Annotated in this window: 110 protein-coding genes, 1 pseudogene and 1 other annotated feature (1 of these 112 running past the window's edge); of the genes and pseudogenes, 22 read left to right on the plus strand and 89 right to left on the minus strand. The window is 41.3% G+C overall.

Features of this window, described 5'->3' with window-relative positions; all coding sequences use genetic code 11:
* Window positions 1-82 precede the first annotated feature (82 nt).
* Window positions 83-631, plus strand: a complete 549-nt coding sequence (gene thpR, locus H9649_RS10675; protein WP_191694840.1) for an RNA 2',3'-cyclic phosphodiesterase — start codon at window positions 83-85, stop codon at window positions 629-631.
* An 81-nt stretch (window positions 632-712) separates the two neighbouring features.
* A pseudogene (locus H9649_RS10680) lies at window positions 713-1,681 on the plus strand (ring-cleaving dioxygenase).
* Between the two features lie 132 nt (window positions 1,682-1,813).
* Here the strand turns inward: H9649_RS10680 and H9649_RS10685 are convergent.
* From H9649_RS10685 to H9649_RS10705, 5 genes are all read right to left on the minus strand, one after another.
* Window positions 1,814-2,161, minus strand: coding sequence for an NIPSNAP family protein (locus tag H9649_RS10685; protein ID WP_191694842.1), 348 nt, complete (start codon window positions 2,159-2,161; stop codon window positions 1,814-1,816).
* Window positions 2,162-2,209: 48 nt separating this feature from the next.
* Window positions 2,210-2,971 (minus strand): DeoR/GlpR family DNA-binding transcription regulator, encoded by a 762-nt coding sequence (locus H9649_RS10690; RefSeq protein WP_191694844.1) that lies wholly within the window; start codon window positions 2,969-2,971, stop codon window positions 2,210-2,212.
* Between the two features lie 191 nt (window positions 2,972-3,162).
* Window positions 3,163-3,897 carry a sulfite exporter TauE/SafE family protein gene (locus H9649_RS10695; protein ID WP_191694846.1) on the minus strand — a complete coding sequence of 245 codons (735 nt, stop codon included), beginning with the start codon at window positions 3,895-3,897 and terminating at the stop codon, window positions 3,163-3,165.
* Between the two features lie 310 nt (window positions 3,898-4,207).
* A complete protein-coding gene (locus H9649_RS10700) occupies window positions 4,208-5,254 on the minus strand; it encodes a serine hydrolase domain-containing protein (RefSeq protein ID WP_225229823.1) in 1,047 nt (348 codons plus the stop codon).
* A 107-nt stretch (window positions 5,255-5,361) separates the two neighbouring features.
* Entirely contained in the window at window positions 5,362-5,916 is a 555-nt protein-coding gene (locus H9649_RS10705) for a GNAT family N-acetyltransferase (RefSeq protein WP_191694847.1), read from the minus strand.
* 220 nt (window positions 5,917-6,136) lie between these two features.
* On the opposite strand from H9649_RS10705, the gene cynS reads away from it, so the two are divergent.
* Entirely contained in the window at window positions 6,137-6,598 is a 462-nt protein-coding gene (gene cynS / locus H9649_RS10710; RefSeq protein WP_191694849.1) for a cyanase, read from the plus strand.
* Window positions 6,599-6,654: 56 nt separating this feature from the next.
* Here the strand turns inward: cynS and H9649_RS10715 are convergent, their stop codons facing one another.
* The 13 genes from H9649_RS10715 to H9649_RS10775 all read right to left on the minus strand — a co-directional run bounded on the left by H9649_RS10715 (window position 6,655) and on the right by H9649_RS10775 (window position 21,516).
* On the minus strand, window positions 6,655-8,343 hold the full coding sequence (locus H9649_RS10715) for a methyl-accepting chemotaxis protein (protein ID WP_191694851.1): 1,689 nt from the start codon (window positions 8,341-8,343) through the stop codon (window positions 6,655-6,657).
* A gap of 116 nt (window positions 8,344-8,459) precedes the next feature.
* Complete coding sequence (locus H9649_RS10720; protein ID WP_191694853.1) at window positions 8,460-8,897, minus strand: hypothetical protein; 438 nt, start codon at window positions 8,895-8,897, stop codon at window positions 8,460-8,462.
* A gap of 189 nt (window positions 8,898-9,086) precedes the next feature.
* On the minus strand, window positions 9,087-9,512 hold the full coding sequence (locus H9649_RS10725; protein WP_191694855.1) for a hypothetical protein: 426 nt from the start codon (window positions 9,510-9,512) through the stop codon (window positions 9,087-9,089).
* Between the two features lie 449 nt (window positions 9,513-9,961).
* Window positions 9,962-10,501, minus strand: a complete 540-nt coding sequence (locus H9649_RS10730) for a hypothetical protein (protein WP_191694857.1) — start codon at window positions 10,499-10,501, stop codon at window positions 9,962-9,964.
* Window positions 10,502-10,753: 252 nt separating this feature from the next.
* Window positions 10,754-11,881: an ABC transporter permease gene (locus H9649_RS10735; RefSeq protein WP_191694859.1), complete on the minus strand. Its 1,128-nt coding sequence runs from the start codon at window positions 11,879-11,881 to the stop codon at window positions 10,754-10,756.
* Between the two features lie 13 nt (window positions 11,882-11,894).
* Entirely contained in the window at window positions 11,895-13,145 is a 1,251-nt protein-coding gene (locus H9649_RS10740) for a hypothetical protein (RefSeq protein WP_191694860.1), read from the minus strand.
* Window positions 13,145-14,020 carry an ABC transporter ATP-binding protein gene (locus H9649_RS10745; protein WP_191694862.1) on the minus strand — a complete coding sequence of 292 codons (876 nt, stop codon included), beginning with the start codon at window positions 14,018-14,020 and terminating at the stop codon, window positions 13,145-13,147. Before H9649_RS10745 ends, H9649_RS10740 begins: the two co-directional genes overlap by 1 nt.
* Complete coding sequence (locus tag H9649_RS10750; protein ID WP_191694863.1) at window positions 14,017-14,772, minus strand: hypothetical protein; 756 nt, start codon at window positions 14,770-14,772, stop codon at window positions 14,017-14,019. Before H9649_RS10750 ends, H9649_RS10745 begins: the two co-directional genes overlap by 4 nt.
* Complete coding sequence (locus H9649_RS10755; RefSeq protein WP_191694865.1) at window positions 14,765-15,319, minus strand: RNA polymerase sigma factor; 555 nt, start codon at window positions 15,317-15,319, stop codon at window positions 14,765-14,767. Before H9649_RS10755 ends, H9649_RS10750 begins: the two co-directional genes overlap by 8 nt.
* 123 nt (window positions 15,320-15,442) lie before the next feature.
* Entirely contained in the window at window positions 15,443-17,677 is a 2,235-nt protein-coding gene (gene helD, locus H9649_RS10760) for an RNA polymerase recycling motor HelD (protein ID WP_191694867.1), read from the minus strand.
* Between the two features lie 159 nt (window positions 17,678-17,836).
* Complete coding sequence (locus H9649_RS10765; RefSeq protein ID WP_191694869.1) at window positions 17,837-19,525, minus strand: methyl-accepting chemotaxis protein; 1,689 nt, start codon at window positions 19,523-19,525, stop codon at window positions 17,837-17,839.
* Window positions 19,526-19,723: 198 nt separating this feature from the next.
* On the minus strand, window positions 19,724-20,404 hold the full coding sequence (locus H9649_RS10770) for an N-acetyltransferase (protein ID WP_404828735.1): 681 nt from the start codon (window positions 20,402-20,404) through the stop codon (window positions 19,724-19,726).
* A complete protein-coding gene (locus H9649_RS10775; protein WP_191694873.1) occupies window positions 20,404-21,516 on the minus strand; it encodes a mandelate racemase/muconate lactonizing enzyme family protein in 1,113 nt (370 codons plus the stop codon). Before H9649_RS10775 ends, H9649_RS10770 begins: the two co-directional genes overlap by 1 nt.
* Before the next feature lie 87 nt (window positions 21,517-21,603).
* Here H9649_RS10775 and H9649_RS10780 point away from each other — a divergent pair, with 87 nt between their 5' ends.
* The gene (locus H9649_RS10780; RefSeq protein ID WP_191694875.1) at window positions 21,604-22,848 is read left to right on the plus strand and encodes an HTH domain-containing protein; all 1,245 of its coding nucleotides are present in this window, start codon (window positions 21,604-21,606) and stop codon (window positions 22,846-22,848) included.
* 46 nt (window positions 22,849-22,894) lie between these two features.
* Here H9649_RS10780 and nhaC read toward each other — a convergent pair whose 3' ends face one another.
* Window positions 22,895-24,346: a Na+/H+ antiporter NhaC gene (gene nhaC, locus H9649_RS10785; protein WP_404828736.1), complete on the minus strand. Its 1,452-nt coding sequence runs from the start codon at window positions 24,344-24,346 to the stop codon at window positions 22,895-22,897.
* Between the two features lie 211 nt (window positions 24,347-24,557).
* Between nhaC and H9649_RS10790 the strand changes: the two genes are divergently transcribed.
* On the plus strand, window positions 24,558-25,421 hold the full coding sequence (locus H9649_RS10790; RefSeq protein WP_191694879.1) for a YitT family protein: 864 nt from the start codon (window positions 24,558-24,560) through the stop codon (window positions 25,419-25,421).
* A gap of 286 nt (window positions 25,422-25,707) precedes the next feature.
* On the opposite strand, the gene H9649_RS10795 is transcribed toward H9649_RS10790, so the two are convergent.
* Both H9649_RS10795 and H9649_RS10800 read right to left on the minus strand, forming a co-directional pair.
* Window positions 25,708-27,558 (minus strand): SLC13 family permease, encoded by a 1,851-nt coding sequence (locus H9649_RS10795; protein WP_191695046.1) that lies wholly within the window; start codon window positions 27,556-27,558, stop codon window positions 25,708-25,710.
* A 104-nt stretch (window positions 27,559-27,662) separates the two neighbouring features.
* Window positions 27,663-28,550 (minus strand): ATP-binding cassette domain-containing protein, encoded by an 888-nt coding sequence (locus H9649_RS10800; protein WP_191694882.1) that lies wholly within the window; start codon window positions 28,548-28,550, stop codon window positions 27,663-27,665.
* Window positions 28,551-28,703: 153 nt separating this feature from the next.
* Between H9649_RS10800 and H9649_RS10805 the strand changes: the two genes are divergently transcribed.
* The gene (locus H9649_RS10805; RefSeq protein WP_191694884.1) at window positions 28,704-29,609 is read left to right on the plus strand and encodes an AEC family transporter; all 906 of its coding nucleotides are present in this window, start codon (window positions 28,704-28,706) and stop codon (window positions 29,607-29,609) included.
* A 66-nt stretch (window positions 29,610-29,675) separates the two neighbouring features.
* On the opposite strand, the gene H9649_RS10810 is transcribed toward H9649_RS10805, so the two are convergent.
* The 4 genes from H9649_RS10810 to H9649_RS10825 all read right to left on the minus strand — a co-directional run bounded on the left by H9649_RS10810 (window position 29,676) and on the right by H9649_RS10825 (window position 34,030).
* On the minus strand, window positions 29,676-31,721 hold the full coding sequence (locus H9649_RS10810) for a TRAP transporter permease (protein WP_191694886.1): 2,046 nt from the start codon (window positions 31,719-31,721) through the stop codon (window positions 29,676-29,678).
* On the minus strand, window positions 31,708-32,235 hold the full coding sequence (locus H9649_RS10815) for a DUF1850 domain-containing protein (protein ID WP_191694888.1): 528 nt from the start codon (window positions 32,233-32,235) through the stop codon (window positions 31,708-31,710). The genes H9649_RS10810 and H9649_RS10815 overlap by 14 nt, the downstream gene beginning before the upstream one ends.
* Before the next feature lie 92 nt (window positions 32,236-32,327).
* Entirely contained in the window at window positions 32,328-33,284 is a 957-nt protein-coding gene (locus tag H9649_RS10820; protein WP_191694891.1) for a TAXI family TRAP transporter solute-binding subunit, read from the minus strand.
* A 176-nt stretch (window positions 33,285-33,460) separates the two neighbouring features.
* A complete protein-coding gene (locus tag H9649_RS10825; RefSeq protein WP_191694892.1) occupies window positions 33,461-34,030 on the minus strand; it encodes a phosphatidylglycerophosphatase A family protein in 570 nt (189 codons plus the stop codon).
* 192 nt (window positions 34,031-34,222) lie between these two features.
* On the opposite strand from H9649_RS10825, the gene H9649_RS10830 reads away from it, so the two are divergent.
* The 3 genes from H9649_RS10830 to H9649_RS10840 all read left to right on the plus strand — a co-directional run bounded on the left by H9649_RS10830 (window position 34,223) and on the right by H9649_RS10840 (window position 35,987).
* Window positions 34,223-34,948 (plus strand): alpha/beta hydrolase, encoded by a 726-nt coding sequence (locus tag H9649_RS10830; protein WP_191694894.1) that lies wholly within the window; start codon window positions 34,223-34,225, stop codon window positions 34,946-34,948.
* Window positions 34,949-35,034: 86 nt separating this feature from the next.
* Window positions 35,035-35,550, plus strand: a complete 516-nt coding sequence (locus tag H9649_RS10835; RefSeq protein WP_191694897.1) for a YjcG family protein — start codon at window positions 35,035-35,037, stop codon at window positions 35,548-35,550.
* A 2-nt stretch (window positions 35,551-35,552) separates the two neighbouring features.
* Window positions 35,553-35,987 (plus strand): GNAT family N-acetyltransferase, encoded by a 435-nt coding sequence (locus tag H9649_RS10840; protein WP_191694899.1) that lies wholly within the window; start codon window positions 35,553-35,555, stop codon window positions 35,985-35,987.
* A gap of 77 nt (window positions 35,988-36,064) precedes the next feature.
* On the opposite strand, the gene H9649_RS10845 is transcribed toward H9649_RS10840, so the two are convergent.
* The 7 genes from H9649_RS10845 to H9649_RS10875 all read right to left on the minus strand — a co-directional run bounded on the left by H9649_RS10845 (window position 36,065) and on the right by H9649_RS10875 (window position 39,356).
* Window positions 36,065-36,370, minus strand: coding sequence for a hypothetical protein (locus H9649_RS10845; protein ID WP_191694901.1), 306 nt, complete (start codon window positions 36,368-36,370; stop codon window positions 36,065-36,067).
* A gap of 384 nt (window positions 36,371-36,754) precedes the next feature.
* Window positions 36,755-37,006, minus strand: a complete 252-nt coding sequence (locus H9649_RS10850) for a stage VI sporulation protein F (protein WP_191694903.1) — start codon at window positions 37,004-37,006, stop codon at window positions 36,755-36,757.
* Between the two features lie 18 nt (window positions 37,007-37,024).
* Entirely contained in the window at window positions 37,025-37,183 is a 159-nt protein-coding gene (locus H9649_RS10855) for a YjcZ family sporulation protein (protein ID WP_191694904.1), read from the minus strand.
* Between the two features lie 72 nt (window positions 37,184-37,255).
* A complete protein-coding gene (gene spoVAE / locus H9649_RS10860; protein WP_191694906.1) occupies window positions 37,256-37,618 on the minus strand; it encodes a stage V sporulation protein AE in 363 nt (120 codons plus the stop codon).
* Window positions 37,619-37,627: 9 nt separating this feature from the next.
* Window positions 37,628-38,629, minus strand: coding sequence for a beta-ketoacyl-[acyl-carrier-protein] synthase family protein (locus H9649_RS10865; RefSeq protein WP_191694908.1), 1,002 nt, complete (start codon window positions 38,627-38,629; stop codon window positions 37,628-37,630).
* Window positions 38,623-39,078, minus strand: coding sequence for a stage V sporulation protein AC (gene spoVAC / locus H9649_RS10870; protein WP_191694910.1), 456 nt, complete (start codon window positions 39,076-39,078; stop codon window positions 38,623-38,625). Before spoVAC ends, H9649_RS10865 begins: the two co-directional genes overlap by 7 nt.
* Entirely contained in the window at window positions 39,078-39,356 is a 279-nt protein-coding gene (locus tag H9649_RS10875) for a hypothetical protein (protein ID WP_191694911.1), read from the minus strand. The genes spoVAC and H9649_RS10875 overlap by 1 nt, the downstream gene beginning before the upstream one ends.
* Window positions 39,357-39,598: 242 nt before the next feature.
* Here H9649_RS10875 and H9649_RS10880 point away from each other — a divergent pair, with 242 nt between their 5' ends.
* Window positions 39,599-40,156, plus strand: coding sequence for a CotY/CotZ family spore coat protein (locus tag H9649_RS10880; RefSeq protein ID WP_191694913.1), 558 nt, complete (start codon window positions 39,599-39,601; stop codon window positions 40,154-40,156).
* A gap of 103 nt (window positions 40,157-40,259) precedes the next feature.
* On the opposite strand, the gene H9649_RS10885 is transcribed toward H9649_RS10880, so the two are convergent.
* From H9649_RS10885 to H9649_RS10910, 6 genes are all read right to left on the minus strand, one after another.
* Window positions 40,260-40,715 carry a hypothetical protein gene (locus H9649_RS10885; RefSeq protein WP_191694915.1) on the minus strand — a complete coding sequence of 152 codons (456 nt, stop codon included), beginning with the start codon at window positions 40,713-40,715 and terminating at the stop codon, window positions 40,260-40,262.
* A 1-nt stretch (window position 40,716) separates the two neighbouring features.
* On the minus strand, window positions 40,717-42,090 hold the full coding sequence (mgtE, locus tag H9649_RS10890) for a magnesium transporter (RefSeq protein WP_191694917.1): 1,374 nt from the start codon (window positions 42,088-42,090) through the stop codon (window positions 40,717-40,719).
* Window positions 42,091-42,168: 78 nt separating this feature from the next.
* Complete coding sequence (locus H9649_RS10895) at window positions 42,169-43,122, minus strand: RluA family pseudouridine synthase (RefSeq protein WP_191694919.1); 954 nt, start codon at window positions 43,120-43,122, stop codon at window positions 42,169-42,171.
* Entirely contained in the window at window positions 43,094-43,894 is an 801-nt protein-coding gene (locus H9649_RS10900; RefSeq protein WP_191694921.1) for an NAD kinase, read from the minus strand. Before H9649_RS10900 ends, H9649_RS10895 begins: the two co-directional genes overlap by 29 nt.
* Before the next feature lie 5 nt (window positions 43,895-43,899).
* Complete coding sequence (locus H9649_RS10905) at window positions 43,900-44,568, minus strand: GTP pyrophosphokinase (RefSeq protein WP_191694922.1); 669 nt, start codon at window positions 44,566-44,568, stop codon at window positions 43,900-43,902.
* 15 nt (window positions 44,569-44,583) lie between these two features.
* The gene (locus H9649_RS10910; protein ID WP_191694924.1) at window positions 44,584-44,976 is read right to left on the minus strand and encodes a UPF0738 family protein; all 393 of its coding nucleotides are present in this window, start codon (window positions 44,974-44,976) and stop codon (window positions 44,584-44,586) included.
* A gap of 144 nt (window positions 44,977-45,120) precedes the next feature.
* Here H9649_RS10910 and H9649_RS18050 point away from each other — a divergent pair, with 144 nt between their 5' ends.
* The 3 genes from H9649_RS18050 (at window position 45,121) to H9649_RS10925 (ending at window position 47,101) form a co-directional block, all read left to right on the plus strand.
* Window positions 45,121-45,813, plus strand: a complete 693-nt coding sequence (locus H9649_RS18050) for a lytic transglycosylase domain-containing protein (protein ID WP_191694925.1) — start codon at window positions 45,121-45,123, stop codon at window positions 45,811-45,813.
* A gap of 92 nt (window positions 45,814-45,905) precedes the next feature.
* On the plus strand, window positions 45,906-46,298 hold the full coding sequence (locus H9649_RS10920) for a globin domain-containing protein (protein ID WP_191694926.1): 393 nt from the start codon (window positions 45,906-45,908) through the stop codon (window positions 46,296-46,298).
* Entirely contained in the window at window positions 46,295-47,101 is an 807-nt protein-coding gene (locus H9649_RS10925) for a DsbA family protein (RefSeq protein ID WP_318241682.1), read from the plus strand. The genes H9649_RS10920 and H9649_RS10925 overlap by 4 nt, the downstream gene beginning before the upstream one ends.
* A gap of 14 nt (window positions 47,102-47,115) precedes the next feature.
* Here H9649_RS10925 and H9649_RS10930 read toward each other — a convergent pair whose 3' ends face one another.
* The 9 genes from H9649_RS10930 to H9649_RS10970 form a co-directional block, all read right to left on the minus strand.
* A complete protein-coding gene (locus H9649_RS10930) occupies window positions 47,116-47,334 on the minus strand; it encodes a hypothetical protein (RefSeq protein WP_191694927.1) in 219 nt (72 codons plus the stop codon).
* A gap of 2 nt (window positions 47,335-47,336) precedes the next feature.
* Window positions 47,337-47,975, minus strand: coding sequence for a hypothetical protein (locus H9649_RS10935; RefSeq protein ID WP_191694928.1), 639 nt, complete (start codon window positions 47,973-47,975; stop codon window positions 47,337-47,339).
* A 108-nt stretch (window positions 47,976-48,083) separates the two neighbouring features.
* Window positions 48,084-48,395 (minus strand): hypothetical protein, encoded by a 312-nt coding sequence (locus H9649_RS10940; protein ID WP_191694929.1) that lies wholly within the window; start codon window positions 48,393-48,395, stop codon window positions 48,084-48,086.
* Between the two features lie 240 nt (window positions 48,396-48,635).
* A complete protein-coding gene (locus tag H9649_RS10945; protein WP_191694930.1) occupies window positions 48,636-49,040 on the minus strand; it encodes a hypothetical protein in 405 nt (134 codons plus the stop codon).
* 967 nt (window positions 49,041-50,007) lie between these two features.
* Complete coding sequence (pepF, locus tag H9649_RS10950; RefSeq protein ID WP_191694931.1) at window positions 50,008-51,828, minus strand: oligoendopeptidase F; 1,821 nt, start codon at window positions 51,826-51,828, stop codon at window positions 50,008-50,010.
* Window positions 51,829-51,879: 51 nt separating this feature from the next.
* A complete protein-coding gene (locus tag H9649_RS10955) occupies window positions 51,880-53,034 on the minus strand; it encodes a competence protein CoiA (protein ID WP_191694932.1) in 1,155 nt (384 codons plus the stop codon).
* A gap of 152 nt (window positions 53,035-53,186) precedes the next feature.
* Window positions 53,187-53,843 (minus strand): adaptor protein MecA, encoded by a 657-nt coding sequence (gene mecA, locus H9649_RS10960; protein ID WP_191694933.1) that lies wholly within the window; start codon window positions 53,841-53,843, stop codon window positions 53,187-53,189.
* A gap of 306 nt (window positions 53,844-54,149) precedes the next feature.
* Window positions 54,150-54,548, minus strand: a complete 399-nt coding sequence (gene spxA / locus H9649_RS10965; RefSeq protein ID WP_191694934.1) for a transcriptional regulator SpxA — start codon at window positions 54,546-54,548, stop codon at window positions 54,150-54,152.
* 379 nt (window positions 54,549-54,927) lie between these two features.
* Entirely contained in the window at window positions 54,928-56,124 is a 1,197-nt protein-coding gene (locus H9649_RS10970) for a putative glycoside hydrolase (RefSeq protein ID WP_225229833.1), read from the minus strand.
* Window positions 56,125-56,309: 185 nt separating this feature from the next.
* Window positions 56,310-56,536, plus strand: a binding site (T-box leader).
* A 53-nt stretch (window positions 56,537-56,589) separates the two neighbouring features.
* On the opposite strand from H9649_RS10970, the gene trpS reads away from it, so the two are divergent.
* On the plus strand, window positions 56,590-57,576 hold the full coding sequence (gene trpS, locus H9649_RS10975; RefSeq protein WP_191694936.1) for a tryptophan--tRNA ligase: 987 nt from the start codon (window positions 56,590-56,592) through the stop codon (window positions 57,574-57,576).
* A 281-nt stretch (window positions 57,577-57,857) separates the two neighbouring features.
* Here the strand turns inward: trpS and fabF are convergent, their stop codons facing one another.
* Together fabF and H9649_RS10985 are read right to left on the minus strand one after the other, a co-directional pair.
* A complete protein-coding gene (gene fabF / locus H9649_RS10980; RefSeq protein ID WP_191694937.1) occupies window positions 57,858-59,093 on the minus strand; it encodes a beta-ketoacyl-ACP synthase II in 1,236 nt (411 codons plus the stop codon).
* Window positions 59,094-59,239: 146 nt separating this feature from the next.
* Complete coding sequence (locus tag H9649_RS10985) at window positions 59,240-60,172, minus strand: beta-ketoacyl-ACP synthase III (RefSeq protein ID WP_191694938.1); 933 nt, start codon at window positions 60,170-60,172, stop codon at window positions 59,240-59,242.
* 186 nt (window positions 60,173-60,358) lie between these two features.
* Here H9649_RS10985 and H9649_RS10990 point away from each other — a divergent pair, with 186 nt between their 5' ends.
* Window positions 60,359-60,544, plus strand: a complete 186-nt coding sequence (locus H9649_RS10990; RefSeq protein WP_191694939.1) for a DUF2929 family protein — start codon at window positions 60,359-60,361, stop codon at window positions 60,542-60,544.
* Between the two features lie 334 nt (window positions 60,545-60,878).
* Here the strand turns inward: H9649_RS10990 and H9649_RS10995 are convergent, their stop codons facing one another.
* From H9649_RS10995 to H9649_RS11005, 3 genes are all read right to left on the minus strand, one after another.
* A complete protein-coding gene (locus tag H9649_RS10995) occupies window positions 60,879-63,014 on the minus strand; it encodes an ATP-dependent Clp protease ATP-binding subunit (RefSeq protein ID WP_404828744.1) in 2,136 nt (711 codons plus the stop codon).
* Between the two features lie 168 nt (window positions 63,015-63,182).
* Window positions 63,183-63,491 (minus strand): metal-sulfur cluster assembly factor, encoded by a 309-nt coding sequence (locus H9649_RS11000; protein ID WP_191694941.1) that lies wholly within the window; start codon window positions 63,489-63,491, stop codon window positions 63,183-63,185.
* Window positions 63,492-63,540: 49 nt separating this feature from the next.
* The gene (locus H9649_RS11005; protein WP_191694942.1) at window positions 63,541-64,302 is read right to left on the minus strand and encodes a prolyl oligopeptidase family serine peptidase; all 762 of its coding nucleotides are present in this window, start codon (window positions 64,300-64,302) and stop codon (window positions 63,541-63,543) included.
* Window positions 64,303-64,488: 186 nt separating this feature from the next.
* Here H9649_RS11005 and H9649_RS11010 point away from each other — a divergent pair, with 186 nt between their 5' ends.
* Both H9649_RS11010 and H9649_RS11015 read left to right on the plus strand, forming a co-directional pair.
* Window positions 64,489-65,310 carry a Cof-type HAD-IIB family hydrolase gene (locus tag H9649_RS11010; protein ID WP_191694943.1) on the plus strand — a complete coding sequence of 274 codons (822 nt, stop codon included), beginning with the start codon at window positions 64,489-64,491 and terminating at the stop codon, window positions 65,308-65,310.
* A 9-nt stretch (window positions 65,311-65,319) separates the two neighbouring features.
* On the plus strand, window positions 65,320-66,180 hold the full coding sequence (locus H9649_RS11015; RefSeq protein ID WP_191694944.1) for a DegV family protein: 861 nt from the start codon (window positions 65,320-65,322) through the stop codon (window positions 66,178-66,180).
* Window positions 66,181-66,795: 615 nt separating this feature from the next.
* Here the strand turns inward: H9649_RS11015 and H9649_RS11020 are convergent.
* The 7 genes from H9649_RS11020 to H9649_RS11050 form a co-directional block, all read right to left on the minus strand.
* Entirely contained in the window at window positions 66,796-68,238 is a 1,443-nt protein-coding gene (locus tag H9649_RS11020; RefSeq protein WP_225229824.1) for an alpha-amylase family glycosyl hydrolase, read from the minus strand.
* A 344-nt stretch (window positions 68,239-68,582) separates the two neighbouring features.
* Window positions 68,583-68,957: a YisL family protein gene (locus H9649_RS11025; protein WP_191694945.1), complete on the minus strand. Its 375-nt coding sequence runs from the start codon at window positions 68,955-68,957 to the stop codon at window positions 68,583-68,585.
* 72 nt (window positions 68,958-69,029) lie between these two features.
* Window positions 69,030-69,929 carry a fumarylacetoacetate hydrolase family protein gene (locus tag H9649_RS11030; protein WP_191694946.1) on the minus strand — a complete coding sequence of 300 codons (900 nt, stop codon included), beginning with the start codon at window positions 69,927-69,929 and terminating at the stop codon, window positions 69,030-69,032.
* 95 nt (window positions 69,930-70,024) lie between these two features.
* On the minus strand, window positions 70,025-71,218 hold the full coding sequence (locus tag H9649_RS11035) for a DUF418 domain-containing protein (protein ID WP_225229825.1): 1,194 nt from the start codon (window positions 71,216-71,218) through the stop codon (window positions 70,025-70,027).
* Window positions 71,215-74,928 carry a helicase-exonuclease AddAB subunit AddA gene (addA, locus tag H9649_RS11040; protein ID WP_191695050.1) on the minus strand — a complete coding sequence of 1,238 codons (3,714 nt, stop codon included), beginning with the start codon at window positions 74,926-74,928 and terminating at the stop codon, window positions 71,215-71,217. The genes H9649_RS11035 and addA overlap by 4 nt, the downstream gene beginning before the upstream one ends.
* Complete coding sequence (gene addB / locus H9649_RS11045; RefSeq protein ID WP_191694947.1) at window positions 74,912-78,406, minus strand: helicase-exonuclease AddAB subunit AddB; 3,495 nt, start codon at window positions 78,404-78,406, stop codon at window positions 74,912-74,914. The genes addA and addB overlap by 17 nt, the downstream gene beginning before the upstream one ends.
* A 302-nt stretch (window positions 78,407-78,708) precedes the next feature.
* Window positions 78,709-79,332, minus strand: coding sequence for a TVP38/TMEM64 family protein (locus H9649_RS11050; RefSeq protein WP_191694948.1), 624 nt, complete (start codon window positions 79,330-79,332; stop codon window positions 78,709-78,711).
* 165 nt (window positions 79,333-79,497) lie between these two features.
* On the opposite strand from H9649_RS11050, the gene H9649_RS11055 reads away from it, so the two are divergent.
* Together H9649_RS11055 and H9649_RS11060 are read left to right on the plus strand one after the other, a co-directional pair.
* Window positions 79,498-80,226, plus strand: a complete 729-nt coding sequence (locus H9649_RS11055; RefSeq protein WP_191694949.1) for an AzlC family ABC transporter permease — start codon at window positions 79,498-79,500, stop codon at window positions 80,224-80,226.
* Window positions 80,226-80,534: an AzlD domain-containing protein gene (locus H9649_RS11060; RefSeq protein WP_191694950.1), complete on the plus strand. Its 309-nt coding sequence runs from the start codon at window positions 80,226-80,228 to the stop codon at window positions 80,532-80,534. Before H9649_RS11055 ends, H9649_RS11060 begins: the two co-directional genes overlap by 1 nt.
* Before the next feature lie 133 nt (window positions 80,535-80,667).
* Here the strand turns inward: H9649_RS11060 and H9649_RS11065 are convergent, their stop codons facing one another.
* The 17 genes from H9649_RS11065 to flaG form a co-directional block, all read right to left on the minus strand.
* Complete coding sequence (locus H9649_RS11065; RefSeq protein ID WP_191694951.1) at window positions 80,668-80,937, minus strand: CsbA family protein; 270 nt, start codon at window positions 80,935-80,937, stop codon at window positions 80,668-80,670.
* A gap of 44 nt (window positions 80,938-80,981) precedes the next feature.
* Window positions 80,982-82,151 (minus strand): PDZ domain-containing protein, encoded by a 1,170-nt coding sequence (locus H9649_RS11070; protein ID WP_191694952.1) that lies wholly within the window; start codon window positions 82,149-82,151, stop codon window positions 80,982-80,984.
* Window positions 82,152-82,413: 262 nt separating this feature from the next.
* Window positions 82,414-83,856, minus strand: coding sequence for a S41 family peptidase (locus H9649_RS11075; RefSeq protein ID WP_191694953.1), 1,443 nt, complete (start codon window positions 83,854-83,856; stop codon window positions 82,414-82,416).
* Window positions 83,857-83,927: 71 nt separating this feature from the next.
* On the minus strand, window positions 83,928-84,524 hold the full coding sequence (locus H9649_RS11080) for a TlpA disulfide reductase family protein (RefSeq protein WP_191694954.1): 597 nt from the start codon (window positions 84,522-84,524) through the stop codon (window positions 83,928-83,930).
* A 1-nt stretch (window position 84,525) separates the two neighbouring features.
* Window positions 84,526-85,179, minus strand: coding sequence for a hypothetical protein (locus tag H9649_RS11085; RefSeq protein ID WP_191694955.1), 654 nt, complete (start codon window positions 85,177-85,179; stop codon window positions 84,526-84,528).
* A gap of 222 nt (window positions 85,180-85,401) precedes the next feature.
* The gene (locus H9649_RS11090; RefSeq protein ID WP_225229826.1) at window positions 85,402-86,715 is read right to left on the minus strand and encodes a murein hydrolase activator EnvC family protein; all 1,314 of its coding nucleotides are present in this window, start codon (window positions 86,713-86,715) and stop codon (window positions 85,402-85,404) included.
* A 97-nt stretch (window positions 86,716-86,812) separates the two neighbouring features.
* Window positions 86,813-87,697 carry a permease-like cell division protein FtsX gene (ftsX, locus tag H9649_RS11095; RefSeq protein WP_191694956.1) on the minus strand — a complete coding sequence of 295 codons (885 nt, stop codon included), beginning with the start codon at window positions 87,695-87,697 and terminating at the stop codon, window positions 86,813-86,815.
* Entirely contained in the window at window positions 87,687-88,373 is a 687-nt protein-coding gene (gene ftsE, locus H9649_RS11100) for a cell division ATP-binding protein FtsE (RefSeq protein ID WP_191694957.1), read from the minus strand. Before ftsE ends, ftsX begins: the two co-directional genes overlap by 11 nt.
* A gap of 307 nt (window positions 88,374-88,680) precedes the next feature.
* A complete protein-coding gene (cccB, locus tag H9649_RS11105; protein WP_191694958.1) occupies window positions 88,681-89,004 on the minus strand; it encodes a cytochrome c551 in 324 nt (107 codons plus the stop codon).
* Between the two features lie 230 nt (window positions 89,005-89,234).
* Window positions 89,235-90,336 (minus strand): peptide chain release factor 2 gene (prfB, locus tag H9649_RS11110; RefSeq protein ID WP_191695052.1). Its coding sequence is split into 2 segments (ribosomal slippage): window positions 89,235-90,263 and window positions 90,265-90,336, totalling 1,101 coding nucleotides; the frame shifts between segments, so codons are not numbered across the junction.
* 100 nt (window positions 90,337-90,436) lie between these two features.
* The gene (secA, locus tag H9649_RS11115) at window positions 90,437-92,944 is read right to left on the minus strand and encodes a preprotein translocase subunit SecA (protein ID WP_191694959.1); all 2,508 of its coding nucleotides are present in this window, start codon (window positions 92,942-92,944) and stop codon (window positions 90,437-90,439) included.
* A gap of 164 nt (window positions 92,945-93,108) precedes the next feature.
* Window positions 93,109-93,675 (minus strand): ribosome hibernation-promoting factor, HPF/YfiA family, encoded by a 567-nt coding sequence (gene hpf / locus H9649_RS11120; RefSeq protein ID WP_191694960.1) that lies wholly within the window; start codon window positions 93,673-93,675, stop codon window positions 93,109-93,111.
* Between the two features lie 133 nt (window positions 93,676-93,808).
* The gene (locus H9649_RS11125; protein ID WP_191694961.1) at window positions 93,809-94,186 is read right to left on the minus strand and encodes a PilZ domain-containing protein; all 378 of its coding nucleotides are present in this window, start codon (window positions 94,184-94,186) and stop codon (window positions 93,809-93,811) included.
* Window positions 94,187-94,439: 253 nt separating this feature from the next.
* Window positions 94,440-94,793, minus strand: coding sequence for a hypothetical protein (locus H9649_RS11130; RefSeq protein ID WP_191694962.1), 354 nt, complete (start codon window positions 94,791-94,793; stop codon window positions 94,440-94,442).
* A complete protein-coding gene (fliS, locus tag H9649_RS11135) occupies window positions 94,790-95,191 on the minus strand; it encodes a flagellar export chaperone FliS (RefSeq protein ID WP_191694963.1) in 402 nt (133 codons plus the stop codon). The genes H9649_RS11130 and fliS overlap by 4 nt, the downstream gene beginning before the upstream one ends.
* A 59-nt stretch (window positions 95,192-95,250) precedes the next feature.
* Window positions 95,251-96,744, minus strand: coding sequence for a flagellar hook-associated protein 2 (locus H9649_RS11140; RefSeq protein WP_191694964.1), 1,494 nt, complete (start codon window positions 96,742-96,744; stop codon window positions 95,251-95,253).
* Window positions 96,745-96,759: 15 nt separating this feature from the next.
* The gene (flaG, locus tag H9649_RS11145) at window positions 96,760-97,137 is read right to left on the minus strand and encodes a flagellar protein FlaG (RefSeq protein WP_191694965.1); all 378 of its coding nucleotides are present in this window, start codon (window positions 97,135-97,137) and stop codon (window positions 96,760-96,762) included.
* 263 nt (window positions 97,138-97,400) lie between these two features.
* Here flaG and H9649_RS11150 point away from each other — a divergent pair, with 263 nt between their 5' ends.
* Window positions 97,401-99,383, plus strand: a complete 1,983-nt coding sequence (locus H9649_RS11150) for a methyl-accepting chemotaxis protein (RefSeq protein WP_191694966.1) — start codon at window positions 97,401-97,403, stop codon at window positions 99,381-99,383.
* A 55-nt stretch (window positions 99,384-99,438) separates the two neighbouring features.
* Here the strand turns inward: H9649_RS11150 and H9649_RS11155 are convergent, their stop codons facing one another.
* From H9649_RS11155 to H9649_RS11210, 12 genes are all read right to left on the minus strand, one after another.
* Window positions 99,439-101,043, minus strand: a complete 1,605-nt coding sequence (locus H9649_RS11155) for a gamma-glutamyltransferase family protein (protein ID WP_191694967.1) — start codon at window positions 101,041-101,043, stop codon at window positions 99,439-99,441.
* Between the two features lie 26 nt (window positions 101,044-101,069).
* Window positions 101,070-101,771 (minus strand): gamma-glutamyl-gamma-aminobutyrate hydrolase family protein, encoded by a 702-nt coding sequence (locus H9649_RS11160; RefSeq protein WP_191694968.1) that lies wholly within the window; start codon window positions 101,769-101,771, stop codon window positions 101,070-101,072.
* A 148-nt stretch (window positions 101,772-101,919) separates the two neighbouring features.
* The gene (locus H9649_RS11165; protein ID WP_191694969.1) at window positions 101,920-102,186 is read right to left on the minus strand and encodes a hypothetical protein; all 267 of its coding nucleotides are present in this window, start codon (window positions 102,184-102,186) and stop codon (window positions 101,920-101,922) included.
* A gap of 185 nt (window positions 102,187-102,371) precedes the next feature.
* Complete coding sequence (locus tag H9649_RS11170; protein ID WP_191694970.1) at window positions 102,372-103,844, minus strand: acyl-CoA synthetase; 1,473 nt, start codon at window positions 103,842-103,844, stop codon at window positions 102,372-102,374.
* Window positions 103,845-103,862: 18 nt separating this feature from the next.
* The gene (fabG, locus tag H9649_RS11175; protein WP_191694971.1) at window positions 103,863-104,603 is read right to left on the minus strand and encodes a 3-oxoacyl-ACP reductase FabG; all 741 of its coding nucleotides are present in this window, start codon (window positions 104,601-104,603) and stop codon (window positions 103,863-103,865) included.
* Between the two features lie 12 nt (window positions 104,604-104,615).
* Window positions 104,616-105,500 carry an intracellular short-chain-length polyhydroxyalkanoate depolymerase gene (phaZ, locus tag H9649_RS11180; RefSeq protein ID WP_191694972.1) on the minus strand — a complete coding sequence of 295 codons (885 nt, stop codon included), beginning with the start codon at window positions 105,498-105,500 and terminating at the stop codon, window positions 104,616-104,618.
* Window positions 105,501-105,502: 2 nt separating this feature from the next.
* On the minus strand, window positions 105,503-106,513 hold the full coding sequence (locus tag H9649_RS11185) for a 3-oxoacyl-ACP synthase (RefSeq protein ID WP_191694973.1): 1,011 nt from the start codon (window positions 106,511-106,513) through the stop codon (window positions 105,503-105,505).
* Window positions 106,513-107,514 carry a branched-chain amino acid ABC transporter permease gene (locus tag H9649_RS11190; RefSeq protein WP_191694974.1) on the minus strand — a complete coding sequence of 334 codons (1,002 nt, stop codon included), beginning with the start codon at window positions 107,512-107,514 and terminating at the stop codon, window positions 106,513-106,515. Before H9649_RS11190 ends, H9649_RS11185 begins: the two co-directional genes overlap by 1 nt.
* A gap of 4 nt (window positions 107,515-107,518) precedes the next feature.
* Window positions 107,519-108,379 (minus strand): branched-chain amino acid ABC transporter permease, encoded by an 861-nt coding sequence (locus H9649_RS11195; RefSeq protein ID WP_191694975.1) that lies wholly within the window; start codon window positions 108,377-108,379, stop codon window positions 107,519-107,521.
* 13 nt (window positions 108,380-108,392) lie between these two features.
* Window positions 108,393-109,100 (minus strand): ABC transporter ATP-binding protein, encoded by a 708-nt coding sequence (locus H9649_RS11200; RefSeq protein ID WP_191694976.1) that lies wholly within the window; start codon window positions 109,098-109,100, stop codon window positions 108,393-108,395.
* Window positions 109,078-109,851 (minus strand): ABC transporter ATP-binding protein, encoded by a 774-nt coding sequence (locus H9649_RS11205; protein ID WP_191694977.1) that lies wholly within the window; start codon window positions 109,849-109,851, stop codon window positions 109,078-109,080. The genes H9649_RS11200 and H9649_RS11205 overlap by 23 nt, the downstream gene beginning before the upstream one ends.
* A gap of 98 nt (window positions 109,852-109,949) precedes the next feature.
* On the minus strand, window positions 109,950-111,218 hold the full coding sequence (locus tag H9649_RS11210; RefSeq protein ID WP_191694978.1) for a substrate-binding domain-containing protein: 1,269 nt from the start codon (window positions 111,216-111,218) through the stop codon (window positions 109,950-109,952).
* A 456-nt stretch (window positions 111,219-111,674) separates the two neighbouring features.
* Here H9649_RS11210 and H9649_RS11215 point away from each other — a divergent pair, with 456 nt between their 5' ends.
* On the plus strand, window positions 111,675-111,887 hold the full coding sequence (locus tag H9649_RS11215) for a hypothetical protein (RefSeq protein ID WP_191694979.1): 213 nt from the start codon (window positions 111,675-111,677) through the stop codon (window positions 111,885-111,887).
* A 33-nt stretch (window positions 111,888-111,920) separates the two neighbouring features.
* Window positions 111,921-112,298 carry a hypothetical protein gene (locus tag H9649_RS11220; RefSeq protein WP_191694980.1) on the plus strand — a complete coding sequence of 126 codons (378 nt, stop codon included), beginning with the start codon at window positions 111,921-111,923 and terminating at the stop codon, window positions 112,296-112,298.
* A gap of 31 nt (window positions 112,299-112,329) precedes the next feature.
* On the opposite strand, the gene H9649_RS11225 is transcribed toward H9649_RS11220, so the two are convergent.
* Window positions 112,330-115,343: the 3' portion of a BTAD domain-containing putative transcriptional regulator gene (locus H9649_RS11225; protein WP_191694981.1), read on the minus strand. Its footprint extends 178 nt past the window's final position; the window shows 3,014 of its 3,192 coding nt (coding positions 179-3,192); its start codon lies beyond the right edge, outside the window; it ends in the stop codon at window positions 112,330-112,332.

Here is a 115,343-nt window from a genome sequence, read left to right on the forward strand (position 1 = left end):
GAGTGTCAAAAAAAATATTTTTGACACCCTTACAGCGGGTCAAACCGTTGATACATCAATATTTATAGAGGGAGGAAACTAAATGAGTTCGCATTATTTTATCGGTATCAAAGCACCGCCAACCATAAAAAATCAGGTGGTACATTACCGCGATACCCTACAACTAGACCGGCAGTATAAAGTTCTACCGGTTGATGAAGATTTGCATATTACTTTGTTTTTTATAGGAGCACTTACCGACCAACAACGTGACTTATTAAATAACCGACTTAATGCTCTTGCTATGAACATTCACCAGTTCTCTTTATCGATTGATGGACTTTCCTATTTTGGTTCTCCAACAGGTCCTCGTGTCGTGTATCTTTCCGTTGAGCCATCTACAGAACTCGACTTCTTACAACAATCGATTGCACAATCTGTCAGTGATTTACTTTCAATAAAAGCTACCAATCCCTTTATACCGCATATTACGATTGCAAAGAAAAGGAAGACACTCGAGTCATCAGTTATACCTATTGAGCAGTTTGAGAAAGTGCATTTTTCGGCAGAGCTATTTTCTCTATTTACGATTCATCCGGATGAAAGGCCTAAATATGAAGCAACTTATAGCTATGTACTACAAATGAAATAGCATCTTCTTTGATTCTACATTTGTATACAGGTATAATTATCTTGAATTCAAGATATCATCTCGAAGAAGGGATTGATTACTATGAACGTTAAAGGTATACATCATTTGACTGCAATGACAGGTAGTGCAGCGAATAATTTTTCATTTTACACAGAAGTTTTGGGGATGCGTCTTGTGAAGAAAACGGTGAACCAAGATGATACGACGGCTTATCATTTATTTTACGGGGATGAAAAAGGGAATCCTGGAACGGAGTTGACGTTTTTTGATTTCCCGAATGCCGGACCAATGCGAAAAGGGGTTGGTAGCATTTCCAATACCTCTATGCGTGTCGCTTCTGACGCCGCACTCGATTATTGGTTAAAGCGTTTCGGTGATTTCGAGGTGAAACATGAAGGAATAACGACATTTGCCGGACGACATGTCATCTTCTTTGAAGATCCAGAAGGGCATCGATTAACACTTGTTTCTGATGAAAATGAAACCGGTGTACAAAGTGGAACGCCGTGGGATCGTAGCCCTGTTCCCGTTGAATTTGGGATTACTGGTCTAGGCCCTGTTATGTTGACAGTGCGAAAACCCGACTCCACAATGGCAGTGCTGAGCGTTTTAGGTTTTACGGAAAAAGAGCGTATACCCGCAATTGAGGCTGGCCAAGAAGAGATTATTGTCATGCATGTTGGAGAGGGAGGAACTGGGGCTGAGGTTTTCATTGAACCCCGTACTGATCTGCCAATGGAAATCCAAGGAACTGGTGGAGTACATCACGTCGCTTTCCGGGTCACAGATGAAAAAGAGTTGCATGATTGAATTGACCGAATTAATCAAACACGTCTGCAAAACTCTGGATTCGTCGAGCGTTTCTATTTCCGCTCTCTCTATTTCCGTGATCCGAACGGTATTCTTTTCGAATTGGCTACGGATGGACCAGGATTTGCAACGGACGAACCGCTAGAAACGTTAGGTGAATCGTTATCGTTGCCGCCTTTTCTAGAAAATAAGCGTGCAGAAATAGAAGCTTCTATTAAACCTCTGAATACTAGAAAATGAAAAAGTCAGGTAATGTTGAATTTACCCGACTTCGACTATAGACAATTTTTCGTTGTGAATTATTGCAGTATTATGTTACATGAAGCTGACCTCGCCTTCCTAGGTGGGCTGTCAGCTTTTTTATTTAGACTTTCAAATACTTTCATTTACTGTAGACATTAACACTTCATTTCTAACTTCAAGAATGTACTCCTTATAAACATGTTCCCTACCACCATTTTTTTCGTACCAATCTATAATTCTTTGAACGTGCGCGTTGTCACCTTTTACATTCGTTTCTATATCTACGTAATCTTCATAACTGTCATATTCCCAAATAGCAAAAATCTCAAAGGTATCATCTTGATTATCCTTCATCCACCGTCCTATTAAACGAGCTCCGTGCTTTAATTGATTCGGTAAATTGGTATTATTGAAGTGTGCATTGAATTGCTCAACAAATTCGCTTTTAACAGTGTAATATTTTCTTCTATAGAACATTGTTTCCACCTCCAGTTATGAGCTAGCATATATTCACTATCACTTTTCTTATTTTGCTATCAATACTTCCATCCCACGAGCCATAATTAAGTCTATCTCATCCTGGGGGGTCTCCTCGTCAGTAATGACAACGTCCAGTTTTTCTAGAGGATACATTCTACTGAACATATCTATACCAAACTTCGTATGTTCAATGAGGCTAACAATTTTTCTTGAATTATCAAAAATGGTCTTATGGAAGACAGCCACTTCAGGTGTCGCAGTGCTTAACCCTTTTTCCGATAATCCACCAGCCGCAGCAAAACACAAATCAGTCGTGAATTGTCGTGCTAACTCAGTGGCAATCGCGTCTGTCATATTACCAGAACTCTTCACATGGCCACCAATGAGATACGTTTGGATATTTTTCATCTCTCGCAAATGATAAGCGACTTCGACTGAATTTGTAACGACTGTAAAATCAAAGTCATTTGGTAAATACTTCAACATGACATAATGTATTGCCGCACCACCGATAAAAACCGTTTGCTCTTTCTGAATATACGTACATGCTGTTTTTGCGATTGCATTTTGATAAGTATTTCCATTTCCATATCGTAAAGAAGGTGGTTGTGGCATTGTTCTGGAATTTCCTATTGGTATGGCACCACCATGTGTTCTTTTCAATAACCCCTGGTCCTCCATGATTGATAAATCCCGTCGAATGGAGTCAATGGACAAGCCAAATTCCTCAGCTACGTCTTTTGCCAAGATACGCCCATTTATTTCAAGCATGTCTAGGATTTTATCTCTTCGTTCTTCTGTAAACAATTTTAATTCCCCCTTTGATATACTTCAGCTTTCTGCATGTTTCTTCATGTTTAATCCTCTTACATTGCAATACATTCCGATTATTGCACGTTTATTCATGTTAATCAACTTTATTCTTCATTTTCATTCAAGTTTATGCCGTTTTAAATAAAATAAAAACCTCTACTACAGTAGAAGTTTACACTTTGCCATTAATTGGCGTTTTCAATTATGATTTGAATAATCAATGCAACAGTTACAATTCGTAATAATGGCTTCACAAACTTTGGATTCAACTTCTCTGCAAAGCGGACACCCATTTGAGCTCCTGTAATTGAGCCTAACATTAACATAATCGTCAATGGCCATATTATTTTACCAGCAGCAATATAGGTGAGTGCTGCTCCAAAACAACTTGAAAACGTAGCAAGTCGGACATAACCGACTGCACGTATATAGGCAATTTCCATGTAACCGAACAAGTAAAACATTAAAGTTCCCTGCCCTGGGCCGAAAAGTCCATCGTATATTCCGATTCCATACAGGCCAAGTATACTCACTTTATTGATTTTCAATCTTTCTTCACCCGCAAAGTTTCCCTTACCAATAAAAGAAGTAATGAAGGCAAAACTTAATAGGACAATCGCCATAATATACAAATGTTCTTCAGAAAGCTTTGTCGCTATGAAACCGCCCGTCACACCACCTACCAAACTTACAGGTATGATCCAAAATGATTCTCTAAACGAGATCTTTTTCTGTTTCATTAAAATGAAAAAACTAGAAAAGGAACTTACTGTATTTGATACTTTGTTTGCCCCAATTGCTGAATGGATCGGGATACCAAGTAAAAGCATTGCAGGCAAACTGATAAGCCCGCCACCACCAGCCAGAGTACCAATTGTTGTAGCAATTGCCCCAATGAAAAAGAGTGAGAGATATTCCAATACGACCACCCCCTGTTAATAACTTCATTATACTCTCTAACTGAATATTAGAAAATTCGATAGTTATTATGAAAGTGTATAAGTATTGGTTATATCTAAAGAAAAGCCTACATGAAGTGTTCAATTTACAGTATTTTAAGGTATTGCGCAGAAATTCAATAAGCCTTGATCATTTCATACTGATCAGAACAAGCATTGTAGCTTTCCGCAGTACAAGGAATGATTAACAAGCGCTCAGTTTTGATTTTAAAATTATGCCCCCAAAAAATATATTGCTGCTTTTCCACTTGAATTTTTCTATGCTGTTCATTTATGATTTCAATGAAACAGCAAGACGCATGACCAATCGTATGGGAAGTGCTGGATTTGATATTTGATTTACATCTCCAACAAAAAATAAATCCTTTGATGGTAAATAAAATGCAAAAGAACCTGTTGATCCAGAATGACCAACTAACTCACCTTTTCCCATGAATAGGGTTGCAAAACCATTTAGAGGAATACTCATTAAACCAGCACCGTAGTGAATCGGAAACATGGAAACTTGCAATCTATTAATGAATTCCAGTTCATGAAACACCTTTTCATCAAATAACCTTCCTGTAAAGAAAGCTTTGATAAATATCATTAAATCACGAGCCGTAGAAATACCACCGCCACTTGCACGACTGCTTTTAATGAATTCAGGTCGATAAAGAACGTTATTTTTATAATAAAAAGTCGGAACAAAGTCGCAATCGTTTTTCAGAAGATATGTACTTTTAAGCTCTAAGGGGTCGAAAATAAATTGCTGATACACCTCTTCTAAGGTTGAATTAGTAACTGTTTCAATTATTTTTCCAAGCATATCAAAGTTAACATCTGCATAATGAGCCCTTTTTTTCATATTAGGCGCAAAGTGTGGTTTCAGCTGTTTAGTCAATGTTATCATTTCATCGAAATTAAATTGCATATCTTTATGGATTGCACGTTTTTTTGCATTATTACTTCCTTCTTCAAAGACATCCGGCAATCCACTTGTTTGAAATAATAAATTAGAAAGAGTAAGCCTCATAGAATATTCTTTCCCTTTGTAAATATGAAGTTTACTCAAGGTATCGTCTTTAAAGTATTTTGTTACTTCATCTTCTAATGACAGTTTCCCCTGCTCTTTCAAAATTAAAATACAGGTAGTTGTAAACAGCTTTGTGATGCTTGCCATAAGGAATGGTGTATCTACATCTTTCCCCCCGTACCCCTTACTGCAAGAAAAATCTCCATCGGCGTTTTCTACAAATAGAACGGCCTCATGTATCCTTTTATTTTTGGTGATCTGTTCGAATACCTTGTCGATTTTTTGTTGGTTAATTCTACACAACCCCTGCCTATAGTATTTTTAATTAGGAGCCTTTAAAATGCGTATTATTTAACTAATCCATTTGTATGCAGTGTCTTCAAGTCTAATTACCCGTTGGCGCCAGAATATTATATTGTTTCTGAGTACCATTTTAAAAATGGTTCTTTTTCTATCACGTTCAAAATACATGGTGTTTTTACTTGTGATTCTATTTTTTGATGTTCTATCGGAAATTCATCTTGTACACCGATTTTAACAAATGGTAGTTTCTCCTGTGCCTTTTGAGATCGAATATTTGAGAGTTTTGCTCCCGCAAACACATATTCCAATTGCAATGTCGTAAATGCAAAATACAAGATTTTCTTTTTTGCTAACAGATTATACCCTTTGCCCCAATATTGATGACCTATCCATGTTCCTATATGAGCTGTTTTGTTTTTCGGGTTAAACTCCTTTAGAGTTATTACACCAATTAATTCTTCATTTTCATTGAGTATAACTCTTGAATATTGATTCTCTACTCTTTCTTGTTCAAGAACGAACCTAATAAAATCATTTGTTCCTTCAAGAGATGCTTGGTCTGTAGTTAATCCTAATGCATCTTTTACCTGTGATGCAGATGAGAGTGTTGACATTGCCTTTGCATATTTTAGATCGTGTGGGGCTAAAAAAACTTTCGCCATTTTATCTCCTCCAAAACAGGATTTTAGTTTCAACGCACAACCTGGATTGCTTAACTTAGCAATTAACATATTACGTAAATTGTATCAAACTTCATCACAAATCGTCAGAATTATTTTGAAATAACAAAGTCTAGTTGTCTCAGAAGATTCATATTTGCACATTTCACGCATTTTGAATAATGGTATACTATTTGTAACATTACTCAAGGAGAGGATTACTTTGGCTAAGCAGGATAAATATACGAGAGAATTGGCTACTGAAGAAATTTTATTAGCAAAAAGGGATAAGGGGCTCACTTTTGACGAGATTGCAGAAGCGATTGGCCGTCATCCTGTGTGGGTGGCTTCAGCAATTATGGGTCAGGCAACGATGAATGCTGAAGAGGTTTATGCATTGGTTAAACTGTTGGACTTGAATCCATCGATTACTACAGTATTGCAAGACTTTCCGATGAAGGGTTCATTGGAAGATCGTATTCCTGTCGACCCGCTGTTATATCGCTTCCATGAAATTTTGCAAGTGTATGGGACAACGATGAAGGCTGTTATTCAAGAAAAGTTCGGTGACGGTATTATGAGTGCCATCGACTTCACGATGGATATTGATAAAGAGGAAGACCCAGCTGGAGATCGAGTAGTTGTGACGATGAATGGAAAGTTTTTACCTTATAAAAAATGGTAGAATAGCTGAATGACCAAATCGCATAAATTACATGTGATTTGGCCATTTTTCAAGATTCATACTGTGAATTTCCCAACTTCATTCTGAAGCTTTTCAGCAAGCAAAGCTAATCTTTGTGCATTTGAGGAAATTTCTTCATTTACAGAAAGTTGTTCTTCAGTAGCCGCACTCACAGAATTCGCTTCTTCTGAGGTTTGCAATGCAAGGTGTTCCACTCTTTTTGACCCTCTAAAAACTTCATCCGTCTTCACAAGCACATGTTCAATCGTACTCCTCACAGTGGACAGTTTAACACTCATCTCAACTGTTGCAATTTCAATTCCCTGAAACACTTTCTCCGTCTTTTTTGACACCGATTGCCCTTTTGTAATTTGGCTAGATCCTTCTTCAACACTACTTACCGCATCTTCAACTTTGTGAACCATCACATCAATCATCTTGCCTATTTCTCCTGCAGACCGTTTTGATTGTTCTGCTAGATGACGCACTTCCTCAGCAACAACTGCAAAACCTTTGCCATGAGCACCCGCCCTCGCAGCTTCTATAGCAGCATTCAATGCAAGCAAATTTGTCTGATCAGCAATACCTGTAATCAGTGTTGTTACTTGTCTAATTTGTTCCGAATACATTGCCATTTCCCTTATTGTGAGAGAAGATCGCGAAATGCTAGTGCTAATTTCCTCCATTTGTTCTGTGAAATCTTTCATTCGGCTCTTTCCTGTCGACACGAGTTGAGAAACCGATTCGGAAGCCTGTAGCATTTGAATATTCTCTTCCATCATTTGAGCCATCTCTTGCAACGTCTCTTCTATGTAGCAATTTGATTCAATCACTGTCGATACTTGGGAATTGCTAGCGACCATATTCCTCTCCGTAATTTCGGAAACAGTTTCAGAAGCAGCAAGACTTTCTTCCGAACTAGCAGATAAGTTTTCTGCTTGTTCCGCAAGCTGAGTGGCTGAGGTTCTTACAATCGATAAAATTCCTTTTAAGTCTTTCATCATTTCATTGAAAGCACTTGCCATTTCCCCAATTTCGTCTTTATTTTGAATGTCTACAGGTTCAATTGTAAAATTCCCTGTCGCAATCTGTTTCAATGCTTCCGTCATCTTCTCCACTGGCCGAGCGATACTTATGCTGATTCTTTGAGCAACAAGAATACTTGCAATGAAAGCGATAATTATCAGGCTAGCAATAACAATTCTGATCCAGTTTAAAACTGCTAACAAAGACTGCTCCGTCTTCACTTGTTGGCTATTTTGATGTTCAATCAATTGTTCAAGTGTTACTGTAATGGCATCCTGATAATAGTTACTTTCCTTCGCTAAAGCCATTGCACTTTCAATATTTCCTTCGTTAACATCTCTGATAATCAGTTCGCTAATTTGCTCGTAACTTTTTGAGGTTTCTATTACTTCCTTCAATAATTCGCGTGCAGATGGGGTTCGGACGATTTTGTCCAGTTCTTTTAGCTTCAAGTTAATCGACTTCATATTTTCTTCCCGTTGCTCCACATGTGACGTATCCTGATAGATTATATATCCCCGAATATTCTTTGCTTCTTCGTTTTGTTCGGATAGAATTTGTTCAAACAAGAGAACTTTTTTTATTTTATCATCAATTAAAAAGCGGTATTCATTATTCAATTTTGAAAGTGCCAATATCCCCGACATACCAACAACTAGTAAAATAGTTAATATTAATAGAAATCCAAACCAAACTTTTCTTCTCACGGTCAACCTCATACCTTTTGGCCTCCACTAATCATAGTCAATTTCGATTATAGACTATAGTGATAAAGTATGATGTTAAGCTTTTGTAAAGAACGATTCCAGGTGGTTCATTTAAATCTTTCTAAAGATTACATGGGTCTGATTATTCCAGTTTGTATATTGGCTTTTATATAACTCTTCGGCGGTACCGGCGAATCAGCAAGTCTTCGTAACATTAAAAGTTGTCCAACATGCGTCATAGCATCCGCAAGCGGTCCTTGCAACAACAGTTCAGGCGATTTTTTCATAGATACATTTTCAGCAAAAGCCTGATCCAATTTCTCTACACTATTATAAAATCGATCGACTTCTCGCTCCCACTCTTGTACGCCTTTACCTGCTTCGACGTTTGCAAACCAAGAATATCCAAGAGTTAGTACATCAGAAATATGAGATAATAACTCAACCGGTGTTTTAACACCCTTTCCAACTTGGAAATCAGGATAATGCAAAGGAACATCTTTGATTGCTATAGTTGCTCGATAAGATAACGTTGCTAGATAATGCCGAAAGAATCTTTCTTCCATATTAATACACTCCTGAGCTTGTTATTTTTAGATCATTTACCATAATACATTACACCTGAGTGTTAATTGAGAGATTAATATTAACTAATTGGATTACGAATGTTAAACAAACTAGTTAACATTGAAACACTGACTTTATTTGTGAATTGCCCCCGTTAACGGAAAATGCACCTTCGATAAAAAAGATTTTCATCCTTCGATAATGTTGTCTAATGCCTCCTGTATTTCTTTTATAAAAGGAACACTAATTGAATTTACATCTTGCTCGTGCACATAAAAAATAAGTATATTTCTCTTTTCAAACGTGCTCGCAGATACCAGATCCATTGTTTCTGTCTTTTTAGCAAATTCATTTTTTCCCTTATCTAGATCATTATCACTTTTGAATTCGAAGATAAAAAATGGCTTTTCATTCACCTCATAAGTTCTTGGTTTCACATCTCCAAGTTTTGAACCAAAGATATTTTTCTTGAATTCAGCTTCTATCAAGTTAACACCATTGTCCTGCAATGCTGTTACAACTTCTTCTTCAGTAATATGAGAGCTTTCATCCACCTGAACAGGTAGACAGGCAGCTAAGAACAAAAGCAAACTTACACTAAATATCATCTTCATTTTGTTCACCCCCTAGATCTGAAGCAATTAGTAAATTAACATAATAAGAAAATAAAATTTCACAACTGATTAGTATGATGTTTATTGCGTTGGTATCTTTTAAATTCAAGAGTACAGAAATTTAATAGTGTAAGCACTGGGATAAAAAAAGCAAATACTAGTATTCCTAAACTGCTAAAGACTCCATCTATTTGTTTATGAAACGCTTGAACATCTAATGTATAAAAAATGACGGTCGCTAGTAGTAAAATTACAGCATTTACAGCCAATGCTATTAGAACACTCATCCATTTTTTACTAGTCAATTTAAATAACCATATACAAGTTATGGTGGACGCTAGAAGAGAAATAAGCACTGTAACTATCATTATTATATTCAAAACAAACCCTCCCATTACTATATATCCAGATTGATTTTTGTAAGAACCGTTCTTAGAATCAGCTCAATATTAGTCGATAATAGCATCATTCATACATTTGAGCTTTGACTCAATTTCGCTCCATTCTTGTGAAATCTCGTTAATCTCACATACGTAAATCGATTTGGATACACTCATAATCTTATTTATAGTCTGTTCATCTACCGGCTTTTCCCTTTTGATAGTAATCAAAATATGTCTGACTTTTTCTTGTAAATCTTGAAGTTGTAAGAGTACATGATTTGGAACTATTTGAGGATTATAATAATCAATATTAGTTAATCCTCCCTCTACATCTCTAAAGATCGATTGAAGATCCTTGCGAAACGCTTCTTCCTCCCAGTCTATTGATTCAACTGGTTGCAATCCTAAAAAAAATAAAATTACTAATAGCGGGCTTTTAACTTCCAAATCATACATGTACATACTCACCTTTTCTAAATCCTCATTTTCATTCGCATTGTTCTTGAGCTCATTGAAATATAAGATGGATAAAGTGAAAATGACTAAAGATAAGATAAAAATAATAGACACATACTTATTCTTATTCAAAACGTATTTCATTGACATTTAGTTCCACCTCTTTTAGTAGTATTTCAAATATAATGGGATTTTAAGAGAGTGTACCTTCTTTCACTATTCTTTTATGGCAGCTCAACCTTTTTTCTTTATAAGCAACATTTTGATGTCATTTGCTAACTCACTAGTTAATCATTTCATGCTATTGTATCAAACTTCCATTACAATTAGCAGAATACTGTAAAATAATTTTAAATTAAATAAAAACGAGAGCCCAGCTCGCAGAGGGCTCTCGTTCATTCCTTATAAAATATCCAACTTCTTTTCCCGTTTCCATAAAATCGCGGTAAATATAATCACAATGATAATCATCGCACAATAAGAAATCATTGACAGCCACTTCGGATGCCATATGGAAATCATCTCAGGTAGCAATGGATATAACCCAATGATTAGAAACCCGACTACAAATGGAATTTGTATGCCTATCAAGGAAACCATATTTGGTACTAGGGTTGAAAATGCCATGGAAAGTAATCCTAAGACTAGTCCGATAATATAGATTCCCGCAATACACAGCAATATGAATTGGAAAAATGTCGGATCGAACCAAGATTCATTTGCAATAAATGTATTGACCCGTACATCAAAATACATGGATGTATTATTCAGCGAATATAAACTAAAATACACGGCTAACAGTGCTGTGATTACAATGAATGTCGCGATGATGCCTGCCAGGATTTTTGTCTTGAAGAGATTCCTGCCCTTTTTTGTTGTATACTGAATCGCCACTAACTGTCTTGATCGATCTTTCAAGATGGCTGGAGAAATGACCAACACGACACTGAATAGGATAGCAATACCGACATTTGCAATGAATGTCTTAAAATTCATCATAACAACTTCCGGATATATTCCGAATTTCTCCTGTGCAATCAATTCTTCCAATCGTTGCTTCTTTTTCTTTGATAGGACATCCGGAACTACGTCTTTCATCTCATAAAACTTAAGCAGTCTTTCTCGTTCTTGTAGTTCCCAAAAGAGTTCAACTTTTTCCTCAAAAAATACATTACTTCGAAGTGCGTAAATTTCTTCGGATGCATTCCACCAATCATATGCTAGGAATTTTTCATACGTATCCAGTCCCTCTTCGACGAATTCCTCTCTAGATTGCAAATATTGAGTTGCGTCTTCAACTTGATGGGCATAGGTCCTTTTAAAATCTATAAACTCATCATCGTCCATCGTAGTTCCGTATTTCTCAATCATTTCTATTCCCATTTCATATGAATAACTGTGACTGCCATTCGGGAAGTGTTTAATATCGAACTCAATGAGTAGAAAATAGAGCACACTGTTAATGAAGATAAGCAATATAAGCATCTTCCACGTCAATATCTTTTTCAATTCATTCCATAATACACGCATTGTCCCTACCCCCTTACTGAATGTCCATTTTTCTAAAGCGTTTATACGTTATGGTACAAAAAACAATCGTAATAATCGTCCAGCAACTAATTGTCATCCATTCAAAGTTTTTGAACAGGATCAATCCGCTGCTTCCCATGAACGATTGCGACACTGCCATCGTCAGTGTTGATAATGTATATGAAGTTACGATAAATAGGTTGGAAGACTTCGGCATGAAGGTAGGTAAAAGCCATGCTAGGATAAATAACGCTGCAACGAGAAAGAATGTAGTGTAACTGTTTTTCACTATGACAGCTAAGGCAAAAGTCAAACCTGAAAATAGTAACTGGATGATGAAAACAAGTACAACTACAGCCACTAAAAACTCACCTACGGATAGATCCCACCAGGTCACATAAGGAAAAGGATTTTCCCAATTGAACGCACTGCTAATCGATGTTTTCCAAACATGCGAGTAATCGAATAAGAAGAAATACGTTCCGAGCGTAATCGTGAATAAAAACAGTGAAATAACTGTAGAAACTGCCAATGATGCAGCTAACTTGTCCTTCATTAACTTTCTACCTCGATGTGTCGAATATGTTAGAAGCTGCGTACGGTTCTCAAACTCATACGTCGTAATGAGTGCAGTCATTAAAACAATCAAAAGTAGTGACTCGATAGTGATGTGCAAGAAAACCGTTTTAAACAGAAAGCTATGCATGAAATATGGTTTGCCTGCAAAAAACCATTCTTTATGCTCTTCGTTGTCCACCATTTCATTAAAACGCTCAGCAAATTCTTCATTTTCTCGTAAATAAGTTTCAGCGGCTTTTCCGCTTATCCCATAACCTTTTAGATCACCACGTGCCCCGTCTTGCACATCAATTTCCGCATAACTTGCGTCAATCGAATTTGCCATACCGAAGTACATTTCCTTTAGTTGTAAGCTATTGAAGAATTCCCAGTCTCTGTCGCTATATTGTTCCTGCTCCTCAAATCGTAATCCATCCAAAAAATCATAAATACTCTCAAATTGCTTACCGGTGATTTCCGTTAACCCCAAGAGGTCACTTTGAATGTCTTTTTCGAACTGCTTCAACGAATCGTCTGTTATTTCCCTACCGTACTTATCGATGATTTCGTTCACTATTTTCAATTCTTCCTTATGGTCGGATGAACTGACGATGATGAAGATATTAAAAGCAGAGAAGACGATAAGTAATGTTATTAAAATAGGTGATGTCAGCGCCTTTTTACATTCATTAATGAAAATGCGCATTAGTTTTCCCCTTCTAACTCATCACGGTATTCGTATAAAAATACATCCTCCAGTTGCGGAGGAACAGATGTCCATTCATCTTCAGAATTTCCTTTATGAATAAATCGAACGGTCATTTGTCCGTATTCCTGCTTTTCGGAAAGGAGAATGTTATTCTTTCGAAAGTCTTCCAATTGGCCATAGTCGATCGTTGTTTCAAAGACACACCCATTTAACGTCGCACAAATGTCAGCAACCGAATCTTTATAGAGCAACTGTTTATTTCTAATCATAATTATTTCATTCGCAATCGATTCAATATCCGATACGATATGCGTTGATATGATGACAAGACGATCACGAGCAAGATCCGTTAGCAAATGCCTGAAACGTGCACGTTCTTTCGGATCGAGTCCCGCTGTCGGCTCGTCCAAAATAAGAATTTCAGGATCATTCAGTAACGCTTGCGCAATGCCGACACGTTGAATCATCCCACCGGAAAACTTCTTCATTTTTTTATTCACCACATCGCTTAGCGCCACTTTTTCTAATAACTCGTCAATCTTATTAAGGGCTTCTTTCTTCCCAATCCCTTTTAACGCCGCCAAGTAGAGCAAGTATTGCTTAGGTGAATAGTTTTTGTAGTAGCCGAATTGCTGTGGTAAATAGCCGAGCCGTTCCCGATATTGGTCATCCATATCGTTTATATTCTTTCCGTTATAAAAGATTTCTCCTTTAGTCGGGGATATCAATGTCGCCAACATTTTTATTAGCGTTGTCTTTCCAGCCCCATTCGGTGCTAGTAAACCGTAGAGACCATTACCGAACTCGAGATCCACATTTTGTAATGCAGTAAAGTCCCCATATTGCTTGCTTACATCTTTTACAACAATCATTCAAATACCCCTTCCCTCTGCTTGAACTGTAGTAATTTTTTCAAATACCATACATACGTAATTACAATTACGAGTAAAACTACTGCATTGACAACAATCGGTGTTTTCATAAGCAAATCATTATATAAGTTGACATTCATCGACTGTAAAACGAGATTTCCGAGTGTCCATCCTATAACTGTACTGACAACAATTACTGTCGTTCTTCGCTTCATCAATGCAAACAGTAATAGAATAGAGAACAAAAACAAAGCTGTAATTGAAAGTAGAAACGCTCGCATGAATTGAATTTCATCATATTGTATAGCTAGAATCGCTACGGCAATCATATTTAGCACAATGGAAAACACACTGAAAACGAGCATCCTGAATGCAATAATTTGATAGACGTTATATTTACAAGCCATTTCCACGTCATACGTATGATTTTGCGTTTTCCGTACATACGTGAAAATCGATAAGACCAGAAACAGAATCGGTGATAGTAAAAAGATATAGCCATACATATCATGAATTTCACTATAGTATGGAAGTAAGACCATCAATCCGATCATCATCGTAACTAGTAATGTAATGAATGTGATTTCCAACCGATCCGAGAATATATGCCGTAAGCCGACTTGCTGCATCATTGACTTCAAATACGATGGGAAACTTTGTTTAGGTTTCACGCCTACAGATACAATCTTATCTATTTGAATCCGAATTGTTTGTTCATCCAAATCAGGGACTTTAAATCTTTCCTTATTCACCGTTCCTCTCCTCCATTTCTGTACGTATCCTTTTTAAAGATGAATAATATCTTGTTTTCACTGTCGACAAAGGAATGGATTCCATCATAGCGATTTCTTTCAGCGTGTACTCTCCGAACAGTTTAAGTCGGATAATCTGTTGCGAGCTAGATTCTAACTGATTTACGATTGCAATTACTTTTTCAACATCCTCTTTGTATTCAAGTGAAATTACCATATCAACCTCATCCATAATCTCGTAGTCATCAATTTGTCTAGCCATTTGCGTGTATCGATAAGATTTAGACCGATAGTAATCCACGATTTTATTAGACGCCAACCTGTAAAGCCATGTCCGAAACGAAGCTTTTTTTCGATCATATGTATGAATGGATTGCAAAGCACTGATGAATATCTCCTGCGTCAAATCCAGTGAGAGCTCCTGGTCCAATGTTTGTTTATAGCTAAATGCATAGATTTCTTTGTAATACGTAGAAACCAGTTCATTTGCTGCTGATTCACTCGCATTCATCTGTATTTGTTTAATCCATCGTTTTTCTTTGTCCATGATTCACCACATGCTTTCCACATATCATTGTCTCTTAAGTATATTCGTAATTGGTCTGCAAAAAGTTTGTCGATTTGAAAATAAATAAAAAGGCTTCCATGTGGAAACCTTTCATTCTTATTGTTAGCACTCCGTTTTATTGACTATAATGTTCGAAATTGCTTTAGACAAGATATGCAACTCATGCATCGGTCTAGTCATTGCTACATACAACAATTTTCGATCAATCGCATGATTCTTGAAGGGGTCGTCAAAAGCACCAATAATTACAGCGTCGAACTCTAAACCTTTTGATAAGTGACTCGGAACAATAAGGAGACAATCCCTAGCTATATCCGACTCTTCCCCTAACAATTGCACATTCATGCCTGCATTTTCTAGTGTCTTATGGATTTTTGAAGCTTCTACACGAGTTTTACAGATGAATGCTATGGAATGATGGCCGCGTTTTACAACAGACTGATAGATTTCATCCACCTTCTGAACATCGAGATTCACCATATTATAAAACTCCGGTTCACGTCCATGGCGGACAACCGGTTCCACTAATGGTAACTCTTCATCCATATGCTTAAGCACTTTATTCGCCAACTGCATAATTTCGATTGTAGTACGGTAACTTTTTTGGAGCGTCATATAGGTTGCTCGTGGAAATAATTCCTTAACGGGATCCCATGAAGTTAAAGCCCTGTAGCTATGTATTCCTTGGGCCAAGTCTCCCACCATCGTGAACATATCCGTTTCAAGTCCATCTTGTAGTGCGGCCAGCTGGAACTCACTGTAATCCTGTACTTCGTCGATGAAGACGACCCGCATTTTCCATTCATCCGCAATCCCTTTCAATTTGGCATGCAAATAATAGAGAGCTGCCAAATCCTCCAGCTCCCATGCTTCTTTTTGATGAGTCTTCAAAAAAGCTTCTCTCTCTGATGGTGACCAGTCACATGCCAGCTCTTCATGTAAAGCTGGATCTATCAGCCATTCCCGGTACAATTTCTTAATGTTAAACTTTTTGAACTTCCGTATATATGAAGAAACCGTTTTCTTTCCCTCTTTTTCAATGAAAGGCAGTCGCTCATCACGCTCGTCCATTACTTTCGTAATTCTCGCTTTGCGCTTTTCATCATCCCGTATACCGTAAAGCGCTTTGTCGAGTGCTTCCTCATACTTATCCGATAGTAGGGAATACAGCTGTTTTCGTTTACGATTCACTTCCGCTTGCATAATAAGCTTAATACGCTCGATTCTTTTCTCTAACGGCAAATATTTGAAGTCTTCGAGATACAATTTACGAATACGGCTTCCCCGCATAATACGGTATTTTTCAATATAGACGTCTTCAAAAAGTGCTGCAGTTTGCTGTTCAAGCTTCTCAACATACGCTTGCATGATTTCCCGGTAACCCAGTGTGCCCTTCATTCTGCTAATGGAAAGCTTATCGCTGTCCATGCCCTCCGCAGTAAGCTGTTCAAGTAGCGCATCGGGGTCTTTCAGTTTCAACTTCAAACCTGTGGCGTCGAGTACATAGTCTGCGAAAGTCGTTTGGCATATTTGACCGACACCTAGCTCAGGAAGCACGTCCCCGATGTAGTCCATGAACAGCTTACTCGGAGCCAAAATCATCAGCTTATTTGAAGGGAAATCTTCTCCCATCGTGTAGAGGAAATATGAGATTCTGTGGAGAGCAATTGTTGTTTTACCACTTCCTGCTGCTCCTTGGACGATGATTGGTTGCTTTAAATTCGCACGGATGATTTCGTTTTGCTCCGCCTGTATCGTCGAAATGATTTCAGTTAACCGGGTGTCCGCTTTGCCTGACAGCGCATCTTGTAACAACTCATCATTCGTCGTCAAGTCAATATCCATTATCGCTTGCAATTCGCCTTCTTCGATTTTATATTGCCTTTTTGAAAATAGATGTCCACTTAACTCTTCGTCACGTACTTTGTATGTCAGGTCACCAAGTCTACCGTCGTAGTACACATTCGCGACGGGTGAACGCCAATCGACGATGATCGGTTCTTGTGTTTCCTGATGAAATACGGATGTTTTGCCGATATAGAGTAATTCATCTTTCTCACCAGTCGTCTGGAAATGTATACGGGCGAAATAGGGTTTCTGCTGGATGGCTTCCAATCCTTCCTTTTGGGATCGGGCCATTTCAAAAAAACGTGTGTTAGTCAAAATATTGATGAAGCTTAAACTTGAATCTAAGTAGTCCAGGTCAGCTGTTGCTCTTCGTATTTCATCTTGCGAAGTCATTTCGTCGCGTTGTGTGTCGGCTAATAGTTTTTTCATGTACTCTTTCGTATAGTCAAGTCGTTCACTTTCGAACTCAAAATCAGGATGTTGCTGCATTGGACAGACCCCCTGTTTAGTAGTTAGTACTTGTCGTGAGACGCTGGCTAGAAATTAAGTCAGAAATTGATTGTAGCACTATGGAATGATTTGGGCAACATGAACTTTTCAGAAAAAGAAAAACCTGACCGCGAATTGCGGCCAGGAAGTTTTTAATTATTAAACTGTAAAATGTCCCATATCGTTTTGCAGTTTTTCTGCTACTTCAGAAAGCATTTGTGCACTTGAAGCGATTTCTTCGTTGGATGCAAGTTGCTCTTCAGTCGCAGCGCTTGTCGATTGTGCTTCAGCAGAAGTTTGAACTGCTAACTCTTGAATCTTTCTAGCCCCTTCTGATACGGCTTCAGACATCGCACGAATCTGTTCAATTGCTACAGACACAGTCTGAACTTTACCGTTGACGTCAAGAGAAGCAACTTCAATTCTGTTAAATACAACGCTTGTCTTCTCAGTAATACCAAGACCTTCCGCAACTTTCTGGTTGCCTTCATCCGCACTTTTCACTGCATCCGACACATTTTGAATAATCGTTTTAATCATTCTTTCAATCTCTTGTGCAGATTCTTTTGATTGCTCAGCAAGATTACGCACTTCATTTGCAACAACCGCAAATCCTTTACCTTGTTCACCAGCACGCGCTGCTTCAATCGCAGCATTTAATGCAAGAAGGTTTGTCTGTTCTGCAATTCCAGAAATCATTCCTGTCACTTTTCGGATGTTCTGGGAATGCTCTGCTAACTCATTGATAATTGCAGCTGACTGATGGATAGATGTAGAAATTGTATCCATTTGACTCGTCACTTCATTCATAAATTCCGCGCCTTCTCCCACAAGACGGGACACTTCAGAAGTAGATGTAAGCATCGCTTCATTGTCTTCAGTAATTCTTGAAATGCCAGTCGCCATTTCAGCCATCGCTTCAGAAGACTCATTGACAAGTTTCACTTGCATGTCGCTTGCAAGCAAGTTCTTTTCAGCAATGCTAGCAACCATTTCTGATGCTGCAAGACTTTCTTGTGAACTCGCAGTCATTTGCTCCGATTGCGCCGCTAACTGAATGGCCGCATCTCTCGTCCCTGTTATGACATTCCGGAGGTCTGAGGACATTTCATTGAACGCAGTTGCCATTTCGCCAATTTCGTCTTGGTTTCGGATTACTAAAGGCTCTATTGCAAAGTTACCTTTCGCAATATGCTTTAATGCACCTGTCATTAGTTTGACAGGTTTAGTAATACTTCTGCTAATTATCGTAGCAATAAGCACACTTAGAATTACACTAAACAAAACGACGCCTACTATGAATGTGCCCGTCCACTTAACGGTATGAGCTACTTCATCCTTCGTTTTGTCCATATGATCGCGTTGAAAAGCAATTAGATCTTTTGCAGTCTTCGTAATAGCCGATTGGTATTTTTCTGCTTCTCCGGCTGCTTTGACCGCTCCCTCATCATTCCCATTGTTGAATGAGGCAATTGCAGATTCTGTCAGTTCAGTATATTTTACCGATGCTGTTTTAATATCTTCTAACATTGCTCTGCTCTCTTCGCTATGCAATGTAGCATCCAATTGAGCTACTTTTTCATTGAAAGACTCCAACAGCGACCGACGGCTTTTTAAATAGATGACTTCTTTATATAGTAGATAGCCACGCAAATCATTGGAAAGTTCGTTCTGATTGGTTGATAGCTGTTCAAGAATGATGACTTTTTCCATTCTGTCGTCAATTAAAAACTCGTACTTTTCAATTATCCTTGGAATAGACATATAGTTCAATACTCCGGCAATAACCATGAGTAAGACTAATGATAAAAACCCAGCCCATAATTTTCTGCTTACTGAAAATCTCATTATAATCCTCCTAAAATATAGACCATTTCATATTATAAGCTAGCAAACCTCATACGCATAGGATTTATTTTTGTATTGTTATAAAACGGTCTATAAGTACTTGAACAAATTCCTCTTCATTGACATTAAGACCGCAAAAGGACTTTATGCCTAAATTAAAACCGTCTTACTTTATTAGCTAAGACGGTCGATAGTTACTTATAATTTTTTCTGATAGTTGACAACCCACTTGCCGGCTACTTCTTCTAAGCCTGTGCCAATAAAACCTTTACCAAGATGATCTTGTTGTTCATGCGTATTCCCCATATCGGTTTTCATTTCTGCTGAAGCAGTTTTTGTTGATTGTGTAAGGTCTTTTACAAACGTATAACGAAGCATCTCTCCATATTTCTTTTGCAGAGATACAATATGCATTCCAAGAGCGAACTTGTCTTTTAAGCTCGCAATATTAAAAGGTGCTACTGTCGCGCATATATATCGATAACGACTTGTATCAACTTGTTCAAACAATAATTGTCCGAGAATATGCTGAAGTCCGTTGCCTCTATATTCTGGACTGACATTTGAGATTTCAGAATACAAAACGGAGGACAACTCAGATTCCACTAGCCCTGCATCTATTCCGAGGTGCTCATCGTCAATTTCAGGCTCAAGCATCGCTCTGAAAGCGATAAGTTCATTGTCATGAAATGCACCAAATATCATTCCGCGACCCTTTAAAATTAATGTAAACTCTTCTTTAGACAATGGTTGAAGTAAAGATTTGTCTAGAAGTGATGCAATTACTAGTTGTTGAAGCTCTAGCATTTCCGACAAATTATCAAGTGACAGCTCTTTTATGGTAATTACTTGTCCACTTTTTAGTGAAACTTCTTTCATCATCCTACCACCTTCTCAGAAAATACTGTAAGCTTAGATAGAATGTTTTCATCTACATCTACACCTAAACCTGCTTTTTCAGATAAGCGAATGAATGGCACATCATAGGACAAGTTCCCGACATCTTCACTGAATTTCAACGGTCCTGTCAATTCAACACTCGTCATGATTTTCTTTGAGAACGCAACATGAAAACCAGCAGCAGAACCAATAGACGATTCCACCATAGATCCTACCTGACATTCAATTCCAGCCATTTCTGCCATATGTGCAAGCTTCATCGCAGGGTAAATTCCGCCGCATTTCATCAATTTGATATTTACTTTGTCGGCTGCGCGTTTCGCAATGATTTCACGCATTTCACGAACTCCACGGAGACCTTCATCAATCATGAGCGAAACTGCAATTTTGGACTTGATTTCTACCATCGCATCTATATCATCAGCCAGCACAGGTTGTTCTAGCCAATCTAGATTGCAAGTGTCCAACTTGCGCATCGCTTGTAATGTCGCACTGCTATTCACCCAACCTTGGTTCACATCAACACGGATGGCAATTGTTTCACCTACTCGTTCGCGCACAGCTTGAATTCTTTCCACATCTCCAGCAACATCAGTTCCGACTTTCATTTTCAATGATCGGTATCCCTCTTCCACACGCTGTTGAGCTTCGTCAGCCATTTGGGCAGGCGTTGCAATGCTTAACACATGTGTAATTGGGAATTCAGAATGATATCGGCCACCAAGCAATGTGTATATTGGAACATTAAGTGATTTGCCGAGTGCATCATAGCAAGCAATATCCATTGCCGCCTTGGCAGCTGGGACACCATAAATTGCACGATTCATCTTCTCATGAATTTTTTCCATTTCTGCCGGATTCATACCGATCAGCGCAGGGGCAAGTGTGTTTTTCAATACAGCGAAAGTGCTTTCCCAACTTTCACCTGTCACATGTTCATCCGCGACAGCTTCTCCATAGCCGATGTAACCATTGTCTGTCGTCATTTTCACAATGATGGAAGGCATGTAATCATAGGTAGCGTAACTAATGATAAATGGTTCATGAAGTGGCAAGTGAATTGCGAAAATCTCTATTTCTGTTATTTTCATTTGTTTTCTTCCTTTCTATTGGCAAACATCTACCGTTATTGTATCATTGTCGTTAAATAGTCGCTATTATTTTAGGAGGATTTATTCATGAGAATAAAAATTGCCGTTATCGGTTCTGTTCATTTCTGTAAACGAGTAGAGCGGTTGGTCGTCAATGCCACACACTTACAAATTGAATGTCATACATATGAAGAACCGAATGAAGCCGCACAACTTTTAAAGAAACTCCAGCCGAGTGATGCAATTTTGTTTTCTGGTTCTTTACCGTATATGTATGCGAAAGAGTCTATTCAACAAATTAATGTCCCAACTGACTATTTGAAACAAGATGAAACTGCTATATCCACGACATTATTGTATTCTTTATCGAAACAACAACGTCCACTCCATCGCATATCCATTGATGTCGCTGAAAGGCTACAAATTGAAAATGTTTTAACTGATTTAAACGAAACTTCTTCTAAACCCTACATCCATGTTTTAGCTGAAAATGAATCAATTACAGAACTAGTAGCTTTTCACCGCAACCTATTAGATGAAAATCAAACCGATTTGGCAATTACAAGTGTCCATGCAGTTTATGAGCAACTTCAGAAGATGGGTTATAATGTTTTAATGATGATTGACCCTGTCAGTTCCATTTTAAGGAGCTTATATGATATACAACAACAAGCTATTCTAAAAAAAAGCTCTTCCGCACAAATTGCCGTTGGGATTATCCAATCGACAGATTTATCAATCAAACCATTCATTAGCGAGATAGCTACATTGCTACATGCACACTGGAGTGAGAAGAATGGCGAATACTCGTTGTTCACTACGATGGGGAATATATACTCTTCAATGGGACAGCAAGAATTTCTAGCATTACATAATAGTTTGCCTTCAACTGTCAAAATGGCTTTTGGGTGTGGTGAATCGACAATGATTGCAGCCGACCATGCAAGGCTCGCTTTGAACTTCATTCAAGCATCGGAACCGAACAGCTTTTATATACTGGATGCGAATAAAAAACTTCATGGCCCCTATCCTCAATCGGATAATGTTCTTGATATGAAAGTTGATCATCCAACATTAGTAGCTATGGCAGAAAAGACAAAATTAGGCCCTTCCAATATTTCCAAACTACTGCTATTCAGTAACTCACGTTCTACTACGCAGTTTTCTGCAAACGATCTTGCTATCTATCTCAATGTTTCAAGAAGAACGGCGGAACGTACTTTAAAAAAATTGATGGAATTCGATTACGTAAAAGTTATCGGTGAGGAAATGACGTATAAGCAAGGTAGACCGCGAGCTTTATATGAATTCAATTTCTCTACTTATCTTTAAAGAAAGACTGTCCCTTGTCTTTGATTGAGACAGAAGGACAGTCTTTTTAAATTTTTGCATGGATAGGTTCAATTATATTCTCTTTTTCTTCTTTTTCAGCTTCCTCCATCTCTTCTTTCGTCAACTTAACAATCGAGAATCCGGTTGCTGCATAGATGATCGAGATGAACGGAATGACTAAATTCAAAATGGCATACGGTCCATACTGAGCAACTCCTACACCTAATGTTCCTAAGATGAAAACACCACACGTATTCCACGGGATGAACACTGATGTAATTGTACCGCCATCTTCTAATGCACGAGAAAGGTTTTTGGAATGAAGACCCATTTTCTTATACACTTTCGTAAACATTCTTGAAGGTACAACAACAGAAATATATTGCTCTGAACACGATGCATTCGTTAGGAAACATGCTGCAATTGTTGAAGTAATTAGTGTGAAAGAAGACTTAACAACTTTCATTAACTGATCCATAATCGATTGTAGCATTCCAGAATATTCGAGTATTCCACCAAATGTCATTGCAACAATCGTCATTGATACTGTATACATCATCGAATCCAAACCGCCACCATTGAATAATGCATCAACCATTTCGTTGCCTGTTTCGATAACAAATCCACTTTGTAATGCTTCTATTGCACTGACAAGTGTGCCACCTTGTATGAAGATCTGGGATAGGAATCCAAGAATAATTCCTACTATTAGTGCAGGTATTGCCGGAATCTTCAATGCCACCATTACGATGACTGCAAGTGGAACGAGCAATAGCCACGGTGAAATTAGGAAACTGTCTTTCAACACGGCTGCAGTTTGTGCAATTTGTTCCATATTGATGTTACCGTCAGCAAAGCGTCTGCCTAAAAATCCATAAACACCTAGCGCTATGAGTAAACCAGGAATCGTCGTATAAAGCATATGTTTGATATGATCAAAAAGATCAGTACCTGTCAGTCCTGAAGCTAAGTTTGTCGTATCCGATAATGGTGACATCTTATCACCAAAATAGGACCCGGAAATAATTGCTCCGGCGACCATTCCAGCAGGAATCCCCATACTTAAACCAATCCCCATCCCAGCAACACCAATCGTCCCCATTGTAGACCAAGAACTACCGATTGCTAGTGACACGATGGCACAAATAATTGTGATAGCTACAAGGAACCAACCAGGAGTAATGATTTGCAAACCATAATAAATCATTGTCGCTACAATTCCTCCACCCATCCAAGAACCTATTGTTAACCCGACTAACATGATGATAACGACAGCAGGGAGAGCGAGTTTAATGCCTTTATACATCATTTCCTCGATTTCCAACCATGTGAATCCATATCTCCAAGCAACTAAAGCAGCCGTCGTTGTACCGAGAATTAATGGCATATGTGGACCTTGACCTAACTTTACAACCGTTACAAGCATGACGATTATCATTATAATTAATGGTAGAATTGCCATGAAGAATCCAATTCTTCTCTTTTCCCTTTGTTCCATCGTCATTCCTCCAAATTCGGTATATTTTAAATGTTACTTCTTGTCGCTATTTGGTCGTTAATAGAATAATAAACACTTTTATTTTTCAAGTCAATAGTTTTTTGTAAGCGATTTCATCATTATATTTGAAAAATATACTGGGAAGTGCTGTAAATGAGGAATTATGGTATGATTTTTATGCATTTGTAATCCTCTAAGGGAGTTGTCAAATTTGAAAAAACAACATAAAAAGGAAAGTTTAAGAAGTTTAATTCGAAGATATTTTTTTATTATTATCGGAGCAACACTCGCAGCAGTTGCTTTAGAATTGTTCCTTATTCCAAATTCTGTAATTGACGGAGGCATTATTGGTATTTCATTAATTTTAAACTACATGACTGATATTCCGTTCGGTATTCTGATTTTGGTCATCAACTTACCATTTCTATTTTTCGGTTATAAGCATATTGGCAAAAACTTCTTCATCTCTTCATCAGTTGCAATCTTGCTTTTAGCACTCATTGAATTCCCTTTAAAATCTGTTGGACCATTCGTCACTGATCCATTGCTCGCAACCGTATTTGGTGGACTTATACTCGGTGCAGGGGTTGGGCTCGTGATCCGTAACGGCGGGGCATTAGATGGGACAGAAATACTAGGAATTCTATTGACTAGAAAAATCCCGTTCTCTGTCGGAGAGTTTGTCATGTTCTTTAATATCTTCATTTTTGGATGGGCAGGTTTTGTACTAACTTGGGAAAATGCGATGTATTCTATTCTAACGTACTACATAGCATCGAAAGCTATCGATATTATGATTCAAGGATTAGAAGATACGAAAGCTGTCATAATCATTTCTGATGAGTATGAAGAAATGGGGGCAGCCCTAACAGAACGGCTCGGCAGGAACATTACGTTTTTGCATGGGAAGGGCGGCTATAATGAAAATGAAAAAGAGGTCATTTATGTCGTTATCACCCGACTCGAAATTTCAAAATTGAAACAGATTGTCCGTGAATTCGATCCTTCTGCATTTGTAACGATTACGAATATCCAGGAAACACACGGAACAAACTTTAAATCGCCGATCCATTGAGCGGTGGAACGCATATATTGAGCGATTGGCCATGTCCATAGAGCGGATGACCACGTGTATTGAGCGATTGACCATGTGCATTGAGCGGTTGAACGCGTGCATTGAGCAGTTGACCGCGTGCATTGAGCGATTGACCATGTGCATTGAGCGGTTGACCATGCGGATTGAGCGATTGAACGCGGTAGTGTCCGCGTTTGCACATGCTGTCCTCTCGCGAAGAATGCTTTTGACATTTCAATAGAAATAAAAAAACGGCAGAGGTTAAACACCCTCTTGCCGTTTTTCATTAGAATGGAAATAATATTGGAATCGCAATCATCATGACTATGAACATGATGAACTGTAAAGGAACACCGATTTTGACGAAGTCCTTGAATTGATAATTCCCAGCTGTCATGACGAGTGCATTTGTAGGTGATGCGACAGGCGTTGAAAATGCCATACTTGCACCTACTGCTACCGCAATGAGAAACGGATAAGGACTGACGCCAATGCTAATGGCGGCACTTAATCCAATTGGCGCAAACAAGACAGCAGTCGCTGTGTTGCTAATAAATTGTCCGAACAGCATTGTGAGGAAGAAGATACCTGCCAGTACACCAAGAGGTCCGACACCTCCGAGGACCTGAATAATTCCTTCCGACAGTAACTGCATGCCGCCTGTATTTTCAAGCGCGGTCGCCATCGGTAGCATTGCGCCGATTAGAATGATACTTTCCCAGTTAATCTGTCCATAGGCGTCATCCATGTTGCGCACACAACCAGTGAGTATCATCAGAGCCGCTCCTATCAATACAGAAATGACCGCCGGGAATACTTCCAGCACCATTAATCCAACAACAAGTAACATAATCATACCCGCAATAGTTGCTTTTCCGTTTGCAGCTGCCATACTAGCATGCTCCTTCGGTTGCCCGATGACGACAACATTACGCGTTTCTTTAGCAAGCATTTCGATTGAATCCCACGAGCCTTGGACAAGTAACGCATCACCAAATCGTAATTTTTGCTTGGACATATCTTTCACGACATATTCACCTTGGCGGTTGATGCCTAGTATATTGACATTGAATTTCTCACGGAAACTGATGCTTCTCAATGTTTCATTGATGAATTTTGAATGAGGCGTCAATAGAACTTCCGCAACCCCTAGTTGTTTGGATACCAATTGACCCGCTTCCGATACCCCATCCTCTACTAACAGTCCGTAATCTTCAATGAACGTCTGCAGATTCACTTCTGAACCTTGGATATACAATCGGTCTTTTGCCTGAATGACGGTAGTTGGTCCCGCCATCTCCTGATATGTCATCGGCAAAAGATTCAAACCTTCAGTAGACTTCCTGCTAATTTTTAAAATGCATAATTGATAGGCAGCAGGTATTTTCAATTGTGCCAACCGCTTTCCGACAAGTACAGAGTCTGCCGGTACTTTCACTTGAAATAAGTTATTCCCCAACTGATAATCTTTGACTAATTGATTAATGGATAGCTTTTGTTGATTATTCGACCCTGATGATTTTCTACCTCTAGGCAGTAATTTATTACGCACCGCGTATAGATAGATGATTCCCACGATCACTCCGATAACTCCAATCGGAGTGATTTGGAAGAAACTGAGCCGTTCATATCCACTATCCACTAGTTGCTGACTGATGATCAGATTTGGAGGTGAGGCAATCAACGTTAACAGGCCTGAAAAACTTGCCATATATGACAAAGGGATTAAGTACTTTGTCGGGCTGCTGTTTATACTGATTGCGATACTGATAACGATTGGCAACATAAGCGCTACTGTTCCCGTATTGCTCATAAAGGCCCCGACTGATGCAACAATGACTAACAACAAGATGAAAAGCCTCTTCTCGCTGTCACCAGAATAACGTAGCAGTAATGTGCCAGCCATTTGTGCAAGCCCTGTCCGGAATATTCCTGCCCCTATGATAAATAGCGCTGCGATCATGATGACGACAGAATTGGAAAAGCCCGACAAAGCTTCAACAGGCGATAGTATACCTGTTAGCACGAATGATAGCAGAGCAAGCATTGCTACTAAATCTGCCCTCAATTTATTGGTCATGAATAATACAATTGTAATTCCTAATATGATGAATGTGAGCGTCAGTTGCACAGCAATAATCCCCTTCAAAAATATCGTTACTTTAATTGTAGTATACACAGAAAAAAAGTGCTTTATAGATCAGCACTTTTTTGTGACTGTTTTCATGTAGAGTCTGCTTGTCAGGCATAATACTTTTCATAATACTCAACTGTTCCAAGTGGACCAATTTTCATTTCCCCATCATTATAATTCAACATTCGTTCAATCCACACCGTCTGTTCTGCAATATTCATGTCACTGAACGGTAGACATAAAAGTCGATCAGCAATAAAAAGATGCTCTTTCGGTAACGTCCTATCTTCTTTTAATGTTTCATATTCCTCTGGAATCATTTCAAGTTTAAGATACGTATCATTATCTTTCGTAAATCTTAATTCATGGACGATTTTCCCCGATTTCAAGAAGATGACACGATCCGCATACAAGTCGAGGTTTTCTAGCAAATGAGAGGCAACAAAGATCAACTTATCTTTTTTCATCTCCAACAAACAATCGGAAATGAGTGCTACATTATCTACGTCTAATCCATTCATCACTTCATCCATAAGCATTACAGGTGTATCTGCTGCCATCATCATTGCAAAACAAAGACGTTGACGCATGCCAAGAGAGTAAGTGCGTACTTTTCGTTTCACATAATGACCCATTTGTAAGCGTTCAATAATTGACCCTACATTTTTAGTCGATCCATTCCACATATTTGCATATAACTTTAAATGATCAACTCCGGAAAGCTCTTCAAAGAGGTCTTTCTGCTCTGGAAAAGTTGCTAATTTCTTATGAATAATCAATTCCTCTTTTTCATTCTTATATGTATATTTTCCGTCAAAAAGCACTTTGCCTGAGTCTGGCCTTACAAAGTTCGCGATGACATTGAACATGGTCGTCTTACCTGTTCCGTTTGGTGCAGCAACGCCAATGATTTCCCCGATTTCTGCTGTGAAATCCAAATTATCCAAAATGACTCTGTCACTATAAGCAATTTTTACATTTGATAACGTAAGCATTTATTCTCCTTCTTTCTTTAAAGTTTTAAATTTCTGTTCTTTCTGATTATGTTTCAATTATAATAGACTCTCCTTAACTATTCAACAACCACTGTTTTCATATATACTACGAATAATCGATTAGTATTTCATATTTTATAGGAGCTGACAGCTATGAGTCTGCTATTAATCATTTTCCCTGTATTTTTCATTTTTACTATCGGCTTTATTGGTCAGAAGATAATCGGATTTGATATCAAATCGATTTCGACTGCCGCACTCTATTTAATGTCGCCATTTCTTGCATTTCGAACTTTTTACAGCAATCCACTGACATGGGACTACTTTTTCATAATCCTTTTCAGTTTGTTACTTTCATTCATTCTCTTTATTGTCATCTGGATGACGGCTAAATTGATGAAAGCGTCACGTTCTGAACGATCAGCAATGATCTTAGGTGCCGTTTTCATGAACAGCGGAAATTATGGGGCTCCAGTTGTTCTTTTTGCATTGGGATCAATTGGATTTGATTATGCTGTTATCATGATGGTTTTCCAATCATTGCTCATGAACTCTTTCGGCATATTTTTCGCTTCAATTGGTGGATCCGAAAAAGCAACATGGCGGGATGCACTGCAACGTGTCATACGTATGCCGTTGATCTATGCAGCGGCTCTTGGTCTGATTTTGCAACTAGGAACATTTGAAATTCCACATGCCATCATAGAAGGTGTCAGTCTCATTGCCGATGCCTCAATCCCGACAGTAATGCTCGTTCTTGGTATGCAGTTGTCGGTGATGGCCAGAAAGAAAGTGAAATATCGCTATGTAACTGCTGTATCAATCATACGCATGATTGCTTCACCAGTTATTGCGATGCTTATTTTAATGTTTCTTCCTGTAAACGATCTGTTGAAGGCAGTTCTGATTATCCAAGCAGCTATGCCGGCAGCTGCCAACACGACGATTTTCGCTTTGCAATTTGGCACCGAACCAGATCTCGTCTCATTTACAACATTTATCACGACACTTGCGAGTATCATTACGATACCTATTGTGCTGTTTTTAGTCGGTGTTTAAGTTGAAACCCTCAAAAAAAAAAAGCTATCATGAATGTCTGTACAGACAATCGTGATAGCTTTTTCATTAGGATGCAACGGCAACTTTGTTTTTATCGTACTTGTCTTTCGTCCGTAACTGGATGACCAGTAGGATAGCGAACAATGCCATTCCAATGATGTCAGTCAATGTCTCAGGGAATATCAATAGCAGTCCCGTTCCAACAATGATAATTCGCTCGATCCAGTTACATTTGCGATACCAATAGCCGATCATTCCGGCACCGATTGCAATCATTCCGACAATAGCGGTGAAGGTGACCCAAATAATTTCCAATATAGAGGCGTCAATCATTAGCAAAGCAGGATTGAAGACGAACATATACGGAATGATGAACGCTGCAATCGCAAGTTTTGCTGAAGTAACACCGGTCTTGATCGGATCTCCTCCAGAAATACCAGATGCCGCAAATGCCGCCAACGCAACAGGGGGTGTAATATCCGCAATGATACCGAAATAGAACACGAACAAGTGAGCAGATATCGCAACTACGACAGGAACCGCTACACCTGGCCCCATTTCTCCGCCCATCAATAACAAGATAATGGCAGGAGCCGCAATGGTTGAAGTGATGACATAGTTTGCAGTTGTCGGTGAACCCATTCCGAGTATGATCGCGGCAAGCATTGTGAAGATTAACGTCAACACTATATTACCACCAGCTGCTGTTACAAGTCCGTTTGCCAAACTAAGTCCTAGACCCGTCTTTACAACTACCCCTACAATAATACCCGCACACGCAGTAGCAGCAGCGACCGCAAGAGCAGTTCTTGCTCCGTCAACAAGTGCTTCAATAATATCTTTGAATCCGAGTCGTGTAGACTTATCAAAGAAACTGACGACCAGCGTCAAAACGATACCAAGCAATGCAGCTTTCATCGTCGGAATCCCCAATAAAAGGAATACGATAATCCCGATGATCGGCAATAGAAGGTAGATTTTTTTCAATGTCGCCTTGCGATCAGGAATTTCATCTGGTGACATCCCTTGGAGTCCGACACGTTTTGCTTCAAAGTGTGTCATAATCCAAATCCCTGTAAAGTACAGCAATGCAGGAATCGCAGCCGCTTTGGCAATTTCCCAATACGTCACGCCACCGATGAATTCAACCATTAGAAACGCAGCGGCTCCCATAATCGGAGGCATGATTTGTCCACCTGTTGAAGCAGCAGCTTCAACTCCGCCAGCAAATTCTTTACGATAGCCAAGCTTTTTCATCATAGGAATCGTATAAGAACCCGATCCAACAACGTTTGCAACAGAACTTCCTGAAATCGTCCCTTGCAAAGCACTAGAGAAGATTGCAACTTTTGCAGGTCCACCCGTTAATCGTCCAGCAAGTACAACGGCTAGATCATTAAAGTAGTTTCCGACGCCTGTTTTCACAAGGAAAGCCCCGAAGAGCAGGAAGACGAAAATGAACGTTGCGGATACACTAATTGGTGTTCCTAATATCCCGTCGGTTGTAAAGAACAGCAATTGAACAAGATTTTTGATGTCCTGGCCTCTATGTGCGAGGAATCCTGGGAAATACGACCCGAAGAACGCATATACTAAGAAAACAACTGATATGATCGTGATTGGTAGTCCAACAGCGCGTCTTGCAGCTTCAAGTGTCAACAAGACTGCGAGAATACCTATAATCATATCCATGTCTGAAACTCTTCCGACACGGAAAACTAAATCACTGTAGAACAACGGCCAATAAAGACCGACCGCTATCGAGAGAAGCGATAATATAATATCGTAGAATGGTACTTTATGTCTTTTCTCTCTAGCTTTTTTGAATGCCGGAAAAAGAAGGAATATTAATGATAACGCGAATCCTAAGTGAATGGACCGCTGAATATACGCTGTAAAAGGCGTCCCGATTGATGTATATAATTGGAACAATGAAAATAATAGCAAACCGGCAAATACAATTATTTTAAATATGCCTGTGAGATTTCGTGTATTGGATTCCGGATCGTATTTCTGAAGAATTTCCAGTTGCTGTTCTTCAGTCAGTTGCTCGCCGTGGTCGACTTGCGAATCGATCAGGTTTCCTTCTTCGTGCTTTTTATTTTTCCCCATTCATAGATACTCCTCTCATTTTCTGATACATGGATTGTCGCTTCACTTTGAAAGCATACGATTTTCCTCTGGTTAAATAGGCTTTTAAATCAATTTCTTTACCTTTGTAGATTAAAGCCAAATCTGCATCGACATCTCCAACGAAGAGCACGAAGGAATCAATGATATTCTCCTTGTACGTAAGCGTATACTTACCATCTTTGAATTCAATCGTTTCGCCTTCCCCGGCAAAGCCAGGCAAACCGATTCCTACATCTTCATATCGCATCGATAACAGACGGATTGCATTGTCATTTGTTATTTCGTAGTTTTCTATTACATCGGTAAGAAATATGGAGTGGACATATCGAATCTGAAATTCCATTTCATCTTCAAGCTTGACATAAAAGGTTTTCGGATGATCAGAACGATAGTCCGTAAAGGTGAACACCTTATGTATAGGCAAGAAAAAATAGGTGAGGCCAATAAGCATGACAACGATAAGAATGGACAGGGTCAATTTCTTTGATTTCATCCCTTTTCCCCTTTCTTATTAACAATTAAGAATGGGACGGCTAAGGCTATTTGCCTTACCGCCCCGTTCTTCTTTGAAATTATTCGGATGACTTATTTTTCGTCAAAGTATTTTTGTGCACCTGGGTGTACTGGAATACCGATTCCGTCAAGTCCTGTTTCTTTTTTGATCAATGCGCCTTTTGGATGTGTCAATTTGCCCGCATTGTCATAGATTGCTTTTGTAATTTCATACGCAAGATCTTCAGGAACGTCATTTTGGATAACTAACATAGCACCAACAGAAACAGTTGGAACTTCTTCAGCGAGTCCATATGTGCCTGCTGGTATGATATCCTTTGCATAGTACTGATATTTCTTGATCAATTCGTCAGCTTTGTCGTCAGTTACCGGAACGATGTATACTTTGTTAGTGGCATTTAATCCTTCAACTGCTCCTACAGGTGTACCACCAGTTACGAAAGCAGCGTCGATTTGACCAGCTTGCAAGCTCTCTGTGGATTCACCGAAATCCAAATCTTGAGCTTGGATATCGTCCATTGTCAATCCATGGATTTCAAGAAGTTGCTCAGCGTTTGCATATGTACCTGAACCAGGTGCACCAACTGAAACTTTCTTGCCTTTAAGATCTTCAAACGTTTTAATGCCTGACTTATCCAGTGTTACCAATTGAACAGTCTCAGGATAAAGTGCTCCGATTGCAGAGACAGTGTCAATTACTTCTCCGTCAAACATCATTTCACCTTTAGATGCATAATAAGCGATGTCTGTCTGTACGAAAGCGATTTCAGCATCTCCGTCTTTAAGAGCAGTCATGTTTGCAGCAGATGCTTGTGAAACTTCGGCAGTCGTTTTGATGCCAGTATCTTTATCGATAAAGTCTGCAAGTGCTCCACCAAGTGCGTAATACGTACCTTGTGTCCCACCTGTCAAAATTGATAGATATTCAGGTTCCCCTTTTTTGTCCGCATTGTCTTTGCCGCATGCTGATAAAACGAGCAATGCGATCATAGAGATCAAAGCAAAAATACGCATACTTCTCTTATTCATACAATCTTTCTCCCCTTTAGTAAAATAGTAGTTTGTAACCTAGCACCCATTCTACCACGAATGGATATTCTTTTGTCAACATTTCTTACAAATAATCAGTAATTTGCAAGCGATTCCAATTCAAAAACAAAAAAAGGAAGATGAGTACAAGGTACCCAACTCTCCCGATGATAATTTTATTGCTGATCTGGCTGTTTGTTTTTTAGTTTGTGCGCTTCTTTATACGTCAGCCCAGCCTCTTCAAGATCCCGCTTTCGATGTGCCAGTCGTGAAGCGGCACATGATGCGATACTTGCGACCAAATCATCCAGGAATGTATGAACGCCAATCCCTTTTTTCGTATCCAGATCATTGATGATGCCGATTTTATTTTTATCCAAGTGGCCGAATGTTGTAACCGCAATCGAACCATATGTGAACACCGCACCTAAAGCAATTGTTTCATCCACACCAAAAAGTCCTTCATCCGATTCAACGATTTGCTGCAAGGGTGCAGACAATTTCCCTTGTTCCGCCAGCTCATCCAATTCGATTCCGACAAGAATAGCATGTTGCAGTTCTCTCTTCATCAAGACCTTTTCAATGGAGTCCACGCATTCCGCTAGATCTAATCCTTCATTGTAAGGCACTTGCATTTCATAAACGATATTTGCGATATCTTCGAGAGTCACCCCTCTTCTTGCTAATGCATCATGGGTCGCTTTTGTCACAACATCCGAGTGAACGATATTTTTACCAGTAAACATAAAATTCTCCTCCTATTCGACCTAAAGCCTATCATGTATAGTATGACACCGATAGGTAAGATGACCATCTCTGTCCAACCCCAAGTATTCCGGAATGAACAGAATTAATTATGTTGCACTTGATAGCATTATACCTATAGAACACCTTATGTTACAATCTTCGTACATGTAACAACAAGGAGGAACTAACTCATGGAATATGGCAAGATTGAAGAAGTGGATTTTTACAGTAAAGCGCTAGACGAAAACATGCAACTACTCATACACTTACCACATCAATACTCACCATTATATAAGTATTCCGTCCTAATTGCTTCCGACGGAAAAGACTATTTCCAGTATGGTCGGATTGGCCGTGTAGCGGATGAATTGGTTAACGACGGTGAAATTGATAATATGATTGTTGTTGGCATCCCTTATAAAAGTGTGAGTGAAAGAAGAAGGATGTATCATCCTGAAGGTGACCGCCACGAAGACTATATCCGGTTCCTTGCACATGAACTTGTCCCTTACATCGATGAGAATTATCCAACCTATCAGGTAGGCGCTGGCAGAGGATTAATTGGAGATTCATTGGCAGCGACAATTTCCTTGCTTACTGCACTAAAGTACCCGAATTGTTTCGGCAAGGTTATTCTCCATTCCCCTTTTGTAGATGATTCAGTCATGACGAAAGTGGAAGCTGTGAAAGATGTATCTGCATTTTCTATTTACCATGTCATTGGAGAAGGTGAAACAGAAGTTAAAACGACGGAAGATGGCATCCGTGATTTCCTTACTCCGAATCGGGAGCTGAACGAAATAATTAAAAGAAAAGGGTTTTCTTACTTCTATGAAGAATTTAAAGGGGACCACACATGGAAATACTGGCAACAGGATGTACGACGGGCTATTAAACAATCATTTCACTATGAATGATGTCAATTCAGACAAAAGGTAAATAATTCTGCTATAATTGGCTATATGATGTATGTGTCAAACATTTTACGAGGAGGTCTTTTATTATGAAATACGGTATTGTAGCATTCCCATCAAAGAAACTTCAAGATTTAGCGAATGGGTACAGAAAACGGTATGACCCACATTATGCGCTAATCACGCCACACATGACGGTTAAAAGCGTATTTGAAGCAAATGAGCAAGAAATAGAAAATGTTGCATCTGCTATTCGTAAAGTTGCCAACAAGAACAAACCTTTTGAGCTAAATGTATCAAAAGTAAGTTCTTTTGCGCCAATTACGAATACAATATTCTTTAAAGTTACACCTAATGATGATTTACTCGCTCTTCAAAAGGATTTAAACGAAGACTTTTTCGGTGATGCATCTGAGTTTTCTTTTGTTCCGCATATTACGATTGCACAAAAATTAAATTCCGGTGAACATGACGATATCATTGGACAATTAAAGATGATCGGTGTTGAACACACCGAAATCATTGATCGCATACACCTTCTCTACCAACTTGAAGATGGGTCTTGGACGGTTTATGAAACTTTCCGTCTTGACGAGGAAAGCTGAGATTGGTTGAGGTGAGAATCGCCCGTTCAGAAAATGAGCGGGACGATGCTTTTAATGTGAGAACAAAGGTGTTTGTCGAAGAGCAAGGTGTGCCATTGAGTCTCGAAATTGATGAATTTGATAAATCTGCACAACATTTTATCGTTTACGAAGATACGCGTCCGATAGGTGCGGGTCGTATCCGTGAAACAGATAAAGGCATTGCGAAAGTGGAGCGGGTTTGTATTTTAAAAGAATTCCGTGGTCAGCATTTAGGGTTTTTGATTATGAAAGAGCTTGAAAAGCACGCTGAATCAGCAGGCATGAAAAAAATAAAACTCAATGCTCAATCTTATGCAATCCCTTTTTATGAAAAGCTAGGGTATATGGTCAACTCACCTGAGTTCATGGATGCAGATATTCCACATAGAGCTATGGAAAAAGAGATTCAATCATAATGTAAATTTGAAAAAGCAGACGTGAATCGGGTATATACCCGATTGCACATCTGCTTTTTCATTGTTCTTTATGGTTGTTACGCGTATTCATTCACCGCAAGCCCTTTACCTACCACATTAGAAATTTCAGGTGATAAGTTTACGGGATTCGGATAAATGAATCCTTTCAAGTAGGGAGGACGTGGGTTTTCAGTCATCATATGCCGTTCCTCCATCTGATGCTGACGTTCTTCTCGCAATGAATCTTTGAATCTCTCCATTGATTCAGGATCCATATCGACTTTTTGCACACGGTTAATATATGCAAATCGATTTTCTACTTGATTGATACGGTTAGCGTACATTTCGGATGTAACTGAGTGGATTGGTAATATGTAACCCATTTCCCACACCTCTTTTCACGTTTTTGGATACTTACTTTATGCTTATACCCTGGTTGAAAGTATATGAAACATTTATTTTAATTATTTGTTAATTGTTTTCGAGATTGAAAGAAGCGGCTGCACATAAATGGCAGCCGCTATTGTTTCGTCTAGCTGCGAAAGGCAGCTGCTCGGGTCGTTTCAGAGCTTAAGTAAAGGCAAAGAACGCCTTTATTTCAGCTCTTCCAACGCCTGTCGCAGCTTAGCGCCTTTCTCCGCTTTTGATTAGTCTAGCTGCGAAAGGCAGCTGCTCGGGTCGTTTCAGAGCTTAAGTAAAGGCAAAGAACGCCTTTATTTAAGCTCTTCCAACGCCTGTCGCAGCTTAGCGCCTTTCTCCGCTTTTGATTAGTTCCCCATCATTTTTTGAATATCTCCCATATTAACTGAGCTTCCGTTTTTGACGATTGAGTTGACTAGGTCGTCTTCCACGTGTTGGGGTACGTTTTTGTTTGCTAGTTTCCCAACTTTGCGAACGATTTTACGTACTTGGCGTTCGTCGTTGAAGTTAGCATTTTGGATAGCATTAGCAAGTGCAAATACTTCTTCCATTGGCACGCCAGTCTTGGACTCGATTTTTTTGAAAAAAGAATCATTCATATTGTCATTCCTCCCTCATTAAACAAAAGTCGCGCCCACAATGATTAGCAATATGAAGAGGACGACGATCAGTACAAATGTGGAACCGCCGTATGAGCCTCTTCCTTGACAACCGCCGTATCCGCCGCCATATCCTACGCCACAACCGCCGTAAGGATTGTTGTATCCACCGAACATAAAAATCCCTCCTTCCCTTCCATCTATCGTATGCAGATAGCTGGAGGAATGAGGGGGCGTTTGCACATTTTTTTACACGTCACCTTTTGGCTTGAAAAGAAATACTGCAATGAAAGCAAAAAGTATTGCTGCACTTATCCCTGAACTCGTCACTTCAAACATGCCCGTAAGCACTCCTATAAATCCGTGTTTTTCTGCTTCTGCAAGTGCTCCATGTGTCAACGCGTTACCGAATGAAGTAATAGGAATTGTGGCACCTGTTCCAGCAAAGTCGATTAACGGCTCATAAAGACCGAAGCCGTCTAAAATGGAGCCGATGACGACTAGCGTACACAATGTATGTGCAGGGGTTAGCTTAGCCACGTCAAACAATAATTGTCCGATGACACAAATCAGACCACCGACTACGAATGCGGTTATATATATTGAAAACATCTACACCACTCATTTCATCGTTAGTTCTATTGCATGTGCAATGGAAGGAATCGTGTCGCCTTGTTGGAAAGACATTGGGGATAATAAAGCACCTGTCGCAATAAGTAATACCTTTTTATATTCTTTAGACAGTAGCTTGGCATAGACTTCAGACAAATAAACAGCAGCCGAGCAGCCAGCTCCACTTGCACCAGCCATAAAATCGGGATTCTTACCGTAAAACTCCATTCCGGCATCACTGAAGTTATCTATATTCGTTATTCCCTGATTTTGAACGAGCTTGATAAAAATCGCAAAACCATTTTTACCGAGATCCCCCGTCATAATACAGTCATAATCACTTACCTGCTTATTATGTCCTTCTAAATGTCTTTTCAGTGTATCCGCAGCTGCAGGAGCCATGGCAGCTCCCATATTGAGTGGGTCTGTCATGCCCATATCAACGGCCTTTCCAAAAGTGCCACATACAATAGAAGGAACACCATTTCTGTGTGGTGTAATTGCGGCAATTCCTGCTGCAGTTGCAGTCCATTGGGCAGTTTCACCTTTTTGCGCTCCATATTCTATCGGATAGCGGAATTGCCGTTCAATGGCATTGTGTTGGCTGGCGGAACCTGCAATGGTAAGTTGCGACATACCCGATTCAGTTAATAGTGCAGCGAGTAACATAGAGGAAACGGACGTTGCACAAGCAGCAAAGACTCCAATGTAAGGAATTCCGATTGATGTTGCAGTAAAATTTGATGGTGTCATTTGATTGACAAGATCGCCTACTAGGAAAAAGTCCGCATCACTCGGTACTTTTCCAAGCTTGCTTAAAGCGATCATACAAGCATCTTCCATCAGTTTCGCATGGCCATGTTCATTCGTCTTCGCGTCACAACTTTCATCATCATAGATTTTATCAAAATGACTATGGAAAGGACTCTTTTTTTCAAGTGGACCTGCTGTCACACCAGTCGCCACAATAGAAGGAAGCGAAGGAAACGTCAATAGACCTTTCTTCACCATGTTGCGACTCCTAATTTCACAAGAATGGTTTTAACGAGAGCGACTAGAAACGCAGAAAATACACCGAATAGAATTACGGATCCAGCCAGTTTAAACATGTTACCTCCAACGCCAAGTACGTAGCCTTCTGTTTTATGTTCGATTGCAGCGGAGATGACTGCATTCCCGAATCCAGTGATCGGCACAGCTCCACCTGCCCCTCCAAATTGGCCGATTTTCTTATAAAGTCCAAAACCTGTCAATAGCATTGAAATGAAAATCATCGTAGCGACAGTTGGATTGCTTGCGGTCCGTTCTGTAAAATTAAAAAATGTCATATAGAACACAGCAATGAATTGTGCAATAAGACAAATCGTACCTCCAGTGATAAACGCTCTGAAGACATTTTTCAGAATAGGCGTCGTGGGTGTGATGCTTTGTTCGATTTTGGCATATTTTTCTTTATCCATCAGGTTTGTTCCTCCACTAGAGCAATTAGCTCATGAATATCCTCTTTAACGTCTTCATCTTTACTTGTAAGAATTAACTTTGTCGTTTCAGTAAGTATCTTGCTATCTGCAGATACGAGTACTGATAACTCGGGATACAGCTCTTTCAAGGAAGTTTCGAGCTCAGATGCGATTTTTGTTTTATTAAACCTGGAAAAGGTCTTGACGCGGATGCCGACTATTAAATGATCGTCATAAAACAAAGCTGCTGCACCTTTTATGCGCTCATCTTCTTTCACTAATACTTCTGCTTGACTGATGTTCTGGTTTGCTCTGTTTTCGAATCTGAATTCGTTTGGGACACATCCTGCCAGCAAAAAAACCAAACTTAGAAATAGCAATAAGTGACGTATAATGATCATCGCCTTTTTTTAACAGTATGCCAATGTCTGTTGTTTTTTATTCATACCGTGATGTTTGCCCTAGTTCAGTTGGAACAAACGCATAAAGTATAAGGAGTTGAGAAAAGGAGGTGGAATGAATGGGATGTGGAAGAAATGATGACATCGGTAACGCTCGTCATAACGACAATTGTATCTGTGAAGTAGTTCGTGCCATCAAGCGCGTGCAAGATATTAGAGATGATTTCGATTGTGATGATTGCAAGACCGATTGTTTCCTTACTCCGCTTGGGAGCCTGGTAAGTCCTACGAGACAGCGCGCAAATACGCGTGTATTCATGTTAATGAACGAAAAAGGCGATCCATTCAAAGCAATGTTTAAAAGAAATCGGAGGTTTGTAGAAGCTGCTGAAGCAACTGCTTCCGATCAGAGTCGTAGGGACTGTGCAACATGTTTCTCGATTTTCTTCAGAGTACAAAGGATTTTTGATAATTGCTGTGCGACATTACAAGTATTAGAACCACTTGATGCAAGAGGCCGTAAAGTCGATTTGTTCAAAGGCGGTAAATTGGATCTTGATGCAGTATGTTTAGTGGAAAGATTCGCTGCTACCGGTTCTTGTGTAACTGTAGATTTGACTTGTTTCTGTGGAATTCAATGTGTGAAAGACGTTTTCATCGATTGCGACGAAGACTGATACCTTGAACTGTTATGCTTGAATTGTCCGGCCGATTTACTGGCCGGACATTTTATTTTTTATTGCACACAAAAAGACAGGACAAGTTTCTGTCCCGTCAAGCTTACGTTCTATCGAATGATTGCCCTCTCCATAACACATCTTCAATCTTTGAAATATCAACTTCTGTTACGTCTCCATCAATTCCAATCCAAATTGTTGAATCCTGCACTTTTTGAATATCACCTTTTACGGTCTTTCCTTCAACAATGAACTGCAACGGTTGATATGCCTGTTTCTGAAAAGGACGGTTTAAATAGTCGATAAGACCTCTTATTTCAGGTTCTTGACTTTCATTAACAGGCACAGTTAGCGGTATATCTGAACCGACGATATCAATTTTCTCTTTCAAAAATGTTTCATCTGGAGAAAATACTGAAGTACTCTCTTCCTCCACCACTTTCACTTTGACAAACACAGGCGGGCCTTGCACAAATAGTAACGGATGTGTATAGGAAATAATCTTTCCCCCTTTTTCCGTAGTATATGCGCCTAAACTAGAGGAAGTTCTTTTCATCATTTTATAAACTGTTAATGAACGTCGTTGCTAATCCTAAATAGATAATAATACTAATTAAGTCATTTAACGTTGTTATGAACGGTCCAGATGCGACAGCAGGGTCAATTTTCATTTTATGCATGAACAACGGAATGAAAGAACCTGAAATTGTAGCAACGAAAATAGATACTAAAATAGCTGCGCCTACTAACAATGCGATGATGAATTCATGTTTCCATACAAATATTAAGCCCACGACAAAAATGGCACAAACAATTCCGGTGATCAGGCCAGTTCCCGCTTCACGTAATAGGAGCTTGAACTTGCTCTCTTCCTCGATATCACGTGTCGCAATACCACGAACAGCTACTGCAAGTGCCTGAGTTCCGCTATTTCCTGCTGTACCTGCAATTAAAGGTATGAATGCTGCCAGCAAAGCCACTTGCGAAATCGTATCTGTAAACAAGTCGATCAAATTTGCTGTAAGCATTCCTAATACTAGAAGAATAATTAACCACGGAATCCTTTTCTTAGCAGCTGAAATAGATGTTTTATCAAATGAATCCATGTTGGAAACGGCCGCTAATTTGGAGTAGTCATCAGATGCTTCTTCTTCTATAACATCAAGAATATCATCGACTGTAATGATTCCAAGCATATGATATTGGAAATCGACGACAGGTACTGCTAGCAAATTATAATCCTGCGTCGTACGTGCTACGTCTTCTTGGTCATCGGAAACAAACACACTTACAACTCGTTCATTCATTATCGATTCGATAAGTGTATCTTCATCGGTAATAATTAGATCACGGAGAGAAACGACTCCCGTTAAATGATTGTCTTCGTCGACGACAAAGACGTAGTAGATTGTCTCTGCAGACGGAGCTTCATTACGCAAAATCGTCATCGCAGAACGGACCGTTGAATTTTGAGGAACGGATACGTATTCTGTTGTCATAATGGAACCGGCTGTATATTCCTCGTAATGCAAGAGCGCTTTAATCTGGGCAGCCGAATCTTTGTTCATGAGCGTCAAATAACTGGCGATATGCAATTTATCAAGTTCTTTCAGGACATCTACCGCGTTATCGACGAACATGTAGGAGATCATGTCCGCTGCATACGTCGTGTCCATCTCCTGAAGGAACTGCTTATATTCACTTTCATCGATTTCACTTGTTTCGAAGATTTCAGCCAATTCTTTTGGAGATAGAAAGAAATACATCGTTTTGCGTTGGCTGACGTCTACTTTCTCATAGAAGACGGCTCGATCATAGGGGTGAAGACTTAGATATTCATCACGAAAAGATTTTATATCCTGTTTATCGAGTGCTTCTAACAATTTATCTTCATCTACATTGTTTTCTTCACGAAGTTCTTCATTCACCGTCATGGCTACACCTTCCTTTCCAAACGAGTAAGCATGATGAATCGCACAGTGCGATTATATCTTGCCGTTCATTTTCTTGAACTAGCACAAGCTAGTTTGTTTCATTGTGAACTCTTCTCTTATTAGGTGTTGCATGTCAAGAGGCAATGAGCTTTCAAATCGCATTAGTTGGTTTGTCAGCGGGTGCCTAAAGCCGATAGCTGAACAATGCAACGCCTGTCTGTTCATTAAAAGTTTTGATCCGCCATATAAATCATCACCGACAAGTGGATGACCGAGCCAATTCATATGGACTCGAATTTGATGGGTACGTCCCGTATAAAGTTTAAGATTTATTGCCATATACTGTTTATCAAATTGTTTGAATCGACCTGTCACTTCAAGGTCTGTCCTTGCATATTGGCCGTCACTCCGAACGATTCGCTCCATAATACTGCCATCTTTTCTGCCAATTGGTTGCTCAATACTTAGCGAATTATGTTTCAAAACACCTTCAATGAAGGCGGTGTAACCACGTGTAAAACCATCAATTCTCATCTGTTCATTTAACAAATGATGAATATGACGGTTTTTCGCTATACACATAAGACCTGAAGTGTCACGGTCCAACCGAGTTACAACATGAACCGTAGAAGGAACTCGTTCAGCGGCAAATTTCCCTGCAACAAAATTGGCGACTGTCCCTATTGGTTGATCGCGCGAAGGAATTGAACTTTGTCCAGCAGGCTTATCGAGAATTAATAGGACATCGTCTTCGTAAATTACTGAAAGTGTGCCCATTTCCGGTTTCAGCCCATCACTTAGCTGTTCAATCGGAAATTGCACAGTTACAGTATCCCCAAATTCAACTGTATGCCGAACGGTGCGTTCCACACCATTCACCATCAGTTTGCCACCATCGTATTTTACAGCAGTCAGTGTGCGTTTGGATATACCTCTTGTCTGCAGAAATTCACGAAGTAGCATACTTTCGATGTCTACACTAAAATTCAGTGTGAATTTATTGTTAATCATCGCTTGAAATGAACGAATCATGTACTCGTGTCCAAAACGGGAAAGGACGGAATCTGCCGAAACGAACTTTCTCCTGCGCTACTTTGTACTCGATTGACTTTACATCTTTATGCAAAAGCTGTAAATGGTCGATTGTTACCATGAAATCTGGCCCTTTCACTGGTGTTAAAACGCAACTGTGATGTGCAGGCAATATTAGTGGAGAACCGACAGTCCTGAATACCCTGTTATTAATGGAGGCCATTTCAGTCAACTGAATGGCAGGTAACGACGGATGGATGATCGCTCCGCCTAGCGCTTTATTATAAGCTGTTGAACCTGACGGTGTAGACATACATAATCCATCACCTCTGAACCGTTCAAAATGAATACCATTCAATTCGACATCCATGACAAGCGTCACTTCAGGGGATTTAACAGTCGATTCATTAAGAGCAAGATACGTTGTCACGGTGTCATTATGACGATAATTAATCTTCACCTCAAGAAGAGGGTATTCAATCACTTCATATTCCTTACGAGCGATAGACAAGACAAGTTTCTCCATCTCTTCTGGCTTCCAATCCGCGTAGAAACCGAGATGTCCTGTATGGATACCGATAAACGCCGTGTCTTTCAACCGATCGATATGCTTATGAAATGCATGCAATAGCGTTCCATCGCCACCGATAGACAGGACTATTTCCGGTTCTTCTTCGTCAAGAACTAAGCCAAAGTCCGTTAAATAATCAACGGCTTCATCCTTCAATCGATTCGAAAGGGAATCGTTGCGTGTCTGGATTGCAAATTTCATCGATTTCACTCCCCTTTCCGTGTGTTTTCACTATAATCACGATCTGCTGTTTCTTTATAGGCGCTGAAATATTGTTGCGCATCATGAATCTCGTCGCGTATAAGTGACATTTCCTCATCCAGCCTAAATGCCGCCTCCGCTGCACGTTCAAGCCGATGCCTAATTTCATTCGGCAACTCGCCTTGGTATTTATAATTCAATGAATGCTCGATAGATGCCCAGAAATTCATAGCGAGTGTTCTGATTTGAATTTCTGCTAATATCGTTTTTTCACCATGTATTGTCTGAACGGGATATTCAATGATCATATGGAATGACCTATAGCCGCTTGGTTTTTTGTTTGAGATATAATCTCTTTCCTCAATAATACGTAAATCTGTACGATTCTGCAGTGCCGTAACCACTTTTCCAATGTCATCAACAAATTGACACATTATACGTATTCCTGCAATATCGGGCAGTTCTTCTGCCAATTCAGCGGAGGGCTTAAACGGTATTCTTTTTTCAAGTGTTTTGTCATAAATACTTGCAAGGGGTTTAACTCGACCGGTGACAAACTCCACCGGCATATGGTCGCCTTCCAATTCATACTGCGTGCGCAAACCTTTAAATTTCACTTTCAATTCTGCAACTGCTTGCTTATATGGTTCAAGAAATTGTTTCCATTCTTTCATCTATACCCCTCCAGACTAAATCTCAATACTTTGAAGGACAGCTTCGAATTGCTGCTCGACTGCAGTTGTAAATGCCTCTCCATAATTGTTATTTCCTTCAATGTTGTAAATGAGCATCGTCAGCTCTTCTTTAAAGCTTGGAAGAGGGATCGTAACATCGTTCCATTGCAATATAGGTTCGCTTTCTTTACTTAGCGCTTGTAACATATACTTCCATACATCTTTCGGGAAATGAATATGTACATATCCATCTATGTCGTCTAACAAATACACAAAAGCCATTTCATCAGAATCAGTAATCATTTTGCCTGCCGGTGTACCTGTCGGCAGTTCGGCAGTTCCATCTAACAGGAACTGGATTATATCATTATCTACACCTGTATTTATCACTCTGTTTTGTATTCTCATAAGTCTTCTTCCTTTCAATGATCATACGTTCAGTCTACCATATGACAAGCACTGATGCAGTCTGTAACATGCGTTTTTGCCTGGAACTTGCTATACTTGAATTATAAGCAACTTGAGATTGATTCAGAGAAGGGATGTAACGCAATGGATGCTCATGCTATTCGCTCATTAATGGATATACAGGCCATGCAAACTCTTGGTTCCGTTCAGAATTTCGCTAACAGCCAGGAATCCAATTCATCGCTTTTCACGTCGATGATTAATGATTTACTTAAGGAAAGCACAGGAGAAGCTTCCGAGTTTGGCGCTCTTCCACAACAGTCTTTCGGCATGCTTGGTGGTCTTAAACAAATAGACGGTCTTCGCTACGATGGATTTAATGGTGTTTACATGCCTGCCAATCTATCAAATTCCCTGACTAACGTTAGAAACGAAGAACCAACTACTCATGACAGGCACTCTTATAATGATGTAATTAAGCAAGCTGCACAGATATACAAACTTCCTGAAAACCTTATCAAATCAGTTATAAAACAAGAATCCAATTTTAATAACACTGTCGTTAGTAAAGCTGGTGCAGCAGGCCTCATGCAACTCATGCCCGGAACTGCGAGACTGTTAGGTGTTACAGACAGCTTTGATCCTGAACAAAACATTATGGGCGGAGCAAAATATATCCGCCAAATGCTCGATCAATTCGGAAATGTAGAACTTGCACTGGCCGCCTACAATGCCGGTCCGGGAAACGTGAAAAAGTACGGCGGAATCCCACCATTTAAGGAAACGCAACAATATGTAACGAAAGTACTTAGCTATTATAATCGTTTTGAAATCTGACAACATATGACTTACTTAAGGCAATATGTTTGTGAAAGACTTGTATGGTTGTTAAAATATCCATACAGTCAGAGCAAAGGAGATTGACATACATGACTCGAAAACCTTTGATTCCTTATGAGGAAATCGGTGCTGAAAAGCTGTCGGAACTCATTGATCGTTTTTATGAAAAAGTGGCCGTCCACCCAGAGCTCTACCCGATTTTCCCTGAAGATCTGACGGAAACGGCACGTAAACAAATACAATTTCAAACACAATATTTAGGCGGACCGAACCTATTCACGGAAGAGCACGGCCATCCGATGATGAAAGCGCGTCATATGCCTTTTCCTATAACGCCTGCGCGGGCAAAAGCATGGCTCGCTTGTATGGCGGAAGCTATGGACGATGTCGGATTGGAAGGACCTCTTCGTGAAGTGTATTATCAACGGCTCGCGTTAACCGCGAATCATATGGTGAATAGAAGCGAGGGGGAAGAGCAGTGAATCGAGAGACCATGTTGGCAAACAGCATCACTTCATCCGTCCCACTGTCAAAGCCAATTGAAATCTATGTATTCGTAGACCCTTTATGCAGCAAGAGTTGGGCACTACAACCACTGCTTCGAAAATTACAAGTTGAATACGAGCGCTACTTTACGCTCAAGATTGCTTTACTCACTTCATTGCCAAAGATGAACTTGTCCCATTTCGGCACTAAAGACGACGTCACATCTTGTGATAAGCAACATCCTGCATTCCCAAGCATTGCAATGAAAGCAGCTGAATTCCAAGGCAAACGTGCGGGTTTCCGCTTCCTCTCCAAGATTTTCGAATATACGTATTTGAAATCACGGAATGTCATGTCTTTTTCAGTTCTTGTCGAGATAGCTGAGAATCTTGGACTTGACGTCGATGAGTTCGTAATGGACTTTTCATCCCCACATGTCATGCGTTCTTTGCAAGTGGACTTGTATTTAGCGAATGAAATGGAAGTACAAGACGCACCGTCGTTCGTTTTCTTCAATGAAAATATTGAAGATGAAGGATTGAAGGTGAACGGTCTTCATTCGTATGATATCTATCAGCAGATTCTTGAAGAGATGGTCGGGTATTCAATTACTCCTGACTCCCCTCCTACTCTCTCAGAGTTGTTTAAACGTTTCGATTCACTCGCGACGAATGAGATTGCGGAAATTTATCATATTCCCGAAAAAAATGCTGAACGCGAATTAAAAAAACAGCTACTTCTCCAAAATCTAGAGAGGCTGCCGTTTAAAGATCGTACGTTATGGCGCAGACGCAAATGAATAACGCCCTTTTACTATAGACCGGATGAAGAAAACACGTTGTTTTCTTCATCCGTTTTTTTATTCAAAAGCCGTTCTTCGTTACTGCTCCCGCTTATCCCCAAGAAGTCGCCGGCCTCCACTCCAATCAAATTAGCATGTAATACCAAGCAATCACCCCCGTTAATTTGAAATGGAACGGAAATTTGAATGCTTCCAAAACCAACATAATCGGCTTCATTTTCTATATTCATACTCATAAAATCATTAAAGCAATAATAAGTGGAATTATAGATATTGCACTTGCAAATAAAACATAATTCTTCCACCGTAACTGCGGTTGATAAAGAGGATTCATAATTTTTGCCAACTTATCTTTTAATTCATGAAGGCCTTCATTTAACCAAAAAATATGAGTTCCTATAATTGCTTCAAGTGTTTTCTCTTCCTTAAATCCGTATTTTTGTGATTCAGTAATAGATAGTTGAACATTTCCTTCTTTTTCAAGTCGCCTCAAAAGTTCCCTGATGATTGCATTAAGCATGTAAACATTGTCTACATCGTTATCCATTATTTCCTTATCCAAAAAAGGGGAAGCATATGCCATCTTCTCCCTGAATGTATGGTCCACATTTCTCAAGCCTTCTTTTATTGTAGAACTAATTCCTTGGTCTGATTGGTTTCCGAGGGTCAATGTCTCAGCCGTCAATTCAAATATATCTACAATAGTTAAATGCAAAGTATCAATTTTTCTTTCAAGATATTTCTCTTCACCTTTTCTATTTAAATTGGTCTTCCACATGAAATATTCTACGATTTTATTAATAATCAAAACGATCAAAGTGGTTCCCGCAACAATAGCGGAACCTATTATAGGTATAAATTCTTTATCCATTATTTTCTCCTTAAAATAGGCATTTCTGAACTCCACAATCTTGGCCCTATTGCGGTATTGGGACATTTGCTTAGCAAGCAAACGCCCCCGATTGATTAATAATGCTGTTCACTTTCCATGATATTGTTTAACATGTATTTTGTGTTCAAAGACGTCAATGATGTGCGTAGATTCCTTATTTTTTAATTCCATTACATAAATACCGTCTTCAGTTTTTACTTGATAGAAATTACTACCAAGATATTTAATATTCTCTATTTCAGTCTCGTCATCAAGTAATGCTAATTTAACCTCGGGGTCCGCGAGTATCTTAGTGACTTTACTCTCTGCATTAAAATGATGGAGTAAATTATACGGGCTTATAAATGATAGGATTATAACCAACAGAATTACACCAAAAACGAATGAAAGTTTCTTCACATCATTACCTCCTGCAATTACTTCGGAATTTCCCAATAACTAATCCGACAATTTGGCCCGTTTGAAGCACAACTCTTCTTTAATAACCGGAAACATTTCAATACTTTTAATTCCGATGGAGTCGGGCTGTGCAACTCCGACCATAAGTAATTAAATGTTGATGAAAACAAAAACATTGATCATACACATGCACTTAATCAAACTTGTATTTTTCCTCTACAACAGATTCCCATGAATTCATCAAGGTGCAAAACCATAAAAAATTAGCGTAAAGATAAAAAAGGAAATAAAACTGACCGCCAGGAGGAACATCAGCCACAATAGATAAACAACAATTCGTACTCTATTGTTTTGAATTATTCCTTTCGCAAATTTAAACGTTACATAGGCGACGACAACAAACACCGGGATAATGAAGAAATATGAAAACGTTCCTACCCAGTCACCCAAGGCTCGAAATCCCTCATGAGGTACAGGTCCCTGATACAGATGATACTCCCCTGTAATTTTAGAGATTCCTGTTAAAAACAGGACAGATAACAAAGTAAAGTAAAGAATCAGCATAATTCTAACAATCCGCTTTTCTTTTAAAAGAAGTAGGTATATCAAAATTAAAAATAGGATTAAAATGATAACCTTAAACATAGTTTCACCTCCTACTTTATTAATTCAATAAAACGATATTGAAATTCTACCAGTATCATTCGCTCAATTTGGCCCTATTATTGAATAAACTCTATATATAGTACTCTCTGTTGCTTGGAGTGCAGGCGCCGACTCCTGCGGGAACAGCGCGAGCTGAAGACCCCACAGGAGCGTGCCCTTCGCGACGAGGAGGCTGAAGCCGTGCCCGCGGAAAGCGTGCGCCGGAACGCAAAGCAACATTTTATATATTGCATACTAGCCCGTTTCTTGAATATAGGCATTCTAATAAATACTCTCCGTTGCTTGGAGCGGAAGACGGACGACTCCGTAGGGATTAGTGAAAGCCGTAACGAAGAACGGCTTTTGCGAGACAAAGCGTTAGCTTTTCGAGCATATCTTTGCTCTCGCCTTAAGCCCCCGCAGTGATGCCAAGCCACACCCCTCGGAAAGCGTGCCATCTGGAGCGCAAAGCAACATTTTATTTTACTTAGTACTTTCAAAAGTAACTTCATGAATACTTTAATCCCCTTCTTATATTCTTTAATACGTACTCAAAAACAGAAAGTTTCATTTTCCCCTACAAGAGGCACTATTACAAAAGAAAAATAAAAAAAGAGCATCCGCTCCTGGGGGAGAGGGATGCTCTTTATAAAGGGAATGGGAGAAATGTTCACGTTCAAACAAAAGGGGTGTATGTTTGGTAAGTGATTTATTTCACAACCTTATCTTATCACGAAATAATAGTAACATCAACATTTCACATAACATTTCACATGAATGTCACAAATAAAACACCTTATAAAACCCTTACCTATAAGATTACTAACATTGCAAATACAAACATAGACATTAGTTGGATAGATGAAAGCGCTTTCGATATAATTATATTAATATAACTAAATATCAGTGTAGAATGGAAAAACTGACTTAGCGTCGAATATGCTAAGTCAGTTCTATTTTTTCTAGATTACTGTTTGTTCAACAATTCTTCCAACTCATTCAAACGTTCTTCAAACACACGGCATGCTTCTTCAATCGGCGTTGCACTTGTCATATCGACGCCCGCTGCTTTTAACACTTCTATCGGATAATCAGAAGATCCCGCTTTTAGGAAGTTGTTAATGTAACGGTCGACAGCCGGTTGTCCTTCAGAAAGGATCTGGTGGCTAAGTGCTACTGCTGCACTGAAGCCTGTCGCGTATTGATATACATAGTAATTGTAGTAGAAGTGAGGAATTCGTGCCCACTCCAATGCGATTTCTTCGTCTTGCTCGACTGCATCGCCAAAGTACTTCTTGTTCAGTGAAGCATATTCTTCGGACAGTTTATCTGCAGTTAGCGCTACGCCGTCCTGGTCAAGTTTATGGATAAGATGCTCGAATTCAGCAAACATCGTCTGACGGAACACTGTACCACGGAATCCTTCAAGCCAGTGGTTCAGCAAGTAAATGCGTTTCTGTTCATCATCGATTGTTTTCAATAAGTGATCATTTAACAGAGCTTCGTTCACTGTTGAAGCAACTTCTGCTACGAAGATGGAGTACCCTGCATAGTTATATGGCTGGTTGTCACGAGAATAATAACTATGGACACTATGACCGAATTCATGCGCCAGAGTGAACATATTATCTACATTATCTTGCCAGTTCATTAAAATATACGGGTTTGTTCCGTATGTTCCGGAAGAGTATGCGCCTGAACGCTTCCCTTTGTTTTCACGGACATCGACCCAGCGATTATCAAGACCTTCTTTGACGATAGATGCATACTCTTCACCTAAAGGATGGAAACTATCGAGCATTGTGTTCTTCGCTTCTTCATATGGCATTTTCATTTCAACGTCTTTTACCATTGGAGCGAACATATCCCACATATGAAGTTCATTAAGTTCAAGAACCTTTTTGCGTAAAGCTACATAGCGATGGTGCAAACCGATATTTTTATTAATTGTTTCCAAAAGATTATCGTACACTTGCTCAGGAATATGATTTTGAGACAATGCCGCCTCTCTTGCAGATGAGTAGTTGCGGATGTTCGCATTTACATTATGAGACTTTACGTTACCGCTTAGCGTGGACGCAAATGTGTTTTTAAACTCACCATACTTACTGTACATCGCTTTAAAAGCACCTTCACGGACAGAAGGATCAGAGCTCTCAAGGAAGCGGATATAGCGACCATGAGATAGTTCCACTTCTTCACCTTCTTCGTCTTTCACCATTGGGAACGTTAAATCAGCATTGTTCAGCATGCTGAATGTTTCAGACGGACTTCCTGTCACTTCACTCACTTGCGCGAGAAGAGCTTCCTGTTCTGCTGGAAGAATATGCGGACGATGAGCATTCATCGATTTAAATTCTTGCTTGTACAATTTCAATTTGTCATTATTCGTAACGAGGTCAGTTAGCTTTTCTTCTGAAATGGCCATTAGTTCTGGCGTAATGTATGAAAGCGCTGTCGATACTTTGGCTACTAAAGACTTCGCTCTGCTTTCCATAGCCTGATAGAAACTATTTGTTGTATCTTGGTCACTTTTCAGATGTGCATACGTATAAACCTTGCTCAATTTTTCATAAATGCCGTCACGGAAAGTGAGCGCTTCATATAATGCTTCAGGGCTATCATTCAAAGTATCTTTGAATGAACCTGATTTTTCATTCATTTTTTCGATTTCTTTGAATTCCTGTTCCCATGCGTCATCTGTTGCAAAAATATCTTCCAAGCGCCACGTCTCTTCCACTTTCACTTCGTCACGCGTTAATACTTTGTTTTTAGAATCAGTTGTCATTCAAAATCCTCCCTATCCTATTGCTTCGTATATCGAATCTTTTTCATTGTCTCAATTTAACACTTCATTTGCAAGAAATCTCGCTGAAATTAGTTTCATTATCAAATTTTCATCATATTCAGTCTCCTTCGCATTAGAACCAAGCTTATATTGATTTAGAAAATTGATATATTCTCGACATGCGGACACTTTTAAAGTCGTCGGATTTTTAAACTGTTTAACAAAACTTTCAATATCCCTATTCCTAATATGCGTAGGTTTCACGCCTCCTCTTCTCATAAAGTGAATTAGCCTGAGCTGCCAATCGTAATCTCCCTCCCTAAAAGCATCACTTTTATGTGTTGGGATTCCTATCCATTTAGGTAACTCGACTGGTACGATTCTTAACTCATAGCAACTTCTGAGAAACGGATTTTGTACCCCTTTTCGATTCAACATGATACTTTGTTTTAAGCCTTTTTCCCGTAAAGCATTGTAGTGGACAACATATGCATGTAACTGAGAACTTTCCAGTATGTTAGGTTGTGCAAAAGGGAACTGTTGAAACCGAATCGGAAGCGTTTGGTGCAAACCAATATAGCGATGTCCGGCGACATGCATCAAATGGCTGAAGTAATGAAATGACTTTGTTTGGGGATTGAATGTAAGCAAACAATTGCCATCAGGGGGACTCTTTTGAATGAACCATTCCTGAAACTTTGAAAGCTGGACAATTCCGATGCCAAGGGGTTGATTGATGAGTTTCGCTGGTGTATGCAAAATCCATACGGGATCCATTCCTATACGACGGAAACCTTCTGTACGTAATTGCAGTAGCGATAAGGGGATTGTGCTGCATTGAAATTCGATAGGGATTTGTACGTTTTGTGCTGTGACAAGCAAATCGGGCCGTTGGGCTATTTCCTGGATGACCGGTTCCAGGATGACGTGATCGGCTCGTGCACTTAAAAGTTGATACAATAAGCGCTTTCCACTAAGATGTTGCGGGGACTCACCTTCTGCGAAAGCAGTTGTGCATGTAGAACGTTTCTGATGCGCAAAATGAGGAATGACAACGTCTCCTACCTTTAAGTGAACGATTTTCTCGCATTGAGGACAATAGAAATTCTCTGTCTGTCTCCATTCACGTAGCTCCGTCCGCCTATATTCCTCCGTCAATATAATGAGTTTTCCATCTTTTGTACAAGCAGTTAGTATGAGTCTCACTCCTTCCGACTCAATTATACGAATCTACAGAATAGAATGCAAGTTAGTATGTTCTTTTTTAAAAACAAAAAAGCCGTCACAACCCGTGGGAAGTGAGCAGCTATATTATTGAGTATTAGTCTAGCAAAGAATTGAAGAACTACCTATAAGAATCAATTACCAAAATACGTACTAATTGTTGAAGTGACGTCTGATTCGATAATTACTCTTCCGTATTCTTCTAATCGATAAATTGTAACTTGTGATACAGCACCATATTCCGAGACAATGCTGCAGTAGTCTGATTTATCATCATCGGTCATTTGATCTTCATCAAAAATTACGTGCATGTAAAATTTTTCTTCGAATGAATAGAGAGACGTTTTTACTGCATATGGAAGTTCTATTGTAGAAAGTCGAATTAGATTTTCAAAATCATCAAATACGAACATGTCGGAATCCCACATAACAGGCTCATCACTCAATTCACTCATAAGTTTCTCAGGATCATCGAACATTGACGGATCAGGGTTAAAATGCTTATGCGGATCAACCAATCCAAAATTTTCTTCAGATCCTTCCTCGTCTGATAACTGCGCCCGAGTTACGGTCACTTCGATTCCGGTATTCATCGCATGAACTTGTATCCATAACGGACCTTCAATTTCAAACTCAGTCTCATCATTCACTTCGTCCATCATTTCCCAGAAGAGTTCTTCGCTTTTATCTCGGTTATACCAGACTTCTTCCCTTGTAAAACCTCGTTCTTCAATATCTATATACGATAAAAAAAATTTAACGGTATTATCATTGATGCGCTCTATTTCCATCCCTACTCTCTCCCTTCCCTACGAACAGGCTCTTGCCCGTTTCTTTTTTTTGCATTCAGCTAGCAATGCTTATACTTACTATATGACCGTCCTCGACATTTTGAAAGGGTTCTCTAGTAGATGGTCTCGTGATATTAGCATTGTAGAGAACATCTGCTTGCAAAGCAAGGAATAGAATCGATAAAGTACTATATAGTCGTTTCTGAAATTCTTATTTATTAAGAATTCTTTCGAACGAGATAAAAAAAGCTGATAGGATCCTGGCGAAATGCCCGTCAACTCCCTATCAGCTTATTACTTGTTCTATTAGTTAACCATACGCCGCGCTTCAAGCAGCTGATAGGCTCTAACTTTTCTCGGTAGGAAGCGTCTGATTTCATCTTCATTATACCCTACCTGAAGTCGTTTTTCATCAAGAATGATCGGTCTTCTTAAAAGGCCCGGATGTTCTTGAATCAATTCATATAGCCTTTGTAAAGGCAAACTCTCCACATCCACATTTAGCTTCTGGAAGATTTTAGATCGTGTTGAGATGATTTCATCCGTTCCATCTTCCGTCATACGGAGGATTTGTTTGATTTCATCGATATTCAATGGTTCTGAAAATATATTACGCTCAGAGTATGGTATGTCATGCTCTTCCAACCATGCCTTTGCTTTTCTACATGATGTGCAACTAGGTGAGGTAAATAGTGTAACTCCCATTCGCTGACACTTCCTTTCAGTCTGCTTGCCCAATTTGTATTGTAAAACTAAATTAGAATAATTTTAATTTAATGTTCTCAACACCCATTATACACATATTCATTCTCAATGAATACACTTTTTAACAAAGAAGTTAAAAGGGATACTACTTTGTCACATTTCTGCAATATTATTGAGTTTATAAAGGATTGAGATCGACTTTACTATCCTTCTATTGTTATACCCGATTGAAGATTTTTTTAAACATCATTAAATTAAAAAAACTTTTTCTCATTTAGATTTTTTTCATCCTACCTAGTAGTACGAATCAAGAACGTAAAAAGTTTCAAAAATCGTATAAAAAATTCCGGGATATGTATACACGTCCCGGAAATGCGCTTTATTGTTTAAAATTGACACCTTCAGTGTAGTTATTCCCAGCGTTCCATAATAAATATTCATTGATGCCATTGTCTTTTAATGCTTTAATTTGCGCTTCAACTTCATTTTTGCCGTAGCGGAGGAAATTCCCCGAGCCAAGCCATGGTGCACTGAAATCTTGCAACCAAGGACGTGAAACTGGCGGGTTCTCCAAGCTACCGAGTTTTGCGTTTTCGACTTTCGCATATTCTGCTACAAGTTTATATGGCTCAAGATCTGGTTTTGCGATACCAAAATATGATGTCCAGTGGCTCGGATAAATCATCGATGAAATGACATCGACATTCTCCGAGATTTTCGTGAAGTTCTGACCGATTCCAGGTGCTTCCGGCAATGTTGCTGAATAACCGAAAATATCGACAGAAACATCCACATCATATGGCTTCAGCTTCTCTTTTGCATATGCTACAAAATCGGTAACAGCTTCGACTCGTCGTTGAACAGGATCCAATTCAGAGTCCGTATATTCGTCCATTGAATATTTTAGTGTGTCATGACGTTTTTCAAATCCTTCAGGAAATCGTACATAGTCAAATTGAATTTCTTGGAAGCCCATTTTGGCAGCTTCTATCGCAATATCGACGTTGTGATCCCACACTTCTTTCATGAATGGATTGACAAATGCTTCGCCTCTGCCGTTTTTCCATACATCATTTCCGTCTTTAAATGAGAGCTCAGGTTTTTGTTCAGCCAAAACGCTGTCTTTGAAAACGACAATCCTCGCAATCGGATACACTTTTTCAGCTTCAAGCGTTTCAAGCATTTTGCGCGGATCTTTTATGTATGGTTTTCCGATTTCATTACCAAAAAACTTGGAATCCTCGCCTGGCTTATACGTTAAATTGCCATAGTCATCTTTAATATCAATAACCATAGCATTCAGGTCAGTCGTGTTGAGTAATTTCAGTAAACGTTCAAATCTAGCACCACCTGCAGAATGCCCGGTCACATATATACCTCGCACTGCGTCAGGATATTCAAATGTCAATCCTGAATCGTAACGATATAGTTTAGAATTTGCAACTAGTTGTTCTTCTATTATTTCAAATCCGTATGTACGTTCACCAAATTCAATATCGGTGCCTAATTCTTCAGCTTGTGCCACTTGTGGTAGTGCGATTGCTCCTGCAAGTAGTAACGAGCTTATTAACTTCATTTTTTTCATAGTGCACTTCCTCTCTATCATTCATTCTAGCAAAGGAAAATTCGAATGAATAGGGTAATTCCTCTATTCCCATATTTTTTTGTCGAGAAACCTTGATTCCTGTTAGCTTACGATAAAACCTCTTTTTGAGGTTGCATTATTACGTTGGTCGTATTATACTTTTAGAAATTATGTTGCAAAAAGCACAGACGGAAAGAGTATTCCTGATTTGATTTCCCAGAGAGCCTGTGGTGGTGTAAACAGGCATATCCTTCAGGAGGAAGTGGATTCCCGAGCTTAATCTGCGAAAGATGCAAATGTATCTGTGTAGCTGATTACGTATCCCGCGTTAAGGGATTTGAGTGGCCTGCACGTAGGCTAATTCGGGTGGTACCACGGTTGATCAGCATCAGTCGTCCCTTTAACAGGGGATGGCTGATGCTTTTTTCTATTTAAATAGTTAGAGGAGGAGTTTTCATGAAAACCATTTTTTCAGGTGTACAGCCAACAGGTATAGTAACACTGGGTAACTATATCGGTGCATTTAAACAATTTACGGAGTTGCAACATGAGTACGATTGTCTTTTTTGTATTGTCGATCAACATGCAATCACTGTCCAGCAGGATCCGGAGGAATTGTCGAAAACAATCCGCTCTCTTGCCGCAATCTATATAGCGAGCGGGATAGATCCGGACAAATCCGTGCTATTCATCCAATCAGAAGTACCGGCACATGTGCAAGCGGGATGGATGATGCAATGTATTTCTTATATTGGTGAGCTTGAACGAATGACGCAGTTTAAAGACAAGTCGGACGGTAAAGACGGTGTTTCTGCTGCTTTACTCACATATCCTCCATTAATGGCTGCAGATATTCTCATTTACAATACGGATATTGTCCCTGTCGGTGAGGATCAAAAGCAACACGTAGAATTAACGCGTGATTTGGCAGAACGTTTCAATAAGCGATACGGCGAAGTGTTAACGATTCCTGAAGTGCGCATTCCGAAAAACGGTGCACGCATCAAATCTTTGCAAGATCCGTTAAAGAAGATGAGCAAATCCGATCCGAATAAAAAAGGGACGATTTCGTTACTTGATACACCAAAGGAAATTGAAAAGAAGATTAAAAGCGCTGTTACAGATTCTGAAGGCATCGTGAAATTCGACGTAGAAAACAAGCCTGGCGTATCAAACTTGCTAATCATTGAATCCGCATTGACGGATGTCTCGATTGCCGATTTGGAATTAAAATATGAAGGGCAAGGATACGGAGCTTTCAAAGCAGGTGTCGCAGAAGCAGTCATCAATCACCTTACCCCTATCCAACAACGTTATGAGGAATTGCTCAACTCAACTGAACTTGATGTGTATCTTGATAAAGGCGTGGAAAAAGCGAATGCCATTGCATCCGCTACCATCAATAAAATGGAGTCTGCGATGGGACTCGGACGAAGACGCTGAGCATTAACAAGACCACAGCCATGATGAATAATGCAAAGTCCGCGGTTTGGATGATGAAAAAGAATATTTGCTTCCAACTATATCCTAACGATATATAGTTGAAATAGAAGATCATATGTGTGACGGTAATAACAATTAGTCCATAGCTGATTAAGAATATAAATATTCTCGTCAATTGCATCGCCCTTTTGCTTTTCGTCTACTATATGAAACAAAGCTCCCCTTTTAGACATTCTAAAATGGGAGCTTTGTTATTTACTATGAATAAATCTGTCACATCATCAGATTTTCTTGAAAACTAGTGATGCATTATGTCCACCAAAACCAAGGGAGTTGCTCATCGCATAGTGGATGTCCGCTTTTCTTGCTTCATTCGGTACATAATCCAAATCGCATTCAGGATCTGCATTTTGGTAGTTCATTGTTGGAGGCAAGATACCTTCTTCCAAAGCTTTTACTGTGAAGATCGCTTCCAGTCCGCCTGCAGCACCTAATAGATGGCCTGTCATCGATTTTGTTGAACTCATCGCAAGTTTGTATGCATGCTCACCAAAGACCGTCTTAGCCGCCATTGTTTCGAATAGATCGTTATACGGTGTACTCGTTCCATGTGCATTAATATAATCGATTTTATCCGGCGTAATTTCGGCTTCTGCAAGCGCCTGTCTCATCGCACGCGCTCCACCTTCGCCTTCAGGTGCTGGTGCTGTAATATGGTGTGCATCTCCTGTAGAGCCATAGCCAACGAGCTCAGCATAAATCTTCGCACCGCGCTTCACCGCATGTTCGTATTCTTCAAGGATGAGGATACCGGCACCTTCACCGATGACGAAACCGTCACGTTCCTTATCAAATGGACGGGATGCTGTCGCTGGATCTGGATTCAAAGACAATGCTGTGTTTGAACAGAAACCTGCTACGGACATTGTCGTAATCGGCGCTTCTGCTCCACCCGTAATCATAATATCTGCGTCTCCACGCTTAATAACTTCAAATGCATCTCCAATAGAATTCGTTCCAGATGCACAAGCTGTAACCGTACAAGAATTGATGCCTTTTGCTCCGAAGTGAATCGATACTTGCCCTGAAGCCATATCAGGAATCATCATCGGAACAAAGAAAGGACTTACGCGACGATAGCCTTTTTCCATAAAAATCTTAAACTGCTGTTCATGTGTTTCCATTCCACCGATTCCTGAACCGATCCAAACCCCAGTACGTAAACCTGTTTCTTCGTCTAACTCTAAATTAGCGTCTTTCATTGCCATAATGGATGCCGCCATCGCGTAATGTGTAAAGCGATCCATTTTACGTGCATCTTTCCGAGTTAAATATTCTTCAATGTCAAAATCCTTCACTTCTGCAGCGACTTTGACAGGAAATTGCTCACTATCTAATCTTGTCAGCGGACCAATTCCCGACTTTCCGTTTAATACCGCTTCCCAAGATGCTTCAGCTGAATTTCCAACTGGAGATACAGCTCCGATTCCTGTGACGACAACTCGACGTTTTTCCATTCTACAATCTCCCCTTCATTTTACCAAGTAATTATTATCATAATGATATCGTTTTTCTCATTGCCTATACAGTCAGCTAGATGGTAAAAGCTACTTTCGATAATCAAGAGCTTTCATATCCTTATACAGTATATAGTATTATTCAATTATTTTCCCCATTTAATGCATAGTGCGCCCCAAGTTAATCCGCCACCAAAACCAACTAGAACGATAATATCATCGTCTTTAACTCGGCCTTCTGCGAGATCGTCCACTAATGAAATCGGAATGGATGCTGCAGAAGTGTTACCGTATTTATGGACAGTTTTAGACATTTTCTCTACAGGTAATCCAAGACGTTCGCGGGATGCTTCCATAATGCGTATATTCGCCTGATGAGGAACTAGATAATCGACGTCATTTGTCGTCAGACCTGCTTTTTCGGTAACACTTACAGCAGACTCGCCCATCTGTCGGACAGCAAATTTAAATACTTCCCGACCATTCATATGAAGGAATTCATCCTGATACAGATGTTTGCCTCCCCTGCCGTCAGCACCGAGTTCAAATGAAAGAATTCCACGACCTTCGCTCACCTGACTGATTACCGCTGCACCTGCACCATCTCCAAACAATACTGCCGTATTGCGATCATTCCAATCAGTAATTTTCGAAAGTTTTTCAACGCCTACAACGAGGATGTTTTTATACGTGCCTGCATCGATGAAATGTTTTGCCGTAACGATTCCGTACATGAATCCTGCGCAAGCGGCTGAAATATCCATAGCGGGACATCCGACAATACCAAGTCGTTCTTGAATCATAGTAGCTACTGACGGAAACCGCCTGTCTCCTGTCACAGTTGCCACTAGAATCATATCAATATCTTCGTTCGTCAGTCCTGAATTTTCAATGGCACTGACAGCTGCATGATATGCCATGTCAGATGAATCTGTATCTGCGTCAGCTATGCGTCTTTCTTCAATGCCTGTACGTGTACGAATCCATTCGTCCGTTGTATCCATGCGCTCTTCCAAGTCTTTGTTTGTGACAATGTTCGATGGTACGAATTTACCGATGCCTATAATACCTGCATTCATTCCGCATACCCCGTTTCTTATTATCTATTATTAGTACCTGGTATTAATTATAGAAGATATGGCAGTTTTTTTCAACATATGGACACGATTTAGCCAAACAATATGGGATGTATGCATAATTTAGTTTATTGCTGGGGAGTGCTATGGTATGATGAATGGTGAAATAGTTATGTAGAGGTGATAGTGATGAAATATATTATGGCTTTCGTTTGGTCGTTCTTGCTTGTGACGATGTTGAACTATGTTGCTGGTTCGATTGCTGGCATTACTTCGTTTGACTTCATGACTGGAGTTATTGTGTCGGTTATACTCGGTGTATTTATTATTGTAATTACAGCGGCTATTCCTGATGGAGAAGTGGCAGACGTTTAATATTCCTGAAACCGTCCTTTTTAATAGGGGCGGTTTTTTGTATTTTCACTACTTACATATTCTCCTGGAAAAGTTGATTTACGCTCCAGTCGGTACGCTTTCCGGGGGGGCGTGCGGTAAGCCGCTTCCTCCGCTTCGCTACGTCCAGGGTCTTACCTGGCACGCACATCCCCCAGGAGTCGCCCGACTTCCGCTTCAATCAACAAGATCCTCTTTTCTAACTCTTATTATGAATAAAGACACCACGTTCTAATGGACATGTTCTAATAATTGAAAAGTAATAAAAACCGCCACTTCAGTTATAGTTTTTAACTGAGGTGGCGGTTTGGTAGTGTTATGCAATATTCACTTGTAGCTTGTTGTCTTGCATTGTCAGCTGCATTTTCTGTCCTTCTTGTATGTCGCCTTTAATAATTTCCTTTGCGACGGCTGTTTCGATGTAGCGTTGGATGAATCGTTTCAGTGGTCGAGCACCAAAGTCGGCGTCGGTTCCTTCTTTGACGATCCAATCGAGTACATCGTCTGTATAGACAAGGTCGATATCTTGTTCATCGACGCGTCTAACGAGATTATCAAGCATTTTACGTGCGATGAGATTGAATGTGTTGCCTGACAATGAATGGAAGATGATGATGTCGTCCATCCGATTTAGAAGTTCAGGTTTGAAATGGCTGCGTAGTTCTGCCATTACGAGATCTTCTGCTGCGTGTTCATCAGAGTCGAATTGGCCATTGAGTAAGTAGGCAGACCCGATGTTCGATGTCATGATGACGACTGTGTTCGTAAAGTTGATGAGTCGTCCTTGGCTGTCCGTAATACGACCATCGTCTAAGATTTGTAATAGAATATTAGAAACATCCGGGTGGGCTTTTTCGATTTCATCCAAAAGGACAACTGAGTAAGGATTACGTCGGACGGCTTCTGTCAGTTGACCGCCTTCTTCGTACCCGATATAGCCTGGAGGTGCGCCGACGAGTCGTGATACGCTATGCTTCTCCATATATTCGGACATGTCGATACGGATGAAGTGGTCTTCGGAGTCGAAAAGTGTCGCTGCTAATGTTTTCGCTAGTTCTGTCTTCCCAACTCCAGTCGGTCCTAAGAATAGGAACGATCCGATCGGCTTGTCTGGATCTTTTATGCCTGAACGTGCGCGCCATACGGCTTCAGTGACAAGTTGAACAGCGTCGTCTTGGCCAATGACACGATCTTCTAACGTTTCTCGTAATCGTAGTAGCTTATCGCGTTCTCCTTCGACAAGTTTTGTCACCGGAATTCCCGTCCAACGAGCGACGATCATCGCAATTTCCTCTTCCGTCACTTCTTCTCTCAGCAATCTGCTGTCATCACTGTTCTTTAATGAAGTTTCAAGTGCATGCAATTCTTTTTCCAGATTCGGTATTTTTCCGTATTGGAGTTCTGCCGCTTTATTTAGATCGGAACGGTTTTGAGCGTCTTCCAGTTCGCGTTTGTAGCGATCCAAGTCTTCACGCTTTTCTTGAATCCCTTTCAACGCTTCTTTCTCTTTGTTCCACTGCTCGCGCATACCTGCAGAAGAATCTTTCAGCTCTTGCAGTTCGGCGCGCAATGTTTCAAGACGTGTTTGACTGATAGCATCTTTTTCTTTGCGGAGTGCTTGTTCTTCAATTTCAAGTTGCATAATACGTCTTGTAACTGAATCCAATTCTTGTGGCATGGAGTCGATTTCTGTACGTATCATTGCACTTGCTTCATCCATTAGGTCAATTGCTTTGTCCGGCATGAATCGTTCCGTCAAATAGCGGTCTGATAATGTTGCCGCTGCGACTAGCGCCCTGTCATGAATGCGTACGCCGTGATGTAATTCGAATCGTTCTTTTAAGCCGCGCAAGATCGAGATTGTATCTTCCACTGACGGTTCCCGTACGAGCACTTGTTGGAACCGACGTTCGAGTGCGGGATCCTTTTCAATATACATACGATATTCGTCAAGTGTTGTTGCACCGATGCAATACAGTTCGCCACGCGCAAGCATCGGTTTTAGCATATTGCCTGCATCCATTGCACCTTCTGTTTTTCCTGCACCGACGATAGTATGGATTTCATCAATGAAAAGAATGATTTCTCCATTACTATCTTTCACTTGTTTCAAGACACCTTTTAATCGTTCTTCGAATTCTCCACGGTATTTTGCGCCGGCAATTAGTGAACTCATATCTAATTCAAAGATTTGACGATCTTTCAATCCTTCAGGTACGTCACCTTTTACAATTCGTTGCGCCAACCCTTCGACAATTGCGGTTTTACCCACACCTGGTTCACCAATAAGGACTGGATTGTTTTTCGTTTTTCTTGATAAAATCCGGACGACATTTCGTATTTCTTCATCACGTCCAATGACAGGATCCATTTTGCCGTTTTTCACATCTTCGACTAGGTTCCGTCCAAATTGTTCGAGCGGTGTACGTTGGTCTTCTTGTGTACTATCCATTCTCATAAACATTCACCTCAAAAGTTTGACTTTGACTATCTTTGATTAATTTAATTATAGAACGTTTTCCGATTATAGTAAAGAGATAAGCTTTGGAATGTGACGTATAAAAAAACTTATAGAAAAGACTGGACGACAAGTAGTCATCCAGTCTTTTCATTGAATTTATTAACGAACGCCTAAGGCCATTTTCGCATAGCGTGACATATGATCTCGGGACCAAGGCGGACTCCAGACGATATTGACGTCAACGTTTTTCACTTCAGGTAGTTCCATCAGTTCTTGTTTAATGTTGGCAACGATTTGTGGCCCCATTGGACAACCCATTGAAGTCAATGTCATTGTAACGACAGCTGTCTCTTCTTCGTTCAGCTCCACATCATAAATTAAGCCAAGATTAACTATATCAATGCCGAGCTCAGGGTCAATAACGTTTTCAAGCGCACCCATCAAGCTGCCTTTCATATCTTCGTTCATAAGAATTCCCCTTTCCGTTCTATTCTATCTTCATCATAGCAAGGTTATGTTATTCATTCAAATAACTTGCGAACCAATCGACGGATTTTAACATGCCACTTCTTGAAACAGCATGTCCGGCTAGAGGGTCTACCATGAACTCAAATCGTTCTGGTGTCTGTTCATAATCCTTTTTCGTTGCTTTATAAAAGTTATACGTCGGTTCAAATGGAACGGTTGTATCGCTTTCCCCATGCCAGAAGAACACCGGACGACCGTTTAATTTCTCGCGATGCTTCGTCATGTCAAATAAGCCGAGAGTAGTAAGAAGGTTTTTTCGTTCTTCATCCGTAATCGGCAATTTAAAACCGCGTCTTTCAAATTGAGACATTTGTGCTTTTGCCAATTCTACATAACCTGGCGCACCCATCATGACTGCCGCTACGTCAATCCATGGATATGCTGTGAGGCAACCCATCGTCGTAATACCGCCCATCGATGTACCGCCCATACCGATTTGCGTGACGCCGCGTTTGTGTAGTTCCATTTTAAGTACTGCCATCTCTTCAATGGAAGTTAAAATAATTTCCCAAAAACGTAGACTCAATTGGACTTCATCCAAAGGTTCACTCCGTACACCATGCAAATGCGCTTCCGGCAACAGGACGCGGACTCCTTTTTTTGCAAGGTTGAATGCATAATGGAGGTTATGCTCTTTCGCACTTGTAAACCCGTGTAAGAAAATAACCGTCGGAAGATCATCACGGTCATTGCTCTCCTCAACAATATTCAATAATGGTATGTTCGACCACGTTTCTTCTCTGATAATCATACATACACCTTCTAATCTGTTTTTTAAATCGTATCAAAGTTTTACTAGAAAAACAAAAAGTACACTCACCTGACGGAATTTTTTGACTTGCTCCTATGGTTAAAGATAAACTAGATGGTAAGACAAGCATTTATTATCGGCACATGACAAGAAGTGCCATTATACATTTAAAAAGGGGGCTAAAGGATGAAACCACATCTAATTGTCCTCGATCTGGATGGGACATTGCTGACAGATGAAAAAGTCATTTCCGAAAAAACCGCACATACGCTAAAACTTGCAGAACAACAAGGACACCATATCATGATTGCTACTGGAAGACCATATAGGGCGAGCGCAGTATACTACCATCAGTTAGGACTGAAAACACCAATTGTCAATTTCAATGGTGCTTTCGTTCATCATCCTACTGATCGTTCTTGGAAGACTTTCCATGAAACAATCGCCCTCCCTGTCGTCAATGACGTTATAGACGCGATGCAAGACTATCAGTTCCATAATATCGTCGCTGAAGTGATGGATGATGTGTATATGCAATATCATGACGAAGAAGTACTGGACGTATTGACATTTGGAGCACCAGTCATTAAACAAGGCGATATTCGCAAGTCATTACAAGTTGAACCGACGAGTCTGCTTATCCAAGCTGATCCGAAATGTGTAGAACCCATTCGTAAACATCTTGCGGATGTGCATGCTGAAGTCATTGACCACAGACGTTGGGGCGCGCCGTTTGATATTATTGAAATTGTGCGGCACGGATTGCATAAGGCAGTTGGCATTTCACAAGTTTCCAAGTGGCTTGACGTCCCACAAGAACGTATTATTGCTTTTGGTGATGAAGACAATGATTTGGAAATGATTGATTATGCAGGATACGGGGTAGCCATGGCGAATGGAATAGACCGTTTAAAATCCATCGCAGATGAAGTCACTTTATCAAACAATGAAGATGGTATCGCAGAAGTGTTAACAGATAGATTATTATTATCCAAACTGGAGAAATGAGGGTTATGAATGAGAATTTTTGCTGACAGTGGTTCCGATTTACCGAAGTCTTTTTTTGATGAGAACGACGTTACACTTATTCCTTTATCGGTTTTAATTGATCAGAATGAATATGCAGATGTAATTGAAATCGATTCTAAAGAAGTGTTTGACGCTATCCGTAGTGGAAAGCAGCCTAAAACGTCACAAGCATCTCCTGAAAAGCTTCTTTCAACATGGAAAGAACTCGCTAAATCGGGGGAGGACGGCATATATATCGCTTTCTCATCTGAACTTTCCGGAACGTATAATACAGCCGTAATGATGAGAGATCAAGTAAAAGAAGGAAACCCTTCCATGAATATGATCATCATCGACTCACGATGCGCTTCTGCTGGCTACGGACTTCTCGTCAAAGAAGCCGTCCGTCTGCGTGATGCAGGTGAGGATGTCCGTTCAATCGAACGTAAGATTAGAGATATGGCAGCACATATGGAGCATTTGTTCACAGTAGAAGACCTCGATTACTTGGCAAAAGGTGGCCGTGTGTCAAAAACAAGTGCTTTCATTGGCGGTTTACTTAATATTAAACCGTTGTTGCATGTCGAAAGTGGAAAGCTCGTCCCAATTGAAAAACATCGTGGTCGTAAAAAAGTTTTCCGCCGCATGCTCGATTTGATGGAAGAACGCGGGGTTAATCTTTCTGAACAGCATATTGCCATCAGTCATGGGGATGACATGGAAACTGCACTGGAAGTAAAAGCACTCATTGAAGAACGGTTTAATCCAAAAAAAATTGACATTCATATGATTGGTTCCGTTATCGGTTCTCATGCCGGACCAGGCACGATCGCCATTTTCTTTTTGAATAAATTCAATGCGCAAGTATAATTAAAAACACGTGTGTTGATTAACCATATAGTAGTCTATAATTTAGCTCGATGATTTCCGTTCCGGGCGGACGCTTTCCAATCGAACAACGTAGGGTTCGATTTGCCGTATTTCTGTGACTTTCAGAAATTAAGGCATGGGTGCTCGAAAAGCTACAGCTTTGTCTCGCAAAAGCCGTTCTTCGTCACGGCTTTCGCTAATCCCCAAGGAGTCGCCGCCCTACACTTCAATCATCTAAGTCTTCTAAAATAAATATGGATTATTTTATGCTTACTTGTAACATAAAGAGTTTCTTACTTTTTCCCTGCAATCTCCAGTTGACTGAAGTGCAGGCGCCGAAGTGCAAAGATATGCTCACAACGCTTCGCTCCTGTTCGCAAAAGCCGTTCTGCGTAACGGCATTTCCTGCGGGAATAGCGCGAGCTGAAGACCCCACAGGAGCGTGCTCTTCGCGACGAGGAGGCTGAAGCCGTGCCCGCGGAAAGCGTGTGCCGGAACGGAAGTCAACGGGTTCATAATGATACAACTGTATAATACTGGTTAATCAAAAAATGCTAATTAAAAATGCCTTTTCAATCAGTGTCTAGGACGCTGCATTGAAAAGGCATTTTACTTTTATTGTTCGTTACGCCGTCTTTCTCTTCCTTTTTTAATAACAAGGAATAAAAACGATAAGAAGATGACATAAACGAGAATTGAAGCGATAAGGTATGGTGTGTTAAAACCTCTTTCTTCGTCTGCAATGTAGACTTCAGCAAGCTCCCTGTCCATCACAACACGGAATACACCATTATCTTCTTCTTTTATGAGATCTGAATCCAGTAGACCTCGAAGTTTTTTATTGTCACCTATTTCTTCTGCTGGTATATCGGCATAAGCAGTTTTTGATGTGTTATTAATAGCAATCATCCACGTCTCATCTTCGGATGAACGTGTGTAAATCATGAATCCATCTTTGTTATGAAGCATTTTGAATTTTCCGTTGCGGAGTGTTTCCGACTGATTGCGAAGGAGGTTCAAGTTACCGATTAGCTCTTTGAATTCCATATCCGTTTTGAAGTTGAATAATGGATGGCTATCAGGTGCTTCTTTCCCGTTAACTGCAATTTCCGTTCCATACGTCATTAATGGGACGCCAGGTAATGTGAACATAGCTGTCGCAGCGACTTTCCATCTAGTCGGAGGGAACATTCTTGCTTCGACCATATGATATGTCAGTCGTGGTCCGGTTAAATCGTCAAGCTGAATAATATTGTTCTCATCATTGTCATTGAAATAATCCATGTGGGCAGAGTCTGCATCGGTCTTCGTAAACGACTGATGTAGAACGTCCATTTTATTTATGCTCGGTGTGGAATCAAAGTCCGCATCGCTTTCTTCATTTGTAATGACATATACATTTTCTTTAGCAGCATGAATTGCAGCGATCATGTCATTCAAATAGTCGGAGTCGAAACTAGAAATCTTCGTCAGACGGATACCGTCCAAGTCATAAGTCGTCACAAAATCGGTGACTGCATCAATTAGTGCATCCTTAACAGCAGGATCTTGTGAGTCCCAGTCGACTGTGCCGTCAGCTGAGTGAACGAATTTATACTTTTTATCCTTTGTCCATACATGATCTGCACTCACTTGTCCCATAGGAAAGTCAGCAATGATTTTTAATTTACTTTCGTGAATACCTTTTATTAGTTTGTAGAATTCTTCTTCCGTACCAAAGTGTGGTTCTAGTTCATCATATGACAAAACTTGATTGCCGTCGTATGTTTCAGTTTTAAAAACTGGTCCGATCGAAACGACTGTAAAATTCATGTCAAGAATATGTTGCAGACGCGCCTGTAGTCCTGTGAAGTCTCCACCGTTGAATGCGTGTCTATCTTGTGCATTCGTGTCCACATCATTTGAGCGGTTCCCGTTGTTGAAACGGTCAATGAGAAGGTCGTATATGCTTTCATCCTCTAAACTGTGGCCAGTGTTTGCGTAAACAGCTGTCGGCATGACAGGCGAGATGAGTAGTAGAATGATGGCAATAAAGCCGATCAATTGTTTAATTTTCAAAAAAAGTCCTCCCTAACGAGCTATCTGTAGCCATTTTATCAAAAGGAACCGTTCCCCGCCATGTAATGCGTTAAAAAATAAGTGTAGCAGTAAAAATTGAGTCTAATTTGTGAAGGATTCGTTGTAAGCCGTTGAAGTACATTTAACTCTTCAAACAAAAAGTCCGCCGGCTTCTTTGCGCCAGCGGACTTGTATCAATCTTCGTTTGTGCGATTGCGTGATTTTCGAAAGGAGAGGATGACGGACAATGCGAACAAGGTCATCATTACGAAAAGCAGTACTAATAGTAGTATGCCTGAACCAATTGCCATTCCTTCATCCCCTTTCTGCTAATCAGTAGTTACTCAGAACAGTTCGATCCCCATTGGTAATTTGAAGCCGAGGAACATTGTAAGGAATAGGAAGACGAAGAACAGAATCCAGAACGTCGTTACTTTCTTTCCTTTTTCTGAACGGATTAACACCATTTCCATCATGCCGATCGTCAACAGTCCCATGAGGAATTTGAAGCCGTACAGCATACCTTCACCATAGTCCATTCCCTTGATGAAGAGGAAGACACCTGAAACTAAGATTAGTACATAGAACAAACGCGCGATCATATGTGTGATTTTCTTCCCTTTAGATCCATTTGCCATAAAAGCGGATACTAGGAAGACGATAATACCGACAACCCATGTGAAAATATGAAAATGGGTCGTGTTTGATAAAAAGTCCAAACGTTTCACCTCATCTATTGTATTTACCATTTAATATTATCATACAATAGCTGTGAGCAATAGGGATTCAGCTCATTTGAAACGGTTTACTAGGGTTCCTATGCCTTCGACAGAAATTTTCACTGTATCACCTGATTTCAAGAATGTCGGAGGGTTCATCCCTTTGCCGACTCCTGCAGGGGTACCTGTCAAAATGACGTCTCCTGCTTCAAGCGTCACATACTTTGAAATTTCAGCAATCAGTTCATCCACTTTAAAAATCATATTAGCTGTATTTCCATTTTGACGCACGGTCTCATTCACTTTCGTTACGATGGACAAATTATGCGGGTTAGGCATTTCATCTTTCGTAACAATATAGGGACCCATCGGACATGATCCATCTAAACTCTTTCCGAGGAAAAATTGTTTATGGGCAGATTGTACATCTCGTGCTGTTACATCATTTGCAATTGTGTAACCGAAAACATGGTCATACGCCAGTTGCTTCGGTATTTTGCTTCCTTTTTTGCTTATGACGATTGCAAGTTCACCTTCATAATCAAGGTTATCTGTTACATCTGCATGGACAGGCAACTCTTGCTCGTCCGCCGCGATGGAAGTAGGTGATTTCGTAAAGATCATCAGCTTTTCTGGCGGAGCATCCCCACCCATTTCCGCTGCATGATCTGCGTAATTCTTACCGACACATAGGACGTTTTTAGGAGTCCGTGGAATTGGTGACAGCCACTCAATAGTAGAAAAATCATATTTGAATTGCTCCGGATTTTCTAAAGTCCGTGCCTGTTCAGCGAGTTTGCGTACTTTCTCGACAAACTGCAGGCCTTGTTCGATGCCTTCTATAATTGTTGAAGGAAAATCTTTTTCGCCGACAGCTTCAGCAATAGCCAACACATTCCAGACCGCTTCCTCTTTCTTCACTTTTGGACCGAATAATGTTTTTCCTTCATACCGGAACGATAACAGTTTCATCTACAAGCCCTTCCTTCCTAGTGTTGAATTCTCTTTACAGATACATACTGAAAAACGATGAGACTCGCATAATTTATCGTCTCTTATTCTTTCTTCTACAAAACTTGCGATTTTCCTTCTTTTCTCGTCATATTCTTTCCATAAGTCCCTTTACGCCAAATCCATTCTAGCGGACCCATCTTAAATTTCATGAACCAGAGCTGCGCAAAAATTACTTGTAAAACGAATATGCCAACCGCGATTAGTGTACCCGTCTCGATATCCACTTTGCCGTAGAGGCCAACTCCGTAATGATTAAATAACAGTGTTGCAATAATTGACTGACTCAAGTAAGTCGTCAACGACATCCGTCCTGCACTAGCAATCGGACGGAAAATTGTTAGGAAAAGCCCTAACTGACAAAGGAGGATAATGAATCCTGCATACCCTACCGCTAAAATCGGACCTCCAACAAGCTGTTGGATTAACGTATTGTAATACGTGTTGACGTTCCAATACGGTAGTGATTTAACGGCAATTCCAGCGATTACGAAAAGAACAGAAATGACGGCAATCCGCCCTTTCCACTGCACGGCACGCTCAAACAGCTTATATTTAGACAACGCTGCACCGATCATAATTAGCGGCAATACCATAAACACACTCATAAATACAGCAGGCAGTCCGATCAACAGCCATTCAAAAATCCTGAAGACGAGGGCCTCTCCATATGATCCATGACCATACGCCGTAATCGCCTTCTCAATTTGCTGAATGTCTGAAAAACCTTCCAATAACTGTCCAGGTGCCGCTTTTGTGAATAAATACGTACCTACAATCAGGAATCCTGTTGGAATGATGTAAACGACTGCAGCTATTGCCAGCATCCATTTACTTGGAATCTTCACGATGGCAATCATAATTAATCCCATCAATCCATACGTGAAAAGGATATCCCCCGACCAGATAAAGAGCGCATGTATGAGTCCAAACGCCATCAAAATCCCCATTCTTCTTGCCATTAAAGGTGCGTAAGGTTTATTCGCTGCTACTGCTTTTTCGTATTGCATATTTAAACCATAACCGAACATCATTGCAAATATCGGATAAAAACTTGCCTCGACAAATATATTGATCAACTTAAATGACGCCACGTCACTCGGGGTAGAAAAATATGTCAATGGATCTATATAGAAATAAGGTGAATGGAACACTAACATATTAGCAATGAAAATTCCAAGGAGCGCAAAGCCCCTTAGCATATCCAAAGACTCTATCCTATTTCCGATCAATGTTGGTGATACTTTCAAACTGATTCCTCCCTAACTTCCACAGTCTTTTGTCCATCAAACAGATAGAGCTTCATTTCTTTAATGTGGATGGACGTGATTGCCTCAATCGCTCTTTTATATAAACTTAACTGGATTCCGTATCGTTTCTGCATTTCACTCGACAACGCTTCCTCCGTATGGAATTTTCCGCGGACGCTATCTGTTTTGTAATCGAGCAATACCCAACCGTCCTCTTCTTGGAATAAACAATCGGCAATCCCTTGCAAGATTTGGTAATCTCCGTCCGCACCATCATAAGCATACGTAAACGGCAACTCTCTCATGACACGACCAGATGCTTGCAATCTCTTGAAAATCGCTGTATCAAAAAACGACACGATTGACTCTCTATTAAACCCAGCCGCCTCTTCGTCCGTTAGTAGTTGTCTAGTCGCAAGTTCCTTTATGAACGTATTTACTTCTTCAGCATTAAGCGGCACTTTTAGATTGATATGTTGCATAATTGTGTGCATCGCTGTACCAATTTCTGCGCCTGAAAGCGATCTAGTTTGCATGAAAGCTGGCCGTTCATGCAAATACGGTGTGCTCACTTCATCGTCTTTCATCGTGAAGAATTCATTCGGATCTGCTTCTTGCTCAAGTTGCGCCACCCGTTTCAATTCGCTCACTGTTTGTTTCGAACGTTTATTCACTGAGGCAGTATGTGGATAGGAATAATCAAATCTACGCTTCACTTCCAACGGCCATTCTGCGTCAAACGGATTGTCAGCAATGGATACTTCATTCGCGTCGACTGCTACTTCCACCTGCTCTTGTTGGCCGAGCAACGATGAGATCGGATAAGCCGAAATATCCCATTTCGAATCATCTTGCATAAGTTCACCACCATACATGACACCGAACTTTTCGAAATCGGCATGCCGCGCAATGGCTGGTCCAATCCAATCCAAATAGCCATTTGCCCGTGAACGTGTATATTCGGGCAACATTTCGCTATGTTCAAGTAGCTGTGAGTCTTGCCATTTGACGATGGATTTCTCAATATCCTTTACAGTTGCAATTATTTCAAGGTGTTCTTTCGCCCTTGTCATTGCAACGTATAACACACGCATCTCTTCTGCTCGCATTTCCAGTTCTTTCTTTTCTTTCATCGCCAAAAACGGAAGTGAGGTATATGTGATGCGCAATTCAGGATCAATCGCCTTAACCGCCAGACCGAAATGTTGATCAAACAAATACGGCTCATTGAAATCCATTTTATTGAACTGTCGCCCAGCCCCTGCGATGAACACATACGGGAATTCAAGTCCTTTTGACGAGTGGATTGTCATAATGCGTACAACATCTTCAGTATCACTAACAAAACGAGCTGTTCCTAGGTCATCTCCACGCTTTTGCATTCTATCGATGAAGCGCAGGAATCGGAAAAGGCCGCGGAAAGATGTCTTTTCATAATCGACTGCACGGTCATGCAACGCACGCAAATTTGCCTGTCGTTGTTTGCCGTTAGCCATTGCACCGACGATTTCGTAATAATGTGTATCTGCATACACTTGCCAAATGAGTTCCGACAACGAGCCCCTGCGAGCAAGATTTCGCCAATCCTCAAACATAATGAAGAACCTCTGCATCTTTTCCTGCGTTGCTGCAGTGATACCTGTTCCTCCTGTTGCCATGAACAGTTTCAATGCTTCATAGAACGGTTTATTCTTTGCAACGAGTCGTACTTGCGCCAACTCATTTTCCGTCATGCCGACGAAAGGTGAACGCAACACGGATGCTAGTGCGATATCTTGGTACGGGTTGTCGATGACACGCAACGTATTCAACATGATCATTACTTCAATCGCTTCAAAATAGCCGCGCGATAGTTCAGCGTATATTGGAATACCTGCCAGTTTGAACTCTTCCGCAATTTCACCTGACCACGTCATTGAACGCATCAAGATCACGATATCCTTATATGAAAGCGGTCTGCGTTTATCCGTGAACGCATCTGTCACTTCCGCTCCTGAATCCATCAGTTCTTTTATACGCTTGATCATGTAGCGCGCTTCCGCTTGCGAATGTTTCAACGTTTGTCCTGACAGCTCATCCGCTTCCATCTCTTCTTCATCCTCATCGGACTGATAAAGAAGCGTCAATGCAGCTGCTGTTTCTTTTTCGGGATAACGTGCACCGTATTTGAGTGATGCTGCTTCATCATAGTGAACTTCACCGACACGCTCACCCATTACTTGCGAGAAAACAAAGTTCGTCGCATCTAACACTTCTTTTCGGCTTCTAAAATTAGCATTCAGATCGATTTTCATCCCTTGATTGGTATCTTCTGTCGTGAAGCGGGTGTATTTACCGAGGAACAATCCAGGTTCAGCAAGACGGAATCGGTAAATGGACTGTTTAACATCACCAACCATAAATAGATTACCATCCGCTTCACCACCCCGTTTCACGAGTTGAATGATCGCTTCTTGCAAGAGATTCGTATCTTGGTATTCATCAACAAGCACTTCTGCAAATCGATTCAAATAATCGGCAGCGATATCAGATGGTATGAGCCCTACTTCTGTTTCCGCTGCTAAAATCTTCAATGCAAAATGTTCCAAGTCAGAGAAGTCGACAAGTCCTTTATCCAACTTCACTTGTCCGTACCGTTCACCAAAATCGATGACAAGACCAACGAGTGTGTGCATTATCGGCGCCATGAAACGGATTTCATCCAATAGCCGCGCAGGAGTCCTTGCAAAATAGGACTCTTTCAATGTATTAATGATTTTTTTGACAGAATCGCGCAATCCTTTTGCCCGTTTTGCAAGTTCTTCATCACAGCTGTCTTTTTTGATTGTCCCTGCCTTCACCCATTTTAAGGAACCAAAAAACGTATACGTTTCTTCCCATGTTCCTTCTTCTATACGTCTTTTCGCTTCACTCAGCCATTGCAAATCCGCTTTCGCCGTTTCTATGAGGGGCTCGGGTCCTTCAGGCATTTCCGCAGTTCGCTGCATGTCTACGGTTAGTGCAATCGCTTCTTCAAGTGTGTGCCTTATTGCCGTTTTAAGCGGACCGATGAAATCCAGTTCGTCGATAACAGCATCTTCCCCGATTTCATATTCCATCGGAAGCATCCGTAACCACCGCTCAGGTGAAGGATGGACTCTTGAATAGTCATATAATCTGTCGATAAGTGTCTCAATCGATTGGTCATTACGGTCTGATGTAAAGCTATCCGCTAGCCGGTACATCGCTTCCGGATCCTCTGCTTTATATGCATCTTCCAGCACGTCTCCGACCGTATCATCACGGAGTAATGCGGCTTCTGTCGTGTCTGCGATACGAAAACCTGGATCAATATCTAGCAAATAAGCGTATTGTCGTACGACATTTAAACAAAACGAGTGCAACGTTGAAATCTGTGCTTTATTCAACAGACTTAACTGCCTGCGCAAATGAACGGAATCAGGTTTTGCAGCAATCGCCTCTTCCAGCGCCTCTGCCATACGGTGACGCATTTCCGCTGCTGCCGCATTTGTGAACGTGACTACTAGCAATTCGTCAACGTCAATCGGATTGTTTTCATTCAACACTTTTTCAATCATCCGTGTAATGAGCACTTTCGTTTTTCCGGATCCAGCAGCTGCTGACACGAGCACATCTTTTCCTGTCGCCCAAATCGCTTTCCACTGGGCATCCGTGAAAGTCACACCGCTTGGTTTAACTGGAATATCCATCATCGGTCACATCCTTTCGCATCTTCTCGAGGGACTGCTCGGAATCCATCGGCTCATAAGCTCTGTATGATTGGTCAGGATCTGTTAGGTCAAACTGACAGACCGACCTGTACGAACAAAATTGGCAAGGCATCTTGTCTTTCAATTTGTATGGATATACTCGCGTATCACCCGCAAGCATACCGTCTCCCGCCTGCTGATGCCGATGCTTGACAAATTTTCTCACTGTCTGCAAATCATCCGTAGAAAGGACTTTTGATGCTTTCGTAAACGTGCCGTCCGTCTTAAACGCGGCAGGAATGACAGAAGATGTCTTACCGATTTGTGCATCCATACTTGTTACAACTTCCGGTCGATCGAGTAAATAGCCGCGCATTTTATACGATTTAAGGATTTCCTGTTCAATCAAATCCTCCGTTAACTCAATTTCTGTGCGTATCATCGGATTATGGATATGCAAGTACAGAACGCCAGCAGGGTCTGCTTTAAAGCCGATCCATTCTTCCGCATGTTCGACCGCTACATCTAGATACGTCAGCATTTGTAACGAAATGCCGTAATAGACGTTCGCCAAGTCAAGCTGTTGAGCAGATGATTTATAATCGACAATCCGTAAATATTTCTTGCCGTCAATTTCTGTCGCATCCACCCGGTCGATTCGGCCACGGAGATTCATTTGATTGCCGCGGCGAAGTGGAATTTCAAGTGGCGGCAACTGTTCACCGGGTCCGAAAGCTGCTTCAATTGCTATTGGCTTGAACAAACTCGTGGTCGCCTGTTTACCTAGCGCGAAAAGTGTCCTCGTCAATATATGTGTCAGCTTGCGCCTGATATAGTGGTAGCGGCGCGTCGATAACAATATCCGATTAAAGAACATCGGTGTTATATAGTCCATCGCATCTCTCGCCAGTTGCCAGCATTGCGCTTTCGATAACTCCGACCAAGACTTTCCTGTTCGGTTCACCTCATCAGAAATCCATTTGAGTGCAGCATGGAACAAGTCACCGATGGAAGGCGCTTCAAGTGTATATTCCATCCGTTCTTGCAGGCCGAGTCCGTACGATGCGAAATGTTGGAAAGGGCAACTGTAATACGACTCTACTCTTGATACGCTTGAAACGAATGTCTTTCCATACAAACCTTCCGTCAGTTGTGGAGCGAGTCGTTCGGTTTTATTGCCGACATGCATTGAATGGGTAATATAGCGTAGCACTGATGACCAAAGCGGATCGTCTTCGTAATAGGCTAGAACCGCTTGCCACTCTGCAGATTGCATCCCACCAGATCGTTCAGCTTCTTTCACTTTCGTCGCTAAGTAAGGCAACGTAGTACGCGCATGGACAATATAATCCGCCTGTTCCCCCTCATTCAACAATTCCGATGGATCCGTTACTGCAGTTTCAATTAGCAGTCCAGTAAGTAGTTGCTGAATTCTCGGGATATAAAGAGAGGGGAGCAATGATTTCCCTTCTTCATCAGCACCGGCATATGAGACGTACAGTTTGTGGCGTGCAGATGTGAATGCTCTATAGGCCATATACGATTCATCCATCAGTTTCATTGTCGATGACGGTGATAATTCGATTCCATTCATTGTGAACCACTCACGATCTGCATCAGACAAAATCCCATCCGCATCGATTCGTTGTGGTAACACACCATCGTTGACGCCGATGACAAACGCAACATCGATTTCCATTAGACTTGATAGTTCGATCGTCGTCACTGTCACTTGATCGAGCGAAGGCGGGATTCTTGTGAATTCAAGCGTATCGAGCCCCTCATCCAAAATGCGCGCCGCCTCTTTCAACTCCATTTCCGCATCGCCGAACATCAATACAAATTGGTCCAGTACATTGACCCATGAATTCCATGCTTGGTCATGCTCCGTTGCACTAAGCAGTTTTCCTGCACGCTCTTCCTCAGCACGCAAATCAATAATTTTGTCGAAGATTTGCAAAGACTCCATGAATGCAAACAGTGATTCCGCCATCTGACGCCCCGACTTCGCCCGTTTCAAGCGTGCCACAAATGCCGAAAGCGGCTCGCGCACGGTATCTCGAATCAGGTGCAATTCACGTTCCATTTGCAACTCTTCATCGGTTTGGACGTTCGTATGCAATTCAAGTCCTCGGTATCTTTTCACTTTCCAACGATCATCATCATGCCAGCGGTTGCCGTAAATGCCATTTGCCAATACATAATTCTCTAGTCTGTCGGCCCGTTCACGCCATAACAGTTTGTCTACACCATGCGGGAAGAACAAATCTGTTTTCACAGCACGGAACACCGATTCATATGACCAACCCGACGTTACAACCTCCAATATGGAACGGGTGAATTCGATCAACGGATGATGCAACATCGGCTTTTTACGGCTAATGAAAACCGGAATGTCGTACTGTGAAAAAATTGTTTCAATTAGTTCATCATAAACTTCAGGTTGGCGATACAAAATGGATAACCCTTTATAGCGCTCCCCGTCCATAACGAGCTTACGTATATGTCGAGCTACCGCATGCACTTCCGCACGACGATCCGTTGCTTCTATGATTGTGACGGCTCCTTCTGACTTTTTTTCAACAGGCGGGTAATTCTCAAATTCTCGTTCGAAATGGCACAATTCTTCATTTTTAAATCGCATTGCTTCTTCTAGATGAATTTCTTCTTCTATCTCGATTGATACTTCCCGCGCAATTTCACGCAGTTTCATAGAAGACCTTACTGGATTGAAAAACAATTCATGATCTGCATGTCCCGTTAGATCGGACTCCATTGGCAACACAACTGTCACCCGATTGCCGTGCTTCATTAACTCCGTAATGATTTCGTATTCACGTGCCGTAAAACTTTCAAACCCATCTATATAAATATCGGCATCTTTTAGTAGATCAGAGTGTTTGATTTGTGAAGACAAAAGCGCAAGATGCCCTTCGCTGTCGACATAAGCGGTACCAAGCTTCTCTTCGATTTTTGTTACTAGCAGTGACAAATCACTCACTTTATCTTGTAAAGTCCGCGGTGCATTACTTTCCGTCAAGTTTTCTTGTAAAGCTGTAAGCGTCTCTGTATCGAGACAATATCTACTGAATTCCTTCATTAGATCGCCTATTTTTTCAGTGAATCCACGTTTATCCGCTGCCTGACGGAACAGTTTCAACTCATCACGATTCTCTTCAAGCACACTACGAACGAGCATACGATAGCCGAATCCATCGACTTCCCTTCGCGTAATGCCACCCGTTTCCTGCAACACCCGCCACGCCAGTCGTTTAAACGTTGACACTTGCGCACGAATAATACCATTCAATCCAAAATTGACGGATAAGCTATGCTCCATAGAATAAGACATTTGATCGGGAACGATTAGTATAATCGCGTCACCAAGCGGATCGCGTTTAAGTTCTGCAGCAATCTCCCGCTCAATCATCGTCGTCTTCCCTGTCCCCGCCCTACCGGTAATGAAGCGCAATGACATAATGAATCCCCCCTTTAAAATTTGTCTAATATAGTAAAATTCCAAATTAAAAACAATAATTTTTATTATAAAAAATAGTCCCTATCAACCTACCTTTCATTGTACCGAAAGATCAGGTCGACAGAAACTATTTACACTATGTTAACTTGTCTTTTCCTTTATTCAAAAAACAGGAAGTTGCAACGAAAAGTCTATAACTTCTTCTAGAAGTCCATATATCCACGCAAAAGTCCATAACTTTCACTAAAAATCCATAACTCATCGCAAAAGTCCATAACTCCCACAAAAATCTCATATCACACTTACTTCTCATCCTCACCTTGATAAAAAGTACTCGATTCCTCCTCAACCCGCTTATCAATCCGCTTCTCAAACCATTTGCCGACAAGCCATAACAGCACAATAATACCAACTACAATTCCAGTACGAATCGGCTGCGTCAATAGCGCTTTCAAATCATAACCAATGAAACTCATCGTGAAAATCATAACAAGCTTACCAGCCATCAATATAATTAAGTAGTTTTTCTTCTTCATATTCGACAAGCCCGCAACTAAATTCACAAGTGCGGAAGGCGTAAACGGAAAACAAATCATAATAAATAGAGGACCGAATCCATTGCGCTCCACCCAACCAATCAATTGCTTCACACGCTTATTTTTAGTCAAAAAACGTAAAAATCGGTTTCTGCCATACTTTCGGATAATTAGAAATACTACATAAGAACCCGCAACTGTTCCAAGCCATGATAAAATGAATCCGTACCATAAACCGTATGCAACAGAGTTCGCTACAACAAAAACAACTAGAGGCAAAAACGGCAAAAAAGCTTCTATAAATGGCGGTAACAAACCAAAAAATGGGCCAAGCGCTTTATAGTGCGCAGCCAATTCATCTATTTTATTTACATCCAACCAATCTTCCATACGCATACACCCTTGTCACGTCAACATTTGACAGTCTATTCTTTTTCACAGCCTATTCTTTTTCAATAAAACAACTCAGTCATTCAATCATTCCCTATAAGAATACTACCAAAACAAGTCAACGTAGTAAATTTTCATTCATACATAAAAGAAAGTTGTGACAACATGAAAAACAATCAGTTCATTTCCGGCGTTAAAGCCGGTTCCAGCATCGCAATCGGTTATTTCCCAGTAGCCATAGCATTCGGTCTACTCGCTAAAACAACAGGCCTATCACTCATCGAAGCAACAGCCATGAGCATCTTCGTCTACGCGGGTGCTGCTCAATATATGGCTCTCAGTCTCATTAAACTTAACGTTGACCCGGTCACCATCGTCATCAACACATTCGTCGTCAATATCCGACACTTTCTAATGACGGCTTCCCTCAATGAAAAGATGCAAAGTGCACCAAAAATCGTTAAAGCGACCTATGCTTTTGGCATTACAGACGAGACTTTCTCTGTCCTCGCAACACGTAAAGAAGACGATAAAATCACATCCGCTTTCGCTTTTGGTGTAGCTAGCATCGCATACGGCAGCTGGGTCATCTTTAGTGCGATCGGACACTTCGTCGGCGCAAACTTACCCGAATTTTTACAGACGGCCATGTCCATCGCACTCTATGCAATGTTTATAGGCCTGCTCGTACCTTCAGCAAAAGGCAACCGGAAAGTCGTCATGCTCGCTGCAATCGCCGCAGTCATCCATTGCATCATCTATTTCACAGGACTACTTCCAACAGGCTGGGCCATTCTCGTTGCAACACTTGGCTCATCGATCTTAATCGAAATCATCTATTCCAGACGCGGCAAAAACCCCGCGGACATCTACAAAGAACAGGAGGCAGACTAATGGGACCAACCTATTGGTGGATGCTATTCGGCATGGCCATCGTCACATACATCCCGAGAATGATTCCGCTCACATTCATGGACGGTAAAGAACTCCCGCCCATCGTTAGCGGCGTCCTCGGCAACATTCCATACGCCGTACTCGGAGCACTCATCTTCCCGGCAATCTTCTTCGTCCAAGAAGGCAATATCCTATTCGGCCTCATAGGAGCCGCAACCGCATTCCTCATCGCCATCATTGGCGGCGGCCTCATGCCCGTCGTCCTCGGTACAATCGGCGTACTCGCCGTCTACAGCCTCTTCATGTAACGATAACCGTCTAGTAGGCGGTTTTTTCTTTTTGTTTGAATCGCGGCAAAACGTCCGGTAGCTGCGCAATAATAACTGATCTGCAACCATAAAAAAACCGCCCCAGAAACGGAGCGGTCTATCATTATTTCATTCATCCAACTTCGTCTTCGTCTTGTCCTTGCTTCCTCGCCCTTTTCACCATCCGTGTCGCATACCAGAAACCGACAGTGAGAGACAATGCATCTGCCACATATAAAATCCATGTATGTGTATAGCCTGCGTACACTGAAGCGGCGATGAGTGCAATCGTCAAAACAAGGCCGACAATATGGTGGAACGTCACGCGCGTGAAAAAGACAACGAGTAAGCCAGGAAGGAAAAGTGCTAACAGTAATTTTGTTTCCAATGTAGCGAGATCCATTTTTGCTTAACTCCTTTTATAAGTCAACGGACGGCGAGAATAAGTTATCGGACGACAAGCAGTCCTAATCGGTGATGATCATGACGGAACAGTACTTGTTGCATCAGCCTTACTTCTCCATCGCGCCCAATAACTTGCAGACGGCAATGCGCCGCATTCACTTGAATAGCGTCATACAGTTCTTTTTCATTTGACACTTGTATGCCGTTCACGCTCTTAATGCATTCCCCCGGTACGAGTCCGAGCTTTTCGCCAGGTGATTCCGGTAAAATACCAGCGATGACGACACCCGCTGTTTGCGGCGCCGCAACGAACCCACCTTTTCGTTCTTTCACTGCAACAATAATCGATATCATCATTCGACCAACAACACCAATGATCAGTGCTATCCAACCCATAATTGGCACCCACCAAGCAATCCCGCCAATAACGATAAGCAAAACACCGAGCCATCCAATTGCCTGTCCCATTTTCGGAAACAGCATATCAGGGAAACTAGCTCGTGCAACTTGTGAAAAACCGATGATGAGCGGCACAGGCACAAAACTGAACGCTGTTGCACCAAGCGTGAATTGTGGCCAGTAAGGGGCAAATGCAGACATGAAATCACCAGGTACGAGAAAGACGACCGGTACAAGCCAAAGTCTCTTAGACTTGAATGCTGCCGCACGCAACCCCCGATTCGTCTTCGTCAGAAACGGCGAGGCATAATCAGCCGTTTGCTTGCGAACGAAGAACCCCTCCGCAATAAGCAAAAGCCCCGCAATAACCGGAACTGTTAACGCCATTTCCCCGAACAAATCCACATCCCCAGGCAACCATCCACGCACCGTGAAATCCCCTGCAAATTGTTGAATCGCATACAGACCAAAAAATGCAAGCGCCGCAAAATAGACTGGAGAAGCAGATTGATAATAGAACGTAATCATTGATAAAATCGACAATGCCGACACGAGCACAAGCCAACTAGCATCGACAGTCAATCCAATCCCGGAAATTAGTACAGATAATACTAACGCAGGCATCCATGATTCAGCTAGCAATCGTTTCATTTCCGTCAAACCTGGATGCAGACGCACATGAAAACTTCGCCGTTCACGCTTCACACGAAAATACCCGAGTCCTACCGCAGCAACTATCGCTACCAACCAGACTGGATTCAAGAAAAATAACGCAACCGCTTTTAATAGATCCATCACTACTTGTTCACTCATCACCCGGCACCATCCCATCCCAGTTCGCATGTTTATTCCTTATTGTATCAAAAGAAACGTCTTGCGTGTGAGACAGCCCGTAATTTTTTCATTCAATTACTATTTAATCACGAAAAAAGATCCCCCGACTACACAGGAGATCCAAATCTGCCAAAAGTCCATAACTCTCTGCAAAAGTCCATAACTGCCCGCAAAAGTCCATATCTCTTAATAAAAGCTCATATCTCGAGAAAAAAGCTCATATAGCCACAAAAATCCCCAGTCACTCCGTCAACAAATGATGCACATACCCAATTGCAACCTGTAACTGCTTATCATTCGCCTGATCTTTGCGATACAACTCAACCGTTTCGCGCAGCGCTGTAAAAAACTTGCGATCCATAATGCTATCGACCGCCACTTTCTCGGCCACTCTGAAATCATGCACTGCTAGCGCCGTTGAATCATCAAAATAGCCATCATCGCGACCAACCGAATAGCCCAGTCCCGCCAGTAAACGTTGCGCATAAGCGACATCATCATGATAATCACCAGTCTTATAAACATCTGTCGAGAATCGAATGTGCTCAGTAAACAACTTCTCTTGCTCAGATTCAAGATCAGCTTTGACACCCTTCCCATGAATCCACGTCTCTTTCGGTGTCAGCCATTTATGAGTCGATAACTTCATTTCTCCGCCATTAGACAATTCCGTCGTATCTTGCACAGTTCCTTTGCCGAAACTCTGCTGACCGATGATGAAACCGCGTTTGTGGTCTTTAAGAGCGCCGCTCAGAACTTCACTCGCTGAAGCACTCCCTTTATCTTGCAACAGTACGACAGGCATTTTCTTTAACTTTTCGTCAAAAGAAAACTTCTCGGAAGGTTCGACAACGAGCGGCGTCAGCTCCCCTTTAACGTTTTGCATATAAGCGAAAACCGAGTCGTCCTTCAATAAACTACCAGCTACCTCACCGACTGCACGCAAATAACCACCTGGATTCCCTCTCACATCGATAATCAATGCCTGCGCGTCTTCGGCAATCAATTTATCTGTTGCCTTCTTCCATTCATCCGCCGTTTCATCGCCAAACATTGTCAGAGCTATGTAACCAAACTTTTCGCCCCTTACTTCCATCAGTTCAGCCGATACGGTTTTCACAGGAATAACTTCACGCATCACTTTCAATTCAAGATGTTTATTCAGATCAGGTCTGTAAATTGTCATTTCCAAGGCAGTGTCTTCTTTTCCACGGATTTTCTTTATGACGTCCTGCAACGTCAAGCCGCCAAGCGCCTCTCCATTAATGCGTACGATTTCATCATAAGGTTGCAGCCCGGCTTTTTCTGCCGGCGACCCCTTAATGGGTGATACGATAATATATCTCCCGCCTGATCGTGTAATTTCCGCACCAATTCCTACTCTTTCACCCGCAAGCGATTCCTTATGTGTAGCCGCTTCTTCTTCTGACAAATACGTCGAATACGGATCTCCGATAACATCCGCCATTCCGCGTAGCGCTCCTTCAACAAGCCTGTCCCCATCGACCGGATAGACAGCTTTTTCCTGAATGATACTATACGCCTCATCGATAACCGGAAACGAATCGGACATCACCTTACTTGCACTTTTCCCATCACTAGAAGAACATCCATCCAAAACCAGAAATATGCCTGTCGCCATGACAGCCATTATGGCGAATACTAAAAACCGGCTTCTGCGCATCGTTAACTTCCCTCCTCCATTCACTATATGAACAGGGACAGTCCGTTACGACAACAGAAATCCGGTTATTATTAGTATAATTCAGCGATTAATTGTTCCATGATCGCTTCATCCATCGGTCCTACAATCTTTTGCGAAATCGTTCCATCCGTATTTAACATAAACGTCGTCGGAATAGAATACACCTGATACGTCTCCCCGACAATACCTTCTTCATCAAGCGGGATTTTAAACGTAAGCTCATACGCGTCGACAAATTCCTGTACTGCTTTTACACCGCGATTTTCACCCGTCGTCAAATTGACGGACAAAATCTCCACATTCTCTTTCTCGGCATTGTTCGAATAATAATTTTCCATATGCGGCATTTCCGCTTTACACGGAGGACACCATGTTGCCCAGAAATTCAGCACAACTTTTTTACCTTTCATATCAGAAAGCTTCACCATCTCACCATCCAGCGTTTCCAATTCAAAATCCGGCGGTAAATTCCCCTGCTGCAAGCCGACTTCTAAATCTTCATCTTCAGATGGATTTCCACCCGCTGCGACGATTGTACCTGACGTATCAATTGGGTCAGGCTTATTCAAATTATTATTAACCATAATTGCAATCATCGATCCGATGACGAGCGCAGCTATAATATAGCCGATCACTTTTTTATTCATTTCAATTCCCCCGTTCTCCAACAACAATTTTGTCTTTTCTCATGAACATGACGATGAAAAATAAGCAGATCGCAAGCGTCACACTATGTGCAGGTTGAAAAATCCCTTTTGGCTGCACAGCAGCGACAAATGTATGAGCCGCCATGACGAGCAATGCCAATTGAATGAGCTGGTCGGTATTTTTAAGGGCATTTAGCCAGACAAAAATGGCTGTAGCTAAAAATACCCCTGCTGTAAGGAGCTTAACAACTATACTTCCATTATTTAATATAACCATCATAACTTGAAATAACGAGAGCGCCACTACAGCTCCGCTGAATAAAACTCCGACACCTCCCCGATCGACCTTTCCTTTCATATAATCACGTCCTGTTAGAAACGCAACGAACGCCAGTCCAATACAAAAGCCAACCAATCCTCCATTGAAATATACAATAGAAATCGGCGCATTAATAACGGTTTTAAAATCGGTCAAAACGACAGATAATTTCCAAATGATAATCAAATAAAAAATCGAATCACCATACCGATCAGCATGATTTTTACCATATTTCATCCGAATGCCAATATATGCTACGAGACAAGCAACAATGATGGCAATCCATGTAGAGGGGAAAGTAATTTTGAAAATATGATAATAATTCGTAACAGGCATAGCATTCAAACTCCTTACTTCCATATACGGGCTATGGTATATGAAAAATACGATGAATGCTAGAAAACTGCCCAACTTCAAGACATGCATTACATGTTTCATTCAAATAATTGACACAAAAAAGCGTATGCCCTGTCTAAAGAAAGAGCATACGCTTTATCTGTTTGTTTCTAATGTACAAATTCTAAATTTGCATTGAATTTCTCAAGCGACTTTCTTTAATTAAAACGATACATATCTCAACGGATTAACTGCGCTTGGACCTGATGCTGTCCAGTTACCGATATGCATTTCAAAATGCAAATGCGGTCCTGTTGACGCGCCCGTATTCCCTGAAGCACCAATGCGTGTTCCTTTATCGACAACTTGTCCGACGCTTACACCTATGCTTGAAAGATGTGCATAGACTGTAGTGAACGTCTGTCCATTATTATAATGCGTAATCATGATGACGTTCCCGTAGCCACCCATTTGGCCAGCATAGTTAACGACACCATCACCTGCAGCAACAACTGTTGAACCGATTGGAACAGCTAAATCTGCTCCACGATGCTGTCTTGCTGTATGATAAATCGGGTGCATACGCCATCCGAACGACGAAGAATAGCGTCCGTTAGCAGGCTTTGTCCAAAATCCATTGGAAACAGGCGGTAATGCGCTCGGTCTATTCGCTGCAGCTGCGCGTTCTGCCGCTTCTTTCGCTTTGCGCTTTCGTTCAGCCGCTTTACGTTCCGCTTCTTTACGGGCAATTTCAGCAATACGTTTCTGTTCAGCAATTACTTTCTTTTCAAGCTCAGCTTCAATTTCAATAGCCTCATGGAATTCTTCTTCTAATTGCTCTTTCTCCTTTGAAAGTCGGTTCTGTTCCGCTTCCAACTGATCAATCACTTTACTTTTTTCGACTTTTTTCCGATCAAGATTCGCCTTTAACTTTTCAAGTTGAGCTTTTGCATCTTCCAACTCTTCCAGTTTCTTTTCGACGAGCGCTTTCTCTGTTTCTAGCTGTTCGATGTCTTCTTTCTGCTTACGCATGATGTCGCGATCCGCATCCATCAAAGTCGTTACAGCAGAAAAACGGTCAATGAAGTCCGCAAAACTGTTCGCGCCAAGAAGTACGTCAATGTAACTCACCTGACCGCCTTTTACTTGCATTGCACGTACGCGTTCACGTAACACAACGTCGCGTTCAGCAATTTTCTTTTCAAGACTTTCGATCGACTCACGGAGTTCCGCAATTTCATCATTCGTCTTGTTAATCTTACTAATGACACGATTCATGTTTGTGTTCGTCTCATCCATTTCTTTGTTCAGCTTGGAAATCTGATTAAGGAACTTCTGAATTTCCGTTTCTGTCGTCTTAATGGCATTATCCTTGTTCTGAATCGATTTATTTAAGTTACTCTTTTTATTTGCATTCTGTTTCTGTTCTTTCTTCAAATCGTTTAACGTACTCGCCAATGCCCCAGTAGTACCAACTACCGAAGACAGCAAGAGGACAATGACGAAGCTTGCCATTACTAATCTGCGTTTCTTCAATTCCTTGTTTCCCCCTTTATGCTACTGCCGCAGGATCGTTCATTAATCGACTACCACAAATGGAGCTACAGCATCTCCCTTGCGTTTGTGGTATCGTTCAGACTCTAAGAAATTTACGCACCGACATGAAACTACCCCATATGCCGATGAACACACCCATGAATAATAGCAGTGCATTCACTTGGAAGATGAATGGTGTCGCACTTAACAGCTGGAATAATTCATTTTGCAATTTCGGTTCCCATTGGGTATACAGTTCATAGTAAGCGAATGAAATGACACCCATAGGAATGAGCGAGCCAAGTACACCAAGCCAAATACCTTCAAGTACGAAAGGAATTCTGACAAAGCTGTTCGTCGCACCGACGAGTTTCATAATTTCAATTTCCTTGCCTCTAGCAACGATTGTCAGACGAATCGTGTTCGAAATGAGGAACATCGCTGTGAACAATAGTGCCAAAATGAGTGCCAATCCGACATTACGGCTCATTGTCAACACGTTGAACAATTTCTCGATTTTACCTTCACCATAAACGACTTGGTAAATGTGATCATATGTACCAATCTCAGCTGCGACTTCAGCCGTTTCATGCGGGTTTGACGCTTTCACATACAAGGCGTCCCCTAACGGATTACTTTGTTTATATAAGTTCAATTCATCTCCGAATGAACTGATCATCTTGTCCAATTCTTCATCACGTGAAGAATAAATGACGGTAGCTACACCGGCAGTTTCTTGGACTTCTTTCTTTAATAACTTCACATCTTCGACATCTGCCGCAGGATCCGTTATCACTTTTATTTCAACATCATTCTCTATATTGTCGGCCAATTGGTTCAAGTTCATCATAATGACAATGAACACACCAACGAGCAATAGCGTGACCGTTACAGCACTGACAGAGGCGAACGTCATCCAGCTGTTCCGGCCAAGGCTCTTTAGACTCTCTCTGAAGTGCCGCCCAAGCGTCCTAGCTTTCATAACCGTAAACCCCTTCATATTCATCCCTTGTGATCATGCCGCCTTCGACGACGATGACCCTATGTCTGATCGTATTGACGATTTCCTTATTATGCGTCGCCATGACAATCGTTGTTCCACGGGAGTTGATTTGTTCAAAAATCTTCATAATATCCCAAGATGTATCTGGATCCAAGTTTCCTGTAGGTTCATCCGCGATGACAACTTTTGGCGAATTCACAATGGAGCGTGCAATCGATACCCGTTGCTGTTCTCCACCAGACAATTCATTTGGAAACATTCTAGCTTTCTGTGTTAATCCGACAAGTGCAAGCACGTCATTCACTTTCTTGCGGATTTGTTTTGGTGTCTCTTCAATTACTTCAAGCGCAAATGCGACATTCTCATAAACATTCAATTTCGGTAATAGTTTAAAATCCTGGAAGACAACACCAATCTGCCTTCTCAAGTACGGAACCCGCTTACTCCTCAACGTTGCTAGATTTATGCTGTTGATCATGATCGAGCCGCTTGTCGGGGTTTCTTCTCGGTACATCATTTTAATAAATGTAGATTTCCCCGCACCGCTCGGTCCAACGACATACACAAATTCGCCCCGGGCAATCTTAACGTTGATGCCATTCGCCGCAACAACCCCATTCGGGTATTTCTTATAAACATCTTTCATCACAATCATGTAAAAACCACCTGAATATTATTGTATTCCTTATTTTTTTCACCGACAGACCCATTATAACACGACAAGAGCCGCTAAGTATTACAGATATGTTTCATTTGAGATGAGATGGATTTTTCGAATAGGCTTTGTTGATTAATTCGACAGAAGTCGTCGAAGTTCGACAGGCGACGTAAAGTGACTTGTTAGTTGGAATGAAATGAAGAACTTGTTATGTAATGTTTTTGCAATATAGCAACTTAGTTCAACAATGATAAATAAAAAAACGCAACAGGCATGTCTCGCCTGTTGCGCTACTAAATAGTGATTATTTCTTTTCAGACAACCATTTTGCTACTGCATCCAAATCTTCACCTTGGATCAAATTAGCCGGCATGCCGCCAGGAAGACCCTTTTCGATGATTTCGTGGATTTCTGATTCAGATAGTTCGGATCCGATGTTAGCTAAAGCAGGAGCGTTTCCGCGTCCTTCAAGGTTTCCACCGTGACAAGTTGCACAGTTCGCTTGGTAAACTTTGTCCGCATCTACACCGCCAGCTGTATCGCCGCTGCCAGAGTCCGTTTTGTCGCCGCCACATGCTCCGAGAACGAGCGTCGCACCGAAAACTACTGCTAATAATTTGCTTTTCATATTCGTTTCCTCCTGTCATTAATTAATATGCTACATCCCTTAGTATACCAAAGGAAAGGAAAGGTACACCGTTGAAGAAGGTAACCAATTTTATCAAATTGATGACAATTCGATAAACGAAATACCATTTCAAGCAGACCTTTAACCGTTAAACCTCTACACCTTACTATACACATATATTTGTTTTTAAAACATCAAATAAAAAAAAGCGCAACTAAATGCGCTTTTACTTAAGAAATACGTGAACGTAAATATGCGTTAATAAACATATCGATTTCGCCATCCATCACAGCGCCGACATTCCCTGTCTCTTCATTCGTACGGTGATCTTTCACCATGGAATAAGGATGGAATACGTACGACCGAATTTGGCTTCCCCAACCGATTTCTTTCTGCTCGCCACGGATTTCAAGAAGTCGAGCTTCCTCTTCTTCCACGCGGATCTGATAAATCTTCGCTTTCAACAAGTTGATTGCACGTTCACGGTTTTTAATCTGTGACCGTTCCGTCTGACAAGTTACAATCGCGCCCGTTGGAATGTGCGTCATACGTACAGCGGAATCTGTCGTATTGACGTGCTGACCGCCCGCTCCTGAAGAACGGTACGTATCCACTTTAACATCTTCCATCTTCAAATCGATATCGACATCACCATCAAACTCAGGCATCACTTCAATCGATGAAAATGACGTATGACGTCTGCCGGACGAATCGAACGGAGATATACGCACAAGACGGTGGACGCCTTTTTCAGCTTTCAAATAACCGTAAGCGTTGTGACCTTTAATGGATAATGTTACGGATTTGACGCCCGCTTCATCTCCAGCCTGATAGTCAAGCGTCTCCACTTTGAAACCTTGATGCTCAGCCCAACGTGTGTACATACGCAACAGCATAGATGCCCAGTCTTGAGATTCCGTTCCGCCTGCTCCTGAATGAATTTCCAATACCGCATTGCTACGGTCATATTCGTCACTCAGCAACATTTGTAAATCGAAATCTTCCATTTTCTTCTTGAATACTTTCAACTCTGAAAACAACTCTTCCTGCAACTCTTCGTCATTTTCCTCACGAAGCAATTCCAAAGTCATTTCCAAATTTTCATGTGTATCATTCAGCTCGTTATACTCGCCGACAATATCTTTTAATGCATTTGATTCAGAAATGACTTTTTGCGCAGCATCCTGGCTATCCCAAAATCCTGGTTCCAACATTACTTCGTCCAATTCCTGCATTCTTGCCTCTTTGTTTTCTAAGTCAAAGAGACCCCCTAAAGTCCGCTAATTTCTTAGCTGTTTTGTCGAGCTCGTTGCGTACATCGGATAATTCCATCATAGTTGTTTCCTCCTGAGAATAAAGTGAAATTCCATCAGTTAGCGCAACTAGGCGCCCACTGACGGAAAGTTTAGTTCTTGCAATCTATGCATGGCAGTTACTCCTTGCCATGACAGTTCTTATATTTTTTACCGCTGCCACATGGGCAAGGATCATTACGACCAATGTTGACTGAACGGCGTACTGGCTTCTTCGTCACTTTCTCCCCGTCTTCTTTCGGGTTGACAGCTTGACCTTTCGCAACTTCTTCTCGCTCGAGATTATTGCGAATTTCAGCCTTCATGACATATTTGGATGCATCATTTTCAATCGAAGTGACCATTTCCTCAAACATCGCGAATCCTTCAGACTGATAAGCACGTAGCGGATCTGTCTGACCGTATGCACGCAAATGGATACCATGACGCAATTGATCCATCGCGTCAATATGATCCGTCCATTTCGAATCGATTGCGCGAAGCAAAACAACTTTCTCGAATTCACGCATCCGTTCTTCGGACATTTCAGCTTCCTTCTCATTATAACGTTCAATGACCGCATCGTATATTAATTTATTTAATTCTTCCTCAGATTTACCTTCCATCTGCTCTGCCGTAATAGCACCTTCAGGTAAGAGATTTGCTCCAAGGAAATCTTCAAGTCCTTTTAATTTCCATTCTGCATCTTTTTCATCAGGCGCATGAGTTGCTACGACACGTTCGACAACATTCTTCAACATACCTTCGAGCACTTCGCGAATATTTTCCGAACTTAAAATCTCGTTACGTTCTTTATAAATAATTTCACGTTGCTGACGCAATACATCATCATATTGCAACAGTCGTTTCCGCGAATCAAAGTTATTACCTTCAACACGTTTTTGCGCAGATTCAACAGAACGCGATACCATTTTCGATTGAATTGGAGTCGTATCATCCATTCCAAGTTTGGTCATCATGCCTTTCATCTGCTCAGAACCGAAACGACGCATCAATTCATCTTCGAGAGACAAGTAAAATTGTGTCACACCATCGTCCCCTTGACGACCTGAACGACCTCGAAGCTGATTATCGATACGGCGTGATTCATGACGTTCCGTACCAATAACCGCAAGACCACCCACATCTTGAACGCCTTCACCAAGCTTAATGTCCGTACCACGGCCTGCCATGTTCGTAGCAATCGTCACAGCACCTTTTTGTCCTGCTTCCAAAATGATCTCTGCTTCGCGACCATGGTTTTTCGCATTCAACACATTGTGTGGAATACCATATTTCTTCAAGAAGTTCGAAATGATTTCAGACGTCTCAATCGCAACCGTACCGACAAGAACTGGCTGCCCTTTCTTGTGACGTTCCTTAATATCTTCTGCTACCGCTTTATATTTCCCATCCATTGATGAATAAATCAGATCAGGACGGTCGTCACGCGCTATCGGACGGTTTGTAGGAATGGCGATAACGTTCATATTATAAATATTGCGGAACTCTTCCTCTTCCGTTTTCGCTGTACCGGTCATTCCGGACAACTTGTCGTACATACGGAAGAAATTCTGGAACGTAATTGTCGCAAGCGTCATCGTTTCATTTTGGACTTCGAGACCTTCTTTCGCCTCAATCGCCTGATGCAATCCGTCACTATAACGACGCCCTTTCATTAGACGCCCTGTAAATGAATCGACAATAACTACTTCGCCCTCTTGCACAACATAATCCACATCGATATGCATACTAGCATGTGCTTTCAATGATTGATTAATCGCGTGGTTCAATGTCACATGTTTCAAATCGAATAAGTTATCGATACTGAACGCCTTTTCCGCCTTCTCGATTCCAGCTTCTGTCAGTACGACACCTTTCGTCGATTCATCATATGAATAATCGTCTTCTTTTTTCATCGTTATAACGAAACGGTTTGCCAAACGGTACAGCTCAGCAGATTTTGCCGCCTGCCCAGAAATAATTAGTGGTGTACGAGCTTCATCGATTAAAATCGAGTCAACTTCGTCAATTACGGCATAATGCAAAGGACGTTGCACTTTATGCTCATCATAAAGAACCATATTATCGCGCAAGTAATCAAAGCCAAGTTCATTATTCGTCGTATACGTTATGTCAGCAGCATAAGCTTCACGTTTCTCATCTTTAGAGAGGCTGTTCAAATTCAAACCGACACTTAAACCTAGAAATTCGAATAGCTCACTCATCTCTGTCGCATCACGACTAGCAAGATATTCGTTAACCGTGACGACATGAACGCCTTTGCCATCCAGAGCATTCAAATAAACCGAAAGTGTAGACGTCAATGTCTTACCTTCACCGGTTTTCATTTCCGCGATATTACCTTCATGTAACGCTGCAGCACCCATAATTTGCACGCGGAAAGGATACATACCAAGAACCCGTCGTGACGCTTCCCGAACAACTGCGAACGCTTCAGGCTGTATATCATCCAACGTCTCGCCACTAGCAACACGTTCCTGGAATTCAGCCGTTTTTGCTTTCAACTGTTCATCGGACAGCTGCTCCATTTCAGTTGCAAATGTCTCGACTTTATCTGCAATTTTTTCTAGTCTTTTCAAATCTCTCTTATTCGGATCAAACATTTTATTCAATACGCCAAGCATATAAGTCACATCCTCATTAAGTTCACCCTTCATTTTACCATTGTAAAAAGCGAGGTGCAAATGGTCGGTGCCATTTATTGCAGAAAAGATGTGATTTTTTGGATGAAAGGAAGAAATTCACCTGACCAAAATAAAAACCCCCGGATTTCTCCGGAGGCCTCACATCAGTTTACTTCTGTTTCAATCAAACCATATTTGCCATCTTTACGTTTGTAAATAATATGTGTACCGTCAGATTCAGAATCTGTGAAGATGAAGAAGTTGTGACCAAGCATATTCATCTGCAAAATTGCTTCTTCCTGATCCATCGGCTTCAAGTCGAACTGCTTCGTACGGACAACTTGGAAATCACTGTCGTCTTGCTGTTCTTCCTGACTGTTCATTTCCTTTTCCTGCGTCTGTAAGAAAGTTGCAACACCTTCACGCTCACGGAATTTGCGGTTCACTCTTGTTTTGTATTTACGAATTTGACGTTCAAGCTTATCGACAATCAAATCGATAGCTGCGTACATGTCATCGTGACGTTCTTCTGCACGAAGTGTCAAATTTTTCATCGGAATTGTAATTTCCACTTTCGTCTGTCGGTCATTGTACACTTTCAAGTTTACATGGGCAGTAGCTTTTAAGCCTTCTGAGAAGTACCTTTCAAGTTTCTGGACTTTCTTCTCGACGTACTCGCGAATTGCTGGAGTTACCTCAAGGTTTTCCCCTCGGATGTTAAAATCTAGCATATGAACTCCTCCTTTAATTAACCGATACTGTCTTCTTCTACAAATCTATTTCAATCTCCTTCTTTTTTAGGAAGGAAAATTAAAATCTTGTCGAATTGTGCCGATTAAACGACCAGTTGCTTTAATTCAGTTTTCACTTGCCGGCCTTATCGTCCGCCTCATGTTGCCTGCGTAACTTCAATTCACCGACAATCAAGTTCGCACTAGCAGCGTCTTCAATGAAGTCGATACCATATTGAAACCCTCCGAAAACTTGCTTCTTCCATGCAATCTCGCCTGCGATTGTTATAGGTTGTTCAAACAGGGTGAAAATGAGGCGTAATTGTACGGGCCCTCGCATTTCAGGTAGATTAAATTCAGTGAACACTTTTGTACCTCCCGGACTAATATCCAGAAGTTCGCAAGTTCCACGATTCGATTCCGCGGAGCCGTCTGACAGTAAAATCTGCATGACTGCTTCTATAGGTTGGTCGAATGTATACCTGAAATACTCATGACGCTTATATTGCATGCCTCTCACCTCTCATTTACCCTTTTCTTACTATAAGTATACCAAACAGAACCAAATTTATCTAACTTCAGCCAATGCTTTTATTCTTTTGGTTGGCCAGTCACTTTCTCACCATCAGGTCGGTGTCGAGAATGTATTCCCTTTTCCAACTCTCGCTAACCTGTTTATTTTTTCTATTAATTCGATATCAATTTTTTAGAGCTGTATAGACAGGTTTGGCTATAAAAAAACCGACCAAAATCGGCCGGCTTAATTACTGTTTCGCATCATAAAAAGTGCCGTCACGCGCCACTTTCCCATACGGATTCACATAACTTTTCACATGTTCCTTTTTTGACTTAGTTGCATCGATATCCGATTTAATCGTTTTCATATAAGCATCGAGCGCACTGACGACTTGCTTTTCAATTAACACAAGTTGCTCACCTAATACTTGTTCTTCAGGTGTAAATGGTGCAAGAATCTCTTGTTGTAACTGATCGCGTTCATCAAGCAGTCCATCGATTTTCTCAATGACAAAATCACGTTGGTCTTCATCTGTTTGCGTCGTCGCTGAAAGAAGGAGTTGCGCGATTTCATGCCAACGGACTAAAGCAGGACGAATCATACTTCATCCACATTCCCGTACATTTTCGTACGATTAATCTGAATAACTTGTTTCCACGTATCACGGAATTCTGTAATAATACTAGCCGCTTCATCGTAAAGCGCGACGTCATTTTTTATATTCCCTTCAAGCAAACGGTTATTGACGAACTCATATAAAATCATCATTTCTTTTGAAATTGTTTGCGACTGATCAAGCGTCACCATCAATTCTGTCACAATTGCCTGCGCCTTCTGCGTGAACGTATTTTTCTCTTCTATATTGTTTTGCTCCAAAGCTCGTTTTGCCTGCTGAATAAATTTCAAACAGCCATTATATAACATGAGCGTCAACTCACCAGGAGTCGACGTGTTCACCGAATTATTCTGATACGTTGCATAGGGGTTATTAACTGCCATTAGTTGCATATCTCCTTTTTACGGAATGAGGACATCGACAAACGAGTCCGCTTCCATTGTTACATTCCGCCGCCTAGTGCACTTGCAAGACTTGCAGATTGGGCGTTAGCGCGTTGAATTGCATTTTCCATGGCTGTGAACTGTTTCCATAAACGATTTTCGGTCATTTTCAACCGATCTTCGAAACGTTCAATCTGTTTTTCGAAGCTTTTCATTGTACGACCGAGCGTGAAGCTGTCACTTACAGAGCCTGTACTGCCAGCTTTTGTGGAGATGACTTTGTTTGTTTCATCTACTGTTTTACGGAACTGGATGGCAATACCGCCCTTATCCGTGGCTGTGGAAGTCTTGGCGAAAACTTCATATACTTTGTTCGGATCTTCAGAAATCGCTTTTCGCAATTCTGTTTCGTTAATTTCAAGTTTACCGTTTTCTTTATAATCTTTGATTGGTGTAATGCCGAGGTCTTTCAAACTGACTTTACCAGTAGAAGTCTCGACACCTTCACTCATCATCTGACGCATTTTCGTAAGCATACTTGAGATTGTCGGATCATTGCGAAGCGTACCACTTTTCGCTTTCTCTTCCCACAGTTCAATTTCTTTTTCTTTCATGTCTTTCTTCTGTTCATCAGAAAGTGGTTGGAAGTTACGGTAAACAGGTTCTTTGATTTTCGCGTGTAATTCTTCGATCAATTTATTATAGTCGTCAACGAATTTAGTTACGGATTCCAGTACTTTGTCGACATCTGGAGATGAGCTGAAGGTAACAGGGCCAGTGCTAGCTTGTTTAAGGTTTATTTCGAAACCGTTGATTGTGAATATGTTTGAAGCACGTTCTGTTTCAAGTCCGTTAAATGTGAACTTCGCGTTTTGACCTGAAGTCAATCTTGGACCGTCATCAGTAGGATTTACTATTGCACCACTCAATTTTAATTTGTCGGCTATACCACCACTAACCTCAATATTTCCTCGTCCACTGTCTTTAGAAGTTAAAGCTATTTTCCCCGAATGAGAATCATAAAAAGCTGTTACTCCTGAACCTGTTGTTTCATTAATTTTCTTTAGTATAGAGTTTATAGAGTCCTCCGCATCAACAGTAATATTTAATTCTTTACCATTTGGAGACTTTATAATTAGCTTTCCATCGGTACCAGAAATATCAATGCCTATACCTGATAGTTTGGTGTCTAATTCAATCTGAGACATGTTTTCTTTTAATTTTCCACTCTGCAAACTAGCTTGAGTAGCCAATTCTTTAACTTCAATCGTCCCAGAAAACTCCCCAGTAGCCCCATTAGCCTTAACCCCAATCGCATCGGGATTCGAGACATTCACTGTCTTCTGCATAAAAGTAGCCTGTTTACCAACAGTATCGGTAACTTTATATCCTGTATCTCTTAAGTTTCGATTAAAGCTACGATAATCATCCAATTGCCATTGGAGATATTGTTTTTTCTGTGTGATCTTATCTAAAGGTATACGGTGTGCAGTCATCATGTCTTTGATGATCTGTTCCGTGTCCATTCCTGTTGCTAATCCGCCTATACGCATAGTTGTTCATCCTCCTTAGATTTTACGGTCGATGAGCAGTCCGACAAATTCCTTCATCGCTGCATGGATGTCCATCAGTTTCTTTGATGGAATCTCTCGGACGACTTCGTCTGTTGTCGAGTCGACGATTGCTACGTAATATTCATTCAGTTCGTCATGTAATTTGAAACGTAGTTGTGTGTTAACGCTTTCCAGGAACTTATTCATACTATCGGTCATTTGTTTCGCTTTTTCAACAGGTAATTGTTTTTCTTCTCCTTGTTGGGGCTGTTGTTGTGTTTGTGTTGTTACAGCCTTCACTTCCGCGACGACAAATTCGTTAACAGGTACCGCGCTTTCAACACTTCCGCCAATCTGCGGTGAAGTCGTGCTTCCCCCAATGCGACCAACCATAATCCTAAACCTCCCTGTAATTGAGAACTCCGTTATGTCTATTATCGGCTTGTCAATAGTAGAGTTAAGGAGAAATAGAAAAATATCCGTTTTTAATGAAACCGCATTCATTTTTCATTCTATATTTATCAGGCATTAAGATAACTCATGAAATTGTCAATTCGAATAAATAAAGATTAAACAAAGGTTTTTTTGTACTAAACAATCATTTTATTAAACCGAAATAGACTTTAGTGCTAGCCAATTACGGAAGGAAGTTTAACATGTTCAAATCAATTAAGACAAAAATCATTTTCACGACGATCGCTTTATTTTTAATCGGTATTCTACTTATGTCCTTCATGATTAACGATCAAGTAAAGAAGCGATCAGTTGAACGGGTTATTGGAATGAGTAACTCAACTGTCGAACAGACTACCAGTTCAATTGAAAATTTCTTAGATCAATACACAAGAGGGATTGGACTTTTTGCACAATCCAAATCAATACCTTTGTACACAGGCAAGATTGGAAATACATCGCAGGAAAAAGAACTTGTCTTGGAATTAAAAGATTTTTTATCCGTTTTCCCTGAAGCTTCTACTGCATATTACTCAACAGTTGACAACAAATCAGCTATATATCCCGAAGCAGATCTAACGAATTATGATGCCACAAGTCGACCTTGGTTTACAAAAGCAATTGCAACACCTGAAAAAGTCCAATGGTCAGAGCCTTACATAGACAACGGTACAGGTGATTTCGTTATTACAGCATCTAAAGCTGTTTCAAAGAATGGTAAAATTATTGGTGTGACGGGTGTCGATATTATGTTGACACAATTGACAAACGAGTTGAGTGCAAACAAATTGCCATTTGACGGATATACGATCTTACTTGATGAACAAGGTGTCGCCATTTCTCATCCAACAAAAAGCGGTGAAAACTTAATGGACTTGCCACATATTCAAGAAGTTTTCCAAAACGAAAGTGGCGATGTGGAATTTACAGATGATGACGGGCATCGAAAAATCGATGTATACACGACTATTCCTGAGTTTGGTTGGAAAGTGGCCGCAGTATTTGAAAAAGAAAAATTAATGAGTATGGCTAATGAAATAAGAACGTCGATGATTATCATTGCATTAATTACGATTATTATCGTATCTGTTGCCATGTATATCGTAATCGCGAGAATCATTAAACCAATTGGAACGATCAGCAGTTTGATGGATTCCGTTGCAACAGGCGACTTGACTGTTCAATCAGATATTAAGACGAAGGATGAAATCGGCCTGCTTGGGGACAACTTCAACAAGATGATTGCCAACATGAAAGGCATCATAGCGGTTGTGAGCGAATCCGCTGTCAATGTCCGCAGTAATTCCGAGAACTTAAGTGCTGTCGCAGAAGAAACGAATGCATCCAGTGCTCAAGTGGCTCATGCCGTTTCGGAAATTGCTGAAGGGGCTTCCCAGTCTGCTGAAGACGCGGAAAACGTTTCAGAACGGACAGAACATCTTGGCGATGAAATCAACGATATTAACATAAAAGCAGGACAGATGACTGATATTGCTGAACGTACAAGCATTATGAACGCAAATGGTCAAAAACAGATGATTGAAATGAAAGAAACGTTTGTTAGCTCCGGCACGAAGTTAAGAACGATGAGTGAAGCGATTACAACACTTGGCGATAAAGTGAAAGCGATCGGCGGTGTAATGGAAACCATTACGGAAATTTCCGCTCAGACAAATTTGCTCGCTTTGAACGCAAGTATCGAAGCTGCCCGTGCAGGTGAACACGGTAAAGGATTCGCAGTCGTTGCGGATGAAGTTCGGAAACTTGCAGAACAATCCTCTAAAGCAACAGAAGATGTAAAAGTGACTGTACTCGAATTGCAAGAGGAATCGAAGCTCGTAGCCGTGGAGATGAATGATACAATCGACACGTTCCGGACACAAGGACATGTCGTTGAGGAAACGGAAACTTCATTTAAAGATCTTTCCAACTTGATGAATGAAATGCAACTGTCCATTGACTCCATTACACAAGAAATCTACAACGTTACGAAAAATAAAGACGACGTCGCAATGATCGTTCAGACGATGGCGGCGACTTCTGAAGAGACGGCAGCCGCATGTGAAGAAGTGAGTGCATCGACAGAAGAACAATTACATGCAATCCAGTCCGTCACTGAAGCAGCCGAAACATTGACTGACCTCAGTGAAGAACTGACAAACACAATCAATCAATTTAAAATCTGATACACAAAACACCCGCAAGGAAAACTATCCTTTGCGGGTGTTTTTCTATTTTTCATTACCAAACAGCAATTGTGCCGTCAGTTCGCGCTTCCGTCCCTCCTGCTAAAACGCCAGTGTCCGGGTTCCGCCAAATGATTTGCCCTCTACCGAAAGATCCATTATCCAGTGTCGGAACAATCTGGTGTCCGAGTCGTGTCAATGCTTGTGCAAGATGATTCGGGAATCCTGGTTCGACATGTACGATATTTTCTTTCACCCATTGCCATCGCGGTGCATCGAGCGTCGCTTGGGGATTTAATTCATAATCGATTGTATTGATGATCACTTGGAAATGCCCTTGTGGCTGCATGAATCCACCCATGATGCCAAACGGTCCGACCGCTTGTCCCTCTTTTGACAGGAAGCCCGGTATGATCGTGTTATACGATCGCTTGCCAGGTTTTAGGACGTTAGGATGCTCAGCATCTAGCGAAAAGTCTACTGCTCGGTTTTGCAGGGCGATTCCAGTACCCGGAACGACAACGCCTGAACCGAAACCCATGTAATTGGACTGAATGAACGACACCATATTCCCTTCGTCATCAGCAGTTGCCAAATAGACAGTGCCGCCTTTTGGAAGCTCAAACGGTTCGGGTACATTTGCTCTTTCTTCAATTTCAGCCGCCCGCTTCTTCGCATATTCTTTGGATAATAAATCTCTCACAGCAATTGGCATATCAACTTCCTCAGTTATAAATGCTTTGCCATCTGTGAATGCGAGTTTCATCGCTTCAATTTGTTCATGAAGTGATTGCGTATCATTCGGGATTGCACGATTCATTTCCGAAAAAATGTTTAGCGCCATCAAAGTAATCATTCCCTGCCCATTTGGAGGTATTTCCCAGACGTCATACCCTTTATAATTCGTTGAAATTGGCTCGACCCATTCAACTTTATACTTTTCTAGATCTGATTTACGTAAAAAACCACCATATTGACGCATGGACGCATCGATTTCATCTGCAAGGTGTCCACAGTAAAAAGACTGGGCATCAGTTTCACCTATCGAACGCAATGTTGTCGCGTGACCTGGTGAACGCCACATCTCTCCTGTTTTCGGCGCTCTGCCGTCAGTCGCGAACGTTTCAAACCATGCGGCAAATTCTTCACCTGTGCAGTTATTTTTGAATTTGTTATAAGCGATATCCCAATACTTGCCGAGAATCGGTGTAAGCGGGTACCCTTCCTCCGCATAACGGATGGCGGGCTCGAGTGCTTCGAGCAACGTAAGCTTTCCGAATTTCCGTGATAGTTCCGCCCATGCAGCAGGAACACCAGGGACTGTGATCGGCACAACTCCATAAGTCGGAATTTTGTCGTGCCCTGCTTCTTTTACAGCTTCCACAGTAAGAGCTTCAGGAGCTGGCCCGGACGCATTCAATCCGTGCAATTTGTCTTTTACCCAAACGAGCGCAAATGCATCTCCCCCAATACCATTTGACGTCGGTTCCACGACTGTCAATGTGGCAGCTGTTGCAATTGCAGCATCGATCGCATTTCCGCCTCTTTGCATGATTTCAATACCCGCTTGCGCCGCTAACGGTTGTGAAGTTGCGACCATTCCTCTTTTTGCAAACGCGCTATGTCTGATCGTCGAATACGGATTGTATAAGTAGTCCATGTTGAGTCCCCCAATTTTTTACGATTTCATTTACACGCATTTATAAATGCATTGAAAAGGAGAGCGGAATGAGCACCTTCTTTTCCAATAAGTAATTCAGGGTGCCATTGGACACCGATGACAAACTTATGATCAGTGCTTTCAATCACTTCCACGACACCGTCGCTCGCCTCGCCTGCGATGATTAGCGGTCCGCCAATTCCTTTAATCCCTTGATGGTGGAATGAATTTACACGAATCACATCTTCTTTAATAATCGAATGATATTTCGTTTGCGGTTTTATTGTGACAGTATGTGTTGCGAACTGGCTACGTGCATGCTGACTATGTTTAACTAATGGCTTTCCGTATTGTGCTTCGAGATCCTGATAAACGGCAGCACCAAAATGAATATTCAGCAATTGCATGCCTCGGCAAATACCTAAAATCGGTTTGTCGGCTTTTAACATGTGAGCGGCAAGCAACAATTCCACAGAATCCCGTTCAGGTGTCACTTCACCGAGTTTCGGATGAGGATTTTCATCAAAATAAGACGGATCCAAATCACCCCCACCTGTCAACAGCAACCCGTCCAGCATCGCGCAAATCAGGTCAATGTCTTGGTCACTTCCAGTCGGCACGATAATCGGCACACCACCCGCATTCCGTATCGCTTCCACATACGCCACATTCGTAATTTGTGATCCTTTATCATTTACATCTGAAGTCACTCCAATAATTGGTTTCAAACGAATTCCCCCTTTAACAAGCGACTTGTGGAAAAGGTCGCTATCTATCTATTATATTGTAAACCATTAGAAGATTTAATCAATTCGTTTAGAAGCAAAAAAAAATACCATACGTATGGAGTATACGAATGGTAAATAGTTCTATTGATTAAGCTCTTTTTAAACGAAGCACGTCTGCCTGCGTGGTGATAAGACTTAAAGACAGTACATCGATTTTTGCATCGATTGTTTCGACTTTATCATTCAACTTTTCGATATCTGTTTTCAAAACACTTATTTCTTCTTTCACTTCAGCAAACCCCGAAGTCATTTCTGCTCTTAGTTCAGCAAACCCTGTTGCCATGTCCGCTTTCATCTCTTTCATCTGAGAAGACAATTCCATCATCGCTTGGATGATGGAATTTTCGTTATCCAATGAATTCACTCCTTTCCATGTTTTTTTACGTTCTATTTTCTCGTTCTAGGATGTACGATTCTTCTACTTCATTCGACAGTATTTCTCTTTCCTTAGTATAGCATGCACTACTCATTTTCTCTCCGGATAAATCTGTCATAAACAAAAAAGAAAATAGGCGTCAGCCGCTAAGCTGTTCGCCTATTTCAATTCAACTTTACCAATTCATTTTTATCAATTTTCCCGACGTGGGTTTTCGGCAACTCAGGTAAAACGATAATTTCTTTTGGGATTTTGTATGAAGCGAGCGTTTTTTTGCAATGCGCCATAATGGAATCTGTTGTTGCCGATTCATCTTGCAATGAAACAAATGCAATCACTTTCTCACCCCATACTTCATCACGCTGACCGACGACTGCGGCTTCACGAATTCCATCAAAAGTGATTAAACACTGCTCCACTTCTTGCGGATAGACGTTTTCACCGCCTGAAATGATCATATCTTTTTTTCGGCCGACGATGTATGTATCTCCATCTTCATCAATTTTCGCAAGATCCCCAGTGCGCAACCATCCGTCGTGAAGCGCATCTGCCGTTTCGCCAGGCTTGTTCCAGTAGTAAGAGAACATATGAGGTCCCTTAAGGAACAGTTCCCCAATTTCTCCCCTTGTACAAGGATTTCCTTCTGCATCGAGCACTTTAATTTCATTGAACAGCATGCTTTTCCCTACCGAACCATTTTTTGTCGCAGCATCATCTGGGCGGATGAAAAAGTTGTTTGGCCCAGCTTCTGTCATCCCGTATCCTTCTTTAAAGCGTAAATTCTTTTCACGGAATGCCCGGTATACTGTTTCTGGACAAGGTGCTCCACCTGATAAAAACGTATCCATCGAAGGGAAATTGAAATGTTTGAAATAATCTGTCTGAATCATCATCTGATACATCGTAGGCACGAACAGAGAAATTGTCGCTTCATATTTTCCCGTCGCAATTAATGCTTCTTCGGGATCAAATTGGTGACCGATTGCGACTGTACCACCCGCCATAAGCAAGGGAATACCTAACGCATTCAATCCGCCTGTATGGAATAGTGGCATGTAATTGATGGTCGTATCTTTCTCACTTAATCCCCAACTCGTTATTGTATTAAGTGCATTCCAATTTACGGCTTCATGCGACAAGACGACACCTTTTGGGACACCTGTCGTTCCACCAGTGTAAATAATCATCCATGGATCTGAGCACGTACCAATTGAAACTGATGACCAAACCAAACTGTTTTCAACCGTTTGAATAACTGACAGTGAAACAGCTTCCTTAATTTCAAGTTTGTGTACGAACTGTTTGAATTCCTCATGATAAAGAACGAGTGCTGGCTCACAGTCATCCAATAAGCCTTGCAATTCTACTGCACTTAAGCGCCAATTCAATGGCACGTATAATAATCCCAACTGCTCACAAGCAAACAAAACCGCAAACAACTCGGGGCAATTTGGTGAATAAACGGCAACTCTCTCGCCTTTTTCATACCCTTTGTCATAGAAGAAGGAAGCCCATCGCAAGATGCGGTTCCGCAACTCACCATACGTCCAGCTTTCTTCTGAATGGATATCGATTAGCGCAATCCGTTCAGATGACAATTCCGACCTTTTTAGTATCCATCCACGTTCATGAAACACTAGGGCTCCCTCCTTCCATCACATCATAATGCCGCCGTCGACATGCAATACATGCCCATGGACGTAATTGGATTCATCACTCGCTAAAAACAGATACGCATTGGCAATATCTTCAGGTTCTCCAAGGCGTTGCAATGAAACCGCGGAAGCCATTTGCTCGATCACTTTCTCAGGCATTTTCTTCACCATCGCAGTTGCCGTAAAACCTGGCGCTACCGCATTGACATTTATGCCTTTGCGGCCGAATTCCTTCGCCCATGTTTTCGTCATACCAATGACCGCCGCTTTCGTCGCCGCATAATTCGTCTGTCCGAAGTTGCCGTACACCCCACTTACAGAAGATGTATTGATAATTTTGCCATGACCTGCCTCGATCATATGTGGTACTACCGCTTGCGTGCAGTTGAAGACACCTGTCAAGTTAACATCCAGTACACGCTGGAAATCAGCTGGATCCATTTTCACTAATGTCGCGTCATTCGTAATACCAGCGTTGTTAATTAACACATCAATTTTCCCGTGACGAGCAACAGTTTCTTCAATTAGTTTCGCAACACTCTCACGGTCAGCAACGTTCACCTGCACGAAAGAGATATCCAGCCCTTTCTCTTTACAAAGTGCCTCTTGCTCCTTGCCTGCAACCTCGTCGAAATCTGCCATAATGACAGATGCGCCTTCTTCTGAGAACCGGTGACAAGCAGCCAAGCCGATGCCGTTCGCACCACCTGTAATGATGGCGACTTTTCCTTTCAATCTCATGTTGTCAGCTCCTTATCCTAAAAACGTTTCAATTGTCTTTGTCAGTTTCTCCAAATTGTCGACCAAAGGCGAATGTCCCATGTCATCCAGTGGAATGAATGTCGCATTGTCACCAAGGTCTTCCATAATCTCAGCTGTCATTTGTGCATTTACAACATAATCTCTATCACCGCGCAACACGAGTACTGGAATCGTAATATCTTTCGCCTGATCACTGCCTTCTGTCACACCGTTATGCAACGGACTAATATTGAACGTATTCAACGAATGGTACACATCCGCGAGATTGCGCTGCGTCAGCATATCTTCCACATACTCATCGTATTTATCAGCAAGGGGTTCATTGTTCGTATAAATTAGTGCATTCCATACTGCTTTCAAACCTTCACGATTTTCCGAGTCATACATGCCTTGGATTGCAAGTGTCTTCCCTGCATCTTGTTCAACGTCCTCGATTGTCATCAATCGCTTTTCAAGATCAGGTGTCCCGTCTGCTTTGGTTCCGAAGAACGGATAGCCGCGTGTTGAAGCCGATGCGAGCAATATGAGCTTGGCGCATTTACCCGGACGATCTGCAACATATTGCATGCAAATCGCTCCACCTGTCGACCAACCAATCAAATCGAAATGCTCAAGACTAAGCGCTTCAATGAATCCATGCAGATCCTCCGAAAAGTCCCTGATACCTGTCACCCGTTTTTCATACGTCGACTCACCGAAACCTCTCAAATCGAGCGCATACACTTTGTACTTCGAATCGAGCTTGTCAATGAGTACATCCCAATGTTTTGACGACGTCATATTGCCATGCACTAACACAACAACATGATGGCCACCTTCGCGCTCCCTGTACGCAATCTGTTCACCATTTGCCAACTTAACTTTTTGTAATCCCATCACTATTCCCCTCCCCATTTCACTGTTACTGCACCCCAAGCATACCCGATGCCTGCGCTCACAAGAACTGCGACGTCTCCGTCTTTCAGCTTGCCTGCCTGCTGTGCCAGTTCCAATGAGAGGATCTGATCCATCTGCCCGATATGACCATATTCATGCAAATAAATCGATTGGTCTTCCGCAAGGCCAAGTTCACGCAACACGTAATCATGCGCAGATCGCTTCATATGCAAAATCGCCAAGTAATCGAGATCTTTTTCGGTCAACCCGCTCTTTTGCAATGAAATGCGGATGACTTTCAGGAAATTCTGCATGGACTTCTGTTCAAGTCGCGCTTTCATGCCGACTGGATCTAATACATCCAATCGATACAAGCCATTTTCCAAGTCTTCCGCTGTCAACGGACTCTTTGTCCCTCCAACAGGTACAACAACATCTTCTGAGAATGAACCGTCTGTCATCATCTCAGTTTCCAAAATGATGTTCTCGGAGTGATTGCGACGAAGAATCATCGCTGCGCCACCTGCTCCAAGATTGAACATGAAGCGTGTCCTTTCGTTTTCATAATCAATGAAATCCCCGTTTCGATAACCACCCGTAAGCAATACAGTTCGGATTGACTCATCCGTCAGCATCAGGCTCTTTGCGACTTTAATCGCCATAATCGTCGTCCCGCAACGCAGGGCAACATCAAAAGCCCATGCGTGATGTGCTCCGATTTCTTCTTGGATTTTAATCGCTGCCGTCCATAATGGATATTCTTTATGTTCTTCACCAATATAAATAATCAGATCGATTTCCTTCGCATCGATATTCCCTTTTCGCAACGCTGCCTGCGCAGCCCATACCCCCATTGCGACGGTATGATCATGCTCTCCAGGCACAGGCTTTTCCGTAATGCCCATTTTCGTCTTCACGATGTCTACAGGTAAATTAGCACGTTCCGCAATTTCTTCACCCGTCATTTTCGTCTTCGGAATATACATACCTGTACTGACAATTCCAACAGTCATCACAAGTCCTCCTTTTTCGGCACGGATTTCGGAGCATCCTTCTTCGTCGAACGTTTCCATAATTTCTCGCGGATTGTTCCGACGATCCCTTTAGGGAAGAAGATGACCGCTAAAATATAGACAATCCCGAAGAAAATGATCCATCGTTCGAAAATCGGATAATCTTTTGCAAGTCCTGATAAGTAGTGTTGCGTCAATTCGATGATTGCAGCTCCAACAATCGGACCGATAAGTGTTCCAACGCCCCCGATAATCGTCATGAGCAATGCATCAAGTGTAATATCCATCGTCAGTACGCTCGTATTGACGAACCGTAAGGAAACGGCATATAACGAACCTGCGAGACTCGCAATAACACCCGCAACGACAGACGCAATGACTTTGTAATGAAGTGGATTGAATCCGAGTGAGCGTGTTCGCTGTTCATTCTCCCGGACCGCAACGAGCACTCTACCGAATGGTGAATTTACGAATCTGCGCAAGAAAATATAGACGAGCACAAGTATGGCGAGAACGACAATGTAAAACATGATACGGTCCTTGAAGAACTCAGGTGCCTTGAATGTGAAGCCATCGTTCCCTTGCGTAACAGTCCTCCACTTCTCAGCCAGAACGAGGAACAGTCCTGAAACTGCGAGCGTCAACATCGCGAAGAAGTGACTCTTCAACCGCAACGTTAGTAAACCGATAAAGAAACTAATAAGTGCTGCAAGCAGCATGCCTACGCCGATCGACAAGATGAATGTGCCCATCGTCGGGTCTATCCGTTTCAGCATGACCGCAGTCGTGTATGCGCCCATCCCAAAGAACATGGCGTGCCCGAACGAGACGATGCCCGTGTACCCTAGCAAAATGTCATAACTCATGGCCAGTATCGAAAAGATGAAAATCTGTGTGAGTAAAATTGTCCACGTCCTGGAATCCGAGACGAACGGGAAAATGGCGAGTGCAATCGCTATGATTCCGAGCATATAATTATTCCAGTGAAATTTTCGTTTCATGCCGTCACCCCTTTGCCGTAAATAGCCCTTGCGGACGGAATATTAATACGATTGCCATAAGCATCATATTGACCGCAAGTGAAAGTGCCGGAACGTAATAAGCCATATAACTTCCCGCAAGACCGACGAGAATAGCTGCAAGCAACGATCCCGGAAAGCTTCCCATACCGCCGATAACGACGACAATGAAAGCGAGTATCGCGAATTCGAAGCCCATCTCTGCGTAAATAACGCCTGAATACGGTGCCATCAGTACGCCACTTAAAGCAGCAAGTGCAGAACCCGCCATGAAGACATATAGGAAAACACGTTTAATATTAATGCCAAGCGCCTGCACCATTTCTTTATTCATAACACCCGCACGTACGACAAGACCAATTTTCGTCTTCTGCAACATGTACTGGAAAATCCCGAAGATCAGGAACCCGACAAAAATGATGAACAAACGGTATTTGATAATTAACACATCACCGATTTCCCAACTTCCTGCAAGATACGACGGCACTTTCGCCGCCATCTGATTCGGTCCCCAGACAACTTTCAGCAGTTCTGTCAACACAAGCATAAATCCAAGTGTAATAAGGATCTGTTGCACATGATTGCCGTACACCGGCGTAATGATCAGTTTTTCTGTAATGAACCCTAAAACGAGTCCCGTAATGAGGGCGAATAAAATGCCGAGAAAAAAGCTCCCTGTCAATGTGTAGAACCAGATTCCTGAATACGCTCCCCAGGCGAACAATCCGCCGTGTGCAAAGTTCAGCACACTCATAAGACCGAATATAAGCGTCAAACCGGATGCGAGCAAAAAGATGAGCATACCCGTTGCCAGTCCGTTAATCGTCAAGTTGATTAGTAACTCCATCGTGCCGCCTCCTTCACCCGATTCCTAAATATTTTCGTTTCAATTCTTCGTCGTGAATCAATTCCTGCATGTCGCCTGCCTGCACAGTTCGACCATCGTCTATTAACGTATATCGATCACCAATTCGGCTGGCCATTATGAAATTCTGTTCGACAAGCACAATTGTTGTCGTCTTTTTCATTTCATTAATTGCTTCCATCACTTTCTCAATGACAATCGGTGCAAGCCCTTTGGATGGCTCATCAATTAAAAGCAGCTTACTGTCATGAACAAACGCCCGCGCCATCGCAAGCATCTGTTTCTGACCTCCCGATAAATGTCCGCCGTCCTTTTTCCAATACGTTTTTAAATCGGGAAACAATTCGAGCACATACTCTTGTCTAGCAAGCGTTGCTTCGTCTTCTTTACGCATCGCGACTTTCATGTTCTCTTCTACGGTCAGATCACCAAATATCCCCTGATCTTCCGGTACATAACCGATGCCCTTGTTCGCTGTTTCATATGTCGGCCTCTTCGTTATGTCACGGCCATGAAACGTCACGCTGCCTTTTGAAGCAGGCGTTAATCCCATGATCGTTTTCAACGTCGTCGTTTTGCCGGCTCCATTTCTACCGAGCAGGACACTGACTTCCCCTTCGCGTGCTTCAAAGACAATACCTTGGAGGATATGATATTGACCAATATACGTATGGATTCCGTCAACTTTCAACAGTGTTGTCATCGTACAAACCTCCTAAATACGCGTTTTGAACCGTTTCATTATCCATAATTTCCTTCGGACTACCGTCCGCCAGCAACTTGCCATTGAAAAGCACCATAATCGAATCGGACAAATCTAGAATCATATCCATCTTATGTTCAATGAGTAGAATCGTTTTTTCACCTGTTGCTTTAATTTTCCGAATGACGTCTAGGATTGCTGGTACTTCTTCCAGCGACATCCCTGCAGTCGGTTCATCGAGCAATAACACTTCCGTGTCGAGCGCAAGCAACATGGCGATTTCAAGTTTCCGTTTTTCACCGTGCGATAACTGGCTCGCAATCGCAAGTTCGCGTCCTTGTAATAAAACAAGTTCAATCAGTTTTTCCGCTTCATCCATTAAGTTGTTGTAATGGACGAAATGGCGTATCATCTGATAGCGGATTTTCTCTTTTGATTGAACCGCAAGACGCACATTTTCAAGCACCGTCAAGTTCGGGAACACATTAGTTATTTGAAATGAACGACCAAGTCCAAGCCGTGTTCGTGCAACTGCAGACATCGAAGTGATCGGCTGCCCTTTGAAATAGACTTCTCCTTCCGACGGTTTCAATTCTCCGCTAAGAAGATTGAAAAACGTCGTCTTCCCCGCTCCATTCGGTCCTATAATCGATTTAAGCTGCCGTGCTGGCATTTCAAAATTCACACTTGAAACGGCTGTATGCCCGCCAAAACGGATTGTTAAGTTCTCTGTTTTCAGTATTGGATCCACATTTTCTCCTCCTAACGTTCCATCCTTCTCGACCGGATGAAAAGGGGTTCATCCGATTGAGAAAGACAGGACAGTGATGTGCTGTCCTATTCTTTCATTTAGTTATTGATGGGCGGCTTCGTTTCATCCGCTGACAGTTCGCGAATTAAAACCGGAACTGGATACGGAACGCCATCCTGCTTTTCAAGCTTAATTGAATACATCGGTTGCAAAGCCTGGTGATCCTCTTCACGGAATGTCATCGTCCCTTTTGGTGTTTCAAACGACATCCCTTCCATAAGTCCGATCAATTTATTCCCATCTGCATCGCCTTCAGATTTCTTTAACGCTTCAATGATTGCAATTGCTGCTGACATACCGCCCGGCGTGAATAAATCCGGAACCTCACCGTTGAAACGTTCTTTATGCTCTTTTACAAGCCAATCATTCACTTCATTATCAGGAAGCGTGTGGTAATAAACCGAGAATCCTTCCATTCCAACAAGTGGTTCCATAACCGATAGAGCTGGAATATCAGGTGCACCGGTTGAAATCTTAATGCCTTTTTCCTGCATCTTCAGATCAGAAATTTGGTTCCAAGGAGAGTTTGCACCCGCCCAGACGACAAACATATAATCCGGTTTTGCTTCAATGACTTTTTGTAAGTTAGACGTGAAATCCGTTGCAGCCGGATCTGCATATTGTTCTTCAACAATTTCAGCTCCTAAAGCTTCTGCCGCTTTCTTGAATGCTTCGATGCCATCCCAGCCGAATGAGTAATCCGGTGCGAATGTTGCGATTTTTACGCCAGGCCCTGCGATAGCTGCAGCTCCAGCAACAGCATCTTGTGAAGAGTTACGTGCTGTACGGAAGATGAACGGATTGAATTCGGACCCTGTAATACTGTCCGCAACTGCGGGTTCCACGATCATGATTTTCTCGTATTCTTCCGCTAAAGGAAGCACCGCGAGTGTATCACCTGAACTGGAAGAACCGACGATGAAGTCAACTTCATCTTCTTCTAATAGTTTCGTAGCTTTTTGAACAGCCACTTCAGGTTTTGTTTCTGTGTCTTCAAAGACAACTTCAATTTTCTTGCCCGCAACTTCCATCGTTCCGTCCGTTGCATATTCAAGTCCGAGTTCGAATCCTTGGCGCGTTTGTTTGCCATACGATTCAAGTGCGCCAGTTAAGGAAGCAAGGACACCTATTTTGATGACTTCCTGTTTGCCCGCTTCTTCTTTTCCATCGTCTGTACTTTCTTCTGTGCCAGCTGTGGAGTCTTCAGGTTTTTCAGAACTACTGTTTGAGTCTGTGTCTGCGTTACAAGCTGCGACGATTAACATTAGTGCTGCAAGTAGTGTAAAGAGCCAAACTTTCTTTCTCATACGTGAACCCCTCTCTCCATTCGTTTTTTGTAAACGCTTTCTTTCTGTCTATTACTTTAGATTATGGGAGTTGCAAAAGAGTTGCACAGCTAGTTACGCGCAACGAAACGCTGAAGCTTCGTATCACAACGTAACTTCTTCGTATCGAAACGTAAACGCGCCGTATCGAAACGTAACTCCTTCGCATCGAAACGTAGCACGCGCAACGAAACGTAGACGGCGCGTATCGAAACGTAGAAGCGTCGTATCACAACGTAACCTCTTCGTATCGAAACGTAGCACGCGCAACGAAACGTAAACGCGTCGTATCACAACGTAACTCCTTCGCATCGAAACGTAGTGTATTACAATCTCAAATGAAAAAAGCATACAACTTCCTGCTATATGAAACTTACTCGCTTTCCAAACGTAAAAGAGGATACAAGAAAGAAGACTTCAAATGAGGAGGTATAGATGATGTCTACATACAAGAAATCATTCACTATGATTGTATCGATAGGAGCAGCGATTTTATTAGCTGTTGCTGGCATGTTGATAACAACTAGTTATTTCAACTCGAAAACAATTCAACTTGGGGCGGATGGATGTAATAAGGTTGGAGGGAGTTTTCACTTAGAGATTCATAATCCATTGACGAATTCTTATTCTTTTGAGTGTAAGAAATTATGATTTATAGTCTTTTCAGATGGAGATGAACAACTAGTGATCGATTATTTTGAACGGAAGATTCGGTTGAAAGACTTTGAAGTGTGGGAAGTTCGGATTGGTGTTTGTGAGTATAGTTTAGTAATTGTGGATGAATATCTACCGAGTCCAAGTGAAGATGCGGATCTGTTCCGTGAGAATACGGTCAGTTGCGTGTATTATTCGGAACAGGAAGTGCTCGATGAACACCGAGAAATTCTTGGTGGATTTGCCCGGCAGTTGACGGAGCATTTGGCATTGGCACATTGTCATGTTGGCATCGATTTTCATACTGCATCCCCTCAACAAGCAATTGATAATCATATGCAGAAAATCTATGGATATGTCGAGTCAGATATCCCTCTAGAAAAGCTTTGGCATTTAAATCAAGAATGAACGAACTGTGAGCAACGTTTAATTACGTTGCTCACAGTTCGTTCATGATCATTTTATACATCTGCTCTGTTGTTTCCATTGGGCCGATGGAGAATTCCTCTTCCAGCACTTCCCTACATTTGTTATACCATTTGATGGATTGCGGACGGTTCTGCAGCTGGTAATGGGCGTACATGAGCAGGCGGTATGCTTCTTCCCAAGTCGGATCGATGCGGACGAGCTTTTCTGCCCACTCGATGGTTTTGCTGTAATGCTGCAACCGTGTGTACGATTGTGCGAGTTTTTCGATGACTTGAATGTATTGCTGTCCGATCTGTTCGCGCTCCGTGTCAATCCACTCAACGGACATTTTTTCCTCGAACAGCTTGCCTTTGTAAAGAGCAGCCGCTTTCGATAGGTACTCAATCGATTGGTGGGCGGATTTTTCCGCAAGTCCTTTTTCCATATACCGTTTGAATCGGTCCAAGTCGGTTTGGATGTCAGCTTGTGGATTCAGTTGATACATCGTCTGTTTGCGCAAGATGAAAAATGATGGTTCCCTTGCAGTCCGATTCGGTTCAAGTACTTTCAAGAGCGCATTGAGCGCCACTTTAAAGTCCCGATCAGCGGTCTTTTCATCGACGTCTGTCCATAATGCCAGCATGATTTCTTCTTTCGGGACGTAACGGTTTTTATTCAACAATAAATACAGAAACAGCTCCTTCGCTTTGTCCCGTTGCCACTTCCGCTCATGCACTTCTTCAAATCCGAGGGTTACCGTGAAAGGACCTAATACGGTTACACCAAGTTTGTAACCTGGATGGTTTTCGATATCTTTCAGTTGCAAGAGATGAATCGCCTGTTGAATGCCCGCGTGCTCTGGATGGACTTTCGATGCTTGAAAAACTAATGGATAGATTGATTGACGGTCAAACGGCCCGAACATCGTGTTCGTCGTCAGGAAATAGAAATAATCCTGTTCTTGAAGGATCGTGAAGAAAAGGTCTGCATATTTGCTGAATGAATCCACGTTCTCCATATGCTCATAGACGTTCATTAACCAGAAACAACTAACCATTTCCCCGTATCGATCTCCACAGGCTGTAAAAAGTCGTTCTGCTTCCTTCAAATGTTTTTCTGCACTATTTCCATCCTTTGCATATGCATACACGATTCCTAAACTAATATGAATCAAGCCAGACAACCAACCATCCTGAACACGGTCCGTCTCATGCAAGCCGGCTTTGCCATAACGAATCGCTTCGGTGAAATTGCCGAGGCGAGCATAAAGAATAGCCAAGCCCATGTACGGCTCAGCATTACCACGCGATACATTCAGCTCGTCCATTTGAGCGATGGCACGTAGATAATATGCTTTGGATGCGCTCATGTCAGATGCATCTTCTAAAATCTTTGCATGCCCCAACCTGATCCTTCCGACCGCTTCGATGAAAGAGGACTTCTCCTCTTTCCCTAAACGGATTCCATTTTCTGCGCACATTACCGCAAGTGCGGATTGTCCCGTCATTGCATAGATCAATGATAATAAGACATCCGCTTCACGATGTGAATCAGGTAACACTGAATTTTGTTCACGTGCCGTCAAAATCTTTTGCGCTTCATTCAACTTCCCTGTTCGCAAAGCGATTCTCGCATCTAAGTTCCCCTCTTGCAAAATACTTTTATCCGCTATTTCCTGCATTACCCATTGCGAAGCAGCTAATCCTTTCCCTAGATTAACAAGGTTTTCTGCAAACTGCCGTTTCAGCAACTCTTTTTCGTGCAAAGAGGTTTTCCCGCTCTTTTCCGCATATAGAATGGCGTTCAATAAATGCGGATCCGCCAAACCAGGTTGAATCGTATCCAGATAAATATGTGCAATGCCCGCATGCGCCTTGCCTATGTAATAATCGTCATTGCAAGATTCCGCGATTTTAATGCATGCGGAATAGGCAATACGCGCTTTTTCATAATAGGCACGATAACGATGAGCTTGTCCTTCATAATAATGCAGGGGATAATGCTTGTCTTTAATGGCTGAATGCAAGTTTTTTAATATATCGAGTAGCCATTCAAACTGTCCGGATTTGATCAAAGCAGAACCATTATCCACAATGATTCGGCCGATAAAATCGGAATCTCCACTTTTCACTGCATGCAAAATCGCCTGATTTGAATCGGATTGCTGTAAATAGTAAGTAACCGCTTCTTTTTGTATCGTTACATAGTTTTCGTGATCGGCTGATTGCCATTTCCGTTCGAGAAATTGTTGAAAAAGCGCATGATACCGGTATGTTCCTTCCCCGAGTGACTGGATGAACATATGTCGACTAGCCAGTTCTTTCAGTATATTAACCGCTTCATTCCCGTAAAAATCTTGTATTAGATCTTCGGAAAACATCGGAAATATAGAAAAGGAAAGCGCCCACTTCTGTTCTGATACAGACATGCGATTGAACACTTCCTCGGATAGATAAGCAAATAAATCATGCAGTGCCGGTTTCATTTCAATCGAAAAATCTTTTTCGCTTCCGGTTAGATGAATAGCAAGCAAATTGACCGCGATTGCCCAACCTTCCGTTAACTGAACGATTGATGCAGCTTCCGCATCAGTAAGTGTCTGATAAAAATAGTCCTCGTAGAAGACCGCCACTTCCTCTTCGGAAAATAGCAAATCCTCTTCTGTTAGTTCAATAGACTGCCCCATCATCCTCAACTTCGCTAAACTCGCCCACCTTGGTCGTGTACGCGAAGCGACGATTAGATGAATTTGAGGCGGTAATAAGGTGATCATTTTCTCGAGAATATAATTAATCGTGAAGACATGATCCACATGGTGAAAATCGTCGATTATGATATAAAACGCTGTGTCTATTTCACAAAGCTCATTCATGAATTGTGCCAGCCAACGCTCAATATCCAAATCATTGTGAAGAATGTCCCACTCTGAACGTGAATGTCCGAATGATGGACGGATTCTTCGGATGCTTTGCGTCAAGTGAGTGATGAACGGCAAGACATCGTCATCTTCTTCCGTCACAGAATACCAGCTGTATGATGCTTTTA

The organism is Sporosarcina quadrami (assembly GCF_014836615.1).
Classification (GTDB): Bacteria; Bacillota; Bacilli; order Bacillales_A; family Planococcaceae; genus Sporosarcina; species Sporosarcina quadrami.

Coding starts and splice junctions, on each gene's coding strand:
- H9649_RS10720 (WP_191694853.1), bottom strand. CDS start 8,897: ATGGAAGAAAGATTCTTTCGGCATTATCTAGCAACGTTATCTTATCGA.
- H9649_RS10815 (WP_191694888.1), bottom strand. CDS start 32,235: ATGAAATCAAAGAAATTGACCCTGTCCATTCTTATCGTTGTCATGCTT.
- H9649_RS11215 (WP_191694979.1), top strand. CDS start 111,675: ATGTCTACATACAAGAAATCATTCACTATGATTGTATCGATAGGAGCA.
- H9649_RS10945 (WP_191694930.1), bottom strand. CDS start 49,040: ATGTTTAAGGTTATCATTTTAATCCTATTTTTAATTTTGATATACCTA.
- H9649_RS10935 (WP_191694928.1), bottom strand. CDS start 47,975: ATGGATAAAGAATTTATACCTATAATAGGTTCCGCTATTGTTGCGGGA.
- H9649_RS11155 (WP_191694967.1), bottom strand. CDS start 101,043: ATGGACTACTTATACAATCCGTATTCGACGATCAGACATAGCGCGTTT.
- spoVAE (WP_191694906.1), bottom strand. CDS start 37,618: ATGTTTTCAATATATATAACCGCATTCGTAGTCGGTGGTCTGATTTGT.
- H9649_RS11005 (WP_191694942.1), bottom strand. CDS start 64,302: ATGATTATCAGAGAAGAAACGTGGTCGAACATACCATTATTGAATATT.
- mgtE (WP_191694917.1), bottom strand. CDS start 42,090: ATGACGGTGAATGAAGAACTTCGTGAAGAAAACAATGTAGATGAAGAT.
- trpS (WP_191694936.1), top strand. CDS start 56,590: ATGAAAACCATTTTTTCAGGTGTACAGCCAACAGGTATAGTAACACTG.
- fliS (WP_191694963.1), bottom strand. CDS start 95,191: ATGGCAGTTAATAACCCCTATGCAACGTATCAGAATAATTCGGTGAAC.
- H9649_RS11210 (WP_191694978.1), bottom strand. CDS start 111,218: ATGAGAAAGAAAGTTTGGCTCTTTACACTACTTGCAGCACTAATGTTA.
- H9649_RS11190 (WP_191694974.1), bottom strand. CDS start 107,514: ATGAAACGAAAATTTCACTGGAATAATTATATGCTCGGAATCATAGCG.
- H9649_RS10985 (WP_191694938.1), bottom strand. CDS start 60,172: ATGAATGCAGGTATTATAGGCATCGGTAAATTCGTACCATCGAACATT.
- H9649_RS10745 (WP_191694862.1), bottom strand. CDS start 14,020: ATGATTGTTGTAAAAGATGTAAGCAAGCAATATGGGGACTTTACTGCA.
- H9649_RS10930 (WP_191694927.1), bottom strand. CDS start 47,334: ATGAATATAGAAAATGAAGCCGATTATGTTGGTTTTGGAAGCATTCAA.
- H9649_RS10705 (WP_191694847.1), bottom strand. CDS start 5,916: ATGGCGAAAGTTTTTTTAGCCCCACACGATCTAAAATATGCAAAGGCA.
- H9649_RS10900 (WP_191694921.1), bottom strand. CDS start 43,894: ATGAAATTTGCAATCCAGACACGCAACGATTCCCTTTCGAATCGATTG.
- pepF (WP_191694931.1), bottom strand. CDS start 51,828: ATGACAACTGATTCTAAAAACAAAGTATTAACGCGTGACGAAGTGAAA.
- spoVAC (WP_191694910.1), bottom strand. CDS start 39,078: ATGGATAAAGAAAAATATGCCAAAATCGAACAAAGCATCACACCCACG.
- H9649_RS10730 (WP_191694857.1), bottom strand. CDS start 10,501: ATGTCAATGAAATACGTTTTGAATAAGAATAAGTATGTGTCTATTATT.
- cccB (WP_191694958.1), bottom strand. CDS start 89,004: ATGAAAAGCAAATTATTAGCAGTAGTTTTCGGTGCGACGCTCGTTCTC.
- addB (WP_191694947.1), bottom strand. CDS start 78,406: ATGTCATTGCGCTTCATTACCGGTAGGGCGGGGACAGGGAAGACGACG.
- H9649_RS10685 (WP_191694842.1), bottom strand. CDS start 2,161: ATGTTCTATAGAAGAAAATATTACACTGTTAAAAGCGAATTTGTTGAG.
- H9649_RS11015 (WP_191694944.1), top strand. CDS start 65,320: ATGAGAATTTTTGCTGACAGTGGTTCCGATTTACCGAAGTCTTTTTTT.
- H9649_RS10825 (WP_191694892.1), bottom strand. CDS start 34,030: ATGTTTACTGGTAAAAATATCGTTCACTCGGATGTTGTGACAAAAGCG.
- mecA (WP_191694933.1), bottom strand. CDS start 53,843: ATGGAAATAGAGCGCATCAATGATAATACCGTTAAATTTTTTTTATCG.
- H9649_RS11195 (WP_191694975.1), bottom strand. CDS start 108,379: ATGGAGTTACTAATCAACTTGACGATTAACGGACTGGCAACGGGTATG.
- H9649_RS10830 (WP_191694894.1), top strand. CDS start 34,223: ATGGAATATGGCAAGATTGAAGAAGTGGATTTTTACAGTAAAGCGCTA.
- H9649_RS11085 (WP_191694955.1), bottom strand. CDS start 85,179: ATGCCTGTTACGAATTATTATCATATTTTCAAAATTACTTTCCCCTCT.
- H9649_RS10970 (WP_225229833.1), bottom strand. CDS start 56,124: ATGAAGTTAATAAGCTCGTTACTACTTGCAGGAGCAATCGCACTACCA.
- H9649_RS10725 (WP_191694855.1), bottom strand. CDS start 9,512: ATGAAGATGATATTTAGTGTAAGTTTGCTTTTGTTCTTAGCTGCCTGT.
- spxA (WP_191694934.1), bottom strand. CDS start 54,548: ATGGGAGTTACACTATTTACCTCACCTAGTTGCACATCATGTAGAAAA.
- H9649_RS10735 (WP_191694859.1), bottom strand. CDS start 11,881: ATGCGTGTATTATGGAATGAATTGAAAAAGATATTGACGTGGAAGATG.
- H9649_RS10910 (WP_191694924.1), bottom strand. CDS start 44,976: ATGAGAATACAAAACAGAGTGATAAATACAGGTGTAGATAATGATATA.
- H9649_RS10845 (WP_191694901.1), bottom strand. CDS start 36,370: ATGGGTTACATATTACCAATCCACTCAGTTACATCCGAAATGTACGCT.
- H9649_RS10810 (WP_191694886.1), bottom strand. CDS start 31,721: ATGGGGAAAAATAAAAAGCACGAAGAAGGAAACCTGATCGATTCGCAA.
- H9649_RS10780 (WP_191694875.1), top strand. CDS start 21,604: ATGAGAATAAAAATTGCCGTTATCGGTTCTGTTCATTTCTGTAAACGA.
- H9649_RS11140 (WP_191694964.1), bottom strand. CDS start 96,744: ATGCGTATAGGCGGATTAGCAACAGGAATGGACACGGAACAGATCATC.
- H9649_RS10755 (WP_191694865.1), bottom strand. CDS start 15,319: ATGGACAAAGAAAAACGATGGATTAAACAAATACAGATGAATGCGAGT.
- H9649_RS11000 (WP_191694941.1), bottom strand. CDS start 63,491: ATGAACGAAGATATGAAAGGCAGCTTGATGGGTGCGCTTGAAAACGTT.
- H9649_RS10740 (WP_191694860.1), bottom strand. CDS start 13,145: ATGCGCATTTTCATTAATGAATGTAAAAAGGCGCTGACATCACCTATT.
- H9649_RS10895 (WP_191694919.1), bottom strand. CDS start 43,122: ATGATTCGTTCATTTCAAGCGATGATTAACAATAAATTCACACTGAAT.
- H9649_RS18050 (WP_191694925.1), top strand. CDS start 45,121: ATGGATGCTCATGCTATTCGCTCATTAATGGATATACAGGCCATGCAA.
- H9649_RS11125 (WP_191694961.1), bottom strand. CDS start 94,186: ATGCAATATAAGCGTCATGAGTATTTCAGGTATACATTCGACCAACCT.
- thpR (WP_191694840.1), top strand. CDS start 83: ATGAGTTCGCATTATTTTATCGGTATCAAAGCACCGCCAACCATAAAA.
- fabF (WP_191694937.1), bottom strand. CDS start 59,093: ATGGAAAAACGTCGAGTTGTCGTCACAGGAATCGGAGCTGTATCTCCA.
- hpf (WP_191694960.1), bottom strand. CDS start 93,675: ATGCTAGATTTTAACATCCGAGGGGAAAACCTTGAGGTAACTCCAGCA.
- H9649_RS11075 (WP_191694953.1), bottom strand. CDS start 83,856: ATGCGCAGAAGCCGGTTTTTAGTATTCGCCATAATGGCTGTCATGGCG.
- H9649_RS10715 (WP_191694851.1), bottom strand. CDS start 8,343: ATGAGGTTGACCGTGAGAAGAAAAGTTTGGTTTGGATTTCTATTAATA.
- H9649_RS11055 (WP_191694949.1), top strand. CDS start 79,498: ATGAAAAACAATCAGTTCATTTCCGGCGTTAAAGCCGGTTCCAGCATC.
- nhaC (WP_404828736.1), bottom strand. CDS start 24,346: ATGGAACAAAGGGAAAAGAGAAGAATTGGATTCTTCATGGCAATTCTA.
- H9649_RS11010 (WP_191694943.1), top strand. CDS start 64,489: ATGAAACCACATCTAATTGTCCTCGATCTGGATGGGACATTGCTGACA.
- H9649_RS10885 (WP_191694915.1), bottom strand. CDS start 40,715: ATGATGAAAAGAACTTCCTCTAGTTTAGGCGCATATACTACGGAAAAA.
- H9649_RS11065 (WP_191694951.1), bottom strand. CDS start 80,937: ATGGATCTCGCTACATTGGAAACAAAATTACTGTTAGCACTTTTCCTT.
- H9649_RS10765 (WP_191694869.1), bottom strand. CDS start 19,525: ATGAGATTTTCAGTAAGCAGAAAATTATGGGCTGGGTTTTTATCATTA.
- H9649_RS10805 (WP_191694884.1), top strand. CDS start 28,704: ATGAGTCTGCTATTAATCATTTTCCCTGTATTTTTCATTTTTACTATC.
- secA (WP_191694959.1), bottom strand. CDS start 92,944: ATGCTTGGCGTATTGAATAAAATGTTTGATCCGAATAAGAGAGATTTG.
- H9649_RS10800 (WP_191694882.1), bottom strand. CDS start 28,550: ATGCTTACGTTATCAAATGTAAAAATTGCTTATAGTGACAGAGTCATT.
- H9649_RS10920 (WP_191694926.1), top strand. CDS start 45,906: ATGACTCGAAAACCTTTGATTCCTTATGAGGAAATCGGTGCTGAAAAG.
- H9649_RS10775 (WP_191694873.1), bottom strand. CDS start 21,516: ATGAAAATAACAGAAATAGAGATTTTCGCAATTCACTTGCCACTTCAT.
- flaG (WP_191694965.1), bottom strand. CDS start 97,137: ATGGTTGGTCGCATTGGGGGAAGCACGACTTCACCGCAGATTGGCGGA.
- H9649_RS11070 (WP_191694952.1), bottom strand. CDS start 82,151: ATGAGTGAACAAGTAGTGATGGATCTATTAAAAGCGGTTGCGTTATTT.
- H9649_RS11150 (WP_191694966.1), top strand. CDS start 97,401: ATGTTCAAATCAATTAAGACAAAAATCATTTTCACGACGATCGCTTTA.
- H9649_RS10850 (WP_191694903.1), bottom strand. CDS start 37,006: ATGAATGATTCTTTTTTCAAAAAAATCGAGTCCAAGACTGGCGTGCCA.
- H9649_RS11200 (WP_191694976.1), bottom strand. CDS start 109,100: ATGACAACACTGTTGAAAGTTGACGGAATCCATACGTATATTGGTCAA.
- H9649_RS11050 (WP_191694948.1), bottom strand. CDS start 79,332: ATGGAAGATTGGTTGGATGTAAATAAAATAGATGAATTGGCTGCGCAC.
- H9649_RS10770 (WP_404828735.1), bottom strand. CDS start 20,404: ATGAAAGAAGTTTCACTAAAAAGTGGACAAGTAATTACCATAAAAGAG.
- H9649_RS10880 (WP_191694913.1), top strand. CDS start 39,599: ATGGGATGTGGAAGAAATGATGACATCGGTAACGCTCGTCATAACGAC.
- H9649_RS11185 (WP_191694973.1), bottom strand. CDS start 106,513: ATGACTGTTGGAATTGTCAGTACAGGTATGTATATTCCGAAGACGAAA.
- H9649_RS10905 (WP_191694922.1), bottom strand. CDS start 44,568: ATGAAAGAATGGAAACAATTTCTTGAACCATATAAGCAAGCAGTTGCA.
- phaZ (WP_191694972.1), bottom strand. CDS start 105,500: ATGGGATTACAAAAAGTTAAGTTGGCAAATGGTGAACAGATTGCGTAC.
- helD (WP_191694867.1), bottom strand. CDS start 17,677: ATGCAGCAACATCCTGATTTTGAGTTCGAAAGTGAACGACTTGACTAT.
- H9649_RS10865 (WP_191694908.1), bottom strand. CDS start 38,629: ATGGTGAAGAAAGGTCTATTGACGTTTCCTTCGCTTCCTTCTATTGTG.
- H9649_RS10990 (WP_191694939.1), top strand. CDS start 60,359: ATGAAATATATTATGGCTTTCGTTTGGTCGTTCTTGCTTGTGACGATG.
- fabG (WP_191694971.1), bottom strand. CDS start 104,603: ATGAGATTGAAAGGAAAAGTCGCCATCATTACAGGTGGTGCGAACGGC.
- H9649_RS11080 (WP_191694954.1), bottom strand. CDS start 84,524: ATGAATAAAAAAGTGATCGGCTATATTATAGCTGCGCTCGTCATCGGA.
- H9649_RS11060 (WP_191694950.1), top strand. CDS start 80,226: ATGGGACCAACCTATTGGTGGATGCTATTCGGCATGGCCATCGTCACA.
- ftsE (WP_191694957.1), bottom strand. CDS start 88,373: ATGATTGTGATGAAAGATGTTTATAAGAAATACCCGAATGGGGTTGTT.
- H9649_RS11030 (WP_191694946.1), bottom strand. CDS start 69,929: ATGAAACTGTTATCGTTCCGGTATGAAGGAAAAACATTATTCGGTCCA.
- H9649_RS10820 (WP_191694891.1), bottom strand. CDS start 33,284: ATGAATAAGAGAAGTATGCGTATTTTTGCTTTGATCTCTATGATCGCA.
- H9649_RS10835 (WP_191694897.1), top strand. CDS start 35,035: ATGAAATACGGTATTGTAGCATTCCCATCAAAGAAACTTCAAGATTTA.
- H9649_RS10855 (WP_191694904.1), bottom strand. CDS start 37,183: ATGTTCGGTGGATACAACAATCCTTACGGCGGTTGTGGCGTAGGATAT.
- H9649_RS11130 (WP_191694962.1), bottom strand. CDS start 94,793: ATGATTCGTCCTGCTTTAGTCCGTTGGCATGAAATCGCGCAACTCCTT.
- ftsX (WP_191694956.1), bottom strand. CDS start 87,697: ATGAAAGCTAGGACGCTTGGGCGGCACTTCAGAGAGAGTCTAAAGAGC.
- H9649_RS10995 (WP_404828744.1), bottom strand. CDS start 63,014: ATGGATAGTACACAAGAAGACCAACGTACACCGCTCGAACAATTTGGA.
- addA (WP_191695050.1), bottom strand. CDS start 74,928: ATGGATATTCCAGTTAAACCAAGCGGTGTGACTTTCACGGATGCCCAG.